Origin of the sequence: Achromobacter animicus (genome assembly GCF_902859585.1) — a bacterium.
GTDB lineage: Bacteria > Pseudomonadota > Gammaproteobacteria > Burkholderiales > Burkholderiaceae_B > Achromobacter > Achromobacter animicus.
Genome location: NZ_CADIJM010000001.1, coordinates 455,225 through 568,460 on the forward strand (window position 1 = coordinate 455,225; position 113,236 = coordinate 568,460).

109 protein-coding genes, 2 pseudogenes and 1 other annotated feature (2 of these 112 cut by a window edge) are annotated in these 113,236 nt (G+C 65.3%); of the genes and pseudogenes, 63 read left to right on the plus strand and 48 right to left on the minus strand.

Annotation, left to right across the window (positions count from 1 at the left end):
* The 4 genes from HV681_RS02065 to HV681_RS02080 all read left to right on the plus strand — a co-directional run.
* Positions 1-134 carry the 3' portion of a PepSY-associated TM helix domain-containing protein gene (locus HV681_RS02065; protein WP_175121481.1) on the plus strand. The gene continues 1,282 nt to the left of window position 1, outside the view, so 134 of the gene's 1,416 nt are visible here — the last part of the coding sequence; the start codon falls outside the window, past its left edge; it ends in the stop codon at positions 132-134.
* An 88-nt stretch (positions 135-222) separates the two neighbouring features.
* Positions 223-636, plus strand: a complete 414-nt coding sequence (locus tag HV681_RS02070; protein WP_175121482.1) for a DUF2946 family protein — start codon at positions 223-225, stop codon at positions 634-636.
* 209 nt (positions 637-845) lie between these two features.
* Positions 846-2,906 (plus strand): TonB-dependent copper receptor, encoded by a 2,061-nt coding sequence (locus HV681_RS02075; RefSeq protein ID WP_175121483.1) that lies wholly within the window; start codon positions 846-848, stop codon positions 2,904-2,906.
* A gap of 72 nt (positions 2,907-2,978) precedes the next feature.
* On the plus strand, positions 2,979-3,176 hold the full coding sequence (locus tag HV681_RS02080) for a hypothetical protein (protein WP_175121484.1): 198 nt from the start codon (positions 2,979-2,981) through the stop codon (positions 3,174-3,176).
* Between the two features lie 37 nt (positions 3,177-3,213).
* On the opposite strand, the gene HV681_RS02085 is transcribed toward HV681_RS02080, so the two are convergent.
* Both HV681_RS02085 and ppk2 read right to left on the minus strand, forming a co-directional pair.
* Positions 3,214-3,468, minus strand: a complete 255-nt coding sequence (locus HV681_RS02085; protein WP_175121485.1) for an RNA-binding protein — start codon at positions 3,466-3,468, stop codon at positions 3,214-3,216.
* 17 nt (positions 3,469-3,485) lie between these two features.
* On the minus strand, positions 3,486-4,307 hold the full coding sequence (ppk2, locus tag HV681_RS02090) for a polyphosphate kinase 2 (RefSeq protein WP_175121486.1): 822 nt from the start codon (positions 4,305-4,307) through the stop codon (positions 3,486-3,488).
* A gap of 236 nt (positions 4,308-4,543) precedes the next feature.
* Here ppk2 and HV681_RS02095 point away from each other — a divergent pair, with 236 nt between their 5' ends.
* From HV681_RS02095 to HV681_RS02130, 8 genes are all read left to right on the plus strand, one after another.
* Positions 4,544-4,789: a hypothetical protein gene (locus tag HV681_RS02095; protein WP_175121487.1), complete on the plus strand. Its 246-nt coding sequence runs from the start codon at positions 4,544-4,546 to the stop codon at positions 4,787-4,789.
* A gap of 29 nt (positions 4,790-4,818) precedes the next feature.
* Positions 4,819-5,211: a PRC-barrel domain-containing protein gene (locus HV681_RS02100; RefSeq protein WP_175121488.1), complete on the plus strand. Its 393-nt coding sequence runs from the start codon at positions 4,819-4,821 to the stop codon at positions 5,209-5,211.
* 59 nt (positions 5,212-5,270) lie between these two features.
* Positions 5,271-5,552 (plus strand): hypothetical protein, encoded by a 282-nt coding sequence (locus HV681_RS02105; protein WP_239213693.1) that lies wholly within the window; start codon positions 5,271-5,273, stop codon positions 5,550-5,552.
* 19 nt (positions 5,553-5,571) lie between these two features.
* Positions 5,572-6,573: a non-homologous end joining protein Ku gene (ku, locus tag HV681_RS02110; RefSeq protein ID WP_175121489.1), complete on the plus strand. Its 1,002-nt coding sequence runs from the start codon at positions 5,572-5,574 to the stop codon at positions 6,571-6,573.
* A gap of 2 nt (positions 6,574-6,575) precedes the next feature.
* Positions 6,576-9,311 (plus strand): DNA ligase D, encoded by a 2,736-nt coding sequence (gene ligD / locus HV681_RS02115; protein ID WP_175121490.1) that lies wholly within the window; start codon positions 6,576-6,578, stop codon positions 9,309-9,311.
* A 132-nt stretch (positions 9,312-9,443) separates the two neighbouring features.
* Positions 9,444-9,989, plus strand: coding sequence for a cytochrome b (locus HV681_RS02120; protein WP_224776810.1), 546 nt, complete (start codon positions 9,444-9,446; stop codon positions 9,987-9,989).
* Between the two features lie 33 nt (positions 9,990-10,022).
* Positions 10,023-10,262, plus strand: coding sequence for a hypothetical protein (locus HV681_RS02125; RefSeq protein ID WP_062839450.1), 240 nt, complete (start codon positions 10,023-10,025; stop codon positions 10,260-10,262).
* Positions 10,263-10,456: 194 nt separating this feature from the next.
* The gene (locus tag HV681_RS02130; protein WP_254594865.1) at positions 10,457-11,308 is read left to right on the plus strand and encodes a symmetrical bis(5'-nucleosyl)-tetraphosphatase; all 852 of its coding nucleotides are present in this window, start codon (positions 10,457-10,459) and stop codon (positions 11,306-11,308) included.
* A gap of 10 nt (positions 11,309-11,318) precedes the next feature.
* Here HV681_RS02130 and HV681_RS02135 read toward each other — a convergent pair whose 3' ends face one another.
* Positions 11,319-11,600, minus strand: a complete 282-nt coding sequence (locus HV681_RS02135) for a hypothetical protein (protein WP_175121492.1) — start codon at positions 11,598-11,600, stop codon at positions 11,319-11,321.
* A 214-nt stretch (positions 11,601-11,814) separates the two neighbouring features.
* On the opposite strand from HV681_RS02135, the gene HV681_RS02140 reads away from it, so the two are divergent.
* The gene (locus tag HV681_RS02140; protein WP_175121493.1) at positions 11,815-13,254 is read left to right on the plus strand and encodes an NAD-dependent succinate-semialdehyde dehydrogenase; all 1,440 of its coding nucleotides are present in this window, start codon (positions 11,815-11,817) and stop codon (positions 13,252-13,254) included.
* Positions 13,255-13,640: 386 nt separating this feature from the next.
* The gene (locus HV681_RS02145) at positions 13,641-14,213 is read left to right on the plus strand and encodes a class I SAM-dependent methyltransferase (RefSeq protein ID WP_239213682.1); all 573 of its coding nucleotides are present in this window, start codon (positions 13,641-13,643) and stop codon (positions 14,211-14,213) included.
* Positions 14,214-14,283: 70 nt separating this feature from the next.
* Here HV681_RS02145 and HV681_RS02150 read toward each other — a convergent pair whose 3' ends face one another.
* Entirely contained in the window at positions 14,284-15,006 is a 723-nt protein-coding gene (locus HV681_RS02150) for a carbonic anhydrase family protein (RefSeq protein WP_175121495.1), read from the minus strand.
* 268 nt (positions 15,007-15,274) lie between these two features.
* Between HV681_RS02150 and HV681_RS02155 the strand changes: the two genes are divergently transcribed.
* From HV681_RS02155 to HV681_RS02190, 9 genes and pseudogenes are all read left to right on the plus strand, one after another.
* The gene (locus HV681_RS02155; protein WP_175121496.1) at positions 15,275-15,511 is read left to right on the plus strand and encodes a LapA family protein; all 237 of its coding nucleotides are present in this window, start codon (positions 15,275-15,277) and stop codon (positions 15,509-15,511) included.
* A 77-nt stretch (positions 15,512-15,588) separates the two neighbouring features.
* Positions 15,589-16,023, plus strand: a complete 435-nt coding sequence (locus HV681_RS02160) for a hypothetical protein (RefSeq protein ID WP_175121497.1) — start codon at positions 15,589-15,591, stop codon at positions 16,021-16,023.
* A 40-nt stretch (positions 16,024-16,063) separates the two neighbouring features.
* Positions 16,064-16,561, plus strand: coding sequence for an outer membrane lipoprotein (locus HV681_RS02165; protein WP_175121498.1), 498 nt, complete (start codon positions 16,064-16,066; stop codon positions 16,559-16,561).
* A 93-nt stretch (positions 16,562-16,654) separates the two neighbouring features.
* A pseudogene (locus tag HV681_RS27780) lies at positions 16,655-16,798 on the plus strand (DUF4172 domain-containing protein); the annotation flags it as partial.
* Positions 16,799-16,851: 53 nt separating this feature from the next.
* Positions 16,852-17,508: a response regulator transcription factor gene (locus HV681_RS02170; RefSeq protein WP_175121499.1), complete on the plus strand. Its 657-nt coding sequence runs from the start codon at positions 16,852-16,854 to the stop codon at positions 17,506-17,508.
* Position 17,509: 1 nt separating this feature from the next.
* Positions 17,510-18,925: an ATP-binding protein gene (locus HV681_RS02175; RefSeq protein ID WP_175121500.1), complete on the plus strand. Its 1,416-nt coding sequence runs from the start codon at positions 17,510-17,512 to the stop codon at positions 18,923-18,925.
* A 108-nt stretch (positions 18,926-19,033) separates the two neighbouring features.
* Complete coding sequence (locus HV681_RS02180; RefSeq protein WP_175121501.1) at positions 19,034-19,453, plus strand: YgiW/YdeI family stress tolerance OB fold protein; 420 nt, start codon at positions 19,034-19,036, stop codon at positions 19,451-19,453.
* Positions 19,454-19,583: 130 nt separating this feature from the next.
* Entirely contained in the window at positions 19,584-20,165 is a 582-nt protein-coding gene (gene ribA / locus HV681_RS02185; protein WP_255595902.1) for a GTP cyclohydrolase II RibA, read from the plus strand.
* Between the two features lie 135 nt (positions 20,166-20,300).
* Positions 20,301-22,733 carry a membrane-bound PQQ-dependent dehydrogenase, glucose/quinate/shikimate family gene (locus tag HV681_RS02190; RefSeq protein ID WP_175121502.1) on the plus strand — a complete coding sequence of 811 codons (2,433 nt, stop codon included), beginning with the start codon at positions 20,301-20,303 and terminating at the stop codon, positions 22,731-22,733.
* A gap of 177 nt (positions 22,734-22,910) precedes the next feature.
* Here HV681_RS02190 and HV681_RS02195 read toward each other — a convergent pair whose 3' ends face one another.
* The 8 genes from HV681_RS02195 to HV681_RS02230 all read right to left on the minus strand — a co-directional run bounded on the left by HV681_RS02195 (position 22,911) and on the right by HV681_RS02230 (position 30,501).
* On the minus strand, positions 22,911-23,126 hold the full coding sequence (locus HV681_RS02195) for a hypothetical protein (RefSeq protein WP_175121503.1): 216 nt from the start codon (positions 23,124-23,126) through the stop codon (positions 22,911-22,913).
* Between the two features lie 100 nt (positions 23,127-23,226).
* Positions 23,227-24,189 carry a 2-hydroxyacid dehydrogenase gene (locus HV681_RS02200; RefSeq protein ID WP_254594866.1) on the minus strand — a complete coding sequence of 321 codons (963 nt, stop codon included), beginning with the start codon at positions 24,187-24,189 and terminating at the stop codon, positions 23,227-23,229.
* A 1-nt stretch (position 24,190) separates the two neighbouring features.
* Positions 24,191-24,892: a GntR family transcriptional regulator gene (locus HV681_RS02205; protein ID WP_175121504.1), complete on the minus strand. Its 702-nt coding sequence runs from the start codon at positions 24,890-24,892 to the stop codon at positions 24,191-24,193.
* 5 nt (positions 24,893-24,897) lie between these two features.
* On the minus strand, positions 24,898-25,899 hold the full coding sequence (locus HV681_RS02210) for a 5-oxoprolinase subunit C family protein (protein WP_175121505.1): 1,002 nt from the start codon (positions 25,897-25,899) through the stop codon (positions 24,898-24,900).
* On the minus strand, positions 25,896-26,660 hold the full coding sequence (pxpB, locus tag HV681_RS02215) for a 5-oxoprolinase subunit PxpB (protein ID WP_175121506.1): 765 nt from the start codon (positions 26,658-26,660) through the stop codon (positions 25,896-25,898). Before pxpB ends, HV681_RS02210 begins: the two co-directional genes overlap by 4 nt.
* Positions 26,660-27,691, minus strand: a complete 1,032-nt coding sequence (locus HV681_RS02220; protein ID WP_175121507.1) for an ABC transporter ATP-binding protein — start codon at positions 27,689-27,691, stop codon at positions 26,660-26,662. Before HV681_RS02220 ends, pxpB begins: the two co-directional genes overlap by 1 nt.
* Position 27,692: 1 nt before the next feature.
* Entirely contained in the window at positions 27,693-29,399 is a 1,707-nt protein-coding gene (locus HV681_RS02225) for an ABC transporter permease subunit (RefSeq protein ID WP_175121508.1), read from the minus strand.
* Between the two features lie 52 nt (positions 29,400-29,451).
* Entirely contained in the window at positions 29,452-30,501 is a 1,050-nt protein-coding gene (locus tag HV681_RS02230) for an ABC transporter substrate-binding protein (protein ID WP_239213667.1), read from the minus strand.
* A 145-nt stretch (positions 30,502-30,646) separates the two neighbouring features.
* On the opposite strand from HV681_RS02230, the gene HV681_RS02235 reads away from it, so the two are divergent.
* Complete coding sequence (locus tag HV681_RS02235; protein WP_175121510.1) at positions 30,647-31,423, plus strand: LamB/YcsF family protein; 777 nt, start codon at positions 30,647-30,649, stop codon at positions 31,421-31,423.
* On the opposite strand, the gene HV681_RS02240 is transcribed toward HV681_RS02235, so the two are convergent.
* A complete protein-coding gene (locus HV681_RS02240) occupies positions 31,417-32,355 on the minus strand; it encodes a LysR family transcriptional regulator (RefSeq protein ID WP_175121511.1) in 939 nt (312 codons plus the stop codon). The two genes, HV681_RS02235 and HV681_RS02240, sit on opposite strands and share 7 nt — an antisense overlap.
* Positions 32,356-32,648: 293 nt before the next feature.
* Here HV681_RS02240 and HV681_RS02245 point away from each other — a divergent pair, with 293 nt between their 5' ends.
* The 5 genes from HV681_RS02245 (at position 32,649) to HV681_RS02265 (ending at position 38,209) form a co-directional block, all read left to right on the plus strand.
* Entirely contained in the window at positions 32,649-33,638 is a 990-nt protein-coding gene (locus tag HV681_RS02245) for an N-carbamoyl-D-amino-acid hydrolase (RefSeq protein ID WP_175121512.1), read from the plus strand.
* 35 nt (positions 33,639-33,673) lie between these two features.
* On the plus strand, positions 33,674-34,702 hold the full coding sequence (locus tag HV681_RS02250; RefSeq protein ID WP_175121513.1) for a threonine ammonia-lyase: 1,029 nt from the start codon (positions 33,674-33,676) through the stop codon (positions 34,700-34,702).
* A gap of 139 nt (positions 34,703-34,841) precedes the next feature.
* A complete protein-coding gene (locus tag HV681_RS02255) occupies positions 34,842-35,828 on the plus strand; it encodes a Bug family tripartite tricarboxylate transporter substrate binding protein (RefSeq protein WP_175121514.1) in 987 nt (328 codons plus the stop codon).
* Positions 35,829-35,833: 5 nt separating this feature from the next.
* The gene (locus HV681_RS02260) at positions 35,834-37,288 is read left to right on the plus strand and encodes an N-acyl-D-amino-acid deacylase family protein (RefSeq protein WP_175121515.1); all 1,455 of its coding nucleotides are present in this window, start codon (positions 35,834-35,836) and stop codon (positions 37,286-37,288) included.
* 195 nt (positions 37,289-37,483) lie between these two features.
* Positions 37,484-38,209 (plus strand): type 1 glutamine amidotransferase, encoded by a 726-nt coding sequence (locus HV681_RS02265; RefSeq protein WP_217467816.1) that lies wholly within the window; start codon positions 37,484-37,486, stop codon positions 38,207-38,209.
* Positions 38,210-38,278: 69 nt separating this feature from the next.
* Here the strand turns inward: HV681_RS02265 and HV681_RS02270 are convergent, their stop codons facing one another.
* The 3 genes from HV681_RS02270 to HV681_RS02280 form a co-directional block, all read right to left on the minus strand.
* Positions 38,279-38,983, minus strand: coding sequence for a ribonuclease activity regulator RraA (locus HV681_RS02270; RefSeq protein WP_175121516.1), 705 nt, complete (start codon positions 38,981-38,983; stop codon positions 38,279-38,281).
* 65 nt (positions 38,984-39,048) lie between these two features.
* Positions 39,049-39,984 (minus strand): dihydrodipicolinate synthase family protein, encoded by a 936-nt coding sequence (locus tag HV681_RS02275; RefSeq protein WP_175121517.1) that lies wholly within the window; start codon positions 39,982-39,984, stop codon positions 39,049-39,051.
* Between the two features lie 42 nt (positions 39,985-40,026).
* On the minus strand, positions 40,027-40,812 hold the full coding sequence (locus tag HV681_RS02280; RefSeq protein ID WP_175121518.1) for an SDR family oxidoreductase: 786 nt from the start codon (positions 40,810-40,812) through the stop codon (positions 40,027-40,029).
* Between the two features lie 278 nt (positions 40,813-41,090).
* On the opposite strand from HV681_RS02280, the gene HV681_RS02285 reads away from it, so the two are divergent.
* From HV681_RS02285 to HV681_RS02300, 4 genes and pseudogenes are all read left to right on the plus strand, one after another.
* The gene (locus HV681_RS02285; protein ID WP_175121519.1) at positions 41,091-41,999 is read left to right on the plus strand and encodes a LysR substrate-binding domain-containing protein; all 909 of its coding nucleotides are present in this window, start codon (positions 41,091-41,093) and stop codon (positions 41,997-41,999) included.
* Between the two features lie 67 nt (positions 42,000-42,066).
* The gene (locus HV681_RS02290) at positions 42,067-42,393 is read left to right on the plus strand and encodes an ArsR/SmtB family transcription factor (protein WP_175121987.1); all 327 of its coding nucleotides are present in this window, start codon (positions 42,067-42,069) and stop codon (positions 42,391-42,393) included.
* Positions 42,394-42,432: 39 nt separating this feature from the next.
* On the plus strand, positions 42,433-43,512 hold the full coding sequence (gene arsB / locus HV681_RS02295) for an ACR3 family arsenite efflux transporter (RefSeq protein WP_175121520.1): 1,080 nt from the start codon (positions 42,433-42,435) through the stop codon (positions 43,510-43,512).
* 25 nt (positions 43,513-43,537) lie between these two features.
* Positions 43,538-43,633: pseudogene (locus HV681_RS02300) on the plus strand (arsenate reductase); the annotation flags it as partial.
* Between the two features lie 38 nt (positions 43,634-43,671).
* Here HV681_RS02300 and HV681_RS02305 read toward each other — a convergent pair.
* From HV681_RS02305 to HV681_RS02320, 4 genes are all read right to left on the minus strand, one after another.
* Positions 43,672-44,697 carry an HAD family hydrolase gene (locus HV681_RS02305; protein ID WP_437340372.1) on the minus strand — a complete coding sequence of 342 codons (1,026 nt, stop codon included), beginning with the start codon at positions 44,695-44,697 and terminating at the stop codon, positions 43,672-43,674.
* A gap of 85 nt (positions 44,698-44,782) precedes the next feature.
* Positions 44,783-45,925, minus strand: a complete 1,143-nt coding sequence (locus tag HV681_RS02310) for a formylglycine-generating enzyme family protein (RefSeq protein ID WP_175121521.1) — start codon at positions 45,923-45,925, stop codon at positions 44,783-44,785.
* Between the two features lie 55 nt (positions 45,926-45,980).
* The gene (locus HV681_RS02315) at positions 45,981-47,303 is read right to left on the minus strand and encodes a tetratricopeptide repeat protein (protein WP_175121522.1); all 1,323 of its coding nucleotides are present in this window, start codon (positions 47,301-47,303) and stop codon (positions 45,981-45,983) included.
* A gap of 144 nt (positions 47,304-47,447) precedes the next feature.
* Complete coding sequence (locus HV681_RS02320) at positions 47,448-48,233, minus strand: bestrophin-like domain (RefSeq protein WP_175121523.1); 786 nt, start codon at positions 48,231-48,233, stop codon at positions 47,448-47,450.
* 383 nt (positions 48,234-48,616) lie between these two features.
* Here HV681_RS02320 and HV681_RS02325 point away from each other — a divergent pair, with 383 nt between their 5' ends.
* Positions 48,617-50,278: an arylsulfatase gene (locus tag HV681_RS02325; protein ID WP_175121524.1), complete on the plus strand. Its 1,662-nt coding sequence runs from the start codon at positions 48,617-48,619 to the stop codon at positions 50,276-50,278.
* Between the two features lie 154 nt (positions 50,279-50,432).
* Positions 50,433-51,368: an SMP-30/gluconolactonase/LRE family protein gene (locus HV681_RS02330; RefSeq protein WP_175121525.1), complete on the plus strand. Its 936-nt coding sequence runs from the start codon at positions 50,433-50,435 to the stop codon at positions 51,366-51,368.
* Positions 51,369-51,376: 8 nt separating this feature from the next.
* Here HV681_RS02330 and HV681_RS02335 read toward each other — a convergent pair whose 3' ends face one another.
* Both HV681_RS02335 and HV681_RS02340 read right to left on the minus strand, forming a co-directional pair.
* Positions 51,377-51,862: a DUF6644 family protein gene (locus tag HV681_RS02335; protein WP_175121526.1), complete on the minus strand. Its 486-nt coding sequence runs from the start codon at positions 51,860-51,862 to the stop codon at positions 51,377-51,379.
* Between the two features lie 13 nt (positions 51,863-51,875).
* On the minus strand, positions 51,876-52,262 hold the full coding sequence (locus HV681_RS02340; RefSeq protein ID WP_175121527.1) for a DUF6152 family protein: 387 nt from the start codon (positions 52,260-52,262) through the stop codon (positions 51,876-51,878).
* Positions 52,263-52,799: 537 nt separating this feature from the next.
* On the opposite strand from HV681_RS02340, the gene HV681_RS02345 reads away from it, so the two are divergent.
* The 3 genes from HV681_RS02345 (at position 52,800) to HV681_RS02355 (ending at position 55,628) form a co-directional block, all read left to right on the plus strand.
* Entirely contained in the window at positions 52,800-54,149 is a 1,350-nt protein-coding gene (locus HV681_RS02345) for an APC family permease (protein ID WP_175121528.1), read from the plus strand.
* Between the two features lie 40 nt (positions 54,150-54,189).
* Positions 54,190-55,074 (plus strand): SAM-dependent methyltransferase, encoded by an 885-nt coding sequence (locus HV681_RS02350; RefSeq protein ID WP_175121529.1) that lies wholly within the window; start codon positions 54,190-54,192, stop codon positions 55,072-55,074.
* A gap of 89 nt (positions 55,075-55,163) precedes the next feature.
* Entirely contained in the window at positions 55,164-55,628 is a 465-nt protein-coding gene (locus HV681_RS02355) for an Rrf2 family transcriptional regulator (protein WP_175121530.1), read from the plus strand.
* Between the two features lie 7 nt (positions 55,629-55,635).
* Here HV681_RS02355 and HV681_RS02360 read toward each other — a convergent pair whose 3' ends face one another.
* The 7 genes from HV681_RS02360 to HV681_RS02390 form a co-directional block, all read right to left on the minus strand.
* Positions 55,636-56,943 (minus strand): type II toxin-antitoxin system HipA family toxin, encoded by a 1,308-nt coding sequence (locus HV681_RS02360; protein ID WP_254594867.1) that lies wholly within the window; start codon positions 56,941-56,943, stop codon positions 55,636-55,638.
* Positions 56,944-56,959: 16 nt separating this feature from the next.
* Positions 56,960-57,304: a helix-turn-helix transcriptional regulator gene (locus HV681_RS02365; RefSeq protein ID WP_175121531.1), complete on the minus strand. Its 345-nt coding sequence runs from the start codon at positions 57,302-57,304 to the stop codon at positions 56,960-56,962.
* A gap of 138 nt (positions 57,305-57,442) precedes the next feature.
* Positions 57,443-58,384: a S66 peptidase family protein gene (locus tag HV681_RS02370; RefSeq protein ID WP_175121532.1), complete on the minus strand. Its 942-nt coding sequence runs from the start codon at positions 58,382-58,384 to the stop codon at positions 57,443-57,445.
* Between the two features lie 269 nt (positions 58,385-58,653).
* Positions 58,654-59,361: an RNA pseudouridine synthase gene (locus HV681_RS02375; protein ID WP_254594886.1), complete on the minus strand. Its 708-nt coding sequence runs from the start codon at positions 59,359-59,361 to the stop codon at positions 58,654-58,656.
* A 700-nt stretch (positions 59,362-60,061) separates the two neighbouring features.
* A complete protein-coding gene (gene ydiK, locus HV681_RS02380; protein WP_175121533.1) occupies positions 60,062-61,138 on the minus strand; it encodes an AI-2E family transporter YdiK in 1,077 nt (358 codons plus the stop codon).
* A gap of 479 nt (positions 61,139-61,617) precedes the next feature.
* Positions 61,618-61,974: a hypothetical protein gene (locus HV681_RS02385; protein ID WP_175121534.1), complete on the minus strand. Its 357-nt coding sequence runs from the start codon at positions 61,972-61,974 to the stop codon at positions 61,618-61,620.
* Positions 61,975-62,011: 37 nt separating this feature from the next.
* Complete coding sequence (locus HV681_RS02390; protein WP_175121535.1) at positions 62,012-62,779, minus strand: hypothetical protein; 768 nt, start codon at positions 62,777-62,779, stop codon at positions 62,012-62,014.
* 137 nt (positions 62,780-62,916) lie between these two features.
* Here HV681_RS02390 and HV681_RS02395 point away from each other — a divergent pair, with 137 nt between their 5' ends.
* From HV681_RS02395 to HV681_RS02410, 4 genes are all read left to right on the plus strand, one after another.
* Complete coding sequence (locus tag HV681_RS02395; RefSeq protein ID WP_217467817.1) at positions 62,917-65,733, plus strand: ATP-binding protein; 2,817 nt, start codon at positions 62,917-62,919, stop codon at positions 65,731-65,733.
* Positions 65,730-66,965, plus strand: coding sequence for an EAL domain-containing response regulator (locus HV681_RS02400; protein ID WP_175121536.1), 1,236 nt, complete (start codon positions 65,730-65,732; stop codon positions 66,963-66,965). Before HV681_RS02395 ends, HV681_RS02400 begins: the two co-directional genes overlap by 4 nt.
* Before the next feature lie 9 nt (positions 66,966-66,974).
* Entirely contained in the window at positions 66,975-70,244 is a 3,270-nt protein-coding gene (locus HV681_RS02405; RefSeq protein ID WP_175121537.1) for a hybrid sensor histidine kinase/response regulator, read from the plus strand.
* Between the two features lie 335 nt (positions 70,245-70,579).
* Entirely contained in the window at positions 70,580-71,248 is a 669-nt protein-coding gene (locus tag HV681_RS02410) for a response regulator (protein ID WP_175121538.1), read from the plus strand.
* 118 nt (positions 71,249-71,366) lie between these two features.
* On the opposite strand, the gene HV681_RS02415 is transcribed toward HV681_RS02410, so the two are convergent.
* Positions 71,367-72,425, minus strand: coding sequence for a DNA-binding protein (locus HV681_RS02415; RefSeq protein WP_175121539.1), 1,059 nt, complete (start codon positions 72,423-72,425; stop codon positions 71,367-71,369).
* 341 nt (positions 72,426-72,766) lie between these two features.
* Positions 72,767-74,494: a ubiquinone-dependent pyruvate dehydrogenase gene (gene poxB, locus HV681_RS02420; RefSeq protein ID WP_175121540.1), complete on the minus strand. Its 1,728-nt coding sequence runs from the start codon at positions 74,492-74,494 to the stop codon at positions 72,767-72,769.
* 219 nt (positions 74,495-74,713) lie between these two features.
* Here poxB and HV681_RS02425 point away from each other — a divergent pair, with 219 nt between their 5' ends.
* The 3 genes from HV681_RS02425 (at position 74,714) to HV681_RS02435 (ending at position 79,521) form a co-directional block, all read left to right on the plus strand.
* Complete coding sequence (locus HV681_RS02425) at positions 74,714-75,832, plus strand: site-specific integrase (RefSeq protein ID WP_437340373.1); 1,119 nt, start codon at positions 74,714-74,716, stop codon at positions 75,830-75,832.
* Between the two features lie 112 nt (positions 75,833-75,944).
* A complete protein-coding gene (locus tag HV681_RS02430; RefSeq protein WP_175121541.1) occupies positions 75,945-77,495 on the plus strand; it encodes a sensor domain-containing diguanylate cyclase in 1,551 nt (516 codons plus the stop codon).
* 271 nt (positions 77,496-77,766) lie between these two features.
* Positions 77,767-79,521, plus strand: a complete 1,755-nt coding sequence (locus HV681_RS02435) for a GGDEF domain-containing protein (RefSeq protein WP_175121542.1) — start codon at positions 77,767-77,769, stop codon at positions 79,519-79,521.
* A 157-nt stretch (positions 79,522-79,678) separates the two neighbouring features.
* Here HV681_RS02435 and HV681_RS02440 read toward each other — a convergent pair whose 3' ends face one another.
* The gene (locus HV681_RS02440; RefSeq protein ID WP_175121543.1) at positions 79,679-79,834 is read right to left on the minus strand and encodes a hypothetical protein; all 156 of its coding nucleotides are present in this window, start codon (positions 79,832-79,834) and stop codon (positions 79,679-79,681) included.
* Positions 79,835-80,165: 331 nt separating this feature from the next.
* Between HV681_RS02440 and HV681_RS02445 the strand changes: the two genes are divergently transcribed.
* The 4 genes from HV681_RS02445 to HV681_RS02460 all read left to right on the plus strand — a co-directional run bounded on the left by HV681_RS02445 (position 80,166) and on the right by HV681_RS02460 (position 83,515).
* Positions 80,166-80,744, plus strand: coding sequence for a TetR/AcrR family transcriptional regulator (locus tag HV681_RS02445; protein ID WP_175121544.1), 579 nt, complete (start codon positions 80,166-80,168; stop codon positions 80,742-80,744).
* A gap of 54 nt (positions 80,745-80,798) precedes the next feature.
* Positions 80,799-81,278 (plus strand): nuclear transport factor 2 family protein, encoded by a 480-nt coding sequence (locus tag HV681_RS02450; protein ID WP_175121545.1) that lies wholly within the window; start codon positions 80,799-80,801, stop codon positions 81,276-81,278.
* A gap of 236 nt (positions 81,279-81,514) precedes the next feature.
* Positions 81,515-81,985 (plus strand): tripartite tricarboxylate transporter TctB family protein, encoded by a 471-nt coding sequence (locus tag HV681_RS02455; RefSeq protein ID WP_175121546.1) that lies wholly within the window; start codon positions 81,515-81,517, stop codon positions 81,983-81,985.
* A 3-nt stretch (positions 81,986-81,988) separates the two neighbouring features.
* Entirely contained in the window at positions 81,989-83,515 is a 1,527-nt protein-coding gene (locus HV681_RS02460) for a tripartite tricarboxylate transporter permease (RefSeq protein ID WP_175121547.1), read from the plus strand.
* Between the two features lie 119 nt (positions 83,516-83,634).
* Here the strand turns inward: HV681_RS02460 and HV681_RS02465 are convergent, their stop codons facing one another.
* Both HV681_RS02465 and HV681_RS02470 read right to left on the minus strand, forming a co-directional pair.
* Positions 83,635-84,081, minus strand: a complete 447-nt coding sequence (locus HV681_RS02465) for a carboxymuconolactone decarboxylase family protein (RefSeq protein WP_175121548.1) — start codon at positions 84,079-84,081, stop codon at positions 83,635-83,637.
* 150 nt (positions 84,082-84,231) lie between these two features.
* Entirely contained in the window at positions 84,232-84,552 is a 321-nt protein-coding gene (locus HV681_RS02470; RefSeq protein WP_175121549.1) for an Rdx family protein, read from the minus strand.
* Positions 84,553-84,639: 87 nt separating this feature from the next.
* Between HV681_RS02470 and HV681_RS02475 the strand changes: the two genes are divergently transcribed.
* Positions 84,640-85,845: a multidrug effflux MFS transporter gene (locus HV681_RS02475; RefSeq protein WP_175121550.1), complete on the plus strand. Its 1,206-nt coding sequence runs from the start codon at positions 84,640-84,642 to the stop codon at positions 85,843-85,845.
* Here the strand turns inward: HV681_RS02475 and chrA are convergent.
* On the minus strand, positions 85,842-87,098 hold the full coding sequence (gene chrA / locus HV681_RS02480; protein WP_175121551.1) for a chromate efflux transporter: 1,257 nt from the start codon (positions 87,096-87,098) through the stop codon (positions 85,842-85,844). The two genes, HV681_RS02475 and chrA, sit on opposite strands and share 4 nt — an antisense overlap.
* A gap of 239 nt (positions 87,099-87,337) precedes the next feature.
* On the opposite strand from chrA, the gene HV681_RS02485 reads away from it, so the two are divergent.
* A complete protein-coding gene (locus HV681_RS02485; protein WP_175121552.1) occupies positions 87,338-87,817 on the plus strand; it encodes a carboxymuconolactone decarboxylase family protein in 480 nt (159 codons plus the stop codon).
* Between the two features lie 21 nt (positions 87,818-87,838).
* On the opposite strand, the gene pdxR is transcribed toward HV681_RS02485, so the two are convergent.
* Positions 87,839-89,281, minus strand: coding sequence for a MocR-like pyridoxine biosynthesis transcription factor PdxR (gene pdxR, locus HV681_RS02490; protein ID WP_175121553.1), 1,443 nt, complete (start codon positions 89,279-89,281; stop codon positions 87,839-87,841).
* Between the two features lie 111 nt (positions 89,282-89,392).
* On the opposite strand from pdxR, the gene HV681_RS02495 reads away from it, so the two are divergent.
* The 3 genes from HV681_RS02495 (at position 89,393) to HV681_RS02505 (ending at position 91,340) form a co-directional block, all read left to right on the plus strand.
* The gene (locus HV681_RS02495; RefSeq protein WP_175121554.1) at positions 89,393-89,851 is read left to right on the plus strand and encodes a GNAT family N-acetyltransferase; all 459 of its coding nucleotides are present in this window, start codon (positions 89,393-89,395) and stop codon (positions 89,849-89,851) included.
* Positions 89,848-90,486 carry an FMN-dependent NADH-azoreductase gene (locus HV681_RS02500; protein ID WP_175121555.1) on the plus strand — a complete coding sequence of 213 codons (639 nt, stop codon included), beginning with the start codon at positions 89,848-89,850 and terminating at the stop codon, positions 90,484-90,486. Before HV681_RS02495 ends, HV681_RS02500 begins: the two co-directional genes overlap by 4 nt.
* A 290-nt stretch (positions 90,487-90,776) precedes the next feature.
* On the plus strand, positions 90,777-91,340 hold the full coding sequence (locus HV681_RS02505; RefSeq protein WP_175121556.1) for a hypothetical protein: 564 nt from the start codon (positions 90,777-90,779) through the stop codon (positions 91,338-91,340).
* Between the two features lie 25 nt (positions 91,341-91,365).
* Here the strand turns inward: HV681_RS02505 and HV681_RS02510 are convergent, their stop codons facing one another.
* On the minus strand, positions 91,366-92,943 hold the full coding sequence (locus tag HV681_RS02510; RefSeq protein ID WP_175121557.1) for a TerC family protein: 1,578 nt from the start codon (positions 92,941-92,943) through the stop codon (positions 91,366-91,368).
* A gap of 395 nt (positions 92,944-93,338) precedes the next feature.
* Complete coding sequence (locus HV681_RS02515; protein ID WP_175121558.1) at positions 93,339-93,746, minus strand: hypothetical protein; 408 nt, start codon at positions 93,744-93,746, stop codon at positions 93,339-93,341.
* A gap of 113 nt (positions 93,747-93,859) precedes the next feature.
* Here HV681_RS02515 and HV681_RS02520 point away from each other — a divergent pair, with 113 nt between their 5' ends.
* The 4 genes from HV681_RS02520 to HV681_RS02535 all read left to right on the plus strand — a co-directional run bounded on the left by HV681_RS02520 (position 93,860) and on the right by HV681_RS02535 (position 99,043).
* The gene (locus tag HV681_RS02520) at positions 93,860-94,618 is read left to right on the plus strand and encodes a gluconate 2-dehydrogenase subunit 3 family protein (RefSeq protein ID WP_175121559.1); all 759 of its coding nucleotides are present in this window, start codon (positions 93,860-93,862) and stop codon (positions 94,616-94,618) included.
* Positions 94,611-96,383: a GMC family oxidoreductase gene (locus HV681_RS02525; protein ID WP_175121560.1), complete on the plus strand. Its 1,773-nt coding sequence runs from the start codon at positions 94,611-94,613 to the stop codon at positions 96,381-96,383. The genes HV681_RS02520 and HV681_RS02525 overlap by 8 nt, the downstream gene beginning before the upstream one ends.
* Entirely contained in the window at positions 96,380-97,309 is a 930-nt protein-coding gene (locus tag HV681_RS02530; protein WP_175121561.1) for a c-type cytochrome, read from the plus strand. The genes HV681_RS02525 and HV681_RS02530 overlap by 4 nt, the downstream gene beginning before the upstream one ends.
* Before the next feature lie 97 nt (positions 97,310-97,406).
* Positions 97,407-97,459, plus strand: a sequence feature (sul1 is cis-regulatory element that is thought to sense ions involved in sulfur or methionine metabolism; They are found in Alphaproteobacteria).
* A gap of 117 nt (positions 97,460-97,576) precedes the next feature.
* A complete protein-coding gene (locus tag HV681_RS02535) occupies positions 97,577-99,043 on the plus strand; it encodes a SulP family inorganic anion transporter (protein ID WP_175121562.1) in 1,467 nt (488 codons plus the stop codon).
* Between the two features lie 47 nt (positions 99,044-99,090).
* On the opposite strand, the gene HV681_RS02540 is transcribed toward HV681_RS02535, so the two are convergent.
* From HV681_RS02540 to HV681_RS02555, 4 genes are read right to left on the minus strand one after another with little or no spacing between them, the layout of a single operon-like run.
* The gene (locus HV681_RS02540) at positions 99,091-100,728 is read right to left on the minus strand and encodes an ABC transporter ATP-binding protein (RefSeq protein WP_175121563.1); all 1,638 of its coding nucleotides are present in this window, start codon (positions 100,726-100,728) and stop codon (positions 99,091-99,093) included.
* Positions 100,725-101,555, minus strand: a complete 831-nt coding sequence (locus HV681_RS02545) for an ABC transporter permease (protein ID WP_175121564.1) — start codon at positions 101,553-101,555, stop codon at positions 100,725-100,727. Before HV681_RS02545 ends, HV681_RS02540 begins: the two co-directional genes overlap by 4 nt.
* A 3-nt stretch (positions 101,556-101,558) precedes the next feature.
* Entirely contained in the window at positions 101,559-102,533 is a 975-nt protein-coding gene (locus HV681_RS02550) for an ABC transporter permease (protein ID WP_175121565.1), read from the minus strand.
* 9 nt (positions 102,534-102,542) lie between these two features.
* Positions 102,543-104,147: an ABC transporter substrate-binding protein gene (locus HV681_RS02555; protein WP_175121566.1), complete on the minus strand. Its 1,605-nt coding sequence runs from the start codon at positions 104,145-104,147 to the stop codon at positions 102,543-102,545.
* Between the two features lie 197 nt (positions 104,148-104,344).
* On the opposite strand from HV681_RS02555, the gene HV681_RS02560 reads away from it, so the two are divergent.
* The 5 genes from HV681_RS02560 to HV681_RS02580 are packed head-to-tail and all read left to right on the plus strand — an operon-like array spanning position 104,345 to position 109,181.
* Complete coding sequence (locus tag HV681_RS02560; protein ID WP_175121567.1) at positions 104,345-105,112, plus strand: endonuclease/exonuclease/phosphatase family protein; 768 nt, start codon at positions 104,345-104,347, stop codon at positions 105,110-105,112.
* Complete coding sequence (gene clsB, locus HV681_RS02565; RefSeq protein ID WP_175121568.1) at positions 105,109-106,299, plus strand: cardiolipin synthase ClsB; 1,191 nt, start codon at positions 105,109-105,111, stop codon at positions 106,297-106,299. Before HV681_RS02560 ends, clsB begins: the two co-directional genes overlap by 4 nt.
* Positions 106,296-107,297, plus strand: coding sequence for a lysylphosphatidylglycerol synthase domain-containing protein (locus tag HV681_RS02570; RefSeq protein WP_175121569.1), 1,002 nt, complete (start codon positions 106,296-106,298; stop codon positions 107,295-107,297). Before clsB ends, HV681_RS02570 begins: the two co-directional genes overlap by 4 nt.
* A gap of 8 nt (positions 107,298-107,305) precedes the next feature.
* Positions 107,306-108,436, plus strand: a complete 1,131-nt coding sequence (locus HV681_RS02575) for a DUF3182 family protein (RefSeq protein ID WP_175121570.1) — start codon at positions 107,306-107,308, stop codon at positions 108,434-108,436.
* Positions 108,423-109,181 carry an alpha/beta hydrolase family protein gene (locus HV681_RS02580; protein ID WP_175121571.1) on the plus strand — a complete coding sequence of 253 codons (759 nt, stop codon included), beginning with the start codon at positions 108,423-108,425 and terminating at the stop codon, positions 109,179-109,181. Before HV681_RS02575 ends, HV681_RS02580 begins: the two co-directional genes overlap by 14 nt.
* 38 nt (positions 109,182-109,219) lie before the next feature.
* Here HV681_RS02580 and HV681_RS02585 read toward each other — a convergent pair whose 3' ends face one another.
* The 6 genes from HV681_RS02585 to HV681_RS02610 all read right to left on the minus strand — a co-directional run.
* A complete protein-coding gene (locus tag HV681_RS02585; protein WP_175121572.1) occupies positions 109,220-110,326 on the minus strand; it encodes a DUF748 domain-containing protein in 1,107 nt (368 codons plus the stop codon).
* A 176-nt stretch (positions 110,327-110,502) separates the two neighbouring features.
* Positions 110,503-111,189 (minus strand): PIG-L family deacetylase, encoded by a 687-nt coding sequence (locus HV681_RS02590; RefSeq protein ID WP_175121573.1) that lies wholly within the window; start codon positions 111,187-111,189, stop codon positions 110,503-110,505.
* Positions 111,190-111,226: 37 nt separating this feature from the next.
* Complete coding sequence (locus HV681_RS02595; protein WP_175121574.1) at positions 111,227-111,655, minus strand: PRC-barrel domain-containing protein; 429 nt, start codon at positions 111,653-111,655, stop codon at positions 111,227-111,229.
* A gap of 213 nt (positions 111,656-111,868) precedes the next feature.
* On the minus strand, positions 111,869-112,210 hold the full coding sequence (locus tag HV681_RS02600; RefSeq protein ID WP_175121575.1) for an ElaB/YgaM/YqjD family protein: 342 nt from the start codon (positions 112,208-112,210) through the stop codon (positions 111,869-111,871).
* An 88-nt stretch (positions 112,211-112,298) separates the two neighbouring features.
* On the minus strand, positions 112,299-112,499 hold the full coding sequence (locus HV681_RS02605; RefSeq protein ID WP_175121576.1) for a hypothetical protein: 201 nt from the start codon (positions 112,497-112,499) through the stop codon (positions 112,299-112,301).
* A gap of 40 nt (positions 112,500-112,539) precedes the next feature.
* Positions 112,540-113,236, minus strand: the end of a protein-coding gene (locus tag HV681_RS02610; protein WP_175121577.1) for a thiamine pyrophosphate-requiring protein. It continues 1,076 nt past the right edge of the window; the window shows 697 of its 1,773 coding nt (coding positions 1,077-1,773); its start codon lies beyond the right edge, outside the window — the gene reads right to left on this strand; it ends in the stop codon at positions 112,540-112,542.

Below are 113,236 nucleotides of genomic sequence, written 5' to 3' on the forward strand. Positions count from 1 at the left end.
TGTCCTGGCCCGGACGGATCGGCGTGGCGGCCATCGCGCTGGCGCTGGGATGGAGCCTGCCGGTGATGGGCGTGAGCCTGGCCGTATTCCTGGTCATTGATGTGTTGCGCTGGGTAGCCGCCAGACGCGCTTGATATGCGTCAACGGGCAGTGCAGATGGGCGCGGGCAGACCGGATTCGGGGCCGGAACCGCGCTACCATCTGCGGCGTCAAGGGGATTTGATGTACACAAGCGCCACTGCTGCCAGACGATGGGTTTCGCTGTTCGCGGCGGCCCTGTTCGTCTTTCAGGCGCTGATTGCCTCTGCGGCACTCGCCGCACCAAGTCCCGCCGGTATGTCGGGCGCCGCCGGCGCCACCACCATCATCTGCACGGCCAGCGGGCCGCGCGTTGTCACCATCGGCATCGAAGGCGCCACGCAAGGCGCCGAGCAGCACAGCGGCGCCATGCCGCATTGCTGCGTCGCCGGCTGCGCCATGTTGGGCGGCGCCACGCTGCCCGGACTGTGGCTGCTTGCCTGGCTGCTGCCTACGCTGGCGCAGCCTGCTACGGCGCCAGCCGCCGACGTTTCTTACTTCTCCAGTGCGCACGCCCGGCTGCAGCAGCAGCCGCGCGCGCCGCCACCCGTCGCCTGACGGCACCTCTCTCAGCATCACCGGTTTGCATCGCGGCGCCCACGGTTGACGGCCGCGCCGCCGGTTAGCGCCTGCTCATATCGCCGCTTTTGGCACGGATCCGTTTGAGGGCCCGGGCGCCGAGGCGCGCCCATGCATGGCCCGTCCGCGCGGGGGCGACGCCCCGATTGCAGATTCCGACTCAGATTCCAAGTTGATCCAGATTCCCTATGCGTAAGCAACCGCAATTCGTCCGCATGACCTGCCTGGCCGCCGCCGTGGCCGCCACATTTTCCGCCGCCGCGCAGCCCATCCAGGACGGCGTAACCACGCTCGATCCCGTTGTCATCATGGGCGTGGCGCCCAGCGCGCCGCTGACCTTCACGACCGATCCGAAGCTCCCGCGCCAGCCGCTGCCAGCCAGTGACGGCACCGACTACCTGAAGACCATTCCCGGCTTTTCGGCCATCCGGAACGGCGGCACCAACGGCGACCCGGTGCTGCGCGGCATGTTCGGTTCCCGCCTGAACATTTTGACCAACGGCACCTCCATGCCCGGCGCCTGCCCGTCGCGGATGGACGCGCCCAGTTCCTATATTTCGCCCGAGAACTTCGACCAGCTCATCGTCATCAAGGGACCGCAGACAGTGCTGTGGGGGCCGGGCGCGTCCGCCGGCACCGTCCGCTTCGACCGCGACACACCCCAGTTCACCGAGCCGGGCGTGCGTTTTGACGGCAGCCTGACCGGCGGCTCGTTCGGGCGCAACGACCAGACGGCGGACCTGACCATCGGCAACGAAAAGGTCTACACCCGGATCACCGCCAACCACTCGCATTCGCAGGACTACAAGGACGGCGACGGCAACACCGTGCCGTCGCGCTGGGACAAATGGAACGCGGATGTCACGCTAGGCTTCACGCCCGATGCGGACACGCTATATGAACTGACCGCCGGCACGGGCGACGGCGAGGCGCGATATGCCGGGCGCGGCATGGACGGCTCGCAATTCAAGCGGGAAAGTTTTGGACTGCGCTTTGAAAAACGTAACCTCGGGCCCGTCCTGAGTCAGGTCGAGGCACAGCTCTATTACAACTACGCGGACCACGTCATGGACAACTACACGCTGCGCGCGCCGGACCCGTCCAGCGCCATGGCGATGGCGATGGCCTCGGACGTGGACCGCGCAACCTGGGGCGGACGTGTCGCCAGCACCTGGAATCTGTCGCAAGACACCAGCCTGGAGGCAGGGATGGACTTCCAGCAAAGCCGCCACCGCGCCCGCAGCGGCTCGGACACCATGTCCTATCGCAGCCAGCCGTGGGTCAAGGACGCCGATTTTTCCAATACGGGTGTCTTTGGCGAATTGACCTGGCGCGCCGCACCGGACAGCCGCGTGATTGGCGGCGCCCGCGTCGACTGGGCGTCCGTCAAGGATTTCCGGCAGACCACCGGCGGCATGATGATGGTCATGCCCAACCCCACGGCGGGCGAACGGCGCAACGACACGCTCCCCAGCGGCTTCCTGCGCTATGAAAAGGATCTGGAATCGCTGCCCGCCACGCTCTATATCGGGCTGGGTCATGTGGAGCGGTTCCCAGACTACTGGGAACTGTTCTCGCCCAAGCGCGGTCCGGCCGGCTCGGTCAACGCCTTCCAGGGCGTCAAGCCGGAAAAGACGACCCAGCTTGATTTTGGCGCCCAGTACAAGACGGAAACGCTGGATGCGTGGTTCTCGGGGTATGCGGGGTACGTGGACGATTTCATTCTGTTCAATTACACGTCCGGCGGGATGATGGGGGCCACCTCGCAGGCGACGAACGTGGATGCCCGGATTTTTGGCGGGGAGTTTGGCGCGTCCTATGCCGTGACGCCGAGCTGGAAGGTGGGCGCCACATTGGCCTACGCCTGGGGCCAGAACCGCAGCGACGGCCGCGCGCTGCCGCAGATTCCGCCGCTGGAGGCCAAGCTCACCGCCGCCTATGACGACGGCACCTGGTCGGCGGGCGCCTTGTGGCGCATCGTCGCCCCGCAAAAACGCTACGCGCTGAACGAAGGCAACGTCGTGGGCAAGGATTTCGGTCCCAGCGCCGGATTTGGCGTGTTTTCCCTTAATGCGGGTTACGTCGTGAACAAGCAGGTTCGGTTGTCGCTGGGCGTGGACAACGTGTTCGACAAGACCTACAGCGAACACCTGAACCTGGCGGGGAATGCCGGATTTGGCTATCCGGCGGGCACGGCGGTGAACGAACCCGGCCGCAGCGTCTGGGCTCGGGTCAGCGTCCGATACTGACCGAAACGGGGTTGGGCACGCTACTTGCTGAAAGGGGGGTGAGGGTCATTCCTTGTCTTATGGAGAAGCATCATGGAAGAGTTCAAGTACACGCCCACCTTGTCCACCCCCCAGCCGATGACAAATGGCGAACGTTGCGCGTTGCGAACGCTTGCTGCGGCGCAGCAACTTTTGCACCCGGATCGTCCGCCGGCCGTCCTGATGTCGACGGTCGAAGCCGAATTGGCCAAATATGTAAAAGATACCTACCGGCCGCGCACGGCTTGGTAAGGCGCCAGGGCGGGGCGCCGCGCACTGACGGCGCCCGTCACGCGATCGGCGCCCGCATCACCAGCGCCGAGATGGTGTGATTTTTCCAGAACATCTGGTGGATACGGGGCAGCAGGGCTTGCAGCTCCGGCTCCGTCACGCCGTCGAACGTGACCAGTACGGCGGGACGATTTCCTTCGCTGGGGACGCGCTTCATGCCGTCCGGCGAAGGAAAGCCGTACTTGACCAGGAACGCCCGGACATCTTCGTCGCTGGTGGTGTCTTCCACCTGATTGATGAGCAGCGCTGCCATGGCGCAACCTCCAGAGGTCAGAATTTTTCGGGCACATACCGGAACGGATGTTCCGGCTGCGTGTAGCCCTTGGGCTTCTGTCGTTTGGGCAGGGTGATTTTTTCCCTGGCGCTGACGGTGTAGGGAATGTGTTCCAGCAGGTGGGTAATGATGTTCAGCCGGATTCGCTTCTTGTCGTCGGATCGTCCGACGTACCAGGGCGAGATCGACGTATCCGACGCCCGGAACATCTCGTCCCGGGCACGCGAGTAGTCGTACCAGCGGCTGTACGAATCCAGGTCCATCTTCGTCAGCTTCCAGGTCTTGCGCGCATCGTTGATGCGCGACTGAAGGCGGCGTGTCTGTTCCGCCTCGGTGACTTCCAGCCAGTATTTGAAGAGCAGGATGCCGGAGTCGATCATCACGCGTTCCACCAGCGGCACGGCTTTCAGAAAGGCGTCGACCTGCGCCTGGCTGCAAAACCCCATCACGCGCTCAACGCCAGCCCGGTTGTACCAGCTGCGGTCGAAGATCACGACTTCGCCCGCCGCGGGCAGGTGTGGCAGGTAGCGCTGCATGTACATCTGGGATTTTTCGCGCTCGGTGGGGGCGGGCAAGGCCACGACGCGAAAGACGCGGGGGCTGACACGCTCGGTCAGCGCCTTGATCGTGCCGCCTTTGCCGGCGCCGTCGCGCCCTTCGAACACGATGCAGACCTTGGCGCCCGTATCGACGACCCATTGCTGCAGCTTGACCAGCTCGACGTGAAGTTGGGCCAGTTCCCTTTCGTACTGCTTATTGGAAAGCTTGCCCGCCTCGGCGGTCTCGGGATTGTCCTTCTGCTTTTTCTTGTCGCCCATCGTCGCGCTCCGGAAGTCTTCCTGCCACGAATGAACGGCGCACGCGGGCGCCACATTTGATCTGAATATATTGCCGATTCAAGGCGGTTTGGGAGCGCGTTACCAATGGAATTATGGTGCCGCAGTCCGCCGCGCCATTGGGTGGTGGTCACCCGACGAATGTTTCGGGAACGTTATTTGCTGTCGGGGTCCACGGCCACGTTTCCGCTGGCCGCAGCGAACCTGAGGTGACGAAAATGGAACCAGATCATTCCGTTGGGCAGACATCTTCCCAGGACAACGCCGTAGAGGCGACCTCGACGCCCGACGATCTGCCGGTGCGGCCTGGGGCAGGCTCGCCGAGTACGGGCGGCGCGCCGTCGGTCAAGCCGTCGGATGCCAGCGAGAACACGCAGGGCAACGAAGTCAGCAACGAGGACATGGAGCCATCGGACGCCTCCGAATCCAATCCCGATCCCGCCGACTCGCAACGCACGTCCTGAACACCAAGAGACCCCGAGGAGATCCGATCATGATCGTAAAGACTGCAATGCTGGGCGTGGTTGCGATGCTGGGCGCCGCTGGCGCCGTGTCCACCGGCTGGGCGCAGGGTGCGCCGCAGTCCGTGACCGAAGTGCGAGTCGATGTCGCCAAGGTCGAGGCCGGCTACCGCGCCTCGAAGATCATCGGAGCGACCGTCTACAACGGCAAGAAGGAAAAGATCGGCACCGTGGATGATCTGATCCTCGGCCCGCCCGATTGGGCGCCGTATGCGGTGTTGTCGGTGGGCGGGCTGCTTGGCGTCGGCAATCATCTTGTGACGGTTCCGCTGTCGAAGATGCAGGTCGCCGGCGACCAGTTCCAGCTGCCGGACGCTACGAAGGACACGCTCAAGGCGCTGCCCGAATTCAAGTACGCCAAGTAAACCGGCGCGGGGCAGCACGCTCCGCACCCCATGCCTGATCCACGCCCGCAGGAGGCCACATGCAGATCGAACCCGTCGACGAACCCCGCCGTTACGAATCGCCCTCGCGTTCTTCATTGGTTGCGCAGATCAAGGACATCGACGCCCGCAGGCCGGATTTTCCAGGCGAACACATCATCGTGTTTGGCGTGGGCGTGCTGCTGATGTTGTCCGGCATGCGCAGCCGCACGCTGTTGCGGCGCACCCTGGTCACCGCCGCCGGGACCGCCTTGATCGGCCGGGCGGCAAGCGGGACGGGCGGTATTGCCCGCGTCGCCCGCATCGTCAAGCGCCTGGGCTGATCACGCGCAGGAGACCGTCATGGCAGCAAGAACGATATGGAAAGGAGCGATTTCCTTCGGGCTGGTCCACATTCCCGTGGGCCTGCACACGGCCACGACGGAGTCCGGCGTGGACTTCGACTGGCTGGACAAGCGCTCGATGGACCCGGTTGGTTACAAGCGCATCAACAAGCGCACCGGCAAGGAAATCGACAAGGACAACATCGTGAAGGGCGTGGCGTACGAGGACGGCAAATACGTCATCGTGTCGCCCGAGGAGATAGCCGAGGCCTATCCTCGCACCACGCAGACCATCGAGATCCAGCAGTTCGTGGACGCCGGGGGCGTGTCGTTTGTTTATCTGGAGCGACCCTACTACGTCGCGCCCATCAACAAGGGCCACAAGGTGTACGCCTTGCTCCGGGACACGCTGGTCAAGACAGGAAAGATCGGCATCGCCAAGGTCGTGATCCAGACCAAGCAGCACCTGGCGGCGCTGATTCCGTCAGGCGACGCGCTGGTGCTGAACTTGATGCGCTGGGGCGACGAGGTGAAGTCGGTGGAAGGGCTGGATCTGCCCAAGGCCGGCGCCAAGAACATGACGCCCAGCGCCAGCGAGATGAAGATGGCGAAGATGCTGGTCGACGACATGTCCGGCGAATGGGATCCCGAACAGTACAAGGACGAGTTCAAGGCCGCCGTGATGGAGCTGGTGGAGCAGAAGGCGCGCGCCGGCGAGACCGAAACCGTCATCGAGCCGCAGGAAGCGTCGCCCGCGTATGCGGACAACGTCATTGACCTGACCGAGCTGCTGCAGCGCAGCCTGAAGGGGGGCAAGGGCGGGTCCAAGGCGGCCAAGTCCGACGAAGGCGATGACAAAAAGGCAGCCAAGGTGCCGGCCAAGAAGACGGCGGCCAAGTCGGCCAAGAGCGCAAGCAAGACGGCCAGCAAGTCGGCGAGCAAGGCGACGGGTAAAACCGCCAGCAAGTCGAGTGACAAGAACACCGGCAAGACAACGAGCAAAACGCGCAAGGCGGCCTGACCATGGCTGACACGCTGAAGAAGTACCGCGAAAAGCGCAACTTCGAGATCACGTCGGAACCCGCCGAGGGTGGCGAGGCCAACGAGGATGCCCGCGCCTTCGTCATCCAGAAGCACTGGGCCAGCCGGCTGCACTACGACTTCCGTCTGGAACTGGACGGGGCCATGAAGAGCTGGGCGGTGCCCAAGGGGCCTTGCTACGACCCGGCGGTCAAGCGCATGGCGGTCCAGGTCGAGGATCACCCCATTGCCTACAACCAGTTCGAGGGGCAGATTCCCGAAGGGCAGTACGGCGCCGGCAAGGTCATCATCTGGGACGAAGGCAAGTGGATGCCGGTGGGCGATCCGCGCAAGGGCTATCGCGACGGCCACCTGAAGTTCGACTTGCAGGGCGTGAAGATGCAGGGCCGCTGGGCGCTGATCCGGCTGAAGGGCAAAGAGTCGGAGAAGCAGCCGCCCTGGCTGCTTATCAAGGACCGAGACGATTTCGCGCGGCCCGAGCGGGAATTCAGTGTGGTGGACGAAATGCCGGATAGCGTGGTGCCACTGCGCAAATCTGCGAAGGCCAAGCCGGCAGGCAAGGGCGGCGAGGCGACAGCCAAGCCGAATTCCGCAGCCAAGACGTCGCCTCCCGCAGCGAAATCCCGCGCCAAATCCAAAGCTCCCGCGGAGGCGGCGGCTGACGACCAATCCCAGGATCAGGACGACAACACCGCCGACGATCAGTCCGCGTTGCCCGGTGTAGCCGCCGACTTGCCCGCGCAACTGAAACCCCAGCTCGCCACGCTGGTGGACGGCGTGCCTCAGCATGCGCCGGACTGGCTGTACGAGATGAAATTCGACGGCTACCGGCTCGTCGTCCGGATCGAAGGCGACGATGTGCGGCTGTTTACGCGCAACGGCCACGACTGGAGCGCCAAGATGCCGCATCTGGTCGAGGCCATGCGCGCATTGCCCGCCAAATGGGCGTGGATCGACGGCGAAATCGTGATGCTGGATCGCGAAGGCATTCCGAACTTCCAGTCGCTGCAAAACGCCTTCGACAACGATCGGACACAGGACATCGTGTTCTACGCCTTCGATCTGCCGTTCATCGGGATGCGGGACCTGCGCCAGGAGCCGCTGGGCGTGCGGCGGGCGCTGTTGCAGCAACTGATGGACGCCGCCGAAGACGACCAGCTGCGATTCAGCGAGGCCCTTGAGGCCGCGCCGTCAGATCTGGTGGCAACCGCGTGCAGGATGGGGCTCGAGGGCATCATGGCCAAGCGCCTGTCGTCCCCGTACGTGTCCCGGCGCAGCGACACCTGGGTCAAGGTCAAGTGCGCCCGGCGTCAGGAGTTTGCGATCGTCGGCTACACGGCGCCCAAGGGCAGCCGGGCCGGGCTGGGCGCGCTGCTGCTCGCGGTCACCGAGCAGGACGGCAGCCTGCGTTATGCCGGCAAGGTTGGCACGGGGTTCGACGACGCAAGTCTGGTGTCCCTGCAAAAGCGCTTGGCGGCCATCGAGACGGACAAGAAGCCGGTCACGAATGCGCCCGCAGCGGGTGGCGTTCGCTGGGTCAAACCCGAACTGATCGCCGAAGTGTCGTTCGGCGAATGGACGAGCGGCGGCCACATCCGTCATTCCGTATTCCGGGGCCTGCGGCAGGACAAGCCGGTGAAGGCGATTTCCCGGGAGAAGGCGGTGCCGGTCGAGGACGTAGACGGCGACAAGGGCAACAGGAAATCCGCTTCGAAGGCGGCGCCTGCGGCCAGATCCGCAGCCAGATCGGCCACGGCATTTGCCGGCACGTCTTCCAAGGCATCTTCAAAGGCGCCCACACCCGACTCCGATGCCAAAGCCGCGCCCGGCGGCAAAACCAGCCGCGCCAAGGGCGGCAAGCTCACCAATCCGGACCGGGTCATCGACCCGTCCACCAAGCTCACCAAGCTGGATCTCGCGCGCTATTACGGCCTGATCGCGCCGCTGATGCTGGAGCATCTGAAGGGCCGGCCCGTGTCATTTCTGCGCGCGCCCGCCGGCATCCAGGGCGAATTCTTCTTCCAGAAGCATCTGGAAGCCGCGATGCCCGGCGTCAAACCGTTGCCCGCCAAGCTCGATCCGGATCATCCGCCGCTGCTCGAAGTCCCGACCGCAGAGGCCATCATGTCCGCCGTGCAGATGAACGTCGTCGAATTCCACACCTGGAACGCCGTCAAGACGTCCATCGACAAACCGGACCGCATGATGTTCGACCTGGACCCGGGCGAGGGCGTGCCATGGCCGACCATGCAACAGGCCGCCAATCTGGTGCGCGTGCTGCTGCAGGAGATCGGCCTTCAGGCCTGGCTGAAGACCAGCGGCGGCAAAGGGCTGCACGTGGTTGTGCCGCTACGCAAGCAATACGACTGGGACACGGTAAAGCGGTTTTCCCAGGCGATCGTGCAGCACCTGGCCCGGACGCTGCCGCAACTCTTCGTCGCCAAGAGCGGCCCGAAGAACCGCGTCGGCAAGATCTTTGCGGATTACCTGCGCAACGGGTTTGGGGCGACGACGGTATGCGCGTGGTCCGCGCGGGCGCGGCCCGGTCTGGGCATTTCGGTGCCGGTGACGTGGGACGAGCTGGACAAGCTCACCAGCGGCGCGCACTGGACCATTCAGGACGTGCATTCCCGGCTGGATGCGGGCAACACGCCTTGGGACGACTACGCGCCGCAGTCGCTGACGGCCGCCATGTCGGCGATGGAGTTCGAACCATGATCAGAACGCGTCCACAGCCGTCCTGCCGGCCAGCCGCCATTGCAATTGGTTGCATTCCGCGCCGGGCGCGTTGGCACAATGCCCGGAGCAGGTTTTCCCTTGCGCAGCATGGATCTCCGAAGGAGCCTCCCTATGCCACCCCGCGTCGCCGCCTCAAGCGTGATGGACCACCCGGACGGGTATGGAATCGTCAGCCGCGTCCTGCATTGGCTCATGGCCGTGCTGCTGGCGTGGCAGTTCACCAGCGCGGCGTCGCGGCAGTTTCTGCCGGACACCCCGATCGAGGATTTCTTCTGGGCCTCGCATACCTCGCTTGGCCTGTTGCTGCTGATCCTGGTGCTTGTACGCGGCGCCTGGGCCATCGCCAACTGGGGCAAACGGCCGGACAGCGGCCTGCTGGCGGGCTTCGGGCATCTTGTCCTGTACCTGATGATGATCGCCATCCCCACGCTGGCGCTGTTGCGCGCCTACGGGCGGGGCAGGGGATATTCTGCCTTCGGCATCCAGATCTTCAGCCCCCGCGACCAGGAGATCGAAGCCCTGGTCGAACTTGGCAACGCCTGGCATGGGCTGTTGGGCTGGACGTTGCTGGCGCTGGCCGTGGGCCACATCACGATGGCCTTCGTGCACCGCAGGGCGGATGGACGGCGGGTCTTGACTCACATGACCAAGGGATGACGGCCGGCGCGGCGGCGGTCACAGGAGGGAATCATGCAGCGCGATGAGCTCTTGGCACTGATGATCTCAGTTTCCGCACCCGCACCCCGTCTGGACGAGTGGGACCGGGTGCTATCCATCTACGCGGGATACCTGGAAGGCGTCGCGCCCAAGCTGTCTGAAAAGGAATTGGGCAACTTTATCGGCGCCGGCGCCATGTTCTACCGCACGCTGTGCCAGGCGGATTCCTATCGGCAGGAGTCCGTTTGGGGGCGCCGTAAGAAGGAGGGTTAGTCCCGAAGGAGGGTTAGTTCCCGGATGCAAATATTTACATGGGCATGGAGCTTGCTGTCCTGCCGGCACGAAACCATTGATTCGTGCCAGGAAATGGCCAGCGAGAAGGACAGAACATGCTACGCAGACGGGTAAGACAGCCAATCCGCCGACATTCCATCACCCCAGCAGCGGCCTTTGCCGACGATTCGCCTTTGGCGGACGACGCAACCGAAGCACCACGGCCCGCCATCTGGGCGATCGGCGACGTGCATGGCTGTTGTCAGTCGCTGGACGCACTGCTGGCCAGTCCGGAGATCGCGGGCGACCCCAACTGCAGATTCTGGTTCGTCGGCGACCTCGTCAATCGGGGGCCCGAAAACGCGGAGACGCTGCGCCGGGTCATGTCCCTGGGCGACCGCGCCACGGTGGTGCTTGGCAATCACGATCTGCGCGCCCTGGGGGTCGCAGCGGGATGTGTGCGGCCGGACGCCCGCGACACCCTCAACGACCTGTTCGACGCGCCGGATGCAGATGTCCTGCTCGACTGGCTGCGCGCGCAGCCCCTGATCCATGTGCAGGACCGTCACGTCCTGGTGCACGCGGGGCTGTATCCCGGTTGGGACGTGCTGCAAGCCATGGCGCACGCCGGGGAGGTCGAGGCCATGCTTCGGGACAATGACTGGCGCCGTCACATGCGAACCCTCTTGGGAGCAGCGCCGCTCGCCTGGAACGCCAAGCTGGAAACGCAACTGCGTCTGCGCTTCATCGTCAGCGCGTTCACCCGCATGCGCCTATGCACTCGCAACGGGGCGTTGGCGCCCGGCGCCAAGTCCGCGCCGGGGCGCTGGCCCCGCGAGACCCTGCCTTGGTACAACCTGCCGCGACGCGCGGGCGCCGACAAGACCATCGTGTTCGGCCACTGGGCGACGCTGGGCCTGCTGGTGCGGTCGGACGCCGTGTGCCTGGACACGGGCTGTGTGACGGGCGGGCCGCTGACGGCCTATCGTCTTTCCGACCGAAAACTGGTACAGGTGGCGCGCGAGGCGCTCGCCCAGGTTGCCTGACCGCAGCCGGTCACGCGAACAGACGGTAAGCCACGCCCAAGCTTAAGAGCAGCGCCGTGCCGATGGCGTAGAACGCCAGCGACAGCCAGGCGCTCAGCGGCACGCGCGCCGGCGCGTCAGCGTCTGCGGGCAGGGCCGATTGCGGCGACGGCAGGACTTCTTCATTGGCGGCTTTGGGGCTGAAGCCCGGGCGGGCCACGGCGTCCGCGGTGCGGGCAACGGGCGCAATGCCCAGGGAGACAAGGCGGGTGCCGGCGGGAGTCGGCGTCAGAACGGGTTCCGGTGAGCTCATGGGAAGCCTCCGCAATGGGGTTGGGTAACGAAAGGCGAAACCCCTACAGCAAGCAGCGTGCCCAACCCTTGCCCGTCAGCCGGACGGTCCGATCACAGCCCACTTCCCGTCTCCTGCCCAAAACACTTACGATACGGCAGGCGCCGGGCGTTTTTCGCCGCGCTTGCCCGAATCGACTGACACGTGACGGCCGCATTTCAACCACGGAGCATTCATGAACGGTTACCCAGATACTCTTCTCCTGATCGACAACGAATGGCGCGAGGCCCGCGGCGGCGCGCGCATCGACGTCGTCAATCCCGCCACCGGCCAGAAGATTGGCCAGGTGGCCAGCGCCTCCCGCGAGGACCTGGACGCTGCGCTGGCGGCAGCGCAACGCGGCTTCGAGACGTGGCGCGATACCTCCGCCCACGAGCGTTGCGCGGTCATGCGCAAGGCCGCCGTCCTGCTGCGCGAGCGCGCGGACGACGTGGCACGCCTGCTGACGCAGGAACAGGGCAAGCCGCTCGCCGAAGCGCGTGGCGAAGTGCTGGCCGGCGCGGACATCATCGACTGGTTCGCCAACGAAGCGCTGCGCGTCTACGGCCGCATCGTGCCGTCGCGCAATCCCGCCGCCCAGCAATTGGTCATCAAGGAACCGGTCGGCCCTGTCGCCGCGTTCACGCCGTGGAACTTCCCGGTCAACCAGATCGTTCGCAAGCTGGGCGCCGCGCTTGCCACGGGCTGCTCCTTCCTGGTGAAGGCGCCTGAGGAAACCCCGGCCTCGCCGGCCGCGCTGCTCAACTGCTTTGTCGACGCCGGCATCCCGAAGGGCGTTCTGGGTCTGGTGTTTGGCTCGCCGGCCGAGATTTCCAGCTACCTGATCCCGCACCCGATCATCCGCAAGGTCACCTTCACGGGTTCCACGCCGGTCGGCAAGGAACTGGCCGCATTGGCCGGCCGCCACATGAAGCGCGTCACGATGGAGCTGGGCGGTCACGCCCCGGTGATCGTGGCGGAAGACGCCGATGTCGAACTGGCGGTCAAGGCGTCGGGCGGCGCCAAGTTCCGCAATGCCGGTCAGGTCTGCATCTCGCCGACCCGCTTCCTGGTGCACAAGAACGTCAAGGCCGCCTTTGAACAGGCTTTCGTGGCCCATGCCGAAAAGCTCAAGTTGGGCGACGGCCTGACCGAAGGCACGACGCTCGGCCCGCTGGCCAACGACCGCCGTCTGGCCGCCATGGACAAGATCGTCAAGAACGCGGCCGAAAAGGGCGCGCGCGTGGCCACCGGCGGTCAGCGCGTGGGCAGCGCGGGCAATTTCTTTGCGCCGACCATCCTGACCGACGTGCCGCTCGAGGCCGATATTTTCAACGAAGAGCCGTTTGGTCCCATCGCGGCCATCCGCAGCTTCGAAAATCTGGACGAAGCCATCCGCGAAGCCAACCGCCTGCCGTTCGGCCTGGCCGCCTATGGTTTCACCCGCTCGATCAAGACGGTGCACGAGCTGTCGCGCCGCCTTGAAGTGGGCATGCTCTGGGTCAACCAGCCCGCGACGCCTTCGGCTGAGCTGCCGTTCGGCGGCGTGAAGGATTCCGGCTACGGTTCCGAGGGTGGTCCCGAGGCGCTCGAGGCGTACCTGGTCACCAAGGCCGTCTCGGTCGTGGGCGTCTAAGCCCGCGTCAGACCCCGCCTGACTAGAAACAGGCCGTATCCGGAACACAACCGGTTACGGCCTTTTCATTTGTGCCGTTGATTCAGGTTTTGAGCCGGATTTCTTGTCGGCGGCCATCCTTTGGATGTCTTTCGTCTGGGCGATTGGCGCGGTCGCCCGCATGCCGCAGAATCGGCGGTGCACCATCCGGCGCCTCGGGCGTTGCGATCTTTCGAACCTTTCGCCGTTCTTCATTTGACAGGGTCGCTTACGCACCGTTGCCGGTCGCGCCCGCCGCCCGCAGGTAAGGTCTCCCTGACCATGACGCCCCGGAGATAGACGTTTCGATGTTTTCCATGCCGCCCCTCAAGACCCTTGCCCGGCACAAGTCCCACGCTGGCCCGGCCATGAACTGGCTGAAGGAACGCAAGCAGTTCGTCAAGGCGCTGCTGTCCAACCCGGCGGCGGTCGGGGCAGTGGCCCCTTCGAGCGCGGCACTGGCCGCCGCCATCACGGAATCGATCCAGCCCCGAGCCGGTAAGGTCCTCGAACTGGGCTGCGGAACCGGCGTCTTCACCCGGGAGATGCTGCGCAAGGGGATTGCGCCGTCCAGCCTGGTCCTGGTGGAGCAGGACTCCGAAATGAGTTCCAGCCTGCGCAGCCAGTTCCCGGAGGCAGCCGTCCTGCAGGTGCCGGCGCAGGAGCTGTCCCGGGACAGTCATCCGGAGCTTCACGGCATCAGCGCGGCCATCTGCGGTCTGCCACTACGGAACATGAGCGGCGCGCATCACCATAAGCTGCTGACCGCCGTGTTCGAGGCGATGCCGCCGGGCGGGTCCATGCACTTTTTCACCTATGGCGTGAAGTGCCCGATCTCGGCACGGGTGCTTGAGGATTGCGGCCTGTACGCGCGGCGGGTGCGCTTTGTTCCGATGAACCTGCCGCCGGCCTCGGTATACAGCCTGAGCCGGTTGCCCTGAGGGCAGAGCGGGCGCGCCGCGATCGAGGATCGGTTTGCGCGCCCGACGTGCCGTTTTCGGGCGGGGTCCGCTATGCCAGGAAGGTCAGCATGCCGTTGCTCAGGTCGTACATCGACCCGACGATCTTGATCTTCCCTTCCTTTTCCAGCCCGGCCAGAATCGGGCTGTTCTTGCGGATGGCCTCGACGGTGTGCAGCACATTCGTCCGCGCCACGGCGTCCACGAACTGGCCATTTTTACCGTTTCGGTCTCCCGTGTACTTCGTCGCCTCGACTGCCGGCTTGATGACGTCCAGCAGGGCGGTCAGATGGCCAAGCTGAACGTTATCGATCGCCCCGGCCACGGCGCCGCAGGCGGTATGCCCCATCACCAGGATCACCTTGGCGCCCGCCGCCGCGCAGGCGAACTCCATGCTGCCCAGCAGATCGTTGTTGGAGATGTTGCCGGCGATGCGCCCGTTGAAGGTTTCGCCGATGCCCGTGTCCAGGATGATCTCGGCGGGGGCGCGCGAGTCGATGCAGCTCAGGATCACCGCCGCGGGAAACTGGCCAAGGGCGCTGGAACGCTTCTGCGCAAGATAGTCGTGCTTCTGAGGCTTGCCCGCCCGAAAGCGCGCATTGCCCCGTTTCATCATGTCAATCACCTGGTCCGGCGTCATCGCGTCGCGCTGCGCCTGCGTGAGTGATGCGGCTGGCGCGTCGCCGGGCGCAAACGCCAGGCCAGCCATCGCCGCCGCACCAACGCTGGCCTTCAACCAGCCGCGCCGTCCCAGGTCCAGAGGGTGCCCAGCCATGCAACAATCCTTGATCGCTTCCATGAGGTGACCCCAATAAGCAGCCCATAACGATAGACCGCGGGACGCGGCTATTCGATGATGGGCCGGCCACACATGCCGTTTTTGCGGCGAGAGACATTCTGTTCCTGTTTGCGGCGGTGAACAATGGCGCCTTCACGCGGCCCTGTTTTTCTTGTTTTCGCGCCGGATGAGTGGCATAGTTTTTCGCACGACGGGCCCCAGGGTGGCTTCGGGGCGGTTCGACAACGAATACGAAAGGTGCCTCATGCGTTACCTGTACATCGTATTGATCGTGTTGCTCACGGCAATGGTTTTGTCGTTCAAGATCCAGAACTTCGAATCCGTCACGCTGACGCTCTGGACCTCCACCTTCACTTTGCCGGCGTCGGTTCTCGTCATCGGCGTCTATATCCTAGGCATGCTCACAGGCGGCTTTCTGCTCAGCCTGCTGCGTTCCGCCTTCCGAGGGGCAACCGGCCGTCCCGCCGGGCCTACCCCCTGACGATTCCCCGAGCGCCACCCGGCTTGCCGCCGTGCGCCCGCAGTCAGGGCGCGAACGCGTACTTAGGAGCAATCCCGATGAAAAGGCTATTCCTTGTCCTGACCACGTGCGTGCTGGCCGGCTGCGCCGGCACGGTCGCAACGAAGAACGACCTGGCAAAGTACGGCACGCCGCCCAGCGATGACGACCTGTACCAGTACATGTCGTCGCTGCGCGACACCATGCCGCCGACCCGGTATGTCAGTTATCGCGACAAGGGGTACGCGGAATCCGTGAAAAAGACCACGGTCATAGCGGAGGACGGCAAACCGGTGTCCGCCTGGCAGTACGACTTCGAAGTCGCCGGCTACGATCAGCCAGGCCCCGAGCAGCCGCAGTGGACCGCGCGGCGCGTCGTGTTCTTCAATGGCCGCGCGATAGGCGGTTTCGATGCGAATGGGAAGTTCATGCGCACGAGCGCCCAGCCGCCAGCAGCGGCCGCGCCCGCACCCACGCCGGCGCAGCCGCGCTAGGCCTCGGCATTCCCCATTGCGCCGTTCCGGAGAACCCACCATGCAAAAGCCTCAGCAGGCCGCCCCGCGTCGCCCCCTGACCCTTATCGCCGCAAGCGGCATTCTTGGCCTGGCAACCGTCCTTGCCGGTTGCGCCAACCCGTCCGCGTCGTCCCGCGTCTACACCTTCGACCAGGCGCAACGCGCCCAGACCGTCACCCTGGGCTACGTCATCGGCGTGCGGCCCGTCACCATCCAGGCCGCCCAGACCTCGGGCCTGGGCGTCATCGCCGGCGGCGCGCTGGGCGCCGTGACGGGCAGCGCCGTGGGCGGCGGTTCGGGGCGCCGTATCACCACCGTCGGCGGCGCGGTTGGCGGCGCCATGGCAGGCAACGCCATCGAAAACGCCAGCGCCCGCCGGGCAGGGCTGGAAATCACCGTGCGCCTGGATTCGGGCGACGTGCGCGTCATCACGCAGGAAGCAGACGTGCCGATTTCGACCGGCCAACGCGTTCAGATCGTGACGCAGGGCGGCGTGAGCCGCGTGGGCGGGATTTGACGACGATGTAGTGCGTTTCATACCGTGATTGCCGCTGGATGCGGAGATTAGGTGGCTTATTCTCCGCAAATTTTGCGGAGAATAAGCCGCTCGAAGCTGACCGCCACCAAATGGGCCGCCATCGCCAAATGTTCGCCCGATACGGCACTGCGGGACATCACCGATCTCCTGAATCGGAACATGCTCCGCAAAGCGGCCGCGGGCGGACGCAGCACGAGCTACGAACTACCGGATTGACGTCCCGCCGCCAGGCTTAAGATTCGCTTCATCCTGTCGCGTATAGTCAGCGCATGCGTATCCTACTGGCCGAAGACGATGTATCCCTGGGCGAGTCGATCGAATCGTGGCTGGAGCTGGACGGCTACGTCGTCGACCGCGTCACGCGCGGCGATCTTGCCGAGACCGCGCTTGCCACGCACGACTATCACTGCGTGCTGATCGACCGCGGGCTGCCCGGCATGACGGGTGACGACCTGCTTCGGCGGTTGCGCGCGCGGCGCGACAACGTGCCGGCCATCATGATCACCGCGCGCGACGCGGTCCCCGACCGCATCGAAGGCCTTGATCTGGGTGCGGACGACTATCTGGTCAAACCGTTCGATCTGGAGGAGCTGTCCGCCCGCATCCGCGCCGCCTTGCGCCGCCGCGACGGCAACGCCGCGCCGGCGCTGGAACACGGCGGTGTCTCGCTCGACGTGGCCGCCAAGCAGGTCCGTTACCACGGCGCGCAAGTGGAGCTGACGGCGCGGGAGTTCGCCATCCTGCACGCGCTCATCCGCCATCCCGGCCACATCGTGTCCCGCGCGCAACTCGAAGAAGCCCTGTACGGCTGGGGCGACGAAGTCGAAAGCAATACGATCGAAGTGCACATCTACAACCTGCGGCGCAAGCTGGCGGCCGACCTTATCAAGACGGTGCGGCGCCAGGGTTATCGCCTGGCCGACTGACATGCGCTGGCGCAAGAAGACATCCAGGACTCCATCCAACGCCGCGTCGAAGTCCCCGCGCGGCTATTCGCTGCGGCGGCGCCTGATCGGCACGACACTCGGTTCCAGCATCCTGGTCGGACTGGTCAGCACCCTCATCGTGCTGACCATCGCTCGCAAGGAGGTCAACGACGCCTACGACGACTGGCTGGAAGAGGGCGCGCGGCTGGTGCTGGCGCTGGGCGAAGGCAGCATCGGCCGCGTGGCTGGCGAGCGCTCCCCGGCGGACACGCAACCCGCGTTGCGGCTGGACTACCAATTGGTGTCGCGCACGGGAGAAGTGCTGCTGCGCGGCGAAGACGCGCCCAAGCGGCCGTTCGTGGACCCCGAGCGGCGCGGCGACCGCTATTACGACGTGCGCGCCGACGGCGAGGACTGGCGCGTGTATGTCCGCCATCACGACACGCTGGGGTTTTCGGCACAGGTCGGTCAAGAGATGGACGAACGCACCGATCTGATCTGGGACATGCTCGAATCGCTGGCCTGGCCCCTGGTCGGCCTGTGGGTCCTGTTGGGGCTGATCAACTGGTTTCTGATCTGGCGGCTGCTCAAGCCGCTTGCGCGCATGACGCGCGGCATCGAGGGCAAATCGCCAAAGGACCTGTCGCCCGTGGCCGAGGAGAGCAGGGCGTATGAAGTCCAGTCGATCACGGCGGCGCTGAACCGTCTGCTGGGCCGGCTGGATCATGCGCTGGAAGCCGAGCGGCGCTTCACCGCGGATGCCGCCCACGAACTGCGCACGCCGCTCGCGGCGCTGGCGTCGCGGATCCAGGTGCTGCAACGCAGCCATCCCGCTGAACAGGCGCCGGCGCTTGCCGCCCAGTTGCAGCGCCTGCGCGCCGACATGATGCGCACGACCAGCCTCGTCGAAAACCTGCTGCAGCTGGCGCGTCTGGACCCGCAATCGGCCGATGCGATGTCCCGCGAGCGCGTTGATGTGCCCAGCCTGCTGCAGGACGCCGCCGACGCCTGCGCGCCCACGGCGGCGGCGCAGAGCACTACGATAACGATCGATGCGCGCGAAACGGCACTGGCCGGCAACCGCGATGCGCTCTTTACCGCCTTGCGCAACCTGATCCACAACGCGGTGTCGTACGGCCGCCAAGGCGGCCAGGTGCGGGTCGCCGCCGAACGCGCGGGTCAATACGTCGCGCTCAGTGTGAAGGACGACGGCCCGGGCGTAGCCCCGGCCGATCTCGAGCGCTTGACGCAGCGCTTCTATCGCGTGCTGGGCACCAATGTGCCGGGAAATGGCCTGGGCCTGTCCATCGTCGCGCGCGTGGCAGACATGCACCGCGGACAATTGCAGTTCGGGCCGGGGCTGGACGGTCGGGGGCTGGGTGTGACGCTACTTGTGCCCATCGATACGAAGGCGTGACAACATCACGGTCGCATTCGTGCCCAAAGCTAAGGTCTGCTTCATCTTCGGGGCGTCAAATGGCGCCATGTTCAACAACGAAGCGCAATCCGCGCAAGGAGCTGCACTATGACCCAGACTACCCGTCGTTCCACGTTCATCCGCACCTTCCTGGCCAGCACTGTGCTGGCCGGCGCCGCCGTGGCAGGCGTGGCGCACGCGCAGGGCTACACGGGCCCCAGCACCGGCAAGCCGGCGGCGCAGGGCTATAGCGGCCCCAGCACGGTGGCCGTCACCACGGTCAAGGAATTGCTGGCCAACGGCCGCGATGACCAGAACGCCATCCTGCGTGGCCGGATCGTCTCGCACGACGGCGACGATCACTACACCTTTGACGACGGCACGGGTCAGATCCGCGTCGAAATCGACAACGACGACTTCCCCGCCGGCCAGAAGATCGACGACAAGACCCGGGTCGAACTGCGCGGCGAACTGGACCGCGATCGCAACAACGTCGAATTCGATGTGGACAGCGTCCGCGTGATGTAAAGAGCGTGCGGCGGGCGCATACGGTATTCTGTCGGCCTCAAGTCGATACCCGTACCTGTTTGTCGTGAACCCCGTAACGCCCCCCGCCGCGGTCCAGCTGCCCGAAGCCACCATCCGCGCCACCGTCCGGTTGCCCATCCGTCTTGCCGACGGCTCCGAGGCACAGGCGTTGGCGTACAGCTTTCACGGCCTGGCCGACGCTCGCGACCATCTCGCCCTCAAATTCGGGCAACCCGGCCCGCAGCCGCTTGTCCGCCTGCATTCCGAGTGCATGACCGGCGACGTCTTCGGATCGTTGCGCTGCGACTGCGGCCCGCAACTGCAGGAAGCGTTGCGCCTCATGAGCCAGGAGGGCGGCTACCTGCTGTACCTGCGCCAGGAAGGGCGGGGCATCGGCCTGTATTCCAAGATCGACGCGTACCGGCTGCAGGAATTGGGCTACGACACCTACACCGCCAATCTGGAACTGGGCCACGGCCTGGACGACCGCGACTACACGCCGGCGGCGCAGATGCTGCGGGCGATGGGCGTCGATGATCTGGAACTGCTGACCAACAATCCTGACAAGCGCACGCAGTTGGAACGCATGGGCATCCGGGTCAGCGGTTGCCGCCTGACGGGGGTCTATCCGAACGAGCACAACAAGGGCTATCTGCTGGCCAAGGCGCTGCGCACGCAGCATCGGATCGAGCTCGGCCAGACCGAGGAATGATGGCCCGCAAGTCCGCTAGCCGCCCGCCCGGGGCGGCTTTGCTTTTCCCGAATGTAAGGACAAACCCTTATACTCTGGGCCGGTCGATGGGCCGCATTGCCGGCTGCATGGCCGTATCGTGTTTTGGAATTCCCTATGAATCAACAACATAAAGACCTGTCCGCGCTCGCAAAAGCGTGGCTGTTTGTGCTGGGCGCGTGCATTCTGGCCGCCGGGCTCTTTTTTGGTTACCACGGCGCTCGCCTGGTGGCCCTGAATGGAAGCTGGTATTTCGTGGTGTGCGGCGTCGTGCTTGCCCTGTCCGGCATCCAGATCGCCCGCCGCCGCCCCAATGGCGGCCTGCTTTTCGCGCTGGCGCTGGTCGGCACCGCGATTTGGGCGGTCATCGACGTGGGCCTGCAATTCTGGCCGCTCGTCTCCCGCGTGATGGTGTTCGTGGGCTTCGGCATCCTGGTCGCGCTGTCGCAGCCGTTGCTGCGCCGCGCACAGAAGCTGCCCGCCAACCCGGCGCCATCCCGCATTGCGGCCGCCGTGCTGGCGCTGGCCTTTATCGCGACCGTGGCCGGCATGTTCGTGCCGCACGCGCCCGTGTCGCAGGGCGAGACCCTGGCGCTCAAGCCCGTCGCACCCGGCCAGGAACAGAAGGACTGGGCGCACTACGGCAACACCGCCGGCGGCACCCGCTTTGCGGCGCTGGACCAGATCACGCGCGACAACGTGAAGGACCTTGAGGTTGCCTGGACCTACCGCACGGGCGACACCCCCGTCAGCCCCGGTGGCGGCGGCGCCGAAGACCAGCAGACCCCGCTGCAGATCGGCAACCGCGTGTTCCTGTGCACCCCGCACAACAACGTGATTGCGCTGGACGCCACCACGGGTAAGGAACTCTGGAAGGTCGAGATCAACGCCAAGCAGAAGAAGTGGATGCGTTGCCGCGGCCTGGCCTATTTCGATATCGATGCGCCGCTTGAGCAGCCGACCGTCGAAGGCGCGACGCCGGTCAAGGCCGTGAGCCTCGCCGCCGGCGCCGCCTGCCGCCGCCGCATCCTGATGAACAGCGTGACGCCCGAGCTGATCGCCCTGGACGCCGACACCGGCGCCTTCTGCGCCGACTTCGGCAACCAAGGCCGCGTGGACCTGCGCGCCGGCATGGGCAAGGGCGCCGACAAGGGCGAGTATTACCCGACCTCGGCCCCGACGCTGGCCGGCACGACCATCGTCATCGGCGGCCGCGTGGCGGACAACGTCAGCACCGACATGCCTGGCGGCGTGGTACGCGGGTTCGACGTGGTGACCGGCGAGCTGCGTTGGGCCTTCGATCCGGGCAACCCGGAAGACCAGGCCGCGCCCGCCGACGGCCAGACCTACGTACGCTCGACCCCGAACGTGTGGGCGCCGATGTCGTATGACGCCCAATCGAACACCGTCTTCATGCCGGTTGGCAGCGCCGCGGTGGACCTGTGGGGCGTGAAGCACACCGCGCTTGACCGCAAGTACGGCGCTTCCGTGCTGGCCGTCGATGCCAGCACCGGCCGCGAGAAGTGGGTCTACCAGACCGTGCATGACGACCTGTGGGACTTCGACGTCCCGATGCAGCCGTCCTTTGCCGACTTCCCCGTCGACGGCAAGACCGTGCCCGCGCTGGTGTTCGGCACCAAGGCCGGCCAGATCTTCGTGCTGGATCGTCAGACCGGCAAGCCGCTCACCCGCGTCGAAGAACGCAAGGTGCCGGCCGGCAACATCCCCGGCGAAACCTACTCGCCGACCCAGCCGTTCTCCGTCGGCATGCCTTCGATCGGCGCGAACGACATGAAGGAATCGGACATGTGGGGTGCCACGCCGTTCGATCAGCTGCTGTGCCGCATCCACTTCAAGTCCAAGCGCTACACGGGCCTGTTCACGCCGCCTGGCACGGATCCGTCGTTGAACCTGCCCGGCTCGCTCGGCGGCATGAACTGGGGCGGCATCTCGATCGACCCGGTGAACGGCTACCTGTTCATCAATGACATGCGCGTCGGCCTGGAAGTGCAATTGGTCGAAGCCGGCGCCAACGCCAAGAAGAGCGACGGCAATGAAGCCGCCGCCATCCAGGGCCCCGTGGCGCTGTCGGGCACGCCCTACGCGATCAACGCCAAGGTGCGCTTCATGTCGCCGCTGGAGATCCCGTGCCAGGCGCCGCCGTTCGGTACGCTGACCGCCGTGGACCTGAAGACGCAGAAGATGGTCTGGCAGGTGCCGGTCGGCACCGTGCAGGACACCGGTCCCTTCGGCGTCAAGCTGGGTCTGCCGATTCCGATCGGCATGCCCACCATCGGCGGCACGCTCGCCACGCAGGGCGGCTTGGTATTCATCGCCGCCACGCAGGACTACTACCTGCGCGCGTATGACGCCGGCACGGGCAAGGAAGTGTGGAAGGTCCGCCTGCCGGTCGGCAGCCAGGGCACTCCCATCAGCTACAAGTCGACCGCCGATGGCAAGCAGTACATCGTCATCTCGGCCGGCGGCGCCCGCAACTCGCCTGATCGTGGTGATTACGTGATCGCCTACGCGTTGCCGGGCAAGGTCTGAGCCGTGCGGTAGCGTAAAGGGCAGGGCAGCGTGAGCCACGCCCCAGCCCACCACACCTGAAAGCATGAAGCCGCCCTCCGGGGCGGCTTCGTTGCGTTTGGGTCCGGTTGTTAACGAGGCGCGTGCTGATTATGGCCAAGGCAGGCCGGGCAGATGACGGCGACGCCGTAATACTGCTTAGCCGCTGTGCCGATGCTTGCCGGTCTTGATGAACAGGTCCGAGAAACTCTCCCAGTCCTGCAGGTACACGAACATCTCGCCGTCATCGCCTTCACACAGCGCGGATCCCCGGCTGCTTTCCTCCCAGAACGAGAAGAATGGAAGGCGGCGAATATCGTCCAGGCGCACCAGACGGTCTTTCACGATGGGCAGCCCAAAGTAGGTTGTGGTCATATGCCGAGCCTCGATGTTGCGACAGGGAGGAAAAATCTTACCGGCGAAAGTGAACAGCCAAGAAGAGCTAAAGAAGGTAGTGCGCCAGGACTGCTGCGGGTCAACACAATGGCGTGAGCAGCGGCTCGTCGGCGTATAGACGTTCCGTGTTATCCAGGAACATCTGCACCATTGCCTGCATGGCCTCGGGCGACCACCCGGCAACGTGCGGCGTCAACACCACGTTGTGCAGATCAGCAAGGCCCACAGGCAATTGCGGTTCGCCTTCATAAACATCCAGCGCAGCACCCGCAATCGTCTGCTCGCGCAGCGCGCATTCCAGAGCGGCGGTGTCCACCACGCTGCCGCGCGCGATGTTGATCAGATATCCATTCGCTCCCAGATGCGAAAGGACGCCAGCATCGATCAGGTGGAAGGTCGCGTCGCCCCCGGGGATGGCGACCAGCAGCACGTCAGACCATTGCGCCAATTCTTCCAGCGTTGAAAAGTAGCGATGCGCCGAACCCGTGCGTGGACGGCGGTTGTGGTATCCGATCTGCATTTCGAATGCCTGCGCCCGCAATGCCACTTTTTCGCCGATTCCCCCAAGGCCGACAATGCCCAGCTTCTTGCCAGACACGTTGGGAGGCAGCGGCAGCTGGGTGCGCCACACGCCTTGCCGCGTAAGCTGGTCCAGACGCGGAATGCCACGGATAACCGCGATCATCAGGCCCATGGCGTGGTCGGCGACACAACTGTCGTTGGTGCCGGCCCCGTTGGCGACCTTGATGCCGCGCTGCCTGGCGTGATTCAGGTCGATTTTTTCGTAACCGGCGCCCATCGAATACACCAACTTCAAATTGGGCAAGGCGTCCATCTGCTCCGCCGTCAAGCCAATGGCGCCGATGGTCATCACCACCTCAACGCGCGAGGCGTGGTCGGCAATGGCCTGCGCGTACTGCTCTGGCGTCGGCGTGAAGATGACTTCGAAATGGCGGGCGATCTGGTCGCGGTCGGACTGCGTGACCGGATTCATGATGATGAGTAGAGGCTTTGGGGAAGACATGCGGGAAGTGGAATCCATATCAAATTTCGGTGTGCCGTGCGACCAGGCCGACGCGCACATTGCTCAAGTGGGCTTGCATCGCAGCCCGCGCGGCTTCCGGATTGCGGTTCACAATAGCCTGCAGGACGGCAATGTGCTCGTCGCAGCCAGGGATCAGCCGCTCCGGCGCGCCATTCTGGTCAAAACATCGCGCCTTGATGCGCAGGTCGTGGATGGCCTGCGCCATCAGCCGGTTGCCGCTAGCCCGGGCGATGCTGTCGTGCAGCAGGTTGTCGACACGATGATTCTCTTCGTGAGTGGCGTGTTGCCGGCGCCGGATCTCTTCGACCTGCTGGAGCAGGGCAGCAGCCTCAGCCGGGGGCATGCGGGTCGCGGCCGCGGCGGCCGCATCGCCTTCCAGTAACACGCGCATCTGGAAGATTTCCAGGTACTGGCGTAGCGACGGTTCCGGTACGATCAGTTGGCCGCGGGCGGTGCGAACCGCAAAGCCCGCGCCGATCAGCCGGCTCATCGCTTCGCGCAGCGGCGTGCGCGATACGCCTAGCGCGCTGGCGAGCGTGCGCTCCTGCAGCGGCCGGTTGATGGGCAATTTGCCGAGCTGGATCATGTCCAGCATGGTCGAATAGGCCTCTTCGACCAGGTCTCGCGCGTCGGCGGGGGAGGCCGCGGCCGCCTGCCGAAGCTGGAGCGAGGAGGGTTCCATGGCGTGCGTGATCGACATGTGGTTCAGGGAAAGAGTAGGGGGAAGATGGGAAAGTTCGGATCGGCCCGTAGCGCAGCTTCGCGGTCGCGGATCCAATCCGAATAATCCCGCCAACGTTGCACGGCCTGCGCCGGTTCCAGCGGCTCGAAACGCACCCGCTGGCCCGGCCTCATCTGGGCGAGCCGGGGAAGGTCGGCGGAGATCACGGTTGCGATCTTCGGGTACCCGCCGGTGGTCTGGCGGTCGTTCATGGCAATGAGGGGCTGCCCGGCGCCCGGAATCTGGATGCTGCCCGCCGCTATAGGGTCAGTGATGATGTCGGCGCCCTTGGCATGCGCGATGGCCGGGCCTTCTAGGCGCAAGCCCATGCGGTCAGACTGAGGCGCCAGGCAATACGTGGCCCCAAGAAAGCGTTCGATTTCACCCGGTGCAAAGTGGTCCTGCTGCGGGCCGAGCACGATGCCGACGGGCGCGTCCCGGTAAAACCAGCCGGCGTCGCCGGTTGCCAGCCAGCGGCGGGGGGAACGGCGGCGGCTTTCGCCCGTGTCGAGCACGTCGCCGCGAGCCAGCGCACGCCCATTGAGGCCGCCAAGCCGGGCGCGCGTGAGCGTGGACGCGCTGCCCAGGACGGGCGTGACGGCAATGCCGCCACTGACAGCAAGATACCCGCGAACGCCGCGTTCCAAGCGCCCGATCGTCAACGTGGCCCCCGCTGGCAGACGATGAGACTGCCAAGGAGCCAGGGCGCGCGCAGGCAATGCGCCGGTTGCGGCGAGATGCAGCGCGGCAGTACCGGCGAAAGCGATTGCGCAGTCCGCGTCCAGGACCTTCAGCCGGCCGCCCAGCACGGTGAATTCGAGCGCTGCCGAGTTGGGCGCGTTGCCGACAAGCGCGTTGGCCATGCGCAGCGCACCCGGATCCATGGCGCCCGAGGGCGGCACGCCCATGTGTTCATAACCCACGCGGCCCAGGTCCTGCACCGTGGTCAGCATCCCGGGCGCTTCGACGCGTAGCCGGGCGTTCATAGCCGGACTTCCCTTTGTGGCTGCGGACGGCTGGCGGGATCGTCCTGCTGGGCGGCCAAGTGTTCGAACGCGTCGGCGTCGATTGGCGTGAACACGACCTCGTCGCCAGCTTCGAACAAGAAGGGCTGGGCATGGCGCAGATCAAAACTGCGCCAGGGCGTGCGGCCGATCAGGTGCCATCCGCTGGGCCCGGGCACCGAGGCGATGGCGGTCTGCTGCCCGCCGATGTTGACGCTGCCCGCGGGCGTGTGCGCGCGGGGCATGGCGCGGCGGGGCGTGTGCAGCAGGGGATCGAGGCCCCCTAAATACGCGAATCCGGGCAGGAAACCTACCATGTAGACCCGGTAGACGGGCGCCGTGTGGCGCGCGATGAGCTGCGCGGGGGCCAACTGGTGTAGGTCCGCGAGCGCCTGCAGGTCCATCCCGTGGTCGCCGCCATAGCAGACGGGAACCTCCCAGCGGCGTGGAACGGGCATGGGCGCGCCAGCACAGGCGTCAAGGCTGCGTGCGATCAGGTCGCGCACTGCGCCGTGCCCAATCAGGAGCGGATCGAATCCCACCGCCAGCGAGCGGTACGCGGGGACCACGCTCGACAAGCCTCGAGTCTTGCGCAAGGCGCTTCGCAGCTTGTCCGCCAGCGCCAGCACCTGTGCGTTCGTGTCGGCGTCGATACGGTCGGCGAACTCGATCAGCAGCGTGCGGTCACCTGCAGGAACGATGCGGGGCACCGGGGATGGCGTGGAGATTGGCGCGGCGGTCATCATGCTGCGTTGGCGAATTCCATGGCGTCAGCCGGATGAAAACCCCATGTCACGGCCTGGCCCGGCGTGCGCTGAGCCGCGTCCTCGTTCAACGGCGCATAGGCCAGGATGATCTTGTCATAGGCTGCGATGAATACCTTCCAGTGCACGCCGCAGAAGGTCGACGCCACCACTTTTCCCGGATGCCGCTGATCGCCGCCGGCCAGTCGGCTGCCCAGGCGCAGATGTTCAGGTCGCACGCCCAGCACGCTGTCGTTGGCAGGCAGGAAATTGCACTCGCCCAGGAAGCCCGCGACGAAGGCGCTGGCCGGCGTGCGGTACAGGCTCTCCGGTGATCCGGCCTCGACAATGCGGCCTTGTTCCAGGATGACGATGCGATCCGACAGGTTCATGGCCTCTTCCTGGTCATGCGTGACAAAGACGACGGTCAGCCCCAATTCCTGGTGCAGCCGGCGCAATTGAAGCTGGATGGACTGGCGCAGGTTCTTGTCCAGCGCGCCCAGCGGCTCATCCATCAACAGGATGTCCGGGTTGAACACCAGTGCGCGGGCCAGCGCGACGCGCTGCTGCTGACCGCCGGACAGAGCACCCGGCTTGCGGTCCTGAAGCGGAGCGAGGCTCACCAGATCCAGGGCTTCCAGCACGCGGCGGCGGATGTCTCCATCGTTCAAGCGCCGCATGCGCAGCGCAAACGCCACGTTTTCAAACACGCTCATGTGAGGGAAGAGGGCGTAGTTCTGGAACACCATGCCGATGTTGCGATCCGCGATTGGGGTGTGCGTGACGTCGCGTCCCCCGATCGTCACCACGCCCGCATCCGGATGTTCGAATCCGGCAATGATCTTGAGCAGCGTGGTCTTGCCAGAGCCGGACGCGCCCAGCAGCGTGCAGAACTCGCCTCGGGCCACGGCCAGGTCGACCTCGGGCAGGGCGACTGAATCGCCATAGCGCTTGTGGATGCCCGCGAGAGTCAGCGGCTTTCCTTGGCTTTCCGGCGGGCGTTGCGGGAGGATGTCGTTAGCGTTATGCATGTCAGTGTTCCTTCTTTTTGCTGATCAGCAGGTTGGCGAGCAGAATGAGTGCCGTTGCGCCGACCAGTAGGCAGGAGGCGGAGATAACGGTGGGATCGAAGTCGTTGGCCATGCCTTCAAACATCAGTTTTGGGAGGGTGCGGTTGCGTATCGTCGTCAGGAATAGCGCCATGACCACGTCGTCGAAAGAACTGACGAAGGCGAAGACGGCGCCGCCGATCAGGCTGGGGATCAGCGCCGGCAGCATGACCAACCTGAACATCGCGGGCCAGGTGGCGCCCATGCCCAGCGCAGCAAGCTCGAGGCTCGGATCCAGGCTGCGCAGCGCCGCGCGCATGGTGATGTAGACGTACGGCGCGGCCAGCACCGTATGACCAAGGATCACGGCCATGGAGTTCGCGACCCAGCCGACGGGCGCGAACAGGTAGTACAGCGCGACCGCCGTGACGATGGCCGGGACAGACATGGGGACGATGAAGAATGCGTCCAGCCAGCCTTGATGGCGCTTAGCCAATCTGCTGACCCCCAAGGCTGCTGCAGTGCCCAGCGCCGTCGCAAGCAGGGTAACGACGATGGCTATCCGAGTGCTGGACGCCAAGGCGGCCAGCCACTTGCCATCGGTAAAGAAGTTCTCGTACCACCGCAGCCCATAGCTGGGTGGCGGAAAGATGGGGAAGTCCGTCGTGCCGAAACTCATCGGGATGACGACGACGATGGGCAGCAGCAGGAATACGGCGCATATCACGCCCAGCACTGCGGATACCCGGCCGCCCGGCGTGCGTCGATAGCCCGTGTGGTTGCTGCCCTTGCCGGAGCTGGCGCTGATCAGATTGTTCAGGCCGAACAGCCGGTTGAACAGCCACAGCGATAGCAGCACGGTGGCTAGCAGCACGCCAGCCAGGGCCGACGCCAGCCCCCAGTTCAGCTCTTCCGTGATGTTGTGCGAAATCAATTCGGCAGCCATGCGCTGGGCAGGCCCGCCCATCAGCGACGGCGTGATGTAGTAGCCGACCGCGTTCATGAAGACGATGATGCCGCCCGCAACGGCGCCGGGACTGGTCAGAGGCAGGATGACCCTGCTGAAGATGCCTGCGGATCCTGCACCCAGGCCTTGCGCGGCCTGCACCAGACTGCCGTCCAGGGACCGGAACGAGGCATAGAGCGGTAGCACGACAAAGGGCATGAGCACGTGCGTCATGCCCACCATCACCCCGGTGAAGTTATAGAGGAACGCCATCGGCTGGTCCAGAATGCCCACTGTCGTCAGCAGCGTGTTCAACGGCCCGTTCTTGCCCAGCAAGGCGATCCACGCCGATGTGCGCACCAGCGCGCTGGACCAGAAGGGAAGCAGCACCGCGAAGAACAGCACGCGCGCCACCGTGGGCGACACGGTCGCCATCAGGTAGGCCAGCGGATAGCTCAACAGCACGCAGGCCAGCGTGACCGCCGCGGCGATCGTGAACGTGTTGACGAGCACGATGCGGTAGATCGGCGTGTCCAGCAGATGGCGATAGTGGCCCAGCGTCAGTCCGCCGTCCTCTCCCTTGAAACCGTTGCCGAGCAGACCTGCAATCGGGCCGGCAAAGAACAACAGCAGGAAAAGCAGCAGCGGCAGCGCGGCAAGGGCCGCAACGCGGCCGCGCCGGGAGGCGGCGGCCCGGCGCGGTGTGGCGACGGGCAGGGAAAGGGCGTCGGTGCTCGTAGTCATGGCATCTTGGCGCCGGCGCGCACACCGGCGTCTGAGTGAAGAGGCAGAAAGATCAGCGGGCGCGGACCTGGTTGTAGCGTTCGGTGATGGCCGGGCCGTTCGTATCCCAGAACTCCGAATTCAGGAAGATGCTGTTCTTCAGGCGCTCGGTGGTCGACGGCAGACGCTCCAGGCGTTTGGCGTCGATCAGCGGCAGCGCTTGCTCGGTGGTCGGGCCGTACGCGATGTACTTGCTGAATTCGGCCTGGTGCTTGGGCTGGATCATGTAGTTCAGCAGCTTGATGGCCGCGTCTCGATTTGGCGCGCCCTTGACGATGGCGAAGTAGCCGACCTGGGCGATGCTGTCGCCCCAACCCATGGCGATGGGCAGACCTGAATCGATGCCTGCCTGGAAGCGGCCGTTCCAGCCCAGCGCCATCACCACTTCGCCGCTGCCCAGCGCGTTGACCGGTTCCGCGCCGCTCTTCCACCAGCGGGCGACGTGCGGCTTGATCTCGTCGATCTTCTTGAAAGCACGATCCAGGCCTTCAGGGGTGGCCAGCACCTTGTACACGTCCGCAGGCGCGACGCCGTCGGCGATCAGCGCCGCTTCGATCACCGTCGCGGGATCGTCCTGGAGGGTGCGCTTGCCAGGAAACTTCTTCACGTCCCAGAAATCGGCGAACGTGCTGGGCTGAGGCTTGCCGGCAGGGAACGCCTGCGTCGAAAAGCCGATGTTGGTGGAGAAGATTTCGGACGGCACGCCGTAATCGTTGCGGGCATTTGCGATGACGTGGTCCTGGTTGACCATGTCTGGCGTGATCTTCTCGAAGACGCCAAGCTTGATGCCGCGTGTGAGGCGGGCGCTGTTCTCAGTCACCACATCCCACGTGATCGACTTGGTGTCGATCATGGCGCGAATCTTCGCGACCTGCGGATCGGTGTCCTCGTGAACCGTAACGCCGGCTTCCTTGGAAAACGGCTTGAGCCACGCGTCCCGGATGGCGCCCTGGTAGTTGCCTCCCCAGCTTGCGAAATTGAGCTCGGCCGCTTGTGCAGCGCCCGTGGCCATCGCCAGCGCGGCGGCGATGGTGCACGTGACGTTCTTCCATGTGAAATTCATTGCTTGGACTCCGTTCCATAAGAAAAGCGCGGTGGGCAGACTCGCCCCGATCCAGGGCATTTCGCCTCGGCAAGTCCTTGGCATGCAATTTGCATGCCAACGGTATGCCAAACCTTCAATTTCGCCTTTTCTTGGAGTCCTTCTGATGCGCGATGTAGACCTCAATTCCGACCTGGGAGAGAGCTTCGGCCACTACAAGATCGGTGCCGACGAAGCCATGCTGGACCTCATCACCTCGGCCAACGTGGCCTGCGGTTTTCACGGTGGTGATGCATCCGTGATGCACCAAACCGCGGCATCCGCCCTAAAGCGGGGCATCGACGTGGGCGCCCATCCGGGCTTCAACGACCTGTGGGGCTTCGGTCGGCGCAAGATCGTGGGCGACAGCCCGCAGGCCATCGGCGACATGATTGCGTACCAGATCGCCGCGATGCAGGGCATGGCCCGCGCGGCCGGGCATCGCGTGACGCACGTGAAGGTGCACGGCGCATTGGCCACGCTGGCGTTCGAGGACCGCGCGCTTTCCGAGGCGCTGACCTGGGCGATGCGCACGCTCGATCCGGAACTGGTGCTCGTCTGCACGCCGCACAACGAAACCGAGCGCGCAGCGCGCCGGGCGGGCATCCGCGTGGCCTGCGAGGTCTTCGCCGATCGTCTCTATGGCGACAACGGGCTTACACTGCCGCGCAGCGAGCCGGGCGCCGTCATCCACGATCCGGCCGCGGCGGCTGCGCAGGCGCTGCGCATGGTGCGAGAACAGGCAATCCGCACAGTGGGGGGCAGGGTGGTCGAGATGCCGGTGCACACGATCTGCGTGCACGGTGACAACCCGCAAGGCGTGGAGATTGCGCGCGCGGTGCGCGATGCGTTGCTGGAAGAGGGCGTGCGCCTGCGGCCGATTTCGCAGCTGGACTTTCAGTAGGGCGCGTCTTTCTGCGCTTGCCGGATCAGCGCCCGCAGCACGGTCGCGAAGCGCTTTGCCGTGCTGGAGAGCGGGCTGCTGGCCGAATGCAGCAGATGGATGGCATGGCTGAGCGCGGGTTCGGTGGGTAGCAGGATGAAGTCTTTGCGGAAGCTGGGGTGATAGCCGAACGACTCGATCAGCGCCACGCCCACCCCCTGGCGCACCAGCGACAGCGCTTCGGGCGTGGAACGTATTTCGATCTGCGGGTGCACTGACGCCGCTCCTGAATGGAGGAACCGGCTGGCCAGACGTCCGAACGGCGTGTCTGCGCCATAGCCAATAAGCAGATGGCCTTGCAGGTCTTCGGCCCGCAGCCGGCTGCGCACCGCCAGCGGATGACCGCGCGGCACTGCGCACCCCAGCCACCCTTGGCCGATCTCCTCGCTGACGATATTGGCGTTCACCGGCGGGGGCATCGAGGCGATACCGAAATCGGCCTGTCCCAGCAACAGGTGCGGCAGCAGCGCGTCGAAGGCCAGCGGGCGGTAGCGGATGGGCGTATCGGGATGCCGTTCGCGAAACTTCTGGATCGCGTGAGGGATGAGCCATTCGCTGAAGCTGGGGCTGGAAACGAGGCTTACGGCGCCAGCCGAACCCGCGCCCAGCGCGCCCGCCAGATCGTTGAAGCGATTGACGCGGCCGAAGATCTCTTCGGCCTCGACAAAGAGGCGGCGCGCCTCGGGAGTGGGATGCAGACGCCCCTTGACGCGCTCGAACAGCCGGTAGCGCAAACGGTTTTCGGCCGAGGCGAGCAGACGGCTCACGGCGGGTTGCGTCACGGACAGCATGCGACCCGCTTCGCTGAGCGAACCGGTCAGCATCACGGCGTGAAAGACCTCGATCTGGCGAAGCGTCAGCGCTCCGGGCGCAGAGGGAAGGGGGCCGGACATAAGGAAGCACTCGTGGACGGGAACGCGTTGCCGGCCATTTTATGTCGGGGAAGCGCCGCTGCGCGCACACAACGGCTCCGCCATGACCTTTTGCGCGCACCCCATAACTAAATGCACAGTCCCCGCGCCGGTCCGCAAGGCCGGGGTTGCGCGCAAAACCGTTTGTTTTCAAGGCTCGGCGGGTCTTGGGAGAGAACGCTGGACGGGTCATTTCGCTGGGCGGGCCGTCTTTGCGCGCCGCTGCCGCCGCGTCATGCTGCAAGCCATATCGCAACCCACCTCAGGATTTTTCCATGTCCCGCATCGTCACCGTCGCTGCCGCCCAATTGGGTCCGATCCAACGTTCCGAAGGTCGCGATGTTGCGATTGGCCGCATGATCCGGCTGATGGAGCGCGCGCATCAGCGCGGCGCCCAGGTCGTGGTGTTCCCGGAGCTGGCGCTGACGACTTTCTTTCCCCGCTGGTATTGCGAGGACCTGGACGAGGCCGACGCATGGTTCGAACCCAGCCTGCCGTCACCCGCCACACAGCCGCTGTTCAATGCCATCAAACGCTTCGGCTTGATGGTTTACCTCGGCTACGCGGAACTGGCGTGGGAACCGGACGAGCAGGGCGTGGTGCGCAAGCGCCGGTTCAACACGTCTGTCGTGATCGCGCCAAACGGCGAAATCGTGTTCAAGTACCGCAAGGTCCATTTGCCCGGCCACGCCGAGTTTGCCGAGCATCGCCAGGTCCAGCATCTGGAAAAGCGCTACTTCGAAGTAGGCAACCTGGGCTTTCCCGTCGTACGCGCGCCGGTCGCATCCGGTATCGACGCCAATCTGGGCATGTTGATCTGCAATGACCGGCGCTGGCCGGAAGCCTGGCGCGTGCTCGGGCTGCAACAGGTCGAACTGGTGATGCTGGGCTACAACACGCCCAGCCGGAACCAAGACAACCGCGGATTTGAGGCGCACCACCTGAGGGTGCTGCATTCGCATCTGTCCATCCAGGCCGGCTGCTACCAGAACGCCACCTTTGCCGCGGCCGTCGCAAAGGCCGGCACCGAGGACGGCCACGAACTGCTGGGCCATTCCATCATCGTCAATCCGCAGGGCGAGATCATCGCGATGGCTGCGACGTGGGACGACGAGCTGATCGTCGCCGACTGCGACCTGGACTTGTGTGAATTGGGCCGCAGCACGGTCTTCAACTTCGCCAAGCATCGCCGTCCCGAAGCCTATAGCCGGCTGATCGAGCAGACCGGCAGCGTCGCGCCCGCCGTCTGGACGCCGTCCGCCTGATGCGTCCCAATTCTTCTCCCTTGCTGGATAGCTCCATGACCGCGATGCCCCTGCCTCTGACCATCGAACACGAAATGCTCGGCACCCTGCGCGTGCCGGTATATGCCGACGTGTCCGCCGCCGCCCAGCGGCTGGCACCCCATGTGCGCCGTACCATGCTGTTGCGCTCGCCCGTCCTTGATGAACTGGCGCAGGCGCCAGTCTGGCTGAAGCTGGAGAACCTCCAGGTGACGGGTTCGTTCAAGGCCCGTGGCGCGTTCAATGCCTTGCTGAACATGGAGCCAGCCCAACGCGAGCGTGGCGTGGTGGCGTATTCGACCGGCAATCACGGCCAGGCTGTCGCGTGGGCCAGCCGCTGCCTGCGCGTTCCCGCCACCATCGTGATGCCGGTCGACGCGCCGGAAAACAAGGTGGACAAGGCGCTGCGCCATGGCGCCAGGGTCGTGCGCTATGACCGCACTCGCGAAAGCCGCGAAGAGATTGGCATGCGTCTCCTGGCCGAAACCGGCGCCACGCTGCTGCCGCCCGGCGACCATCCCGACGTGCTGGCAGCCCAGGGCACGCTGGCGCTGGAAGCCCTGCAGGACCTGCCTGCCGCAGCGCTTGCAAACCTGGGTCTGTTCGCGACGCCGTGCGGCGGCGGAGGCATGGCGGCGGGCTGTTCACTGGTGTTGCGCGAGCTTGCGCCACAAGCCCGGATGGTGGCCGTGGAGCCCCTCGAATTCGACGACACGGTACGGTCGCTGGCCTCCGGCAAGCGTGAAACCAATCCGGCGGGCGCCAAGACCTTGTGCGACGCGCTGCAGGCTGCGACGCCGGCCGAACTGCCCTATGCGATCAACAGCCGGTCCCTGAGCGCTGCCGTGTCCGTGAGCGACGACGAAGTCGCCGCCGCCATCCGTTTCGCGCTCGAAGAACTGCGCCTGGTGATCGAGCCGGGTGGGGCGGTTGCGCTTGCCGCGTTGCTGGCGGGAAAGCTGTCGGCCGACGGCCGCGATGCGGTCATCGTGCTCTCAGGCGGAAACATCGATCTACCGCTTTTGCGTCAGATCGCCCTGGACTGAGCGCTCGCGCCGCAGTCCGGAACGGCGGGACCCTTTCAGGCCTGCCGAGCAGTAAGGGCGCCCATCAGGCGCCTTGCACAACCCACGCGGGACGCAGAGCCCGCGCGGATACACCTATAACAGTCCAAGGAAGAAAACCATGTCCACGTATCAAAGCAGCGCCAAGCGCTGGCTCGCGGCCGCGAGCGCAGCATTTACCTTGATGGCGGCGTCCGCCGCGCAGGCCGCTTATCCCGAACATCCGGTCACGATCGTCGTGCCGTTCAATACCGGCACCACGCCCGACCTCGTGTCGCGCCTGCTGGCCGCGGAAATGGCCAAGCAGACGGGCGGCAACTTCGTGGTGCAGAACCGCACCGGCGCGTCGGGCATCATCGGCACCCAAGCGGTGGCGAACGCCGCGCCAGATGGCTACACGATTGGGTTTGCCAACGTCGCTACGCTTGCCATCAATCAAAGCCTCTACGCCAAGCTGCAGTACGACGCCGACAAGCAGTTGGCGCCTGTCGCGCTGACGGGCTCCGTGCAGAATCTGCTGGCCGTGCGCCCCGGCTTGAACGTCAAGAGCGTCGCCGAGCTGATCGCCATGGCCAAGAAAGACCCGGGCAAGCTGGTCGTCGCCTCGGGCGGCAATGGCACCACCGGGCACCTGAGCGCCGCGATGTTCGGCACGATGGCAGGGGTGGAATTTATGCACGTGCCGTACAAGGGCGGCGTCGAGGCGGACCTGGCCGTGCTGCGCGGCGAAGCCGACCTGGTGTTCGACAACATTTCGTCCATCGCGGGGTTCGTGGAGCAGGGCAAGGTCGTGCCGCTGGCCGTCACCGATCTGCAGCGCGATCCGTCCATGCCCGATCTGGCGACGCTGGATGAGCAGGGGCTGAAGGGCTACCGCGCCGTGGCCTGGACCGGCTATGTGGCGCCGGCGGACACCGATCCGAAGGTTCTGGACTATCTGAACGCCGCCTTCAACAAGGCGTTGCAATCCCCAAACGTGCAAGAGAAGCTCAAGAGCATGGCCTATGTGCCGAACATCGGCCCGCGCCAGCAGCTCTTTGAGCGCGCGCACGTGGAGCGCCCGGTCTGGGCTCAGGTGATCCAGCAAGCCAACGTCAAGATTGACTGAATCTTATGAACCACGAACGCTACGACCTGCTGATCCGTGGAGGCACGGTAATTGATGGAACCGGCGCTGACCGCGTCCGGGCCGACGTGGGCGTGAGCGGCGGCCGCATTGCGGCCGTCGGCGACCTGGACGGCGCCACCGCCGATCAGGTGCTGGAGGCGGGCGGCCGGATCGTGTCGCCCGGCTTCATCGATACGCACACCCACGACGACCGCTACCTGTCGATGGATCCCGGCATGCCCGCCAAGCTGAGCCAGGGCGTCACCACGGTCGTGACCGGCAACTGCGGCATCAGCCAGGCGCCGTGGCGTTCGGGTTGGCGAGGCGAGGTGCCCGCGCCGATCAACCTGCTGGGCAACGAGCTGGGCGATTTTCCGTATGAGACCTTCGGCGCCTACCTGGAGAACCTGGACCGGCATCCGCCCGCCGTGAATGCGGCTTGTCTGGTGGGGCACACATCGCTGCGCGCGGCCGCGATGGCCGACCTGGACCGCCCCGCGACGGCGGCCGAGATCGAACACATGCAGGCCCTGCTGCGCGAAGCCATGGAGAGCGGCGCGATCGGCCTGTCGACCGGCACTGCATATCCGGCGGCCATGCCGGCCACGTTGGATGAATTGATGGCAGTGGCCAGCGTGCTGCGCGAGCATCGCGGGCTGTACGCCAGCCATATCCGCGACGAGGGCGACCGCATCTTCGCCGCGCTGGATGAGGCCTTCGCCGTGGGCGCCGCCGGCGATGCGCCCGTCCTGATCTCGCATCACAAGCTGATCGGTCCACGCAATCATGGCCGCTCGGTTCAAACGCTTGCGCACATCGACAAAGCGGGGCAGGGGCAGAAGGTGGCGCTGGATTGCTATCCCTACGTTGCAGGATCCACCATCCTGCGCAAAGACCGCCTGGCGGTGTCCAGCCGCGTCATCGTGACCAAGTCGGTGCCATATCCCCAGTACGCAGGACGCGATCTGGACGACATCGCGCTTGATATGGGTCTGAGCCCGGAGGACGCGGTCGATGCGCTGCAGCCGGCTGGCGCGATCTACTTCATCATGGACGAGACGGACGTCCAGCGCATCCTGGCGTACCCGGGCACCATGATCGGCTCGGACGGCATGCCGCACGATCCCGCGCCGCACCCGCGCCTGTGGGGCACGTTCCCGCGGGTCCTGGGCCATTACTGCCGCGACATCGGATTGTTCACGCTGGAGCAGGCCGTGCACAAGATGACGGACAAGCCCGCCGCTTACTTCCGTCTGCCGCAACGCGGCCGCATCGCGGTGGACTACGCGGCCGATCTCGTCGTTTTCAATGCAGACACCATCGCCGACACCGCAACCTGGTCGTCGCCGACGAGCCAGGCAGTGGGCATCGACTACGTGCTGGTCAACGGCAGCGTTGCGTGGCAGGCGGGAGGCGCCACTGGATCGCGCCGTGGCAAGGTGATTCGGCCGGGCCGCTGAGCACGCATGACCGGCGACTTGACCGGCTGATTGCACCGGGACAAAGGGGGCCACGGGAAGATCTCTCCTGGCCCTAATCAATTACGCATAATGTTTATTATGTAAAGTACAAAATGGCCGTTTTTGTCCCGTCACCACGCAGCCATCAGATAAGATGCGCGCCAAGCCTCCCCAACCCATCCCCGTCCAGACCCCATGACCCTGCGCGTCGCCATCATCGAAACCATGGAGAACACGCAGCTCGGCCTTCTGCTGAGCGCGCTGAATGAAGCCCAGGCCGACATCACCTGGTTCCGCGTTTATCGCGACGGTCTTGGCGACATTGCCCTTGACGACTTCGACGCCCTGATCGTTCCCGGCGGCTGGCCGAGCGCGCAGGACGATGATCTTTATCCTTACCTGCCCAAACTCGTCGCGCTGATGCGCACATTTGGCGACGCCGGCAAGTCCGTGCTGGGCATCTGCTTAGGTGCGCAGGTGCTGGCCCGCGCCTACGGCGCCGACAACCTGTTGGGAGTGGCGCGGGAGTTCTCCTGGACGCCGCTGACCGTGACGGACGATGGGCGCGCCGATCCGCTGTTTGCCGAATTGCATGGCGGCTTCACCAGTTTCCAGTGGCACGTCGACACCTACACCCTGCCCCCGTCCGCCCTCCTTCTGGCCCGATCCGAAATGGTCCAGAATCAGTGTTTCCGCGTGGGGCGGGCAACTTACGGCATGCAGTTCCACTTTGAAGCCAGTGGCGACGTGGTTCACGACTGGACGCGCGGCAATCCCGAGCGGGTCAATCGCATTGCGCCGGGCTGGCTGGAGACCCAGGCGGCCGAGGACCGGGCCCGCTTTGCCGCCGACGCCGACGAAGCCGGCGCGCGGATCGCCCGCGCATTTGTGGCCACCATCGGCCAGCGCGCGCGGACCTGATCGACACCGGCCCGAACAAAAAAGGCGATGCCAGGTTTCCCGGCATCGCCTTTTTGCTTTCACCGAGGGTCAGCGCTTCTTGGACGCCTCGTATTTCGCCTTGTTGGCTTCGTTCGGCGGGTACAGGCCCGGCAGCACGGCGCCATTGTTGACCTCGTCCATGATCCAGCCTTCAAACCGTTCCTGCTCGACGGCGGCGTCAACCACGTCGGCCAGCAGCGCGGCCGGGATGACGACGGCGCCGTCCTGGTCGGCAACGATCACGTCATCGGGAAAAACGGCCACGCCGCCGCAGGCGACGGGCTGCTGCCAATCCACGAACGTCAGGCCGGCCACCGACGGAGGCGCCGCCGCCCCGCTCGCCCAGACGGGCAGCTTGGTTCCCAGTACACCGGCCAGATCGCGCACGACGCCGTCGGTCACCAGTCCCGCGACGCCACGCTTGGCCATGCGGGCGCACAGGATGTCGCCCCAGATGCCGGCGTCTTTCACGCCCATGGCGTCGACCACCGCGATGCAGCCAGAGGGCATCTGTTCGATGGCGCCGCGGCTGGATTTGGGCGAGGACCATGATTCCGGCGTGGCCAGGTCTTCGCGGGCCGGCACGAAGCGCACCGTGAACGCGCGGCCGACGATGCGTTCGAGGCCTTGCGCCAACGGGAAGGCGCCGCGGATCCAGACGTTGCGCAGCCCTTTCTTCAACAAAATGGTGGTCAGTGTTGCCGTCGTGACGCCGGACAGCGCCTTGAAATGAACCTCGTCCGAAACGGTCATGGGTTTTTCTCCCTGTGAAATCAGAATGGGCGCTCAGCGCGCCCGAGCTCGATGCGGCAGATGCCTTAAACCAGATCCCGCGCGCGCGCGTCGCGCTTGCCCAGGCGCGCCAACAGATGATCGACCTCGGTCCGCGCCTGCTTGGTCAGCGCAGCACCCGGCCGGCGTTGCGCCGCACTGGTCAGGATGCCCCGGCGCATCATCACGTATTTGCGCACGGCCAGGCCGACACCCGGCTGCTGTTCGTAGCGCAGCAGCGGCAGGTGCGCATCGAACAGATCATGCGCCTCTTCGGTCCTGCCCTCGCCTACCCATTTGACGAAGTCGCACAGCATGTCGGGAAAGCAGTATCCGGTGTTGGCGCCGTCGGCGCCGCGCGCCATTTCGTAGTCCAGGAACAGGCCGTTGTTCCCGCACAGGATCGAGATATGCCGCATGGCGCCTTCGGCTTCAAAGCGGCGCAGCGCCGAGATCTTCTCCAGGCCCGGCCAGTCTTCGTGCTTGAGCATGACGCACGAAGCCAGATCGGTCACGATCCGCCGGATGACCGTGGGCGCCATCTGCACCGAGAACGTCAGCGGATAGTCCTGCAACACAAACGGAACGTCGTCGCCAATGGCCTCCACCGCCTGGTGGTAGTAGTTGACGATCTGATCGTCGGTGCGCAAGGTGTTGGGCGGCGCGATCATGACGCCGGCCGCGCCACGGTCCATCACCTCGCGCGTGAGCGAACGCATGGAGGCGAAGCCGGGCGCGGACACGCCCACCACGATGGGAATGCCCTGCGATTTGCCGATCACCTGCGAGGCGATTTCCAGGGATTCCGCGAAGTCCAGTTTGGGCGCTTCGCCCAGTTGGCCCAATACGGTCAGGCCGGTCGAGCCGCAAGCCAGATAGAACTCTATCATGCGGTCGATCGAGGCGTGGTCGACGGAACCATCGTCAAAGAACGGCGTCGGGGCGATGGGATATACGCCTTTCGCGTCAGCAGTCAGTTTCATGGTCTGTTTCTTCAAGAAGTGGGTTGAGTCAGGCGTCAGGCCTTAGATGCTTGCGATGAGGCCGCCGTCCACCCGGATCGTCGATCCGGTGATGTAGCTGGCCCGCGCGCTGGCCAGAAACGCAACCGCATCGCCGTATTCCTGCGGGTCACCGTAACGGCCCACCGGAATGGCGCTGGTGCTTTCGCGGCTGACGTCCTCTACGCTGCGCCCTTCGCGCTTGGCCCGGGATTCGTCCAGAAAAGAGATGCGCGCCGTCGCAATGCGGCCCGGCAGCACGATGTTCGACGTTACGCCGTCCTTGCCCACTTCGCGCGCCAGCGTTTTGGACCACCCCACCAGCGACATGCGCAGCGCGTTGGAGATGCCCAGATTGGGAATCGGCGCAATTACGCCCGACGAGGTGCTGGTGATGATGCGGCCCCACTGCCGTTCCCGCATGCCCGGCAGGATGCGATCAGTCAGCTTGATGACGGACAGCACCATGCCTTCAAAATGCTCGCGCCAAAGATCGGCCTGCTGTCCGAAAGACGGCGTGGGCGGCGGGCCACCGGTGTTGTTGACCAGGATATCGACAGGACCCACATTGGCCTCGATCCACGTCACCTGGCTGTCAAAGGCGTCCAATGCACGCAGATCCCATTGCAGGGCAAAGGCAGACAGGCCCTGGGCCTTGATGCCGTCGGCGGTGGCCGTTGCGGCGTCAAGGTTCAGATCGGCGACGACCACCTTGGCGCCTTCGCGCGCCAGCGACTGTGCAATGGCGCTGCCCAGGCCACCGCCGCCGCCCAACACCAGCGCCGTCTTGTCTTTGATACCCAAATCCATCTTTACCTCCGTACGTAAAAAGCCTGATCAGTCAGCGCTGAGCGCTGGCAGGCCTATCTTGACCGCGTCGCGCCACCCTGCTCCTGATGGATCGCAAGGTGCGCCCTGTAGACCTCATTCTCTTGCCAAAGCGCGTCGCGGAAAAACGGAAAATTGTTGGATATATCATTCGGTTTATGAATGATTTGCCAGTTGCAAGGTATGTGTCTCCCAGCGTGAAAGCTGTGGGCGCGGGCAATTCCGCTATATTGGGGCCACCATTTTCATGCACGAACTGAATGAACCTGCGCCGCCTCACCCCCTCCATGTCCCTGCTGTTGGCCTTTGAAGCCAGCGCCCGCCATCTGAGCTTTACGCGAGCGGCGACCGAGCTTGCGCTGACGCAAAGCGCCGTCAGCCGGCAGGTGCAGGCGCTGGAGGATCTGCTGGAAGTCGCGCTTTTTCGCCGGGAAAAGCGGCGGATTGTGCTGACCGAGGCGGGCACGGGATACCAGAAAGAACTGGCCGCCGCCCTGCAGCGCATCCGCAGCGCATCGCTTCAGGCGATCTCGCATCGCACTGGCCGAGGCGCCTTCCACCTGGCCGCGTTGCCCACGTTTACGGCCAAGTGGCTGATGCCCAGGCTGCACCGCTTCTATGCGCGCCATCCCGGCATTCTGGTTCACCTGCATTCACGCGTGACGCGCTTCGACCTGGATCTGGCCGGCATCGACGCCGTCATTGCCGTGGGCGATGGCGACTGGCCGGGACTGGTCCCGCATCGGCTGATGAATGAACACGTCATCCCGGTCATCAGCCCCGACATCGCCGCGCGCCAGACCATCCGCAGGCCCGCAGACCTCATCCAGCACGTGCTGCTGCAAGTCGCGGCCCGGCCGGCCGTGTGGCAACGCTGGTTCGAAGCCCACGGCCTGCCCGTGCGCTCGATGCGCTGGGGCGCGCAGTTTGAACTGACAACGCACCTGATCCAGGCGGTGGCGTCGGGCTTGGGCGTGGGGCTGTTGCCGACCTTCCTGGTGGAGGATGAGTTACGGCAAGGCGTGCTGGCGCCCGCATTGGATGAGGAATTCAGCACGGGCGCGGGATACTTTTTCCTTGCGTCGCCAGACAAGTTGGCCATCCCGGCGGTGGCGGCGTTTCGGGATTGGTTGCTGGATGAGAGCGCGGGGGGTGAATTCCCGCGTTGATCTCAAGCGGGCCGCATCCGCGTTCACCACTATTCAACAGTTCAACAATCGTTGTATTATCCGGCGCATGAATGAAGAACATGCCGTGCTCGCCCTCGCCGCCTTGGCCCATTCCCAACGCCTGCGCGTATTCCGCGCCCTGGTCGTCGCCGGACAAGAAGGCCTGACCCCCAGCGTGCTTGCCGACCAGCTTGCCGTGGCGCGCAACACGTTGTCATTCCATCTGAAAGAGCTGGCGCATGCGGGACTGGTCTCCATCGAACAGCAAGGCCGCAACCTGATCTACCGCGCCGACTTTTCCCGCATGAACGGCCTGCTGGGCTATTTGACCGAGCACTGCTGCGCGGGTGCGCCTTGCGCAGTCACCGATCGCGGCGCGTGTGAATCCTGCTGACCCAGCCCCCCTACCTACCGCCCTTCTCTCCTACAGCCCATGCCCTCCATCGCACCCGCCGCACGTCTGGCGCCCCAGCGCCCTTCCATGAGCGTCTTCGAGCGCTATCTCACCTTGTGGGTTGTTCTCTGTATCGTCCTGGGCGTGACATTGGGCCAGGCGGCCCCCGGCGTGTTCCAGGCCATCGGTCGCATGGAAGTCGCCCAGGTAAATTTGCCGGTCGGCATTCTGATCTGGGTGATGATCATCCCGATGCTGCTGAAGGTGGACTTTGGCGCGCTGGATCAGGTCAAGCAACACTGGCGTGGTATCGGCGTGACGCTGTTCATCAATTGGGCAGTCAAGCCGTTCTCCATGGCCTTTCTGGGCTGGCTGTTCATCCGCCACGTTTTCGCCGCCTGGCTGCCGGCCGACGAGCTCGACAGCTACATCGCGGGTCTGATCCTGCTTGCCGCCGCCCCGTGCACGGCAATGGTGTTCGTCTGGAGCCGGCTGACGGGCGGGGATCCGGTTTTCACGCTATCTCAGGTGGCGTTGAACGACACGATCATGGTGTTTGCCTTCGCCCCGGTGGTTGGACTGCTGCTCGGCCTGTCCGCCATCAGCGTGCCGTGGGACACGTTGCTGGTTTCCGTTGGGCTGTACATCGTGGTGCCGGTCATCCTGGCACAGGTGTGGCGCCGCGCGTTGCTGCGGCGCAGTCAGGCGGCGTTCGATGCCGCGTTAGCGCGGATCGGTCCGTTCTCGATGGCCGCCCTGCTGCTGACGCTGGTCCTGCTGTTCGCGTTTCAGGGCGAAGCCATCATCGGGCAGCCCTTGGTGATAGCGATGCTGGCGGTGCCCATTCTGATCCAGGTGTTCTTCAATTCCGGCCTGGCGTACTGGCTCAACCGGCGCGTCGGTGAAAAGCACAGCATCGCGTGCCCGTCCGCGCTGATCGGCGCGTCCAACTTCTTCGAACTCGCGGTCGCAGCTGCGATCAGCCTGTTTGGCTTTCAGTCCGGGGCGGCGCTGGCAACGGTGGTCGGCGTGCTGATCGAGGTCCCCGTCATGCTGCTCGTCGTGCGGATCGTGAATCGGAGCAAGGGCTGGTACGAAGCCGGCGCCGCGCGCAACTGACGCTGCGATGGCCATCGGACATGCCATGAGTTCGATCACGATCAATCACAACCCTGCTTGCGGAACCTCCCGCAAAGTCCTTGCGCTCATTCGCAACAGCGGCGAAGCCCCCACCATCGTCTGGCCCGGACGATAGGCGCCGCCGCCCTCCGCTGCGGATCACTGCCAATCCTGCGCGTAGATCCGCTTCCACTCCTTCTCCATATCGACGACCGTCCATCCACTGGCCCGCACCGCGTCCAGGGCCTTGTCCAGACGACCGACGCTCGAATCCCGGTCGTAGGCCCATTCGCGCTTGGCGTCGGTGTGGTGAACGATGCCGCCGAACCGCTTGCCCGGCCCGGCGGTGGTCCATTGCAGCATCTGCAGGTCGCCGTCCGAGTTGCCGAAGGCCAGTATGGGACGCTTGCCGATGTGACGCTGGATGGCCACGGGTTTGCCGGGGCCGTCGTCGTTGAAGTCCAGCTTCGGCAACCGCATCAGCGCGTACCCGTTGCCGCTTGCCACGAATTCGCTGCCGAACGCCGTGCCGATGACCTGTTCCGGCGGGATGCCGTAGGCCTTCTGCGTCCAGGCCCGCATGAACTCGGTTTCGCCGCCCGACACGATGTAGGTCTTGAAGCCGCGCGCGCGCAGGTAATCCAGCAGCTCCCGCATCGGCACGTACGTCATGCTGTCGTACGGCAGTTTGGTGCGCGGATGGCGCGCGGTTTGCAGCCACTGATCGACGCGCTGCGTGTATTGCGCGACGGGCATGCCGGTGTTGGTCGCCAACACGATTTCCATCATGCCGCGCTCGCCGGACTTGGCCACCGCGGCATGATCGTTCTGCAGCACCGCCATGAACGGCTGACGCGTGGCCCAGTCCGGATGCGATGGCGCCAGCGCGTGGACCTCGTCCATCGAGAACATCACCTGGAAGTAGATCGGCTTTTCGCTCCACAGCGTGCCGTCGTTGTCGAACACGGCGATACGATCTTCCTCGGGCACGAAGTCCGGGCTGCCCGGTTCGGTGACTGCCTTCACGAACGCGACGATGGCCACACGGGATGGCCCGTCGGTCCAGGACGCCAACTCCGCCTGCTTCTGGCGGTCGGACGCGGCGCAGCCGGCCAGCAGGCACACGATGCAGAGCCACATCCTGGCTAGCCGCCGCATGGAGCGATATTGAATCGAAGCTTGCATGACGATCTCCCGAGCGCGCGCATGGCGCGGTGGTGACATCCTTTGAACGATTTCCCCTGTCCGCGCCCCGCACGGCGAACAGGCGTCAACGGCTGGCGATGCTGCCTTGAGACGCCTGCGCCGCCTTCCACTGCTGCGGTGTCATGACGGTGCGAAAGCCGATATGCGACATGGGGTTGAGCGGGTCCGTGCCGCGCCGCGCGCTGGCGCGGTAGCTGATGCAATACGTGTCGCTGCAAAGAAAGGATCCGCCGCGGGTCACGCGCTTGGGCGCCGACACGGGCGTGCCGCCGTCGTCGGGATCAAAGCTGTCGGCGGGTCCGGCCGGGTCCTGCGGCGGCTGGCGGTACTGCGCCTGAAACTTGAAGGCATCCGCGCGATACCAGTCCGACGTCCATTGCCAGACGTTCCCCGCCATGTCGTACAGGCCATAGCCGTTGGGGGCGAAGCTGCCTACCGGCGTGGTGCCGACCTGCACCTTTTCATCCTTGACGACGGGAAACGGCTGCGGCTGCCGGGTGTCCCAGATGTTGGCCATCGCCTTGCCCTGCGGAAGCAGCTCGTTGCCCCACGTATACGTAGCCTGCTCCAGGCCGCCCCGCGCGGCGAACTCCCACTCGGCCTCCGTCGGCAGCCGCTTGCCCGCCCACGTGGCGTAGGCTTGCGCATCCGCGTAAGACACCTGCACGACCGGGTGATCGTCCTTGCCGTCGATGTTGCTGCCCGGCCCCTCGGGGTGCCGCCAGTTTGCGCCCGGAACAAAGCGCCACCAGCGCGAATAGTCGCGCAGCGACACCTCGGTCTCCGTGCCGGTGAACACCATGGCGCCCGCCTGCAAGGCGCTGTCGTCCGGACGCGGCGTGCCAGCCGGAAGCTGGACACGCAGGTCTTCCCAGCGTGGTTTCTGCTCGGCGGTCGTCACATAGCCTGTCGCCTCGACGAAGCGGCGGAACTGCGCGTTGGTGACGTCGTGCACGTCCATCCAGAACCCGCTGACGCGCACTTTGTGCGCCGGGCGCTCGTTCGGCTGGGACATCTGGTGGTCGTTGCCCATCAGGAATTCGTTGCCGGGTATCCAGGCCATCGCCGCCGGTCCCTGCTTGCCGTCTCCCAACGTGATGACGTGCGGCCCCGCCGGTGGCGCGGAGACCACGACATACGCGCCGATCGCGCCTGTCGCGCCCAGTATTGCCACCAACGCCAACCCGATCTTCGCGTGCTTTTTCATGCGCGTTCTCCTTGAAGAGAATCCTTTCGCAATGCAGGCGTATCTTTTGATGCCGTTACAGCGCCGCAGCCCGCGAGGCCAGCTTGCGGTTGCCCTCGCTGTTGGGCTTGAGACTCATGCGTTCGGCGGTCAGCACCTTCGCAAGCGACCGCGCGCCACCACGCAGCGCCGCCTCGACCAGCGTCAGCGCCAACACGTCGCGCTGGGCGTGGCTGCCGCCGAACCGGTGCGCAATCAGGCGCACGTCGCGCAACAGATCCGCGGCCAATGCGTAGTCTTTGCGCGTGAAGGCCACCAGCGCGTGCGCCACCGGCAGCCCCACGTCGCGCGTCATCATCGCGTTGGTGCCGGCGCCCTGAGCGGCGGCTTCCATGGATTCGATCAACGACTGTGCCGCTGCCCCGTCGCCGGCGCCCAGGTAGGCCATCAACGCATGCACATCGTTAAAGGCGTAGTAGCCCGTGCCGCCGCGCGCCTGCCAGACTTCGGCAAGCTGCCGCCACCGCCAATCGACATCGATCCCACGCAGCAACAGGCGCCACAGCATGGCCGACGCGTCGATCAGGTCAAGCACCTGCCCGGTGGATGTTTCGCGCAGCCGGTCGTCGTACATGGCAAGCACTTCGGCGATGTCCTCGCGGTCGAGGTGGAACAGGGCCAGGTGCCACCAGTTGTGGATGGACAGCATGTTGTCGCTGGACCAGTCGTCGCGCCGGCCGTTCAGCCAGGCAATGCCCTCGTCCACCCTGCCCTGCATTTCCAGCACATGAGCCACCGCGTGCACGGCCCACGGATCGCGGGGGTTCAGGTCCAGCGCGCGGCGGCCCTGGGCCTCCGCTGCGGCATAGAGATTGGTCTCTTCCAGCCCGAAGGCGTGCATGCCCAGCACGTAGCCGTAGTCGGGCATCTTGCAGGTCCACGCGGGCAGAATGCCGGCCACGCGGTCGCGCAACATGGCCGAGCGGCCAAGCAGGAAGTCGCCGATGTGGCCCACCTGCAGCGCCAGGGTGTCGTGCGGGTAATCCGCAAGGATGTCAGCGTAGCGCCGCAACGCGGTAGAGAAATTGCCGTCGAGCCAGGCGCGCGCCGCCGCCGTATGACGGCGCTCGCGATCATTGGCGATATCGACGAGTGCTTCGGCAGCCTCAACGCTTTCGCGTAGCAGCGGTTCGACGCACTTGTCGCTGGCGGTGATCATCATGCCTGCGCGCAGCAGGTGGCCCATGACGAAGACGGGGTCTTCGGAAAGCGCCCCGTCGATGATGCCCAAGGGATCGCCGTAATAGCCGTGGAACAAGCTTTGCGCCTGTTCGTATGCGGCCATCGACGCCGGTTCATCGCTGGAAACGGGATTGCCCCGCACATCGCTCAGCGCCATGGTGATCTCCCAAAGGGCCGGCCCGCGACGGGCTTCGGAAATATAAGCACGGATGCCGTGTGCCGGCAAAACGCAACTGCGCTAGTGCGACTGCACCGAGTTCGCGGGTATGGGCATACGCCCGCGCTTACCGCAGCCTCGGCGTCACGGGCGGGAAGACGGCGGGTCAACCATCGCCTGGCGTTGCGACACCAGCAACGCGTCGCTCTGGTCGATGCGTATCGTGCCGATTCGTGGAAATTCAAAGTCGATGATGATGTACAGCGCCGCGGTCATGACCAGCGCGTAGATCAGCTCGTGCAGTAGCGTCCCCCGTTGCGTTGCGGCCAGCTTCACGCCCACCAGCCCGGCGCAGATCAGCGCAAGAAACCCCAGGAAAACGTAGGCCGCCATGGGCGGATGCACCTTCTGGGCGGCGACAAGCGCGGTCGCCGCATCGAACATGTCATTCACTGCCTGCACGTACGAGGCCGCCAGCGGCGGCGCAACATCGTCCCGCGCCGCCCCGACGGAGGCCCGCCAGATGTCCATTTGCAGCGCGCTGGCCTTGGCCGCAATTCCGGTCCGCGCATCCAGATCGGCGACATGGCGTTCATAAAGGATCCGTTGATCGACGTAGTGGCGAAATTGCGCCCGCAGCGCCGGCTGCGCAGCGGGAGGCAGCAGATCAACCCGCAGCCATGCCGTGCCGATGGCGTTGACTTCCTGGATCAAGAGATCGCGCCGGTCCGACATACGCTGCGCCGCGCCCGAGAACGTAAACGCGACCAGCAGCCCCAGCAGCGCAAACACCGATGCCTCGATCGCCGCCACCCCTGCCCCGCCGTTCTCCTCAAGTTTTCTGCCCAATCGCTTGCCCAATGCGATAGCGCCAAACAGCGCCACAAAGAACGCCGCCGCCAAGCCTGCCAGGAGAAACGAGTAGTCCATGGGAACCTCGCGTGTGCAATTACCGGAGGAACGTGCGAGCGGTACGCTGGCGCGTCCGGAACGCATCAACGATAAGAGCAACGCGCGCGGGCTGGCAATCGCGCAAGCGCAGCCAACGCGTGATACAGCCGTGCCGGTCCGTGTTGACCAATGCGGCGCACGCATGCAAGCGCATTGCAGAATCTCGTTGACAGGCGGGTAAGGAAGATGAAAATTATTGCAGTTCAAATCCCGCGGACTCCGCGTCCCGGACTACGCGTCCCGGACTGCGCGTCCCGGACTGCGCGTCCCGGATTGAACACCCCCAAGTACGTAGGCCAATGTGAACCGCACGGTTTGCAGCTTCGTGCGGTTGATTTCACTCTCACACGACGGAGTTGAAAATGGCGACCAAACGAACGCTCACTTGCGGTGCCGCAGCACTTCTCATGGCGGGAGCGGCAATCTGTGCCCCCGCCTCCGCGCAGGATCAGCGCAAACCCAACATCATCCTGCTTGTCTCCGACGACACCGGTCTCGGCGATCTCGGTCCGTATGGCGGCGGCATCGGCCGCGGCATGCCGACGCCCAACATCGACCGGCTCTCTTCCGAAGGCATGACCTTCTTCTCGTTCTACGCGCAACCCAGCTGCACCCCCGGCCGCGCAGCGATGCAGACCGGCCGCATCCCCAATCGCAGCGGCATGACCACCGTGGCCTTTCAAGGCCAGGGCGGCGGCCTCCCGGCGGCCGAATGGACGCTCGGTTCTGTGCTGAAAACCGCCGGCTACAAGACGTTCTTCACGGGCAAATGGCATTTGGGCGAAGCGGACTACGCCTTGCCCAACGCCCAGGGCTACGACGAGATGAAGTATGCGGGCCTCTATCACCTGAACGCCTACACCTACGCGGATCCCACGTGGTTCCCGGACATGCCCGCGGACGTGCGCGAGATGTTCCAACGCGTCACCAAGGGCGCATTGTCCGGCAACGCCGGCGAAAAGCCGCGCGAGGAGTTCAAGATCAACGGTCAATACGTCGACACGCCCATGGTCAACGGCCGTGAAGGCGTCGTCGGCATTCCGTTCTTTGACCGGTATGTCGAAAAGGCCTCGCTGGACTATCTGGACCGCAACGCCAAGTCCGAGCAGCCGTTCTTCATGAGCATCAACTTCATGAAGGTGCACCAGCCCAACATGCCGGACCCCGACTACATCCATAAGTCCATGTCCAAGAGCAAGTACGCGGATTCGGTCGTGGAACTGGACGCACGGATCGGGCGCATCATGGACAAGATCCGCGAGCTGGGCCTGGACAAGAACACGCTGGTGTTCTACACGACGGACAATGGCGCCTGGCAGGACGTCTACCCCGATGCGGGCTACACCCCGTTGCGCGGCACAAAGGGAACGGTGCGCGAAGGCGGCAACCGGGTTCCCGCGATCGCGTGGATGCCCGGCAAGATCGCCGCGGGCGCCAAAGATCACAGCCTGGTGGGGGGCCTGGATCTGATGGCGACGTTTGCCGCGGTTGCCGGCGTGAAGCTGCCCACGAACGACCGCGAAGACAAGCCGATCATCTTCGACAGCTATGACATGTCGCCCGTCCTCTTTGGCACCGGCAAGTGCGACCGCAAGTCGTGGTTCTACTTCACCGAGAACGAGCTGTCGCCGGGCGCCGTGCGCGTCGCCAACTACAAGGCAGTGTTCAACCTGCGCGGCGACGACGGCGCGGTGACGGGCGGGCTTGCGGTGGACACGAACCTGGGCTGGAAAGGCGCCGAGTCCTATGTGGCGACGGTGCCCCAGGTGTTCGACCTGTGGGCCGACCCGCAGGAGCGTTACGACATCTTCATGAGCAACGTCACGGAGCGAACCTGGACGATGGTCATGATCAACGACGCCGTCGCGCCGCTGATGAAGACGTACATCGACTACCCGCCCCGCAAGATGCAAAGCGAAGGCTATGACGGACCGCTGACCTTGTCCGGCTACGAGCGGTTCCAGTACATCCGCGACAGTCTGGCGAAGGACGGCTTCAAGCTTTCCCTGCCCACTGGAAACTGACGCCGGCACGCCGCGGTTCACCTGATTCGGGTGAGCCGCACGGACGCGGGACCCGTCCGGGCAGGCGGCTTGCTGCTACAGGCGGATGGACGCGGCAATTCCATCCCGGCAAGCTAGCCGCCTGCCAGCTTGCGACCTGGCTACAGGAGGTCCCATGTGGGAACCCAGTGAACGCTATCCCGATCCGGCCATTGAGGTGCTGGATCCCCGATTCCGCAATATCCGGCTCAATAACGCGGGCATCGAACGCCTGGCGACCGGTGTCCGCTATGGCGAGGGCCCGGTCTGGTTCGGAGACGGCAGGTGCCTGATCTGGAGCGACATCCCCAACAACCGCCTCTTGAGATGGGACGAGGAAACGGGTGCGGTATCGGTGCACCGTCAGCCTTCCGGGTACACGAACGGCAACACGCGCGACCGCCAGGGCCGGCTCGTCAGTTGCGAACATGGCGAGCGGCGCGTGGTGCGGACCGAGTACGACGGCTCAGTGACGGTGCTGGCCGACCGGTTCGAGGGCAAACACCTGAATGCGCCGAACGACGTGGTTGTGCGGCGAGATGGATCGATCTGGTTCTCCGATCCGGTATTCGGCATTCTGAGCAACTACGAAGGCTTCAAGGCCGACCCGGAACTCCCGACGCATGTCTATCGGCTGGACCCCGGCACCGGACAGCTACAGGTCGTTGTCCGGGGCGTCCACAATCCCAACGGTCTGTGTTTTTCGCCGGACGAACGGCTGCTGTATGTCGTGGACAACGGCTCTTCTCCTAACCGCATCCTGGTCTACGGGGTTGGAGAGGACGGCACGCTGGATGAAGGGCGCACGTTTGTGGAGGCAAGCCTTGAGGCGATCCCGGACGGCATCCGCTGCGATACCGAGGGCAATCTTTGGGCCGGCTGGGGACCGGGTCCGGGCCTGAGCGGCGTGATGGTCTTTGCACCCGACGCCACGGCCATCGGCCGCATCGCCCTGCCCGACCGCTGCGCCAACCTGTGCTTTGGCGGCACGCGGCGCAACCGGCTGTTCATGGTGACCGGACAATGCCTGTTTGCGCTGTATGTGAACGCGCAGGGCGTCCCTTACTGCTGAGCCGGCCGCTACAGAAACCCGATCCAGCGCCCCGCGATCAGGCATCCCAGCCAAAGCGCCAGCGACGCACCTGCCTGCGCGCGAAGCATCCCGGTTGGCCGGCCGCCGTTTTCGACGCCGGCCCACGCGCGGCCCCGGTGCACGAGCCAGGCGTTGACCGCACCGGCGGCCAGCAGCGCCATCTTCACCAGGAATGCGGGATTTTCCAGATACTCGAGCGGACGCACCGAAAACAGCATCGCGCCCGTCAGCACCGCCAATGCAAGGCCCGTGGCGGCAGTGCGCGCCAGCACCGGCGCCAGGACGGCCAGCGCGTTCGGCTTGAGGATGCCGAGCAGGCGCAGATCCAGCGGCACGATAGACCCGATCAACAGGCCGATGGCGCCAATATGCGCGGCGTTCACCAGCAGATAGAGAACGCCGGACCGGCGCAGCCACAGCGCCGGCGGAACGGATTCAAGGTGTTGGAGCGCAAGCCGCAGCAGTTCAGGCATCCGGCGCGGGTGCTCAGGGTTTCTTGATGCGGCTTGGGTAAATGTCGTAGGTCTTTCCGCCCACGGTCACCTGGACGGCCTTCATGCGTTTGGCGGCCGCGTCCTGGTCACGGTTGCCGACGGCGGTGATCGCATCGCCGGGCTTGGCGGAACCTTCCACGAATCCGGCTTCCTTTGTCTGGCTGGGGTTGCCGAGTTCCACCGTCCACACGCCGTCCTTGGCCCGGACCTTGAGCGTGGGGTGCGGCGGGGCGATCTGCACCTGTTCGACCGTACCCTGCAATGTCATTTGTTCGGATTCTGCCCACGACCAGCCGTGGTGCGCCATGGCCGAGGGGACGACGCCGCCGATGGCAGACAGCGCCAGTGTGGCGATCAACGCGCGATGGGAAAGCTTCATGTCGATGCTCCTGAAGTGCGGTGGCTGCCGTTCGTCCGCGCGAAGGCGCAGGCGTGAGCGCGAAAAAACAGGATAGCAGCCGACTCTTGAGACGGGTGTGAATTTATTTGGCGGTCGGGAGGCGATAAATCATTGCGCGAATCCTGAGAATTTACTTCTAAGAATCCACTTTAGGTTGCGGCTGTTTCTTTTTAATTATCTGGTGATTAATCAATAGCTTAATGCCGATTAATGAGATGACACATGAAGTTGAGACGGCGCCCCGCGCCGCTTGCGGCTGCCGCGCTCACCCAGGAAAACCCTGCGGAACTTTCCCTGTTCGGTAACGGTCGCTTTATGTTCAGGCAATTGTCAGCATATGCCGACATTCGCCTTTAAGCCGTTTCCGCGCCTCCACCCCCGGGAGAATTGCATGTCATTGCTCCGCTCGCGTTTCCTCGCGAATCTGCCCTCCACTTCCACCGCGCGCCCCCCTGATCTCCTTTCTCTCCACGCCCTTTCGCTGCATGCCGATCCATGTCCACGCGGCGTGCAACCATGAGCGCCGTTCCTGACGCCGTGAACAATCGCGCGCCCACCGGCCTGTCGGTCATGGACGCAACCATGGTGCTGGTCGGCGTCGTCATCGGCATCGGCATCTTCGGTTTCCCGCCTCTTGTCGCGCAGCATGCCCATTCAGACGCCATGTATATCGGCCTGTGGTGCGCGGGGGGGCTCGTCATGCTGGTGGGCGCCCTTTGCTATGCCGAACTTGGCTCGGCGTATCCCGGCGCCGGGGGCGAATACCTGTACCTGACCCGGGCTTGGGGTGCGCGCGTTGGGCTGATGTTTGCCTGGGCGCGCTGCTCCGTCATCCAGACGGGCGCGATTGCGGTCGTGGCGTTCATCTACGGCGACTATGCCAACCGGCTGTTGCCATTGGGATCACAAGGGCCGGCTGTGCACGCGGCCATCTCGGTGGTCGTGCTGACGGGCCTGAACATGATCGGCACGCGTTATTCCAAGCGGCTTCAATGGGTCTTTACCCTGCTGACGGTGATCGCCCTCGCCGCGGTGCTGATCGCCTGCCTGACGGCTTCGGGTGGCGAGGCGCTCAAGACCCCGGACCCCGCGCCGCTGTCGGGCAACACCGCGGGCCTGCTGGGCATGGGCATGGTGTTCGTGCTGCTGACCTATGGCGGCTGGAACGAAGCCGCGTACCTCAGTGGCGAACTGCGCGACCCCGGGCGGAATATGAGCCGGGTGCTGCTGATCGGCACGGCGGTCGTCACCGGCGCCTATGTGCTGACCAACATCGCCTTGCTGGAAATCTTTGGCTTGCAGGGGCTCCGCGACACGCCCGCGCTGGGCGCCGAGGTCATGCAGCTTGCGGCCGGCCCCTATGCCGCGGCACTGCTCAGCCTGACCATTTGCGCCACGGCGCTCAGCACCATCAACGGCACCATCATCACCGGCGCGCGGGTGTATTACGCGCTGGGCCGGGACGTGCCGCGGCTGCAGGCGCTTGCCGGCTGGAGCGACCGCAACGAAACGCCGGTCAGCGCGTTGGTGGCCCAGGGACTGATCACGCTGGCGCTGGTGGCGCTGGGCGCCTTCAGCCAGAACAGCGTGCAAACGATGGTGGCGTACACCGCGCCCGTGTTCTGGCTGTTCATGATGCTGGTGGCCGCGTCCGTCTGGCGCCTGCGCCGCCTGGATCCCGATCGCCCCCGGCCCTTCCGCGTGCCGCTCTTTCCGCTGCCTCCCTTGCTGCTGGCGCTGACCTGCGCCGGGCTGGTGGTTTCCAGCGCCATGTACGCCGGCGCCGGCGCCCTGATCGGGTTGGCCGTGCTGGCAGCCGGCGTGCCGCTCATGCGACTGCTCAAGCCCGCCCAGGCCATCGGCTAACTGGTTCTTCCCTGTCCTCTTCGTCCAAGGAACCCTCACCATGCAACGCTCCAACGTACGCTTCAACGCATCTTCCAAGTCCGCGGTTCAGGCGTTCACCCCGCGCCTGCGTCTCGCAATGCTGGCCTCGGCAATGGCATTCGCGCTGTTGGGCGCGAGCGCCGCCATGGCGCAGACCGCCGCGGCGCCCGCCAAGGCCGGGGAACAAAAGGCCTATGTGCCCGACGTCGGCCAGGAAGGCAAGGACGTCATCTGGGTCCCGACCCCGCAAAGTCTCGTGGACAAGATGCTGGACATGGCCAAGGTCACGCCCAAGGACCGGCTGATGGACCTGGGATCGGGCGATGGCCGCACGGTCATCACGGCCGCGCAGCGTGGCCTGACCGCGCAAGGCATCGAGTACAACCCCGACCTGGTCGAGCTGTCGCGCCAGAACGCCAAGCGCGCCGGCGTGGCCGACCGGGCCACCTTTGTGGCGCAGGATCTCTTCACCACAGACCTGTCGCAGGCGGACGTGATCACGATGTTCCTGCTGTCGACCATCAACGAGAAGCTGCGGCCAAAGCTGCTGGAACTGCCGGCCGGCACCCGCGTTGTGTCCAATACGTTCCGCATGGGCGACTGGGAGCCGGACGCCTCCGAGACCGTCACCGAGAACTGCCAGACCTATTGCACGGCGCTGTTGTGGATCGTGCCGGCCAAGGTTCAGGGCAAATGGGATCTGGGCGGCCAGACGCTGCAGCTGGATCAGCACTATCAGGTGCTGTCCGGCAAGCTGGGATCCGTGCCGATCTCGGACGCCCGCCTGGACGGCACGTCGATCACCTTCACCGCCGACGGCGTGCGTTATGCGGGCGTCGTGAACGGCCGCACCATGAGCGGCACCGCCGCCGGCAAGGGCAACTGGCAGGCCAAGCGGAGCTGATCTTCGTGCGTTGGACGTCGCGCGCGGCGCGGCCTTGTGTGGCCGCGTCGCGTTGACCGTCCCCGGCGTCATGCAATAGCATCTGTTGCATGAGAAGAGACAGCAAGCTTTCCGGCGTCCTGCACGTTCTGCTGCATATGGCCGAGCACCCCGGTCCCATGACCTCCGACGACCTGGGCCGCGTCATGCAGACCAACCCCGTGGTGATCCGCCGCATCATGGCCGGCCTGCGAGAGCAGGGTCTGGTCCGCTCCGAAAAAGGCCACGGCGGCGGATGGACGATTTCCTGTGACTTCAACGCAGTGACGTTGCGCGATATCTACGACGCCCTGGGCGCACCGGAGATCTTTGCGATGGGCAATCGCAGCGAGTCGCCGGGATGCCTGGTGGAAGAGGCGGTGAATGCGTCGCTGGACGACGCGTTCGAAGAGGCGCAGCGTCGGCTTCTGGATCGGCTCGGCAAAGTCACGCTGGCCGCCCTGAGCCGCGATTTTCACGCGCGCATGGTGGAACGCGGGCAAGCGTTTGATCCGCAGGCCATCCACGAGGGGTGATCGCCCCCTACTTCCACGGCTGACGCCACGCCATCAACGACGCTTCGACGTGAGCAATTTCGGCCTGCGACATCCCGGCTTCTTCGTAAAATCGCTGGCGCTCGCGCACCACATCCAGGACGCGGTCGATGATCGATCGGGCGGCCGCTTCCGACCGGAGTCCGAAACGCCGGTACTCGGTCAGGCAATTGGCAAAGGTGCTGTCACGGCCCTCAGCACCGATATGCAGGTAATGCCGCGCCGACCCTTCCTGGGTTACCACATCAAACAGCGGCGACATCCGGTAGGTGTGCGCGCCTTCGTCCTTCAGGAAGCCGACGTTCTTCAGGTGATCGTCCGTGTTGTGAACGGCCACGTTCAGGACCATCCGCGCATACAGCTCCAGCAGATCCTGCACGGGGTTCGACGAGATGCGGCGCGCCACGTCGGCCAGCCGCGCGTAGGAATACGTGGCTTTACCGCGCGGCCCGTCCAGTTCGCGCTTCCCGATTTGCACGGACGGGCTGATCAGGGAAGCGCCACTCAGGAAATGCCGCCGCGCAATGACTGGATCCGCCCCTTGCTGGACCGGCAATAGCTCGCGGTCGAACCGGTGCGTCAGCAGCACCGCGCCAAGGTGGGTCTGCGCCAGGCGGATCTCGGGCACGTTCAGCCCGATGGCGCGGGCCATCTGCAGGTTGGCGTACTCCACGCGCTGGCGGTCGTAGGACTCGCCCTTACGGGGAAACTTCGCGATCCACATCTCGCCTTCCGCATCCCGGACGATCGTTTTGGGACGCGCGCCGCCGATATCCCACGAACTGCCCAGGATGTCGCGGTACAGCCCCTTGGGCTTGATGCCCTGGTCGATGTCGGTCAGCAGGTCCGCCAGGGATTCGAGCTGGCTGACTTCGGGCAGCCGATAGGTCTTGCGCATGTTGGGCGTCAACTGGCGGGCGCTGAAAAACAGCGCTCCTACGCCCATGCCGCGGCCCTTGAGCAGGACTTCGTTTTCGGTCACCCGGGCGCCCGCATTGTCCACGCGCATCACATTGCGGCCCCAGGCATCCGGCGCGGCATCGAAAATGGCGCCCAGTGTTTGATAGCGGCTTTCGGTGCGGAATGTGGTCGTCGAATCGGTAAGGGGCAGATTCAGCGGGTCCAACGAAAACGCGCGCGGATCGTTCACGTAGGACTGCACATACGTGAACTCGGCAAAAAAATGATTCTCGTCGGTGTCGTCCAGGGTCAGGATTCCGGCCAACACGGCCTCGCCCCGGATATCCACGTAGACGAAAAGCTCGCTTTCGACGGTTTTATGCTTTTTGGCTGGCACGATGGCGACCGCCGCGTTACAGGCTGGAAGGATCGGCGCGATGCGAATGCTGCGCCTTGCCGCTGCCCCGGGCGGGCCGGCGCATGGCATCCAGCCGTTTGCCGACGCCATCGAGGTCAGGATCACCCAGCGCGAACAACTGGTCGCCAAAGCCGTACTGCAGCAACGTTTCAAATGCCAGCGCCAGGGATACGCCGCCATCGCCGCGCTCAAGCCGGTTGATGGTCGCTCGCGAAACCCCCATGCGGCTGGCCAGCATCGCTTCTGTTTCGTTGCGGCGCAAGCGCGCGGTGCGGATGCGCGCACCTAGACGAGCCAAAGCTTCGGCCGCCTCGAAACTGGGTTCGATCTTCTTTTTCATGACGCAATAATAGTGCTTTAAACGCGTTAATGCACTATTAATAAGTCAAACCCATCACAGAAGGAAGCCGCATTTATAACGCACAAATGCAACTAATGCGCCATTAATGAGGCAAATCCCTGCCCCGCAGCGCATTCCTCACCGCGTCACGGCCTGATCCAGCCGCAACGCCGCCCGCCCGGTGTCCAACGTGACGCGCGCGCCCAGCGGCAGGGTCAGATTGGGTTCGCCGTGTCCGCTGGGCCAACCGGCCAGGACCGGGATGCCGCGCGCGGCAAACTGTTCGATCACCAGCGGATACAGCAGGCTTTGCGCCTGCGCATCCTCCAGATTCGTGCCGATGATGCGAGTGAAATTACCCACGATCACGCCCTTCAGACCGTCAAACTTGCCTGCGGCGGCCAATTGACTCAATAGCCGGTCCACGCGAGGCAGCGCCTCGTTGACGTCTTCAAAAAACAGAATGGCGTCGCGGGTATCGATCTCGTGCCGGGAGCCGATCAATGCGGCGATAAGCGCCAGATTGCCACCGACCAGTCGTCCGCTGGCCGTGCCTGCAACCAGTTCCACCGCGCGTGTATCCGGCGGAGGTTGAATCCAGGCGCCCTGCCCGATCTGCCCGCCCAGCATGGCCAGCAGATGGGATTCAGTGGGCTCGCGCTTGCCCGCGACCAGATCCTGCGCCAGCATCGGCCCGTGAAACGTCACAAAACCGGCGTGGCGCTGCATGGCCAGATGCAGGGCCGTGATGTCGCTGTAGCCGATGAAGGGCTTGGGATGTTGGCGAAGCAACGCGAAATCCAGCTTGTCCAACAGCCGCCATGAGCCGAAACCGCCCTGCAGACACCACACCGCGCCGATATCCGGCGCGGCAAACGCGGCATGCAAGTCGTCCAGGCGCTGGGCGTCGGTACCGGCCAGGTATTCATAGGGGGCGTCGAGCCGCGTGCGCGATGCCGGCATGACCACCGGCACGAAGCCCCGGTCTTCCAGCCATTCCGCGGCAAGATCGCTGGCGTTTGGCGCCGCGGACGCAGGCGCCACAATCGCGACCTTCGCGCCGGGCCGCAGGGCAGGCACGGGTGCGGCCGCCGGTTTCGCGTGAGAAGGCGGCGGCGCGGTGTCGCGCCGTGCGGCGGCATTCTGGGCAGACTGGGATGCGGCATTCGGCGCACCTTCCCGCCCGCCAGCGCAACCTGCCAGGCCAAAGCCGGCCAGGCAAAGCGCGCCGGCATTGAACAACATCCGTCGACGTCCGGCGTCCGGGAAGCCGCCATCAACGCGCGGTGTGGTCTTCGGTTGCGCCGCGAATACAGAATCGCCAATCTGGGAGCTGGTTGGTCCGCGCATCAGAATCGCTCGTAGTCCAGCCGGTAGCGCCATTGTCCCGCGGCAAGGCCTGCCATCGGCAAACGCCCGATCCGCAGACGCCGCAATGCCAGCAAGCGCAAGCCAGCCGCATCGCACAAGGCTTCAATGAACCCGGGCGGGGGCGACTTCAGCGCAAAGCGAAGGTGGTTCTCGTTCTGCCAGCTGACCTTCATCGGCGTGGCGGCGCGGCCTTCATAGGCCATGCCGCGCTGCATGCGGGCCAGGTCCGCTTCGCTGAGCTTGCCTTCGACATGCGCGATATATTCCTGCTCCACGTGCCGGCCCTCCTCCACCAGCTTGCGGGCCACGGCGTACTCCTGGGAATAGACGACCAGGCCGCTCGCAGCGCGCTCCAGCGGTGTCACCAGCTTGAGTCCATTGAACATACGTTTCAGGTAACGCTGGCCCGATCGGTCCCCGGGCATCAGGTTCTCGGGCAGGATGAGGTCTCGCGCCGAGCCGGGCTGGTCGTCGGCATACATGCCGGCCGGCTTGTGGACCAGCACGGTGACCGGACGGCCTTCTTCGAGCCGTGCGCCGGGCATCAGGCTCACAACCTGAGAGGGCGCGACTCGCAAACCCGGCTCTTCCTGCACTTTGCCGTCGACGGTTACCCAACCGCCTTCGATGTAACGCTCGGCATCGCCGCGCGAACACGGCAGCTCGGCCGCCAGGCGCTTGGCCAGGCGATCGGTGTTGCTTGCGGCAGCTTGTGCGGAGGGGTTGGAACGATCGCGGCGTTCGGGGGTATTGCGCACGGGCCGGGCGACGGCGCCCTTCGCGCTGGCTTTGGGGCCGCCCGCTTGCGATTTAGCGCCATAGCGGTCACCACGCTTGCGGTCTTCGGGCTTGCGGTCATCGGGCTTGCGGTCATCGGGCTTGCGTTCACCGGGCTTGCGTTCACCGGGCTTGCGTTCACCGGGCTTGCGGTCGCTGGGCTTGCGGTCGCTTGCAGCGCGTCCGCTACTTTGGCGTTCGGTGGCTTTCGGCCCGCCGCTTTTCGCCTCAGTGGCTCGACGTGCTGCTCCCTTCGATTCGATGGCCCTGCGCTCAAACGCCTCGGTCTTTCCGGCGTTGGAGACGCCCCGGCTTTGACCAGCCGGGGCACGCTGGAACGGTTTGCTCGTCGCAGCGGACTCGTCCGATCTCGCCGGACGTGCACTGCGGTTTGCCGCGCTGCGCTTGGCGGGACGGGAGGTCAGCGTGAGCGTTCCGGGCTTGGTGGGCCGCATCGTGTTGCTCATCGTCCCCCCTCCTGATGCAGCGGATTGAAACGGTGAAGGAAAAGGTCGGGCACGCCTGCAGGCGCCAGGAGAAAAAGCATTGTCATCGGTGTTGCCGGTATTGCGAAAAGCGGGCCACGTGGCCCGCACCTTGAGACGGATGTTACGCCCTTTTCTGCCGCGGTCCGTCGGGCGGGTCCACGTTCAAGGCGGCTTCGTCCGGGTAGACGTCTGCGGGCGGCGGCACTTCATCGATCCAGGCCTTGAGCAGCGTCGACGTCACCGCCAGAATCACCGGACCAATGAACAATCCGACGATGCCGAAGGCGAACATGCCGCCCAACACGCCGGAAAGTATCAGCAGCATCGACAGGTTCACCCCGCGCTTGATAAGCAGTGGCCGCAGCAGGTTGTCCAGCGTTCCCACCACAATGGCCCAGACCAGCAGCACGGCGGCTGCCAGCTTCATATCGTTCTGGAACAGCCAGGCGACCCCGCCCAGCATTGGCAGAAACGGGCCGAGCTGCGCCAGGCACAGCATCACCATGAGCGCGGTCAGAATCCCCGCCGCCGGCACGCCCGCAATCCAAAGCCCGATACCGCCCAGCGCCGATTGCACGACGGCGGTCACAACGATGCCTAGCGCCACCGCGCGGATCGCAGACGCGGCCAGCCTGATCGCGGCGACGCCGCGCTGGCCCGCGAGCCGGTTGGCAAAGCGCCGCGCAAAATCGGCCGCAATGTCGCCTTTGCTGTAGAGGATGCCAGCGATGATCACGGTGATCAGCATGTGCATCACGAACACGCCGACGATGGCGGCGTGACCGAGCAGCCAGTGCGCGGCGGTGGTCAGGTACGGTTCAATCCGCGCCAGCAGCCCGCCAGCGCCCGCGTCCGACAACGTCTGCCATTCCTGGGCGATGCGGGGGCCGGCCAGCGGAATGCTGCCGATCCACGCCGGCGGCGCCAGCAGTGCATAGTCGGGCAGGCTCTTGACCGCCGCCATAATGGCGCCGCCGTGCAGCGCCAGCGTGGAGATCGCCTGATACAACGGCAGCACGATTACGAACAGCAGGATGAGCAGCATTGCCACAGTGGCCAGCCAGCGCCGCCCGCCGCAGTGCCGCTGAATCGAGAGCAACACCGGCCAGGTGGCGACCACGATGGTCGTGGCCCAGATCAGCCCGGGCAGAAAGGGACGCAGGACATACAGGCTGCCGATCATCAAGGCCAACAGCATGACGATCACAAGCAGAACCCGGGCTATGTCGACGGACTGGCGTGGTATCACCCGCGGCTCCTGGCGGGGCTTTCGCCCCAGGTTGCGGTGGATGCGGACTGGCGGCGCCCGCCCTGCCAGCCATCGCGATCAATCGAATGTATCCGAAATCCGCGCGAAGCTGAATGGGAACATTACTTGCTCGGCTTGCCGCTGCGGCCGGCCGGGTTCGCCGGTCCGGGGCGCAGGCAAACAGTGTGGAGGTGTGCCATGAAAAACATGGCTTTCGCCAGCGTATTGCTGGCAATCGTGTTGAGCGGCTGCAGTTACATGGATTCCCACCGCTCCGACGGGTCGCACGCCGCGCGCGCAACCCATTCCGACCCCGCCAATTACCATCGGTCTGATTTTGGCGAGCCAAACAACGAACCATTCCAGGGAACTTACCCGGGACGCTGACCCGCCGATGGGCCGAACGTTGCTACCGTCGGGCGCAAGGGCTACGAGACGCCCAGCATCGTGCGAATCCGGCTGCGGATCGCGCCGGAATACGCCCAGCACCAGACCGCGAGGGCCAGCATCGCCACTGTGAAGTAGGCGCGTGCGCCCTCCGGCACGGGATTCATTTGCGACAGGGTTGGGAAGGGTTCAAAGCCGATGAAGTCGGTGGCCGCCAGCGTGCTGAAAATCAGGGCCAGCACCGGACCAGTGAACCGAGGGCGCTCGCCCCGAGTCTGGGGGGAAGCAAGAAAGCACCAATGTAACCAGCGTATGAGCTGGATGCCCACCGCGACCAGGGGAATAAGCAGCGCAAGCTGTAGCACCAGCAGCGCCAAAATGACTTGAGTAGGAAGCATGCGCGGATTTTAATCGGATCCGCGGTGTGGCCCTGGCCTATGCCCCCATTTGAAAAGCGCGCCAACTGGGGCCTGCGCTGGCCAGCCACTCCTGGACATACTGAAGGCTCAAGGCGATTGACAGGGCCTCGCCCTGAAACAGGACGTCAGGCTGCGCGCGAAGCCAGTTGAAGTCGTCGATTCTGCGGATGTCTTGCGCCAAGACCTTCAGGCCTTGGCGTGACGCTTGCCCCAGCAGGCTGAAGAAGCGCTCTTGCAACGGGCGACGGGTACAGATACCTTCCGGAATGCCCACCCGCAGGCCCGTGGCGCGAAGTGTGCCGAATGGAACTTGCGCCGAGGGCAGCAGCCGCACGCGTAACGCGGGCTGCAGTTCCTGGTAGCTGTGAAAAAGCGTCGCGCCCTGCGCCAGGCGGTCGCTGAGGGGGACGTTGTACGTGACTTTGGCGCAGGGATAGATCGGCTGGCTGAGCTGCGCTTCTTGCAGCGTGTCACGCAGTTGGTCGCCGGCCACGGCGCCAATGCGCAGATCCTGGCATAGCTGCTGTGGAAGCAGGATATCGGAGTGGACGTTGAGCGGATGGTCCATCGACAGCGTTGCCATGCAGCCCGCCGCGCGGAAGATTCGCCCGGCGCGGCGCAAGGCATCTGCTGAAGCGGCATTGGCGAGCAACGCGGAAGTAAGGCGGCTGTGACCGCCGACCAGCGCCATTTCGCGGACGACCCCTTTCGCGTCCAGCACGGGTTGGATTCGTAACGGCTCGCTGACGAGTGAGGCGGATTCGGCCTGGTTGATAGCGTTCATAAGGCGACGAGTTTATGGAGCGCAATTTCACAAACCAATCGTAAAAGTACGATTTGCGTTGCCATTTGCCCGCGTCATCGGCGCATTTTCAAAATTTTCTTATATCCGCCGTTTGGGGCCATACCTACGATGGGCGCATGCCTGTCAAGGAAACCAATACCCTCTCGCCAGACGTCCAGCCAGTCCCCCGAGCCCCCACGCTGCTCTTGCATCTCTTCGCCGCCGCATTGCTCGCCTGCATCGCGGCGGCCGCTGCATTTCTGCTCTACTGGTCCTTCACCGGCACGGTTTCCACCTACCGGCGCCAGATGAACGCGGCCGCGTACAACGCACAGATCTTCTTCGATCAGCGGGAGTCGCTGCTTCGCTCGCTGGCGTCCAGCCTGGTCCGCAACACCGATTCCGCGCCGGCCTCCGAAACGCCGCGTCACTTTGGCAACACCGGGCAGATCAACGTCTTCCCCCTGCACGAAGGTCCCAACGCCTACGACTGGGCGTTGATTCTCACCCCGCGCGATCTCAACGACATTGCGTTCGCGCAGACGCAACTGCTCTTCAGTTCCGTCCGAAATGGGCAGACCACCTATCTCACGCCCCGCCCCGGCCAACCCGCCGGTCCGGATCACGCCGCGCAATCCTGGCTCGCGCGCAAGCTCGCCGTCGCCAATCCAAACGCTGCGCACGGCGGGCAAAACGCCATCAGCTGGCTCAAGCCTCAGCTGAATAACGCCAAACCCCTGTATCTGTACACGCCTGTCGATGCTTCCGCGCCGAGCGCCGGATGGATCGGCCTGGAACTCGGCGACATCAACGCGGCCATCGACCCGTCTTCGCTGCAGGGCGGCAGCTACCTCCTGCATGACCAGGATGGCGCGCCCGTCCTGCATAGTCCGGACGACGCGCAAACCCTGGCGGGGCTAAGCCGCTACGCCGGGCGCGAGGACTCATTCGGCTTGTGGGGATCCGGCCTGCTACCCCGCTACGTCGTGCTCAGCAAGTCCGTCGGCGAAGACGGCTGGCGGTTGGTCTACTACATGCCGATCAGCCGGATCCTGGATGACGCCGCCTACGCCATCCAGGCCACGCTGGGCGGCGCGCTTCTGCTGTGCGCTGCGGTCATCGTCGGCATTCGGCACATCCGCCGGAAACTCGTCGCCCCCGCCCTGCGCCAGTACGAGGCCCTGGCAGAAAGCGTGTCCCTGAATCGAAGACTGGTCGAAGTCGCGCCCGTGGGCCTGTGCCTCTTGCGCCGGGCAGATGGCATGCCGCTGCTGTCGAACGAGCTCGCCAGGGATTGGTTGCTGGAAGACCCGGCACTATTGGCCCGGCTGCTGGCCGACGACGGTCATGGCGCCCAACACGAATACCCGCTGGAAGACGGCCGGTGCCTGCACCTTACCTTCGCGCCCATCACCTATCGCGCCGAGGAAGTCATCCTCTGCGGCATCAACGACATCACTGCATTCAAACGGGTCGAGCACTCCATCACCCAGGCCAAGTTGCACGCCGACGCCGCGAACCACGCCAAGACGGTGTTCCTGACCACCATGAGCCACGAGATCCGGACACCGCTATTCGGCATCCTTGGCACGCTCGAACTGCTAGGCCTGACTGCCATGGACGGCCAGCAGCAGCAATACCTTCATACGATGCAGCAGTCCTCGGCAACCCTGCTCAGCTCCATCAACGACACGCTGGACCTGTCGCGCATCGAGGCCGGCTACCTGAAGCTCGAAACCTCGGAGTTCTCGCCGGTCCAGTTGCTGGACAGCGTCATTGGCACCTATGCGGCGCGCGCCGACGCCAAGGGACTGCACCTGTACGCACTGGCCGACGTGGCCGCGCCGGCGCAAGTTCTGGGCGACTCGACCCGCGTCCGCCAAATCCTCAACAACCTCGTCAACAACGCCATCAAATACACCAGTTCCGGGCAGGTGGTGCTGCGCCTGCAGGTACTCAGCCAGGACGCGCATTTCGCCACCCTGAAATTCCAGGTGGCGGACACCGGCATGGGCATCTCGGCAAAGCACCACGCGCGGCTTTTCGAACCCTACTTCCGTGCTGAATCCGGTGATAACCAGAATGTCCCTGGCACCGGCCTCGGGCTTGCCATATGCCGGCGCCTGTCCGAGATGATGAACGGAACGCTCAGCGCCGTCAGCGAACCCGGCCTGGGCACCAGCATGTCGCTCATCGTGACCCTGCCGCGCGTCGGCGGTGTGCGCACGGACCTGGGTGTGCGGCTGGATTCCAGGCCGGTCTTCGTGCGGGGCGCCAACAACGAGGTGGTCGCGAATCTGTGCCAGTGGTTGCGTCACTGCGGCGCCGTGGCAATGCCCTATAAGGCCACCCTCCATGGCCGGCGCGAGGGCAGCGTCCTTGTGGAAACGTGGTCACGCGATTTGACGCCGGCCGTCTGGAGCGGTGCTCGGGTTTTTGCACAACCCCCGGGCGTTCAGCCGCGGCCGACTCGCAACACCTGGACGGCCGACAGCCATAGCCTCGCCAGTATCGTCGCGGCGGTCCGGCTGGCGCAGGACAGCGTCGCCACCAAGACGCTTCCCGCGCTGGAGCCGTCGCGAGACGCGCTCGACATGCACCTGCTGGTCGTCGAGGATAACCCGGTCAGCCGGCAAATCCTGCGCGAACAGCTTGAACACCTGGGATGCACGGTGGTCGTGGCGGCAGACGGCAACGACGCGTTGGCACTGCCCGACCTCCCCGAGTTCCACGCCATCCTGACCGACCTGCACATGCCAGAGCTGGACGGCTACGCCCTCACCCGCGCGCTCAGAAGCCAGGGCTACACCCGCCCGATCGTGGGAATCACCGCCAGCGCGTTCACCGAAGACCTGCGGCGCAGCTCGGAAGCCGGCATGAACACCGTGCTGCTCAAACCGCTGCCGATTGCCGCGTTATGCCAGGCGTTGATGCCGTTCAAGGAAGCCGCATGACGAGAAAGCTGTCGGAGTACAGGGTGCTGATCGTGGACGATCATCCATTTCAATGCGTTCACCTGGCCGACCAGCTCGCCTCGGCCGGATTTGGCCGGGCGGATGTGGCGTCTTGCGCCGAGACCGCCCTGGCCAAGACCGCGCGGCAGCCGTATCACCTGGTGCTGATCGACCTGAACATGGCCGGCATGGATGGCGTGCAATTCATCGACCGGCTGTCCCGGCAGGAACAACCTCCCATGCTGGCTATTGTGTCGGCCTGCCTCAAAGGCATCATCAACAGCGTTGCCATGATGGCCAAGGAAAAGGGACTTGCCGTGCTGGGCTCGTTCTCCAAGCCGTTTACCCCGCACCACGCCGCCCAATTGGCCGACCTGCTCAGCCGCAATCCGCCTGAATCAACGGAACCCACGGAACCGCAACTCGTGCGCCGCACGACGGGCCCCGTATTGGACCGTGCCGCGATCGATAACGCGCTGCATCGGGGGCACCTGCAAGCATGGTTCCAGCCCAAGCAGTCGCTTGCCACCGGGCGGATCGTCGGCGCTGAGGCGCTGGCGCGGTGGCTGCACCCGGCATTCGGCTGCCTGCCGCCAGACGCATTTCTCACCGCGGTGCGGGCGCACGGGCTGGACAAGGCTCTGCTGCGACATATCCTGGAAGCCGCGCTGAACGCGCACACGCACTGGCGCCAGATGGGCTTTCGGGTGCCCGTCTCCGTCAATTTGCCCACCCAGTGCCTGGACGACCCGGATCTGCCCGACGACCTCGAGGAAATCGTGGCGGCCAAGCGCGTGGCGGCGTCCGAAGTCACCTTCGAACTACTCGAGGACGAGACACCGACCATACAAGGCCAATACTATATGGGGGCCAGCCGATTGCGGTTGAAGGGTTTCGGGTTGGCACAGGACGACTTTGGCCGAGGATACAGCTCCATGTACAGCCTGATTTCGACGCCGTTCACCGAACTGAAAATCGACCGCGCCTTTGTCAGCGGCGCGGCACACGACGAAAGCCGGTCGGCGGCGCTGGTGTCTTCGGTACAGCTTGGGCGGCAATTGGGCTTGCAGGTCACCGCCGAAGGCGTGGAAACCGCCCACGATCTCGCGTTCCTCCGTCGCATCGGTTGCGACTGCGTCCAGGGGTATTTCATATCACCCGCCGTCACTTCCGACCGCTTCAGCCAGATGCTCGCCAGCGAGCGGCAGGCGGCAAATCCTAAGCATCGGTGAGAACCGGCCATGCGAAAGCCCGATACCCCGTTTGCCCGGATCACCCGTACCTCTCGCTGGCTGAATTTCGCCCTCTTCGGCATCCTGCCCTTTGCCCTGGTCCTGGTCGGCGCGCTTTATTGGGGACTGAACCGCATCGTCGAGCAAGAGAGCGATCGTCTGAAGCTCGACTTCTCCATCCTGGTCGGCTACATCCAGGCCCAGGAGCAATTCCTGGGAAAGCTCCGCGCCCACAGCCCCTCGCTGCCCGCCGAAAACCTCTCGACAGAGCTCACCCTGCAGGCGACCGACGTGCCAGAGCGTTTCGGCATGCAGCTCTTTGAAGGTCAACATTCCTACGCGGAAATGGCTTTCTCGCTGGCGTGCGAGCAGGCCTCTGACTGCCCCACCGCAGGTCGCCGCCTTGCGAATCTGGGCGAGTTCGTGGCGGACTTCTATTCAAGCTACTGGGCGGCGTCCTACTATCCCGCCTCCACGATCTTCCTGGTCAACCAATCGGACAGCATCAGCATGAGCGTGCCCGCCGTCGGCGCCGTGTCGGGGTACGAGCGCCTGAGTCCCGCCGCTTTCCTGACAGTCACCGACGCCATCAGAACGGAGTTGCGCCGCCTGCAGACGGTCCGCCAACGCCTTATCGATCAAGACCTGCCCGGGCATCGCGACCCTCCCAGATCCGGACGCGTCCATTGGTTCAGGTTGGAAGCGCTTTCCGGCAGCATGCTGGGCCTGCTGTACGCCGACATGCCGCAATCTGTCTGGTCCACGGCACGGGATGGAACGTCTGCCGTCTACGCGGCCACGCAATTCAATCATCAGCGGATCAACATCTTCGAAAAGACCCTGCGCAAGCCGTTGCATGGCGGGTTCTGGCTGACGCACCGCAGCGAGGGGCTGCTTCTCGGAGAACCGCCCGGACCGACCGGGACCAAGGACGGCCTGGAATACACGGCGGAAGGGATCGTGCTGCGTATCACGGACCCGTCGGGAGTTTGGACTGGCACTTATCGCGTCAGTTATGGCGCCTTCTTCCAGGACAACCTTTGGCTGCCCGCCATCGCGGGTCTGCTGATTCTGCTCAGCCTTGGGACCGGCATCATGTCTTCGCGATGGTACAGCCGCCACGTCATCGCCCCGGCCTCGAATGCGCAACGCGACATCGTCGAAAAGGAAGAATTCAGCCGGACATTGATCGAGACGGCACCCGTGGCGCTGTGTGTATTGGCGCGGCCCGGCGGTGAAGTCGTATTCGGCAACAGCCTGGCGCTTCAATGGCTGGGCGCGGAGGCCGGCCGGGAGCTGGACAACTCGCCGCAGACCAACCTGTTCCTGAGGCAGGTGCTCGGCGCAGCCGGTCCGGGCACGATCGCCAGTTTTCAGGCCACGGATGGACGTCCGTTGTACGTGGCCTATGCACCTACCCGCTACAACCACCAGGACGTGGTGTTGTGCGCCTTCTCGGACATCAGCGCCCGCGCGGTCGTTGAGCAGGCCCTGACGGAGGCCAAGCGCGAGGCAGACAGGGCCAACGAAGCAAAATCGACCTTCCTGGCCACGATGAGCCACGAGATCCGAACTCCTCTCTACGGGGTGCTGGGCACGCTGCAACTCATGAGCCTCACCACCTTGGACGCCGAACAGCGTCAGCACCTGGAGCGCATGCAAAGCTCGTCGGCGATCCTGCTGCAGCTCATCAGCGACGTTCTGGACATCACCAAGATCGAAGCCGGGCAACTCGCGCTGGAGTTTTCGGAGTTCAACCCTCGCGAACTGGTCGAAGAATGCACCAACGCCTACGCGGCGATGGCCGAACAGAAGGGGCTGCTGCTCTTTTGCTGCGTGGACGTCGCCGTGCCCGAATGGATGACGGGCGACCCCGTGCGTATCCACCAGATCCTCAGCAACCTGCTCAGCAACGCCATCAAGTTCAGCGACTCCGGGCATGTGATCGTCCGGCTGACAGTGGCGCAAGTGCTGGCTGACCGCACGCATCTAAGGCTGCAGGTGGTCGACACGGGGATCGGCATCCCCAAGGAAGGACAGGCGCAGCTTTTTGTGCCGTTCTATCAGATCGACAGCGGCTCGCATACCGTGCGCGGGGCCGGCATCGGATTATCCATCTGCGCGCGCCTGGCCGGACTGATGGGCACCAGCATCAATGTCACCAGCGAACTCGGGCTGGGCAGCAGCTTTTCATTGGATTTGCCGCTACAAGTGGCAGCCGGCCAGCCATTCAGCCCGCCCGACTTGAGCGGCCTGACCGTATACGTTCGAAGCCCGCATCACGAACTGTCCGAAAACATCAGCCAGTGGCTTAAACGCTGGGGCGCCAAGGCAGTTCCCGCGCCCGCTCCCCTGCCCGCCGGCACGCCAGACGACATCCTTGTCGATGTCCTGAATCCGGGCAGCGGCAACCTGCACGACTGGGCCGGCCACCACGTGCTGGCCAGCGCAAGCGCCAAGCCACCCACCGCGCGCACCGTCCGGGTCATTGCCAGCATCGAACACATTGCCGCCGGCATCCTGGCCGCGGTTCGCGGAGAACATACCGTGGACCCCGAATCCGACATCAGCGCTTTAGCCCCGCTTGGCCTGTCGATCCTCGTCGCCGAGGACAATCCGATCAATCAGGCGACGCTGCAGCATCAACTCGAACAACTCGGCTGCGAGGTCACCCTGGCGTCCGACGGCGCGGAAGCGCTGATGTTGTGGGGGCTTACGCGTTACGACGTGGTCCTGACCGACGTGAACATGCCGCGCATGAATGGCTATGAACTCGTGAAGGCATTGCGGGCCCAGGGCGCCACCGTTCCCGTCATTGGCGTCACCGCCAACGCTATGCGCGAAGAAGAAGAGCGCTGTCTGGCGGCGGGCATGACCTCCTGGCTGGTCAAGCCCATCAACCTTTCCACATTGCGACGGCATCTTCAGGGAAGCCGCGCGCCATCAGCTGACACTGCGGACGCCGCGGCCCCGCCGCGCGCAACGCGCCAAGCCGAGCCCGCGCCGGCCGTGCCGGAAAAGTACCGCGCATTGTTCGTCGATACGATGGAAGCCGATATCGCACAGATGGTCCGGGCCCTCGAAACGAACGACCAACGCTTGTTGAGCCGCACGCTGCACCGGATGCGCGGCGCATTGAGCGTCATGCAAATGACCGCAATCACCGAACGCCTGGAAGCATTGGAGGAGCAGTTGCGCAGCGCCGGGCTGAATGCGGCTGCCCTGGCTGAAAGCCATGCGGTGGTCGAGCTGCTGCGCGATACGCTGGCCCAGGTCTAGCCTTCAAACTCGGGCGCCGAACAATCCGATATTGCGCCGAAGCCGACTCGCTTTCGAAGCTTGTCTATGTATTGAGTGGGTATCGGGCGGTAGATTCAGCGGCTTTCTCAATAGCCCTGGCCGCCTGCTTCGCGCGTTTTCTGCCTGCAGCCCAACCGTTTCTCCTCGCCTTTTCAGTGGAGTTTGAACATAAAATGGTCACCGACGGACGTACCGAAATTCCTGGCGCTCTCAGCCTGGCGGGGCCAGCCACGGACCGGCTTCCCCGTGCCGTGTCGCAGTCCGGACACCCGGGATTACCAGGCGCAGTCGAACATCAACGCGATGGCGGGATCATGATGAAGCTTTCGTCCGATCAGGATGTTCGGATCATCGTCGCCGACGACCATCCCATCATTTCCCTCGCGCTCGCGGATTCCCTGAACGATGTGCCCGGGTTTACGGTGGTGGCCACGGCTCGATCAGGCCTCGAACTCGTCACTGCCGTGCAGGACCATCCCTGCCATCTCATCGTCACCGACTTTTCAATGGCCGCCCGGTCCGCGGACGAAGACGGCTTGCGGCTGATTGAGCGGTTGCAGCGCCTGTTCCCGGAAATTCCCATCGTGGTCTTCACGATGTTGTCCAACAGCGGCATCCTGAACCAGCTTCGCCAGGTGGGCGTGGCGGGAATCGTCAGCAAGGAAGAGCCGATCGATGAGCTGGTGTCCATCTGTGTGCGCGCGCTGAGCGAAAGCGGGCCGATCCTGTCGCACAGCATCAGCCAGCGGCTCAGCCAGAACGACGTGACCATGGGACGTGCCGGCAAGGGAAAGGGGTTGTCGCCGAAAGAGCTGGAGGTGGTACGGATGTTTGCGCAGGGCCTATCCGTTACCGAGATCGCGCGGCGCCTTCATCGTTCAGTGGCAACCATCGGCACGCAAAAACAGTCGGCGATGCGCAAGCTGAACATCGAGACCAACGCCGAACTGCTCCGGTACGCGGATGAGCAAGGTTTTTCCTGAAGATTGAGAAGGCAGCGCCCCGGAAGATTCGGCTTTCGGGGCATCTTTTTCGGATCTTTCCCGGCACGCTGCTCGCATCGAAAAATACGAAATCGGGCGCGCATTCACCACCCGTAAGTCACGGTCCTTCAGCACGCGCCGCCACCACCGGATCCGCTTGCTGCGAAGGCTGCGCCGGCCTCGGCGATTCCTGGATTGCCAGCAAGCGGCTCGCCAAATCACCGAACTGGGCGTCTCGCGACTTCAATTGCGCCAACAGATCATTCACTTGCGCGGATGCCGTAGCCAGGCGCTGCGCCAGTTCGGATTCTCGCGCCTGACTGGCCTGTAGCGCATTGGCCGCGGCGACGGCTTCGGTTTGTTGCAGGCGCTGGTCGGCCAACCCCTGCGCCTGCAAGGCGGCCGCCTGTTGTTCCGACGCGCCAAGTTGCGCTTGGGACGCAGCGAGCGCTTCCCGAAGTTGATCTGCCTGCTGCTGGGCGGCGGAAAGCGATGCATCCAGGCGGGTTTGCAGGCGCTTTACGCTTCCTCGCTCCGCATCCAGTTCGTTGAGCCATCGCCGCTCGTGGGCAGCGTGACGCGCTTGCAACGCTGCAATGGCCTGTGCGTGGCGGTCGCGATCCTGTTCGGCGTCAGCCAATAGCGCCTTGTTGGCGCTGCGGGCGTCCTCCAGGCTGTCCTGCGAGGCGGCTAGCGCCTTGTCTCGCTGGCGCAATTGCGCTTCGGCCGCTTGCAGGCGGGCTTCGGTGGTTGCCAGTTGGGCCGTGGCGACTTTCAACGCTTCCTGCAGGTCGTGCTCGCGCTCAAGCAGTTGCGCTTCGCGCTGTTCCAGCTGCTCGGCTTGCGCCGCAAACCGTTCCCCTTCCCGTGCCAGCTCTTCCCAGCGCTCCTGATAAGCCTGGGCCTGTTCTGCCCTGGCCGCAGCCAGCGCCGCTTCCCAAAAATGCGTCGCCGCTTGTGCGATCGGATCCGGCACGGCAGGCGGTGCAGCGAAAGCGCCCGGATCCTGGATGCGCGCGCCGAGGGCACGAAACCAGGTTTCCAGATGCGGGCTAACTGTGTTGGGGGACCCCCGGCCGATCTTCTGCCGTACCCGCTCGATCGTGGGCCGGGCGCCTTCGAGCAACAGCGCGTCTGCCGCGGTCCAGACATCCGATTCGGTGATTCCAGTGGCCATGATGATGTTTTGTCGAGTTGGGCGGGGGAATTAGTCACGATAATGGAACCTTATCGCGAGTTATCTGCCGTTGATGTTGTATATCTTACATCGGACATATGATTTCGTACATTCTAGGCGAAAGATTTGCGTACATGCCGCTAGCGCGCAGGTCAGCAGGACGTCCGTGCTCTTCGAGACGATTGCGCCGCAAATATTCGGTGGAATTCGGTTAATCGCTGAGCAAATCACAAGACAGGCGCGGGCAGGAGGCTGCTGCCCCCTTCCCTCGCGACTTCGCAAAAGACCCAGTCGGCTGGCGCGCCGCGCCCGTCGCCAGAGTGTCGCCCGTTCGGTTCACCTCACCGCCCCAGATTTGTCCTCGCCAATTCGATTACCTCGTCACCCCTGCCGTTCATGATGGCCTTCAGCATGTACAGCCCCAACCCTTTGGCCTGTTCGAGCTTTATCTTGGGCGGGACGATCAGCTCTTGCGACGAGGTCAACACGTCGACCAGCACCGGGCCGGGATGGGCAAGCGCTTCCTGCAGCGCGGCATCCAGGAATTCGGACGATTCAACCCGGATGCCGCGTACGCCGACGGCTTCGGCCATGGCGGCGAAATTGGGGTTTTGCAGGTCGGTGCCGGTATCCAGGAACCCGGCCGCTTTCATTTCCATGGAGACGAAGCCCAACGAGCCGTTGTTGAAGACGACGATCTTCACGGGAAGCTGCAACTGCGACAGCGACAGAAAATCTCCCATCATCATCGTGAACCCACCATCGCCGGACATGGAAATCACCTGCCGGCCCGGCGCCGCTGCCTGCGCGCCGATCGCCTGGAGCATGGCATTGGCCATGGAGCCGTGGTTGAAGGAACCCAGCAAGCGTCGCTTGCCGTTCATGGTGAGATATCTTGCCGCCCATACGGTGGGCGAACCGACTTCCGCCGCAAAGATGGCGTCGTCATCGGCCAATTCGTTGATGCGCCGGGCCAGATACTGGGGATGCAGCGGCCGGCCGGCGGGCGCGGGAGCGGCCAGGTTGTCGAGCTCTTTGCGGGAGTCCCGGTAATGCCGGAGCGCGGCGTCGAGGAAGGCGCTGTCCTGGCGGTCGTCCAGTTGCTCGAGCAACGCGGCGATGGTCTCGCCCACGTCGCCAGCAATACCCAACGTCAGCGGCGCGCGCCGGCCCAGGGCGCTGGGATCGCGATCGACCTGCACGATCTTTGCGTGTTTGGGATAGAACGGGCGATACGGAAAGTCCGTGCCCAGCATCAGCAGCAGGTCGGCGTTCTCCATTGCGTGATAACCGGAAGAAAAGCCGATGAAGCCGGTCATACCGACGTCGCAAGGGTTGTCCCATTCGACGTGCTCTTTGCCGCGCAACGCATGGATGACAGGAGCCTTGAGCCGCTGGGCCAGCGCGACCACCGCATCGTGGCTGCCGGCGCAGCCGCTACCGGCCAGGATCGACACCTTCCCTGCCCCGTTCAGCAGCTGGGCCAGCTCCTTCACTGCCGCCGCGTCCGGGCGGATGTGAGGAGGCGCCGGAGGCTGCGGCCACGAGTCCGGCACGTCCGAAGGCGCTGCAGCGAGCGCCACGTCGCCAGGTATCACCAGGACGGACACGCCTTGCCTGCCGACCGCCGTATTGATGGCGCGGGCCAGTATTCCCGGAAGTTGCGCCGGGTTGGAGACAAGCTCGACGAAGTCGGAGCATTCCTTGAACAGGTCCTGCGGATGGGTTTCCTGGAAATATCCCAACCCGATCTCGGACGACGGAATGTGGGCGGCGATGGCCAGCACGGGGACGCGGCTGCGCTGGCAGTCGAACAGGCCGTTGATCAGGTGCAGATTCCCGGGTCCGCAACTGCCGGCGCATACCGCCAGCGTGCCGGTGATGGCAGCTTCTGCGCCGGCGGCGAAAGCCGCGGTCTCTTCGTGGCGGGTGTGCATCCACTCGATCCGGCCCATCCTGCGAAGGCTGTCGTTCAGTCCATTGAGACTGTCGCCTGTCACGCCCCAGATGCGGCGGACGCCAACTTCAGCAAGCACTTTGACAAGATAGTCTGCGACGGTTGCGGCCATGGATTGCTCCTTGAAGGAACGCCGCCGGGACACTTACCGCTACGGTTTGCCCTAGCGTCGGAAGTTGACTTGCGTGCGGGAAATCGTAGCACCGCGCCCGGCGCCATGCGCAACGGCCGGACGCCGGTAGCCGCACGCTCACCGGCTAACATGACGGGATTATTCGACTGTTTTATTACCAAAACCTAAGGGACGGCCAACTGCCGTGGGCGCGGAAACATGAATGATTTGCCTGGCATGGCCCCGGCGCTGACAGCCGCCTTGGCGCCGCTGGATCCGGACACGCTCGACAGCCACGCCGACGCCGCCGTGCGCGACCTGCTGCGCGAAGGCAGTTCGGCCAACACGGCATCAAGCTACCGCGCGGCGATCCGATACTGGTCGGCATGGTTCGGGTTGCGGTATGGCAAGGCCTTCGCCTTGCCGGTGTCCGAGGCCGCGGTCATTCAGTTCGTGGTGGACCACGCGCAACGGTCTTCCGATACCGGCCTGGAGTGGGAGCTGCCGCTGGCTCTGGACCGGGAACTGGTGCGGCTGAAGGCGAAAGGCAAGCTTGGCGCGCCGAGCCTGAACACGCTGCTGCAGCGCTTGTCCGTGCTGTCCAAGGCGCATGAGTTGCTGGGGCACCCGAACCCCTGTCGCGGCGCCGCTGTGCGAGAGCTGGTGTCCAAGACCCGCCGGGCCTATGCCCGCCGAGGCGTGGCGCCCGCCCGCAAAGAGGCGCTGACGCGCGAACCGCTTGAAGCCATGCTGGACACCTGCGACGACTCGTTGCGCGGTAAGCGGGACCGTGCGCTGCTGCTGTTCGCCTGGGCGAGCGGCGGCCGCCGCCGCTCGGAGGTGGTGCGCGCCACGATGGAAAACACCCGCCGCACGGGCGATGGCTATCTTTATACGATGGCGCATTCCAAAACCAACCAGACGGGCGCCGTCCGGGCGCAGGACCAGAAGCCGATCCTGGGCAAGGCTGCTGAGGCGCTGGCCGACTGGCTGGCAGCCAGCGGCGTTCAGCAAGGGCCGATCTTCAGGCGGGTCCGGCGCGGCGATGTCGTGGGCGAGCCGCTGGCGGCCGCGGCCGTGCGCGATATCGTGCTGGAACGCAGCCGGCTGGCAGGGCTGGACGGCGCGTTTTCTGCGCACAGCCTGCGCTCGGGGTTTGTGACAGAAGCCGGCCGGCGCAACGTGCCGCTGGGCGACACCATGGCGATGACCGGCCACGCCAGCGTGGCGACGGTGATGGGGTACTTCCGGGCCGGGGCGGCGGCGCAATCGCCCGCGGCGCGCCTGCTGGACGACCCGCCTGCCCCAGACCTACAGGATCCGCGCAACCTGCCGTAATGGAGGCAGTGACTCTACAATCACTGCGCTCCGGCCCTCGTCCCGACCGATATCCTTCGAATCAACGGTAAGCGCCCGGACCCCTGGCTCGTCCCCTGCCCGTTCCGATCCCATGCAAATCAATCTCCGCGGGCTTGTGCTTGCGCTCACCGTCTTCAGCGCCATCGCCGCCACGGCCAATGCCCTGTATGCAAGCTATCGCGTGCAGCGGGAGCAATTGATCGAGAACACGCTCGAATCGAACCGCGTCTATGCGACGAAGCTGGCCGAAGGCGCGGCCAGTTTTCTGCGATCGGCGCAGCAGCAGTTGGGATACAGCGCCCGGCACATGCCCGATTTGATGGCGTCCCCGGATCGCCTGGCTGCCGAAGTGATGCGCGTGCAGCAACAGACGGACAGCTTCAACTCGGTGGGCGTGGTGGGCGCGGACGGCACCATCCTGGCCACCACGGCGTCTTTCCGCAACTTTCTGGGCGTGCAGGTCGACAGCCCCGGCAGCCGCGCCGCCTTGAGCAAACGCCAGCCCATGATCAGCAAGCCGTACGTGTCCATCGCGGGCAATCTGCTGATCAATGTCACGCACCCGATCTTTTCGAACGACGGCGTCTACATGGGGTACGTCGGGGGCACAATCTACCTGCGTAATGAAAGCGCGTTGAACGAGCTGCTGGGCAAGCATCACTACCACGACGGATCGTATCTGTATGTGGTGGATGGCGATGGACAGCTTCTCTATCACACCGATCCCGCGCGCGTCGGCGAAATAGTCCTGACGAATCCGGTGGTCGCCTCGGTGATCAAGGGCAATACCGGCGCAATGCGCGTCATCAATACCAAGGGCGTCGACATGCTGGCCGGGTACGCGCCGGTACCCATCAGCGGCTGGGGCGTGGTGGCGCAGCGCCCCGCCCAGGTCACGCTGGAACCGATCCACGACCTGATCTGGGCGTTGCTGGGCTATGCCGCGCCGCTGGCGGTGGCCTTCCTGCTGGCCATCTGGTGGTGCGCCCGCATGATTTCGCTGCCGCTGTCGCAACTGGCCACGAACGTGGAGCATCAGGACGTATCCGTGGCGATGCAGCGCGTGCAGTCGGTGAAGGCCTGGTACTTCGAGGCCGAACGGCTCAAGCGCGCCGTGATGGCCAGCTTCACCAGCCTGCAGGACAAGATCGGCAAACTGAACCTGGCGAGCATCACGGACCCGCTGACCGGGCTGCGCAACCGACGCGGCACGCAGGACGCGGTGGACCAGATGCAGGCCGGCAGCACGCCGTTTTCGGTGGTGGCGCTGGATATCGATCACTTCAAGCGCATCAACGACACCTACGGCCACAACGTCGGCGACGAGGTGATTCGCGATATGGCGCAGATCATGCGTGAATGTTCGCGGCCGTCGGACGTGCTGTGCCGCAATGGCGGTGAGGAGTTCCTGATCCTGTTGCCCGGCGTGGCGGCGCGGGAGGCGGTGAATGTGGCCGAGCGGCTGCGGGCGCATATTGCAGAACGGCCATTGCACGGCGCCAACCGCGTGACGGTATCGGCGGGCGTGGCCCAGTGGCCGTCGACGGGGCCGGACGTGGATGAGACGTTCCGGGCGGCCGACGCGGCGTTGTATGTGGCCAAGCAGCAGGGGCGCAATCGCGTCGTCATGCACGAGGCGTGAAGCCCGGCAGGTGAATTCGCCGTGGCGGCGCCAAGCCGCAGCGGCTCGGAATCAGGATCCAGGTGCGGGTTCCAGCAAGAGGCCTGGGCAGATATGACACCGTGACTGGCCGGCGCAAGGTTTCGCAGAAAACCGCAATTAACCGCATTGCAGCGAAATATTCTTGCCCGCATAAATTGAAATCAGGCGGAATCTGCCAAAACCCCAATATCAGCAAGGGCAATTACAGTATTCTGCGCAGCTTCGACTTTGCCTGGACCTGCACGCCGAGATGTTGCGCCCCGCCGTCGCGCCAAAATCCCTGGAACGTCATTTCATCGCGCTGGCTGTAGGCGTTCTGTTGCTGGTGTCGGTGCTTGCCGGCATCCTGCTGTACCAGAACTGGCAGTCGTACGGCGCGGCGTCGCAGGCGCGGCAGACATTTGCCTCGGTGCGCGCGACGATCCGCGTCATGGAGCGAGCCTCCGCCGAACGAGGCCCCATGAACGCCGCGCTGGGATCTGCCCTGCCCGTGCCGCCGGAGGTCATGGCATCGCTGGCCGCGGCTCGGACACGCACGGACAGCTTGATCGAGGCGCTGCTGGCGCTGCATGCCGGCCCCGACGGCAAAGCCAAGCGCGGCGAGATCCAACGCATACGCCTGGCGCTAGCCGAAGCGCGCCAGGACGTCGACCGACTGATCGCCGCCCCGCGCGATCAGCGATCCGGCCAGATGCTGTGGGACGCGGTCAGCGCCATGGTGCGCATCATTCCGCAATGGCAGGCGAGCCTGGCCGCCAACGCGGGGCTGGTCATGCGCAGCGAAGCCAATGCGCCCAGCCTATTAACGCTGGCACTGCTGGCCAGCGAGCTGCGCGAACAGGCCGGCCTGCTCGGTTCCACCTACACGCCCGCTTTAAGCCAGCGCCGGCAGTTGACCGACGAGGAACAGTTCCGTATCGAACGCGTGCTCGGCAGGATCGACGAGTTGCACGCGCTGATCAGGGCTCGGATGGCGACACATCCGGATGTGCGGGCGAGCGAGGTGTATGCGCGGATGGAAGCGCGCTACTTTGGCGAAGGCCTGGCCTACCTTGACGATGTGCGCGAGCAGGCATCGCGGCAGTGGGACGAAGCCTCTGTCTCGACTGGCGATCTGGCCGCGGCGTATGTGCCGATGATGGGCGCCATCACCGAGTTCCGCGACGTGCTGCTGGACGAGATGGAACGTCACATCGACGCGCACCGCATGTCAGCGGCCCGATTGCTTGCCGTGACCCTGGCGGCGACCGCCCTGCTCGTGGCGGCGCTGGCCGTGGCGCTGGTGCAATTCCGCAAGCGCGTGATCCAGCCTTTTGCGCTGGCCACGCGCATCATCGGATCAATCGCCAGCGGGTCGACGCCGGCCAAGATTCCACCGGGCAAATACCATGGCGAAGTCGAGGAGGTCTTTAATGCGCTGCGCGTGTTGAAGGAAAACGCCGCGGCGCGCAAGCGCCTTGAGACGGAGCGCGACCGGCTGATTGCGGACTTGGCGCATACCGCCGAAACGGACTACCTGACTGGACTGTTGAACCGGCGCGCCTTCGAGAAGCGGTTTGAGGCGGCGTGCGCCCATTGGGACGAAAGCCAGCCGATGCTGGCCTTCATCCTGTTCGATATCGACCACTTCAAGACCATCAATGACACGTACGGCCATGCGAGCGGCGACCTGGCGCTCAAGGCCGTGGCCGATCTATGCCGCACAGTCTGGCGTCAGTCAGATGTGGTCGCGCGCGTGGGCGGAGAGGAATTTGCCGTGCTGTGCCGCACGCGCGGCGCGCAGCAGGCGCTGGAGATGGCGGAACGGATGCGTGCAAGCATCGGCGCAAGCACCGTCACGTCGGAAAGCGGCGCCACGTTTGGCCTGACGGCCAGCTTCGGCGTGGCATGCATTTCCTGGAGCCATGCGGAATCCGTCAGCGGCCTTTTCCGTGCCGCTGACGAACTCTTGTATCTGGCGAAATTGAACGGGCGCAATCAGGTCCAGCAACGCACCCTGGGATGACACCGTTTCTGGCGGCCCGGAAGTTTAGCGGCCCGGAAGCTAGACGGCCCAGAAGCTTGACGGCGGCTGGGCCGTCTAGCTTCTGGGCCGATGGGCGATGCGCTCAGCGGATTACCTGACTACTGCTACCTGCAGCGCGGATTGCCCGATTGCCGGATTACGACTTGACGCGTGAAACGTCGGCCTGCTTGGAGGTCTCGGCGCTACGGGAAGGCGCGTCGTGACGGTCGGACTGCTTGTTGGATTCGGGCGCTTTCCAATTCAGCGGGGGGATCTCGAAGCTTCCCTTCTTGGCAGTCAATTGATGAGTCATAAGCATGCTCCTGGACAGGCACATGGCTTCCCCCGCCGAGCACCATGCACAGATTCTGGCGGGCCATGAATGCCGCGGGTGCGGGGGAGCATTCAGAAAGCAGGCGGCGCCGGGAAGAGGTATTGGCAGTTTTATTGTTTTTTTGCCGATAGATAAAAGATTTTAGCCCAAAGTTGACAGAAATAGCAAGCAGGAGTACCAGATGCCGTTTGCTCGCGGCATCCATCCGATGCCGCGCGGTGCTGGCAACGACCCAAAACTGCAAGTGATTGACTTTGGAGAATGATCGTTCTACCATCTGCCCATCGCAGATAGAACGATCATTCCCCTTATGTCCGATACCGCCCTTACCCCCGCCTCCGACGTGCATGAAAAGCTGCTGCGCGCCACCGAACATCTGATCTATGGCGGCGGTATCAATGCCACCGGCATGGACCTCATCGTCAAGACCTCTGGCGTATCCCGCAAGACCATCTACAACCACTACGGCACGAAGGAAGTCCTGGTTGCCGCTGCACTGACGGCCCGCGACGAGCGTTGGATGCAGTGGTTCATCGACGCCACGACCCGCGCGCCCTCGCCGCGTGCGCGCCTTCTGTCCATCTTCGATGCGCTGCGCGAATGGTTCGCGTCGGACGGCTTTCGCGGCTGCGCGTTCATCAACGCCGCCGGCGAAATCGGCGACGCGGACAGCCCGATCCGCGCGGTAGCCCGGCGCCACAAGGAACGTCTGCTTGCCCACGTGCTGTCGCTGGTGCAGGCCGCGGGCCTGCCGCACGCCGATGAGCGCGCGCGCCAATTGCTCGTGCTGATCGACGGTGCGATTGCCGTGGCCATGGTCACGGGCGATGCGTCCATCACCGACAGCGCCGAACGCGCCGCGCAGGCGCTGCTAGACGCGGATTGCTGAGTCCACGCCCTCCTCTTGCTTTTTTCCACCCCCCCTGTCCATGAGGCCCTTGCCATGACGACCCCCTCCGAAGTCCGCCCGCCCCTTCCCCCCTTCACGCACGAAAGCGCCATCCAGAAAGTGCGCCTGGCCGAAGACGGCTGGAACAGCCGCGATCCCGACAAGGTTTCGCTGGCCTACAGCCTGGACACGCACTGGCGCAACCGCGCCGAGTTCGCAACGAACCGCGAGGAAGCGCGTGCGTTTCTGGCGCGCAAATGGGCGCGCGAGCTGGACTACCGCCTGATCAAGGAGCTGTGGGCCTACAACGGCAACCGCATCGCGGTGCGCTATGCCTACGAATGGCATGACGATTCGGGCAACTGGTTCCGTTCGTATGGCAACGAGAACTGGGAGTTCAACGAAGACGGCCTGATGTTCAACCGCTATGCGTGCATCAACGACATGCCGATCAAGGAAGCGGACCGCAAGTTCCATTGGCCGCTGGGACGCCGTCCCGACGATCATCCGGGGCTGTCGGAACTGGGCCTGTAGTACCCATCAATACGCATGCGCGCATGTGATCCGCATGCGCGCAACGCCCGCTTTTCGGTTGAAAAAGGCCTAGGGATTTCCCCCGGTTTCGTGGCGATACGCACACCCGCGCGCAACTTTCGCGAACCTTGAAAGGTGAACGGAAGTTTGGATTTTTAGACTCCCGCATTCATTGCAGTGTCAGCTTTTGTTCAGACCGCAGTCAGACATAAGCACAACAACGGGAGGAAAAGACCATGCAATCAAAAAGCAGCGCCGTACGGCGCGAGGCGTGGGCCGCGGGCACGATGATCGTGCTGGGCCTGGGCGCCATCGCGCAGGCGTCAACCTACACACTGGGAAGCCTTGATCGCATGGGTCCTGGCATGTTCCCCGCGATTCTGGGCGTACTGCTCGTCCTTCTGGGGCTGGCCATTGCCAAGACGGCGACGTCGCCCGTCGTTGCCGAGGAAGATGCCGAAGAAGTGGCCCCGCCCGAGTGGCGCGGCTGGGGCTGCATCATCGGCGGGTTGCTGTCCTTCATTCTGATCGGCAAGTTCGGCGGCCTGGTGCCGGCGACCTTCGTGCTGGTCTTCATCTCTGCCATGGGCGATCGCCAGCACACCTGGCGCAGCGCAGCCATTCTTGCCGCCGGTGTGACGGTGCTTGGCGTGGCGGTTTTCTCCTGGGCCCTGCAGCTCCAGTTTCCGTTGTTCCGCTGGGGTTGATCCATGGAAATCTTCAATAACCTGATGCACGGGTTCTCTGTCGCGTTCGCGCTGGACAACCTGATGTGGGCCATCTTCGGCGTGTTCATGGGCAACCTGATCGGCGTGCTGCCGGGCATGGGTGTGCTGGCCGCCATTTCGATCCTGCTGCCGCTGACCTACACGATGACGCCCACCGCGGCGTTGGTGATGCTGTCCGGCATCTACTACGGCTCGCAATACGGCGGCGGGATCACGTCGATCATGCTGAACCTGCCGGGCACCGCGTCGCATGCGGTGGCGTGTCTGGACGGCAATCCGCTGGCGCGCAACGGCAAGGCCGGCTCGGCGCTTTTCATGCTGATGTTCTCGTCGTTCTGCGGCGCGTCCGTCGGCATCCTGGCGATGATCCTGTTCTCGCCGCTGCTGGTTGACGTTGCGTTCAAGTTCGGTCCCGCCGAGTACTTCTCGATGATGATGCTGGGCCTGCTGGCCGGCGCCACGCTGGCCAAGGGATCGGCGATCAAGGGCGTGGCGATGGTCGTGGTCGGCCTGCTGCTGGGCGTGGTGGGCACGGACGTCAACACGGGCACGATGCGCTTTCACTTCGGCATCCTGGAACTGTCCGATGGCCTGCAGATCGTGGCGCTGGCCATGGGCCTCTTCGGCGTGGCGGACTTCCTGAAGAACATCAATCGCATCGGCGGCGACAGCAAGGTCACGTCCGCGAAGGTGAGTCTGAAGTCTATGCGTCCGGAAGCCGGCGACATCAAGCAATCGCGCGGCGCGCTGGTGCGCGGCACGGCCATCGGCGCGGCGTTCGGCATCCTGCCGGGCACGGGTCCGACCATTGCGTCGTTCATCTCGTACGCAACGGAAAAGAAGGTTGCAAAGGAACCGCGCCGTTTCGGCCGCGGCGCCATCGAAGGCATCGCCGGTCCGGAAGCGGCCACCAGCGCCTCGACGCAGACCAGCTTCATTCCGACGATGAGCCTGGGCATCCCCGGCGATCCCGTCATGGCGCTGATGCTGGGCGCGCTCATCATCCACGGCATCCAACCGGGTCCGCAGATGATGATCGAGCACGCCGACATGTTCTGGGGGCTGATCGCCAGCTTCTGGGTCGGCAACGTGCTGCTGCTGCTCTTGAACCTGCCGCTGATCGGCATGTGGGTGCGCCTGTTGACCGTTCCCTTCCGCTATCTGTTCCCTGCCGCGCTGTTCTTTGTCTGCGTGGGGGTCTACAGCACGAACAACAACCTGTTCGACGTGGGGATGGTGACCTTGTTTGGCGCGGCGGGTTACGCGCTGATCCGGCTGCGGTTTGAACCGGCGCCGCTGCTGCTGGGCTTTGTGCTCGGGCCGATGGTGGAAGAAAACTTCCGCCGCGCCCTGCTGCTGTCGCGTGGTGAGCTGTCGATCTTCGTGACGCGGCCCATCAGCCTGGGCTTCATCCTGGCGTGCGTGGGACTGATCGCGTTGCTCGCAGTGTCGGCCCTGCGCGCACGCAAGGCGCGCGAAGCGCTCAAGCACGCGGAGTCTGCTGCGTAACCGCAAGGCAAGTTTCGGGGTAGTGCTGCTTTGGCCGGTCTCGCAAGGACCGGCCTTTTTTTTGCGTATCGCTGGCTGAGCACAAACGCCGCGCACGTCTGGCTGGCGTTGTGGGGCCTTTATGCCTTGGCGGCGACGGGAACCCGGAAGGGAACGCCCAATCGATTGAACGCGTTCATGGCAGCGATCGCGATCGTGAGATCGACCAGGTCCTTGGGCGCGAACGCGGCCGAGGCGGCGGCGTAGGCTTCGTCCGAGGCGTGCGTTTCGCTGACGCGGGTCACTTCCTCCGCCCACGCCAACGCGGCGCGTTCCTGGTCGGAGAACAGGTGGTGAACTTCGTCCCACACGGGCACCAGCGTGATCTTGTCGACCGACATGGTCTTGCGCAGGTCACGGGTGTGCAGGTCGATGCAGTGTGCGCAGCCATTGATCTGCGAGACGCGCAGGAACACGAGATGCACGAGTTCCGCCGGAAGCGCGGTGCGCTGTGTCACGTAGTGGTGAATGCCAAAGAGCGCTTTCGCGCCATCGGGTGCGGTTTCTTGCCAGTTCAGGCGGGTCATTCCAGTTCCTTGCTGCGGTTGTTGATGACCGCAACATTACCCTGCCGGATGCCGGTGCAACAGGGCCAAGAATTGGCGTATTGACTGATCCAAGATGACCGCGCCCCGTCCTGGCCAGCGGCATCCCCACCTTTTCCCGAAGCGGGCTTTTCAGTGTTCGGGTGCGGACGCGTCGCTGCCGCCATGACCGTCGATGTGCCCAAGCGGGCGGCCGGGATCCAGGCGGTCGCGCACGCGCTGCTTCAGCACCTTGGCGTCGGGAAAACCGCCGTCGCGCTTGCGGTCCCAGATCAGGTCGCCGTTGTAGGTGATCTGGAAGATGCCACCTGTACCCGGCTGCAGCGCCACTTCGCCCAGATCGGTCGAAAACGTGGATAGCAGTTCCTGCGCCATCCAGCCGGCGCGCAGCAGCCATTGGCACTGCGTGCAGTAGAGGATGACGATGCGAGGGCGCAAGGCGGGCGGGTTCATGGGAAAGGCATTCTACGCCAGGCCAGCGACGCGCGATCATGGATAATGTCGGGTTTTCCCGGGTCTGCAATGGGCCCAGAGCCTGCAATGAAGTCTGCCTTGACGCCCCGAGGCCAGCGCTGGCTGATCGGTCTTTTGATGGGACTGGTCACGCTTACGCCGATGGCCATCGACATCTACCTGCCCTCCCTGCCCGCCATGGCGCACGCGTTTGACGAGCCCATCGGCGCGCTGCAGGCCAGCATCACGCTTTTCATCTTCGCGGTCGGTCTGGGTCAGGTCTTGATCGGACCGCTTGCCGACCGCTATGGCCGGCGGCCCGTGGCGCTGTGCGGGGCGCTGGCGTATCTGGCGGGCTCCGCGCTGGGCGCGGCGGCAACTTCGCTCGACGTGTTCTATGCCGCGCGCATTGTGCAGGGACTTGGCGCGTGTTCCGCGTCGCTGGTGGCGTTTGCCGCCGTCCGCGATTGCTTCAGCCCGGCCGTCGGCGCGCGCGTCTATAGCTATCTGAACGGCGCGCTGTGTACGGTGCCCGCGCTGGCGCCGATGGTGGGCGGCATGCTGGCGCTCCATGCGGGCTGGCGCAGCACGTTCGTGTTCATGGCGGTGTTCGCGCTGGCGTTGGCGGCGCTGCTTGCGCTGCGCTTCGAGGAGACGCGGGCCAAGCCGGGCCACCGCCCCGGCGCGCTGTACAGCCTGCCCCGCTATGCGCCCATCGTTGCCAGCGGCAGGTTCCTGTACTTCGCGTGTTTCGGCATGGCGGGCATGGCCATGATCCTGGTGTTCGTGTCGGCCGCGCCGGTCGTGCTGGTGCAGCAACTCGGCTATTCAGAGCTGGGATTTTCGGCGTGGTTCGGTGGCAATGCGGCCATCAACATCGCCGCCTTCTTCCTGGCGCCTGCATTCATCGCTCGGTATGGCCGCTACACCATGGTGCGCGTCGGCATGGCGGCGCTGCTGCTGGCGTCGGCGTCGCATCTGGGGGCATGGCTGTGGGCGCCGCTTTCCGCCTGGATCTTCATGCTGCCGGTGGCGGTGCTGACCGTGGGGTTCTCGCTGGCGTTGGGATCGGGGTTGAGTCTGGCGCTGGAACCGTTCGCGGACCGCGCGGGCACCGCCGCAGCGGTCTACGGGTTGTTCCAGATGAGCGGGTCGGCCGTAATCGCGACCGTCTTGCTCGATAGCGGGATGGCGCCGCAGGCGGCCATGGCGTTGATCGGGGCGGTGATTGTGGCGCCGTTGCTGCTGCTGTCGCCGGCACTGGGCCGGCGGATTGATGCACGCAATGGCTAGACCAGCCAGCCCAGCGACCAGCCGCTGACGGCGGCCAGCAGCACCACCCACACCGGCGACCACCGGCCATAGACCAGCAGCGCGAACAGCAGCAACGCCAGGCCAAAGTCGGCCTTGCCGAGAATCGCGCTTGTCCAGACGGGGTCGTACAGCGCGCCGAGCAGGATGCCGACGACGCTGGCATTCACGCCGGCCACCATGTTGCGCACGCCGGGCCGGCGGCGCAACGTATCCCAGAATGGCAGCGCCGCGGCGAGCAGCAAGGCGCCCGGCACGAAGATGACGCACAGCAGCGTCAGGCCGCCCGCCCAGCCGGACAAGGGGCCGGACGACATGGCGCCCAGGAACGCCGCGAAGGTGAACAACGGGCCGGGCATGGCCTGCGCCGCGCCGTATCCGGCCAGAAATTCCGCGTTGGACACCATCCCGGAAGAGACGGACGCGGTTTCGAGCAGCGGCAGCACCACGTGCCCGCCGCCGAAGACCAGGGCGCCGGCGCGGTAGAAGCCGGCGATCTGGCTGGCCAGCGCCCCGTCCGACAGCAGCGCCCACAATGGCAACCCTGCCATCAACGCGGCAAACAGGCCCAGCGACACCAGACCTGCCACGCGGGGCACGCCCGACGAGGCATTGGACAGGACGGGCCGGGGCGGCAATTGCAGGAAGGCCGCGCCGATCACCGCACCCAGCACGACGGCCCCGATCTGCGCCAGCGCCGTGGGCAGCACCACGGTGAGCAATGCAGCGGCGATAGCCAGCGCGGCGCGCGGCCTGTCCGGACAGAGCGATCTGCCCATGCCCCAGACCGCCTGCGCCACGATGGCGACCGCCGCGACCTTCAGGCCATGGATGGCGGCCGATTCGGACAGCCAGCCATAGTGAGCAAGTCCCATGGCAAAGCCGATCAGTGCGAGCGCCGATGGCAGCGTGAATGCGATCCACGCGGCCAGCATGCCGGCCCAGCCGGCCCGGCGCAGGCCGATCGCCATGCCGACCTGGCTGCTGGCGGGACCTGGCAGAAACTGGCACAGCGCGACCAGATCGGAAAACGCGTAGTCATCGAGCCAGCGTCGCCGGTCGACGAATTCAGTGCGGAAATAACCCAGGTGCGCCACCGGTCCGCCAAAGGACGTCAAGCCCAGGCGCAGGAACACCAGAAAAACTTCAAGGCAGGATCCGCGGCCTGTCTGGGCGCGTGCGCCGGTGGCCGGCTTGCTGTCGACATGTTCGTCATGGGGGGATGGGTGCGGCATCGGCTCGGGCTTCTTGGGAGTCGGGGCGGCGATGTCTTTCGGGCCCCAGTTCCAAGCTTATAGCCGGGCCACGGCCGGGATTCAATCGGATAAATGTCAGGAATTGGCGCTTGCCGCGCCTTGCTCGCGGCGGATCATGGCCCATACCAAAAGCGGATTTATGGCACTTCAGCGTTAGGCCAATCGGCCGCATCATGGTCCGGTCAGTTCAACTTCCATCGCATCAGAAAGGTATGCACATGAGCCAGCGTTTGAATTACTTCCAGGTGTCCGAAGTCCTGTCGAAGAAGTATGTCGATTTGAGCATGGCGCTCAAGAAAACCGCCGTGGTCCAGGAATTGGGAGACCTGGTCGATATCCGCGCCTCGCAGATCAACGGCTGCGGATTCTGCCTGGATATGCACGTAAAGGAAGCGACGATCAAAGGCGAGCGCGCGTTGCGCCTGCATCACGTCGCCATCTGGCGCGAATCGCCGCTTTTCTCGCCCCGTGAACGCGCTGCATTGGAATGGACCGAGGCGCTGACCACCCTGCCCCCCCATGGCGTGCCGGACGCAATCTACGACGCCGTGCGCGCCCAGTTCACGGAAAGCGAGCTCTCGGACCTGACGTTCCGGGTGGTCGCCATCAATGGCTGGAATCGCCTGAACGTCGCCTTCCGCACTGTTCCGGGTTCGGCCGACCAGGCCTTTGGCCTGGACAAGGCGGGCCTGAACTGACCAGCGCTTGCCTTCCGCGTTTCACATCAGTTGCAGGATCCGGCGGGCCAGTTGCTCCGCCTGCTCGGCCGACACGATGTTGGTGAAGCTCATGAGCAGGCCGGAGCGCGCATCGGGCGCCGCCGACCAGTGCGACAAGGCTTGCGCATACAGGCCGTGCTGCAGCATGCGCGACGCCAGTTCGCGATCGGTCTGATGGCCTTCCAGGCGCGCCACCAGGTGCATGCCGCCCGGCTGCAAATCGATGCGCAAGCGGGACCCCATGACATCGGTCAATGCTGCCGCCGTGGCGTGGCGCCGTTCGCTGTACAGGCGGCGCATGCGCTGGATGTGACGCGCGAAATGGCCTTCGTTGATGAACGACGTCAGCACGGCCTGCGTCAACGCCGGTGCGCCGCCCGCCAGCAGCATACACAGGCGCTCGAAACGCGGCACCTGCTCTTCGGGCACGACCAGATAGGCAAGCCGCATACCCGGGAACAGCACCTTGCTGAAGGTGCCCGAATACAGCACCCGGCCCTGCCGGTCCAGACTTTTCAGCGCGGGCAGCGGACGGCCGACGTAGCGGTACTCGCCGTCGTAGTCGTCTTCCACGATCCACGCGCTGTTGCGTTCAGCCCAGTCCAGCAAGGCCTGGCGCCGGGGCAGCGACAGCGACAGGCTCAGCGGACTTTGATGCGCGGGCGTCACGACGGCCCCCCGGGCCCGCGGCTCCTGCGCGATGCCCGCCTCCACCACCAAACCTTCCGCGTCCACACGCACGGGCACGGCCTGCATCCCGGCCTGCGCCAGCAGCACCCGCGTGGGCGGATAGCCGGGGTCTTCCACCCAGACCGAATCGCCGGGCTTGAAGAGCGCCTGCATGATGAGCTGCATGGTGTTGTTGTAGCCCGGCGTGATGAACACCTGGCGCGGCGTGCACTGGATGCCGCGCGCGACCTGCAGGTAAGCCGCCGTGGCGGTCCGCAGCCCAAGCAATCCGGCAGGATCCGGGTAGCCGAGGTCGGGCGGCTGCATGCCGCGCAGATGCCGCGCGCCCAGCCGCGCCCAGATCTTGCGCGGAAAGGCGTCTAGCGCGGGCAGCCCCATCTGGAATGGCAGCGGCGCGGCCGGCCGCGGCCAGCGATCTTCGACCGCCTCGGCGGGCCGGGCCCGGGCCGCCGGGGCCGCCGGGGCCGCCGAGGCCATACGCGCGGCGGGTTGCAGGTTGGGTGCGACCACGGTGCCCGCTTGGCCGCGCGCCTGGATGTACCCTTCCGACGCCAGCAGCGAGTAAGCGACTTCAATGGTGCCGCGCGCCACGCCGATTTCCTTGGCGAGCGCGCGTGCCGACGGGATGCGGTCGCCGGGTTTGAGGGCGCCTTCGGCGATGGCGCTACGGAAACGCTCGTAGACCTGCCGGTACAGCGGGAGGCCGGCGGCGTCGGCGACGGTTTGCAGAGCGTCGGGTGTTGCAGGAATCATGGCATAGTCCGTAAGCGCATTTATGGCCCTTCAAATTATGGCATGCGCTTTTTAAGATTCGTACTCACGGTGGGCGTACGTTCAGCGCCCCAACCCCTGAGGGACTGATCCATGCATACATCCTCCACTGAGCCGGCACTGCGCCATCTGGAGACGCCGGAAGAATGGCGGGCTTGCCTGCCGCTGATGCGCGAACTGCGTCCGCATCTGGCCCAGGCGGACGACTTCGTCCAACGCCTGGCCCGGATGCACCAGGAAAACTACCGGCTGCTGGCCGTCATGCGTGACGGCCAGGCGGTGGCGCTGGCGGGATACCGCTATCAGGAAAACCTGATCTATGGGCGCTTCATGTACGTGGACGACCTGGTCGTGGATCCCTCGGCGCGCGGCAGCCGCTGGGGCGCCCGGCTGATCGCCGAACTGGACCAACTCGCTCGCGATGCGGACTGCGACAAGTTTGTGCTCGATACCGGGCTGGGCAACGCGCTGGCGCAACGCTTCTATTTCCGGCAGGGCCTGTTGACCAGCGCCATCCGGTTCAGCAAACCCTTGAAAGGAAGTTCCGAATGAGCATTCTTCGAATTCGCTGCAGCCCGCGGGGGCTCGAGTCCGAAAGCTATCGCCTGTCGCAGCAGATCATCGACCGGCTGACGCGGACGGGTCCGGCCGGCGGCCTGGACGTCGTGGAGTTCGACGCCACCACCCTCACCCATGCGGATGGCGACTATGCGGCTGTGCTGGCGGCGCGAGACGAACCCGAAGCCGACGGACTGGAAAATGGCTCGCTGCTCGCGTCCGGCGATCTGATCCGGATGCTGGACGAGGCCAGCCACGTCGTGCTGGCGACGCCGATGCACAACTTCACCGTGCCCTCCTCGCTGAAAGCGTGGCTGGACCACGTGGTCCGGGTCCGCCACACGTTTCACATCACGCCCCAAGGCAAGGTTGGCGTGCTCGCTGACAGGCCGGTGTATGTCGCGATTGCGTCGGGTGGCGCGTTCAGCGGTGAAGAGGCCCGTCAGCCGGACTTCCTGACGCCGTACCTGCGTCACGTACTGGCGACGATCGGATTGACGCAGGTGACCTTTGTCGCGGTCGAGGGAACAGCCCGGGGCCCGGAATGGCTGGAGGTTGCCCGGGCACGTGCGGAATCCGCTGTCAGTGACGTCTGGTATGCAGCAACGGTGGACGAAGAGGCCATCTGAGGCTGTTTACGCTTACTCCATTATCTGATGCGGGCTTCCTGAACGTGCGCTGGAACTTCTGACGCGCGCGGCGCCATCCGGCTGGTATCCGGATGGCGCCTGTCCGACCCGCTGGCGGCCGAGGGCGCAGTGCCTTCGGGCGATCCGTTCGGGCCGCATTGACACCCTTGATTTAGGCGCTTTACGCTACCCCGCACTCGTGGTCCAACCGGGCGTGGTTCTGCCCTGGCGCACCAAGGTGCGGGAGACGCGTCATGACGCTGAGCAGACCTGGCGCACTCGCGTGCGCGTTGCTGATGCTGGCTTTACTGGCGCCGGCCGGCGCGCTGGCCGCATGCAGCGACAAGACCTTGCGCGGGATGTCCGACGCGGGCCGCAGCGTGGCCACGATTGCCAAACGCTGTGGCATGAGCGCGGCGGCGGTGAAGGAAAGGCTGGGAGCGGTCGACGCGAAAGCCAACCGCGCGCCCGCCGAAACAGTGACGCCGCGCGCGACGCCTGGTGCGGAAACGCGCGCCGCGGCGGCAGGATCCGGCGCGACTTCTGCAGCGCAGTCTGCCGAAAACGCCGCCGAAAAGCCCGCAGCAAAATCCGCGGCAACTGCCGCGACGAGATCGGCGGCAACCGCGGCCACGGCGCCGTCGGCCAGCGCCGCCAAACCGTCGGGCAAGGCGCCGACCGAGCCGCAGAAGCACCCGCCGGGCACCGTGCTGGAGCTTTGCGGATGCTACGGCAGCATGGAATACGGCTTTACCGAGCCGAACGAGCAGTGCGTCAGCGGCTTGGCGGTAGCGACGCGGTGCCCGGGCTATTGCCCGGTGAACCGGTCGCCGTGGCGCCGCATCTGCAGCTGAGGCGGTCGCCCGCCCCGCCCTTGGATCAATCGGCCGCGCTGGCCTGCGGCTGGTGCGGCCGCGCATGCACCTGGTCGATGCGCAGCCCGTCACGACGCGTCACCTCAAAGCCCCAGTCACGCAGCATCACGGTATCGCCCGTTTCCGGGATCCGGCCGCCCGCGCGCAGCAGGCACCCGGCCAGCGTCGCATCGGGATAATCGTCGGCAAGCGCCGGCGCTTCCAACAGGCGCGCCGCTTCGTCCACGGACAGCCGTCCGCCCAGCAACCACGAACCGTCGGAAAGCTGCAAGGCTTCGGGCTGGTCTTCCTGGTGTTCCGGCATGTCGCCCGCCACCGCTTCCAGCACGTCCATCGGCGTGACCAGGCCTTCGCACACGCCGTGTTCGTCCACGACGATCAGCATGTGATCGCGCGAGGCGCGCAGTTCGTCCAGCACCTTCAGCACCGGCGTGGTTTCCATTACGTAGCGCGGTTCGCGCGCCAGTTCCACCAGGTCGATCGGGCCGGGGTTCTGCAGCAGCGGCAGCACTTCCTTGAAGTGCAGCACGCCGAGCACGTTGGCCGGGTCGCCCGCGCACAGCGGCAGGCGCGAGTGGCCGGAAGCGAACTTGCGCACGATGACGTCCGGCGTGTCGGCAACGTCCAGCCAGATCATGTCGCCGCGCGGGACCATGATGGACCGGATGTCGCGCGCGCCGATAGACAGCACGCGTTCGATCATCGAGCTTTCCTCGGGCGCAAAAGCCGGCTCGTCGCCCGCGCCGTCGACCAGCGCCACCACTTCGTCCGCTTGCGACACGGGTTGGCCGGCACGGCCGCCGCGCAAGAGGCGCAGCACGGCCTGCGCCGTGCGTTGACGGCGGCCCAGCGCATGCGTGCCCCGCGCGCGGTTGCGGCGCGCCAACTGGTTGCACAGCTCGATCAGGATCGAGAAGCCGATGGCCGCGTACAGGTAGCCCTTGGGAACATGGAAGCCCAGGCCTTCGGCGACCAGGCTGAAGCCGATCATCAGCAACAGGCCCAGACACAGGATCACGACCGTCGGGTGGCGGCCCACGAAGGCCATCAACGGGCGGCTGGCCAGCATCATGACGGCCATCGCGACCACCACGGCGATCATCATGATGCTCAGGTCCTGCACCATGCCCACGGCGGTAATGACCGAGTCCAGCGAGAACACGGCATCCAGCACCACGATCTGCAAAATGACCTGCCAGAACACCGCATGCTGCGGCTTCTGCGCCTGGTCATGGCTGGCGCTGCCTTCGACGCGTTCGTGCAGCTCCATCGTCCCCTTGAAGAGCAGGAACAGGCCGCCCAGGATCAATATCAGGTCGCGTCCGGAAATCTCGGCGCCCATCACAGTGAACAACGGCGCGGTCAACGTGACCACCCACGCAATACTGGCGAGCAGGCCCAGGCGCATCACCAGCGCGAGCGTCAGGCCGATCAGGCGTGCGCGGTTGCGTTGCTCGGGCGGCAGCTTGTCCGCCAGGATCGCAATGAACACCAGGTTGTCGATACCCAGCACAATTTCAAGCACGACCAGCGTCGCCAGGCCAAGCCAGGCGGTAGGGTCGGACATCCAGTCGAAAATCATCAGGTTTCCACGGAAAACGTAAGCGGACGCGCAAGCGATGCGCGTCGGCGGGAAGGCGTAGTGTCAGGAGCGCGCCGCAAAGGCTGCACAGGCGCGCCGACGGGCACGGCCTGGCGAGGCGGCGCGCGGCCGCCGAGTCGCGGCGTGGCCGCGGAGGCGCTGGGGAATGCGGCGCGCAGGGAAACAGCCCTTGCCGCGGCAGTGTGGGGAGAAGATAACGGGCGCCGGCAGATCCGCGGCGCCCTGCTAGGAGGAGGGTCTTCGTTCATAGATGGCGGATGGCTCCAGGCTGCCGGGGCAGCAAAAAGTCGGAATATCCGCCGCGCTCTCTTTCTTACAGGACCCTGAATATTACCTGAATCGGTAATCCGCGCGACTAGGGGATGTCACCACCTTCATTGGCCGCGCGGATCCGCCGTGCCGCCAGAACCCGATGACGCGCCCGACCCCGGCATGCCGCCGTGTCCCGTGGACCCCGTATTGCTGCCCGGCGTCCCCTTCGCCCCGCGCGTGTCGGTGCCGGCGTCGTCCTGCCGAGGACTCGATCCGGCACGCGACGCATCGCGCTTTCCCTGATCGCCCTTGTCTCCTTGTTTGGATTGGTGGGGCATGGACTTCTCTTGTGCCGGCGTCTTCGGCGTGCCCGCCTTGCGATCCGGCTGGGACTGGCTGCCGGTGCGGGTGTCAGGCGTGGTCGTCTGCGCCTGGGCAACTAGCGTTTTTTCAATGCGCTGCGCGGAAACGCTGGTGGCAAGCAAGCCGCTCATCGCCGTAGCGCACAGATACAGAATCGGTTGTTTCATGGTTGCTCCTTCGTCGACAACGGTGACACACTGGGCCCCAGGCCAACGAGCTGACGCGGGATCTCTTTTCATCCAGGGGCAAGTCGCGTGCCTGCCTCGCCATGGAGCAAACCATGAGTGATAAACCTGTACCCGGCCGGCGGGGGCTGCTCAAAGCCCTGGCCGTCGGTGTCCCCGGCGCAGCGTGGGCGCCCCGCGCGATCAGCGCCCCGGACCCTGCCTCCCCCACTCCCCATCAAGAAGGTGCCGCCACGGGCGGCGCCGCCAACCGAACGCTCAAATTTTTCAACGCGCAGGAAGCCTTGACGATGGATGCCATCGCCGCGCGCCTGATTCCGGCCGACGACCTGGGGCCGGGCGCCAAGGAAGCTGGCGTGACGTTCTTTCTGGACGGCCAGTTGGCCGGCGCCTGGGGTGCGGGCAGCCAGCTCTACCGGCAAGGCCCGTTTGAACAAGGCACGCCGGAACAGGGCTACCAGTTGTCGTTCACGCCGGCCGAGATGTTCCGCCGCGGCCTTGCCGCGCTGGACGCCGCCGCGCGTAAGCAGGACGGCAAGCCTTTCGCCGAGCTGGACGCCGCGCGGCAGGACGCCTGGCTGCGCGACATGCAGGAAGGCAAGCCGGATTTTTCGCCGCTGCCGTCAGGCGTGTTCTTTCAGGCGCTGCTCGAAGGCACGATCGAAGGCTTCTTTTCCGACCCGCTGTACGGCGGCAACGCCGACATGGTGGGCTGGAAACTGGTGGGATTTCCCGGCGCGTTTGCCTCGTTTTCCAACGATATCGAACGCCACGGCGTGATCTGGGCCGGCCAGCCGGTCTCCATTGCCAACGCCGTGGGCCACAAGATGACGCCGGGAGGCAAGCATGGCTAAGACGCTGCCTGCGGTAGACGTGGCAATTATCGGCGGCGGGTGGACCGGCGCCATCATCGGCAAGGAACTCGCGGCCGCCAAGCAGCGGGTCGTGGTGCTGGAACGGGGCGAGGCGCGTTGGCCCTCGCCCGATTTCCAGGGCCCCAATGTCCACGACGAACTCAAGTACACGCGGCGCCATGAACTGCACCAGGACGCCGCGACGGAAACCTACACGTTCCGCAACAACACGGACCAGAAGGCGCTGCCGATGCGGCGCTGGCAGTTCGCCTACCCCGGCACGCATCTGGGCGGCGCGGGCAATCACTGGTCGGGCGCCTACTACCGCTTCGATCCGACCGACTTCGTCATGCGCAGCCATTACAACGAACGCTATGGCAAGGACATCTTCGACAAGGAGCTGACCTGTCAGGACTGGGGCGTGACGTACGACGAACTCGAGCCCTACTTCGATCGCTTCGACTACCTGATCGGCGCGTCGGGCCAGGCCGGCAACATCAAGGGCGAAAAGCAGGAAGGCGGCAATCCGTTCGAGCCTTGGCGCTCGCGCCCCTACCCCAACCCGCCCATGAAGGTGCCCTACGCGCCCGCGCTGTTCGGCGAGGCCGCGCGCAAGCTGGGCTATCACCCCTACGTGCAGCCGTCCGCGCTCTGTACGCGGCCGTACGTGAACTCCGAAGGCCTGCACATGAGTGCGTGCGTGTACTGCGGGTTCTGTTCGAACTTTGGCTGCGAGCACTTTGCCAAGGCCTCGCCGCAGGTCTGCATCCTGCCCGTGGCGATGAAGATGGAAAACTTCGAAATCCGCACCGGCGCGCACGTGCTGCGCGTGGAGCTGACACCGGACAAGAAGCGCGCCCGCGGCGTGACGTACGTGGACGCGGCCGGCGAAGAAGTCTTTCAGCCCGCGGACATCGTTTTCCTCTGTGCATTCGGCATCAACAACGTGCGCCTGCTGCTGCTGTCCGGCATCGGCAAGCCGTTCGATCCGGTCACGAACACCGGCGTCGTGGGCCGCAACTACACGCACCAGACCACCTCAGGCGTGAATCTGTTTTTTGATGAGTCGGTCAATATCAACCCGTTCATGGGGGCCGGCGCGGTGGCGGTGACGATGGACGACTTCAGCGCCGACAACTTCGACCACGGGCCGGTTGGCTTTGTGGGCGGCGGCTATCTGCAGATCCAGGTGGTCAGCGGCGCGCCCATCGGTTTTCATCCGACGCCCAAGGGCACGCCGTCGTGGGGATCGGAATGGAAGAAGGCCGTCGCGCGCCACTACAACCATGCGGCGAACATCACCATCACGGGCTCGGCGCAGCCGTGGCGCGGCGGGTATCTGAGCCTGGATCCCACGTACAAGGACGCTTGGGGCCTGCCGCTGTTGCGCGTGACCTACGACTTTCCCGACAACGACATCCGCATGTCGGTGTTCCTGACCGAGAAAGGCGATGAGATCGCACGCGCCATGAAGGGCATCGCCCGCACCGAGCCCGGCCCGCGCAAGCGGCCGTTTTCGGCCACGGCCTACCAGTCCACCCACCTGACGGGCGGCGCGGCCATGGGCGATGATCCCAACACCAGCGTCGTCAACCGCTACGGACAGTCGTGGGACGTGCCCAACGTGTTCGTCACGGGCGCGGCTTTGTTTCCGCAAAACTCGGGCTACAACCCGACCGGCACCGTGGGCGCCACCGCCTACTGGATCGTAGAGAAAATCAAGGCGGACTATCTGCGTTCGCCGGGCCCGCTGGTGTCATCATGAGCGAACATCGCAAAGGCATCTTTTTCACCGTCGGACTGATGATCGCGGTGCCGGTCATCACGCTGGTCGCCACCGGCGTCCAGATGATGGGCGCCGGTGGCGACGAGGCGATCCGGGCTTCCGCCGTGCCGCAGCCGCCGCCACCCGCAGCCAGCCCGGCGCCACAGGTGGCGGCTGGCCAAGCCGCCGCGCCTGCCGCACCGGCAGCAGCACCTTCGGCACCAGGCACAACGCCTGCCGCCCCTGCCGCTCCGGGCGCCGCTCCCGCCCCGATGAAACCCGTGCCCGGACGCAGCGCCACCGATTTCACCGCGTCGCGCCCCGACTGGGAAAAATGGCTGAACGAGGCCGATCCCGAAGCGGGCAAGCAGCTTGCCGCAAACGGCAAACCCGGCGCCGCGGTGCAGGCCTGTGTGGCCTGCCACGGACCCGCCGGCATCACGCCAACCGGCGGCATCTTCCCCAACCTGGCAGGCCTGCGCAGCGAATACCTGGCCAAGCAACTTGCCGACTTCCGCTCGGGCACCCGCGTGCAGCCGCTGATGAATACGATTGCCCGCGCCCTGACCGAACAGGAAATCGGCCAGGTGGCAGCCTACTACGGCACGCTTGCCGGACCGCCGCTGCACGTGGGCGAGTTTGGCGGCGAGGCCGCCCGCCGGCTGGACGTTGACGGCGACGGCGCTCGCGCGCTGCCCGCCTGCGCCAACTGCCACGGACTGCGCGGCATGGGCGAAGGACCGCTGCTGCCGCGTCTGGCCGGTCAATCGCGCGAGTATTTCACCGACCAGATGAACGCGTTTCGCAGTGGCTCGCGCCAGAACGACGACGTGGGCGTGATGCGGGCGTTTTCGCAACGCCTGACCGATGCCGAGATCCAGGCGCTGGCGGCGTACTACGCGGGGCCTGCGCCTGCGCCGCGCTAGTGTCGATGGCGTCATGACGGCGTAACGCCCCAAGGGAGTACAATCGCGTCCGCCGCACCCGCAATGGGTGCGCGGCTGCGACGCTGTCGCGATCCCAGATGGACCCGGCTTGCCGGGTGGCTCGGCCGGGCGCCTATCCCTCGGACAACTCTCAAGCACCACGGGCGTTCGCCCTCATTTGCCATAGTCGGCTGCCGCACTCCGCTGCCGCGCACACCGGCAACGCGACCCACGCCTGGCGCTTGTTCAATTCAGCTTAGCCAATCAATGTCAGTTCTTTCCAAGCTTCGTCGCGACTGGATGGCCAATCCGCGCGCGGACATTCTCTCGGGCGTGCTCGTCGCCCTTGCCCTGATCCCCGAAGCCATCGGCTTTTCCATCATCGCCGGAGTCGACCCTCGCGTCGGCCTGTACGCCTCGTTTTCCATCGCGTTCATCATTTCTTTCATGGGCGGGCGACCCGGCATGATCTCGGCCGCCACGGCCGCCGTCGCGGTGCTGGTTGCGCCACTGGTGCGCGATCACGGCGTCGGCTACCTGTTTGCCGCGACGGTATTGATGGGTGTCGTGCAGATCGCAGCCGGCTTTTTGCGGCTGGACCTCCTGATGCAATACGTGTCCCGGTCGGTTGTGACTGGCTTCGTCAACGCCCTCGCCATCCTGATCTTCATGGCGCAGTTGCCGCAGCTGATCGGCGTCACGTGGGTGACCTATGCCATGGTGGCCGCCGCGCTGGCCGTCATCTACCTGCTGCCGCGGCTGACCACCGCCGTGCCGTCGCCGCTGATCGCCATCATCGTGATGACGGCCGTGTCCATCTTTGCCGGCCTGGACGTCAACACGGTGGGCGACATGGGCACGCTGCCGTCGTCCCTGCCGTCGTTCGCGATTCCCGACGTGCCCTTCACGCTGGAGACGCTGCGCATCATCCTGCCGTACTCGCTGACGATGGCCGCGGTGGGTTTGCTGGAATCGATGATGACAGCGCAGATCGTGGACGACATGACCGACACGCCCAGCGACAAGCGGCGCGAATGCAAGGGCCAGGGCATCGCCAACCTCGTCACCGGCTTTCTGGGTGGCATGGGCGGCTGCGCCATGATCGGCCAATCGGTCATCAACGTGCGCGCCGGCGGCCGCACGCGGCTGTCGACCTGCGTGGCGGGCGTCTTCCTGCTGTTCCTGATCGTGGCGCTGGGCCCGCTGGTGGCGCAGATTCCGATGCCGGCGCTGGTGGCCGTGATGATCATGGTGTCCATCGGCACCTTCAACTGGCGCTCGCTGCGCAACCTGGGCTCGCATCCGTGGCAGTCGTCGGTGGTCATGCTGGCCACCGTGGCCGTGGTGGTCTGGACGCATGACCTGGCGCGCGGCGTGCTGGTGGGCGTGGTGCTGAGCGGCCTGTTCTTTGCCGGCAAGGTGAAGGGGCTGCTCGACGTGGACGCGTCGCTGTCCGAGGACGGCAGCACGCGCACCTACCGCTATGCCGGCCAGATCTTCTTCGCCTCGGCGTCGCGGTTCTCGGCGGCGATCGACTTCCATGAGGACGTTGACCGCGTGGTGATCGACTTGTCGGCCGCGCACTTCTGGGACATCTCGGCCGTGGGCGAGCTGGACAAGGTGACGCTCAAGCTGCGCCGGGCCGGCCGCCAGGTCGACGTCGTGGGGCTGAACGAGGCCAGCGCGACGCTGGTCGGCCGCTACGCGCAGCCGGGCGCGTCCGCGGGACACTGACCCGGGCCGCGCCTGTCATCTGGCCTAGGTTTCGACGAAGGCCAGGTTCAGGCGGCGAGCCGCGTGACGACCGCGGCCGGATCCCAGCGGCGGCCCGGCACCGCTGCCAGCAGCGCCTGCGTGTAGGGATGGGAGGGATTGGTGAACACGTCGGCGCACACGCCCTCTTCCACGACGCGGCCCGACTTCATGACGGCGATGTGGTCGCAGACCTGTGCGGCCACGCGCAGGTCGTGCGTGATGAAGACGATGGACAGGCCCAGTTGCTCGCGCAGCCGGGCCAGCAGCGCCAGCACCTGCGCCTGCACGGATACGTCCAATGCCGACACCGGTTCATCGGCGATCAGCACTTGCGGCCGCATCGCCAGCGCGCGCGCCAGGCCGACGCGCTGGCGCTGGCCGCCCGAAAACTCGTGCGGAAAGCGCCGCACGGCATCAGGCGACAAGCCCACCAGTTCAAAGAGTTCCTGCGCGCGGGCCAGCGCCTCGCGGCGCGGCGTGCCATGCACGATGGGACCCTGCGCCACGATCTCGCCGACGCGCTGGCGCGGGTTCAGCGATCCGTACGGATCCTGGAACACCATCTGCACGCGCTGCGCATGGGCGCGGCGGGCGCGCGCGCCCTTGAACGAGAGCGGCTCGCCGGCCAGCGTAATGTCGCCGCCATCGGGCGGCAGCAGTCCCAGCAGCGTGCGCGCCAGCGTGGACTTGCCCGACCCGCTTTCGCCCACGATGCCCAGTGTGCCGCCGCGCCGCAGCGTCAGCGTCACGTCGTCCACCGCGTGCGTCACACGGCCGGGCCGGCCGAACCAGCCGCGCTTGCGGTAGGTCTTGGACAACCCCTGCGTGGTCAGGATTGCAGGCGCGTTCCCGCCAAGGTCGACGCGGGCCGGCGCGGGCGCCAGCGGCGGCACCGCAGCGATGAGCGCGCGGGTGTACGGATGGCGCGGATGTTCCAGCACCTGATCGGCCGTGCCGCTTTCCACCAGTTCGCCGCGCTGCATGACGGCGACGCGGTCGGCAATCTCGGCCACCACGCCAAAATCGTGCGTAATGAAAAGGACCGCCGTACCCTTGCGGCGCTGCAGGTCGTGGATCAGATGCAGGATCTGCGCCTGCGTCGTGACGTCCAGCGCGGTTGTCGGTTCGTCGGCAATCAGCAGCGCCGGTTCCAGCGCCAGCGCCATGGCGATCATTGCGCGCTGCCGCTGTCCGCCCGACAGCTCGTGCGGATAGGCGCCCAGCGCCTGCGCGGGGTCGGGCAGCCGGACGGATTCCAGCAGGTCCAGCGTGCGCTGACGGATCACGGCGCGCGACAGCCGCGTGTGCGTGCGGAACACCTCGGCGATCTGGTCGCCGATGGTGCGCAGCGGATTGAGGGCGGTCATCGGTTCCTGGAAGATCATGCCGATGCGCTGGCCGCGCAGCCGGCGCAGCGCATCGGGCGCGAGCTTCAGCAAGTCCTGCCCTTCCCAGAGCACGCGGCCGGCGCTGGCGTGCACCCCTTGCGGCAGCAGGCCGAGAATCGTGCCGGCCGTCAGCGATTTGCCCGATCCGCTTTCCCCGACGACGCAGACGATCTCGCCCGGGTTGACCGCCAGCGTCAGGCCCTTGAGCGCATGCGGCCGGTCGGCGCCGGGCGGCAGGTCCACGGTAAGGTTTTCGATGCGAAGCAGTTCGGTCATGATCGTTTCAGCCTGGGATTGAGAGCGTCGTTCACCCCCTGCCCGACCAGCGATATCGCCAGGACGGTCAGCAGGATGGCAATGCCGGGAATGGCGGACACATACCACTGGACCCGGATCACCCCGCGGCCGCCGCCGATGAGGTTGCCCCAGGACGGCACGTTGGGGTCCGACAGGTTCAGAAAGGCCAGCGCGCTTTCCAGGAGGATCGCCGTGGCCATGATGACGCTGGCGTAGACGATCACAGGCGGCAAGGCGTTGGGCAGGATCTCGCGGAAAATGAGGCGCAGGTCGCCCATGCCCAGCGCCCGGCCCGCCTGCACGAACTCGCGGGTCTTGAGCGTCAGGAACTCAGAGCGGGTCAGCCGCGCCACCGGCGGCCACGACACCAGCCCGATCGCCAGCACCACCGTGCGCAGGTCCGAGCCGAACACGGCCACCAGCACCAGCAGCAACAGGAAGTTGGGCAGGATCTGGAAGGCCTCGGTCACGCGCATCAGCAGGTCGTCGGCCAGGCCGCCGTAATAGCCCGCCACGGCGCCCAGCACCACCCCGATCAGCACCGACACGACCGTCGCGGCAAGGCCGATGGCCAGCGTGACGCGCGCACCGTGCAAAATCTGCGCGGCGATGTCGCGCCCCACTTGATCGGTGCCCAGCAGAAAGCGCGCGTTGTCGCCGGGCCACTGAAGCGGACGGCCGGCCAGACTGAGCGGATTGCGCGGATACCAGAAGTCGGCGCCCAGCGCGGCCGCGCAGACGGCCGTCAGCAGCACCAGGCCCAGCACGGCGACGGGGCTGTGGAAGTAACGGCGTAGCGTTTCCATGGTTCAGCTCCGGACAATGCGCGGGTCAAGCCGCGCATACAGCAGGTCGACGATGAAGTTGATGGCGATCACCAGCAGCGCGGACACGAACACGATGCCCAGCAAGGTGTTCAGGTCGCGCTGCACGACAGATTCGTACGCCAGGCGGCCCAGGCCGGGCAAGGCGAAGACGCTTTCGACCACGACCGACCCGCCCAGCATGGTCCCGGCCTGCAGGCCCAGCAGCGTCACCATCGGCAGCAGCGCATTGCGCAGCATGTGCCGCGCCACGACTGCCGTTTCGCGCAGCCCCTTGGCACGCGCGGTGCGGATGAAATCGTGCGAGGCCACTTCCAGCATCGATGCGCGCATGATGCGCAGGTAGATGGCCAGAAAGATCAGCGCCAGCGTCGCGGTGGGCAGAATCAGATGCCACGCGATGTCCAGGATGCGGGTCAGGCCCGTGTAGCCGGACGCAATGGTCTCGAACCCGCCGGCCGGCACCCAGTCCAGCCACACCGCGAACACAAAGATGCCCATCAGGCCGAACCAGAACGATGGCGTGGCGCAGAACACCAGCCCCAGCGTCGAGATCAACCCGTCGGCCAAGCCGTTGACGCGCCGCGCCGCGATGACGCCCAGCGCCATGCCGCCCGCAAAGGCGAATGACAGCGCCGATCCCATCAGCAGCAGGGTCGCCGGCAGGCGCTCGGCGATCACGGCGGCCACCGGCTTGCCATAGATGGCGGAATAGCCCAGGTCCAGATGCGCCAGCCGCCACAGATAGTTGCCCAGGCGCGCGCTGGCCGACTCGTCCAGTTGGTAATGCGAGCGCATGGCCGCAATGGTGGCGGGGTCGGCGCCACCAATCTGCGCCACCAGCGCGTCGACGGTATCGCCGGGCGCCAGCTGCAGCAGCAGGAACAGGCCCGCCAGGATGATCAGAAGCGCGGGCGCCGCCGCCAGAAGCCGCCGCGCCGCGAGAGTCAGGAACCCCATGCCGCGGTCCTAGGCCGACAGCCAGGCGTCATGCCAATCGCTGGACGGCCAGCGCGCATTGTTGTGGCCGTTCTGCAGCTTCCGGCTTGCCACTGAATAAAACTGGCGTTCGGTCGCCATCCAGATGGGCAGCTCGTCGTTGACGGCCTGCACCCATTCCGCGTACAGCGCGCGGCGGCGGGCCGCGTCGATTTCGGACGCGGCGTCGTCGATCAGCTTGTCGACCTTGTCCGACTGCCAGCCGTACTGGTTTGTCCAAGGCGCGCCCGCCGGGCTGCCCGATCGGTACCAGACCGTCGTGGACACCGCCGGGTCGCCGCGGTACTGGTGCCAGCCCGTGGCGATGTCGAAGTTGTGTTCCTTATAGACAGAAGACAGCGCGCCCGCGATGTCGTACTGCACGATCTCGACCTTGATGCCCACGGCTTCCAGCGACTGCTGGATGAAGGTCGCCAGCAGCGGCACGTCTTCGCCGTTCTGGATGGGCACCAGCTTCAGCGTGAAGCGCACGCCGCCGGCGCCGCGCTTGTAACCGGCCTCGTCCAGCAGCGCCTCGGCGCGCTTGACGTCAAACGGATACGGCGGCTTGCTGCCCGCCGGGAAGAACGCCTCGGAAGACGACGGAATGGGACCGGTCGCCGGCTTGCCCAGCCCATACAGGAAGTTCTCGATAAAGAATTCGATGTCGATGGCATGGACAATGGCGCGGCGCACGCGCACGTCGGCCAGTTCCTTGCGGCGGAAGTTGAATTCCAGCGTGTTGTTGAACACGTTGGCCTCCAGCCCCTTGCTGCGCACCTCGAACTGCGGGTTCTGCTTCAGGCGGTCCAGGTCGGCGAGCGTCAACTGCGAATAGGCGCTGAGCTGAAGCTGGCCGGTTTCCAGCGCGGCCGTGGCGGCCGACTTGTCCGTGATGATGCGCCAGACCACGCGGTCCAGATACGGCTCGCCCTTGCGCCAGTAGTTGGGGTTGCGCTCGGCAATGATGAACTGGCCGCGCTGGTACTGCACGAACTTGAACGGGCCCGTGCCGACCGGCGCGGTGTTCGCCGGGTTCTCCAGCACGTTGGTGCCTTCGTACAGATGGCGCGGGACGACATAGCCCAGATCCGCCAGCGCGCGCAGCAACAGGTCCAGCGGCATCGGCCGGCTGTAGCGGAACACCGCCGTATGCGCGTCGGGCGTATCGACTGCCTCCAGATAGAGCTGCAGCGCGGTGCCGAAATTCAGGTGCTTCTTCCACAGTTCCAGCGCGTTGTACTGGACATCAGCCGACGTGAACGGCTTGCCGTCGTGCCAGGTCACGCCTTCACGCAGCTTGAAGGTGATGGTCTTGCCGTCCGGGTCGGCGGTCCACGCGGTGGCAAGCTGCCCGACGGGTTTGCCGGCCGCATCCAGGTCCACGAGCGATTCGATGATCTTGCTGGTAACGATGTACACGCCGGTCGAGGCGCGCAGCGCCGGATTCAGGATCCGCTGCTCGGACCCAAGGTGCACGTTCAGCACACCACCATGACGCGGCGCGGCGGATTGCGCGAAGATCGACGAGGGAAATGCCATCGTGGCGGCAAGCGCCCCGGAAGACAACAGGAACTCGCGGCGGGTGGTGCGCATGTCGGACTCTGGTTCTGCCTGGTTGGAAGCTGCGGATCTTAGGCCTGCGCGACATGGCTTGAGAAATGCTGATTTCTCATTTGCTCATGCGTCCCCCCGTATCGCTGCCGACAGAACAAGTCGTGTCGTTTCACGTTTCGTTACCTGACAGGCACGCCACTTGCTCAAACCGACGGATCGCATCTGCCGGAGTTTTCATGCCCGCTTCGCATTCCCTCGACACCACGACGCTGACGGTGCTGACGGTCAATACCCACAAGGGCTTTACCAGTTTCAACCGCCGCTTCATGCTGCACGACCTGCGGGAGGCATTGCGCACCGCAAAGCCGGACGTGGTGTTCCTGCAGGAAGTCCTGGGTGAACATCAGACGCATGCCGGCCGCCACGAGTCATGGCCGGCGCAGTCCCAGTACGAGTTCCTGGCCGACACGTTGTGGACGGACTTTGCCTACGGCCAGAACGCCGTTTATCCGGAAGGTCACCATGGCAATGCCATCCTGTCGCGCTACCCGATCGAAAGTCACCACAACCACGACGTGAGCGTGGACGGCCACGAGGGGCGCGGTCTGCTGCACTGCGTGCTGCGGCCCCCTGCCCTCGCCTCGCCCGTGCATGCGATATGCGTGCATCTGGGCCTGCTCGAGCGTCATCGCGGCGAGCAACTGCGCCGCTTGTGCAAGCTGGTGTCGAACGACGTGCCGGCCGACGACCCGCTGCTGATTGCCGGCGACTTCAACGACTGGCGGCTGCGCGCTGATGCCTTGATGCGCGAGTGCGGGACCTCGGAGGTATTCACCTCGCGGTTGGGCCGGCCCGCGCGGACGTTTCCCGCGCGCTGGCCGCTGCTGCGGCTGGACCGCATCTATGTGCGCAGCGTGCGTGACTGGCAGCCGGTGCCGCTGGCGTCCCGCGTGTGGTCTCGCCTTTCCGATCATGTGCCAATTTGCGCGGAGATTGCGCTATGAACCTGGGCTGGCGCGAAAACAACCGATACACCCTGCTGGAAAACGGCACGGAGTACTTTCCCGCGGTCGTCGAGGCCATTGACTCGGCGGCCAGCGAAGTGCTGGTGGAAACCTTCATCCTGTTCGACGACGTCGTCGGCAAAGAGATCCAGCAGGCCCTCATCCGCGCGGCGCGCCGGGGCGTCAGCGTCGACCTGCTGGTCGACGGTTACGGCTCCGACGAACTGAGTGAGGCCTTCATCGGCGCCATGACGGAGGCCGGCGTGCGCTTTCACGTCTTTGATCCGCGTCCGCGCTTTCTGGGCGTGCGCACGAACGTGTTCCGGCGCATGCACCGCAAGATCGTGGCCGTCGACCGCCAACGCTCCTTCATCGGCGGCATCAACTTTTCCGCGGACCACCTGCCCGATTACGGACCGGAAGCGAAACAGGACTACGCCGTTCTGGTGGAAGGCCCGCTGGCGGCCGACATTGCCGACTACGCGCGCGCGGCGCTCGGCAAGGGCAAGCGCGGACTGCGGCGCCGTCCCGCGCGCATGGATCCGCTGCCCGCCGGCGACGGCGGGGGCCGGCTCGTGGTGCGCGACAACGTCAGTCATCGCAGCGACATTGAACGCTACTACCGCGCGGGCGTGCGCTCGGCACGCTCGGACGTGCTGATTGCCAATGCGTACTTCTTTCCCGGCTACCACCTGCTGCGGGATCTGGTGAAGGCCGCCCGCCGCGGGGTGCGCGTGCGCCTGCTGCTGCAGGGCGAACCCGACGTGCTGGTCGCCCGGCTGGCCGCCTCGATGCTCTACGACTACCTGATGGACAACGGCGTGGAGATCCACGAGTACTGCAAGCAGCCGCTGCACGGCAAGGTGGCGTGCGTGGACGAGGACTGGTCGACGATCGGCTCCAGCAATCTGGACCCCCTGAGTCTTGCGCTCAATCTGGAAGCAAACGTCGTGGTGCGCGACGCGTCGCTGAATGCGGCCCTGCGCAAGAGCCTGGACCGGCTGATTGCAGAGGACTGCCGCCCCGTCGAAATGCCCAAGAACTCGCGGCGACGGTTGCGCCGCCTGTGGCTCGGGGTGGTGGTGTTCCACTTTCTGCGGCGCTTTCCCGCATGGGCCGGCAGCCTCCCGGCGCACAAGCCGCGCCTGCAGACCGTCACGGCGGACACCGGCAGGGAGACGGCATGAAGATCCTGCACTCGTCGCCCATGCGGGCCCTGCGGCGCCGCTGGCCGCGGATCAAGCGCATCCTGCCCGTGCTGGTCCTGATCGTGGTGGCCGGCCTGCTTTATTACTTTGGGCGGTCCGTGGACTGGCCGCAGGTGTGGGTGGCGATGCGCAAGATTCCCGGCCAGACCATTGCCATTGCGGCCGGCCTGGTGGTGGCGGGTTACCTTGCCTATGGCAGCCTGGATCTGCTTGGCAAAAAGTACACGCGCCATCACCTGCCCGCGCCGAAAGCGCTGGGCGTGGCGATGCTGAGCTACGCGCTGAACCTGAACCTGGGCGTGCTGGTGGGCGGCCTGGGTGCCCGTCTGCGGCTGTACACCCGGCTGGGCTGCCGCAAGTCTGTGGCGACGCGCGTCGCCCTGTTTGCGGCGGCATCGAACTGGATCGGCTATGCGTGGCTGGCGGGCATCGTGTTCGCCTTGGGCGTGGTGCCGGTGCCGGCAGGCTGGGAAATCGGCTCCGGGATGTTGCGTCTGCTGGGTCTAGCCCTGCTGGCGTTCGGGATCGCCTACGTGGTGACATGCGCGAGGGCCAAGCGCCGCAGCGTCACCTGGATGGGCCACCACATCACCTTGCCGCGCGCCCGCATGGCGGTGGCGCAATGCGCCGTGGCCGCGCTGTCCTGGTCCCTGATGGGCGCCATCTGCTTTGTGCTGTTGCAGGGCAAGGCGAGCTACCCCGCGGTGCTCGGCATCCTGTTGTGCACCAGCTTCGCGTCAGTCATCACCCGCGTGCCCGGCGGCCTGGGCACCACCGAGGCCATCTTCGTGGCCGCGCTGGGTTCGCAGATTCCGCCCACCGAAGTGCTCGGCGCGGCGCTGGCGTACCGCGCGGTGTATGCGCTGGCGCCGTTGTGCCTGGCGCTGGTGGCCTATCCCTTGATCGAGCTGAAACTGGGCATGCGCAAACGCAAGGGAGAAGCCGCTCCCCCCGGTCAGGCTCGCCATCTGCCATGAGGCCCGCCATGAATCGACCCCAACCCGACTCAGCAGGCACCGTCGCCGCCTACCCCCGGCGCACCGGCGCGTCCGAACATGAAATTGCGTCGCAGGAGGCGCTGGCGTTGCGGATCGCGGCATTGCTGGGCCGGCGCTTCGTGCCGGACTTCCGGCCGACCCGCAATCGTGGCGAGCCGCCGCCCTACTACGTGCCCGATCGCAGCATCACCAGCCTGGCCCGCGCGAACAAACTGGGCATCAAGCGCGCGGCCGACTTGTTTGGCGGGGTGACGCCGCACGCCTTCGTGGCGACCAAATCCATCACCCATGGCGTCGTCGACGCGCAGGCGAAATCGCCGCAGGGCTGGGTGCGCCCGCTGGCCGGCGAGCTGGATGAGGTCGTGTTGCGCGGGTACACCGCGTTCACGCTGGACGATGCGCAGCGCGCGGGCGAACGTCTGCTGCAGGCGGGCGCGCTGCGGCTCAAGCCGGCCGACGCCAACGCCGGGCGCGGCCAGGTCGTCGTGCGCAATGCGCAGGAACTGCGCGCTGCGCTGAACGGCCAGGACGCCGCCACCATGCGCCGGCTGGGGCTGGTGCTGGAAGAAGACCTGGCGCAGATCGCGACCTACAGTGTGGGCTGGATCCGCGTGGGCAAGCTGGAAGCGTCGTACGTGGGCACGCAAAGCCTCACCCGGGACAACAACGGCGAGCCGGTGTACGGCGGCTCGGCGCTGACATTCGCGCGCGGTGGGTTCGACGAACTGCGGGCGTTGAACCTGTCTGACGAAGAACGGCAGGCAGTGGACCTGAGCTGCCGCTACGACACGGCGGTATCCACCGCGTATCCCGACTTCTTCGCGTCGCGCCGCAACTACGACGTGGCGATCGGCCAGAATGCCCGCGGCGAGCCCCGCGCGGGCGTGCTCGAGCAATCGTGGCGAGCCGGCGGCGCCAGCATCGCGGAGCTTTCCGCATTGCAGGCCTTCATGCTGTCCCCGTCGCTCAAGTCGGTGTCCGCCTTTACGCGCGAACGCTACGGCGCGGACGAACCGGCGCCCACCTCGGAGCAATACGTGTATCGCGGCGAGGATTCCGCCGTGGGTATGATCACCAAATCGGGGGGCATCCTGGAGGACGACAATGGCCGCCTTTAGCGACCCAATCGACATCGAGGTGGCGGACCAGCGGCTGGCCGGCACCTTTCTCACGCCCGAAAGCAAGGTGCCGGGCGTGCTGTTCATTCACGGCTGGGGCGGCGACCAGAAATTCGACCTGGCCCGCGCCAAGGGCATCGCCGCGCTGGGCTGCGTCTGCCTCACGTTCGACCTGCGCGGCCATGCCGCCACTCAGGCGCAGCAGATGCAGGTCTCGCGCGACGACAACCTGCGCGACGTGATGGCCGCCTACGACCGGCTGGCAGCGCATCCGTCGCTGGACAGCGGCTCGGTGGCGGTGGTGGGCAGCAGCTACGGCGGCTACCTGGCCGCCATCCTGACCGGCCTGCGCCGCGTGCGCTGGCTGGGCCTGCACGTGCCCGCGCTGTACCGCGACGACGAATGGATGCTGCCCAAGAACCAGCTCAACCGCGAGACCCTTCGCGCCTACCGCAACTCCCACATTGAACCCGAAAGCAACCGCGCGCTGTCGTGTTGCGCCAACTTCACGGGCGATGTGCTGATCGTGGAGGCTGAGCACGATGTCTATATCCCGCACTCCACGATCATGAATTACCGGTCGGCGTTTCGCAGGTCGCATTCGCTGACGCACCGCATCCTGGACGGCGCGGACCATGCGCTGACCGATAAGGCCTCGCAGCAGGCCTACACCTCGATCCTGGTGAACTGGGTGACGGAGATGGTGATGGGCGCGCGGGTCGGCCGGGCGCGGCCTGTGCCGTAGCCGCGGCCGGCGGCAACGGCAAGCCGGGCGACGGCAGATCAGGGCTTCGGGCTCAGCATGTCCGACAGCGCGTCGCCAAGTTCCTTGACGGCGCCCGCCACGCCTTCCGCCGCGCCTTCTGCCCCTACCCCGATGGCGTGCCCGAACCCGCGCGCCACCTGCGCGGAAAATCCGCGCGTGACCGAGAACTTGGGGTTGTCCAGGCTGCCGGCCAGTGCGAATTCAAACCGGATGACTCCGCTCTTGTCCTTCATGGCCGCCAGCACCGCCTTGCGCGGCAATGAAAAGAGGCTGCCGTCGCCGCTGAACTTCAGGTTGTGCAACGCCACAGTGCCCGACGCCTTGAGTTCGCGGCGCGCGATGGCTGTCTTCATGTCCAGGTCCATGGAGCCGCCGGACAGCGAGCCCGCGCCGTTATCGGCCAGATAGGGCGCCGCATGGCGGATATCCATGTTGCGCACCGCCACCGTGATGTCGGCGTCCGCACCGCCCACCACCAGCTTGCCCTTTGCCCGCACGGTGGCCTCGCCGTTGCGGTTGTCTTCGACCTTGCCGGTGAATTCCAGGTCGCTGGCCGTGCCGTCGCCAGGTATCACGACGGGCTGCAGGTGAGCCTGCACGTCCTTGAACGGAATGCGATGCGGCGGCTTGGACACTGCGCCGTCCAGATAATCCAGGCGCCCATCGCGCAGGATGAGCTCGGCCACGCGGATGGGACCGTTGCGCCGGGTCTTGCCATCGCCGTCGCCGGCGCGCAGCGCCGCCTGCAACGCGGGAGAAATCTGCATGTCGCCGTCGGGATTGCGCACCACGGCGAAGTCGAAACCTTCGACGATGATCCGCTTGAACACGGCCTCGCGGCGCAGGAAAGCGGTCCATTCCGGTTCAAGTTCAACGCGCCGGGCACGCGCGCCGGGTTGCCCGGACGCGCCCGGCACGGCGACGTCTGTCAGCACCACCTGATGCAGGCCAACCTGCACGTTGCCGACCTGGCTGCGCGGACCCAGCATGCTGGCGATGCGCTGCTCGACCACGCGGGTGGCGGCCAGCGCCAGTACCGCGATCACCGCGCCAATCAACAGCAAAATCGCCAGGGCGGTACCCCAGCGTGACCGGCCTCGCGCGTCGGCTGCGTTCGAACTCATTATGGTTTCCGAAGTTGTAGGGGACGTCGGCGCGAAAGCCGCCGCATGCCTTGCACCATAGCGAGGCGCGGCGGCCGGCGCAACCTGACCATCGTCCGGGATGCGCAATCGTTCATCAATGCTCGATAAGGATGAGACGGTTTGCGGCGCAAGGATGCCTCAATCCGTTCTACGCCTCAAACCTTGTCTCGCCGCCACGACAGGCGCCAGTAGCGTTCGGGACGGAAGGCCGACGCGCCTGCCAGCGACATGTCACTCTGCTGCGCATCGAGCGGATCAAGCGCCAGGCTGCTGCGTGCGGCCAATGCGCGTTGCCGGGCGCGGCCGACGTCAACCTCCGGCCCGACATCCAGCGGCGAGGCCAGGATCCTGCGGCCCAGCAAATCGGCCAGGCGTTGCTGGACGGCCCCCGGCTCGGCCTCCGCGACCTCTTCGTAGGTCACCCACTCCACGCGGTGGAACAGCGCGCGCAGGGTCAGGCAAGCCTCGGACACGCGCACGTGCGCGGCAGTGCACAGTCCAAGCGGCATCAGAACGACACGCGGCCGCAGGGCGGACACTGCCGCGGCCAATGCGCCCGTCAGGCGTCCCTCCTCGCCGCTTTCCAGATACTCGTCGTGCAGTAAATCCATCTGCACGCCCCGCACGCCAAGCAGCGACAAGGCGCGATCGTTGCGGGCCCGGCGGTCAAGAACGGCCTGCCGGCCGTTCTTGACACCGCAGTCGCGGTCCGCCGCGGTGTTCGCTTCGGCCACCAACGGCAAGCCGGAGTACACCGTCAGAACGGTGCTGTCCGGACGCGCGGCGAGCAGCCCCGCACAACTGACGACAGCGTCGTTGAAGCAGGAAGAAACCGCGACCACTCTGCCTTCTCGAAGCATCCCGTCCTCGCTGTCCGGCTTACCAGTACGGGGGTTGGTTGTAGTACTGATGGATGCCGCGCGCCCAGGTCTCGTCCGCCATGCTGGGCCAATTGTCCTTGTCGAACCCCTCCGCGTTCTTGAGCACGTCCTTGTCCACATTCAGCACGAAGCACTTGCGGTCGGTATCCAACGTGAGCGCGCTCCACGGAATGGCGTACAGCTTGTCGCCGATGCCAAGGATGCCGCCGCGCGACAGCACGGCATACGCAATACGGCCGCGTGGCACGTCCACCATGATTTCCTGGATGCTGCCCAGCGTTTCGCCGGCGGGGTTGTACACGTCGTTGCCTTCCAGGGTGCTGGCCGCCATGACTTCCGGTCCGGGTCCGCTTGGATCGCTCTTCGGGCCGCCCACGATCTTGGTTTCACCTTGCGCCTGGCCGGCGCCCGTCAATGGTTGGTTCATGGTGAGTCTCCTTCGATGAATGGTCCGCGTGGCGAACGGCTCGCCACGCGGACCACCATCAAGCAAGCCGTGTGCCAAAGCCGCAGACTCCCGCCTGCCTGGGACCGGCGCCCGAAGCAGCGGCATTTTTTACATTCGTCCCCACAAAAATGCCGGGGCCGGCCCTGCACTGCGCAGACCCGGCCCCGGCGGTGGCGTTGCGCCCGGCGGGCGTTACCGGCGCTTGCCGTGATCCGACATCATGCAGATGCCGGCCAGCACGCCCAGCAGCACCGCGCCTGCGATGCTCTTCCAGGCGTTTTCATGCACGTAGTCGTCCGTCGCGTGCGATACCTCGCGTGCCCGCGACCACGCAGCGCGTTCCCAGCCTCGTGCCTGATCGCGCGCGGCGTCCAGCCGCTGCTTGAGCTTGTCGCGCGCGGATTCGATTTCGGATCCGCTGTAGCTGGCAGTGCTGCGCAGCAGATCCTCGGTGCCCGAAATCAGGTCACGCATCGTTTGCGAAGACGTGTCCGACGAGTGAAACATATCGCGCAGCCTATCTCGCTTGTTCATGAGTTCTCCTTGAAAAACTGCGGGTCGCTCCCCCCGCGGCACGGCGCACGCGGAGCGCGGCCCGCAGGCCGCATGCCTTGCAGGACCGTCACAGATGGTCGATGCCCGGCGTCTGCTGCGGGTCCAGACCCGGCATGGGATTCGGAATGCTGTCGGGAGGCCAGTTGCCTTTCTCGTCCTTGCCCGTTTCCGGGACATCCGGCTTGGGTTGTTCGGCGGGCGAATGGTCGGGCGTTTGCTGACCGCCCTGCCCGGGCTGTTGGGAACTCGTCCCTCCGGTATTTGCCATGATGTGCCTCCTGAAATGAAAAGATCGTCGGGCCGGCGTGTCAGCCCGCCCACCATTGCTTGATCGTGGCGCGAAGCGCGGCGCCGCCCGAGGCGGCATCTTCCTTGCGCAATGCCTTGAAGTACGCGCCGATCTGTTTGGCCGGAATGTGCGGGGGCAACGGCGGCATCTCGGGATCGGTCACCATCTCCAGCACCACCGGACGTCCTGCTGTCAGGGCGCGGTCCCACGCGGGGCCCACGTCGTCGGGGCTGTCGACCCGGATGCCTTCAAGGCCCAGCATCCGGCCATACTCCGCATACGAAAACTTGGGCAGCCACTGCGAATCCGGAAAACGCGGATCACCGCCCATCACCCGCTGCTCCCACGTCACCAGGTTCAGGTCACCGTTGTTCAGCACCATGACGACCAGCGTGGGGTTGCTCCAGTCCTTCCAGCGATGGGCGATAGTGATCAGTTCGTTGATGCCCAGCATCTGCATGGCGCCGTCGCCCACCAGCGCGATGACCGGCCTGTCGGGATAGGCCTCCTTCGCCGCGATGGCGTACGGCACGCCGCAACCCATCGTGGCCAGCCCGCCCGACACCGATCCCATCATGCCCGCCTGAATGTCGACGTTGCGCGCGTACCAGTTTGCGGCCGAGCCCGAATCGCACGTCAGGATGGTCTGCGGCGGCAGCCGCTTGGACAGCTCCAGGAACGGCCGCTGGGGATTGATCGGCTTGGCGTCGACCATG

Coding starts and splice junctions, on each gene's coding strand:
- HV681_RS02070 (WP_175121482.1), top strand. CDS start 223: ATGTACACAAGCGCCACTGCTGCCAGACGATGGGTTTCGCTGTTCGCG.
- HV681_RS02075 (WP_175121483.1), top strand. CDS start 846: ATGCGTAAGCAACCGCAATTCGTCCGCATGACCTGCCTGGCCGCCGCC.
- HV681_RS02080 (WP_175121484.1), top strand. CDS start 2,979: ATGGAAGAGTTCAAGTACACGCCCACCTTGTCCACCCCCCAGCCGATG.
- HV681_RS02085 (WP_175121485.1), bottom strand. CDS start 3,468: ATGGCAGCGCTGCTCATCAATCAGGTGGAAGACACCACCAGCGACGAA.
- ppk2 (WP_175121486.1), bottom strand. CDS start 4,307: ATGGGCGACAAGAAAAAGCAGAAGGACAATCCCGAGACCGCCGAGGCG.
- HV681_RS02095 (WP_175121487.1), top strand. CDS start 4,544: ATGGAACCAGATCATTCCGTTGGGCAGACATCTTCCCAGGACAACGCC.
- HV681_RS02100 (WP_175121488.1), top strand. CDS start 4,819: ATGATCGTAAAGACTGCAATGCTGGGCGTGGTTGCGATGCTGGGCGCC.
- HV681_RS02105 (WP_239213693.1), top strand. CDS start 5,271: ATGCAGATCGAACCCGTCGACGAACCCCGCCGTTACGAATCGCCCTCG.
- ku (WP_175121489.1), top strand. CDS start 5,572: ATGGCAGCAAGAACGATATGGAAAGGAGCGATTTCCTTCGGGCTGGTC.
- ligD (WP_175121490.1), top strand. CDS start 6,576: ATGGCTGACACGCTGAAGAAGTACCGCGAAAAGCGCAACTTCGAGATC.
- HV681_RS02120 (WP_224776810.1), top strand. CDS start 9,444: ATGCCACCCCGCGTCGCCGCCTCAAGCGTGATGGACCACCCGGACGGG.
- HV681_RS02125 (WP_062839450.1), top strand. CDS start 10,023: ATGCAGCGCGATGAGCTCTTGGCACTGATGATCTCAGTTTCCGCACCC.
- HV681_RS02135 (WP_175121492.1), bottom strand. CDS start 11,600: ATGAGCTCACCGGAACCCGTTCTGACGCCGACTCCCGCCGGCACCCGC.
- HV681_RS02140 (WP_175121493.1), top strand. CDS start 11,815: ATGAACGGTTACCCAGATACTCTTCTCCTGATCGACAACGAATGGCGC.
- HV681_RS02145 (WP_239213682.1), top strand. CDS start 13,641: ATGAACTGGCTGAAGGAACGCAAGCAGTTCGTCAAGGCGCTGCTGTCC.
- HV681_RS02150 (WP_175121495.1), bottom strand. CDS start 15,006: ATGGCTGGGCACCCTCTGGACCTGGGACGGCGCGGCTGGTTGAAGGCC.
- HV681_RS02155 (WP_175121496.1), top strand. CDS start 15,275: ATGCGTTACCTGTACATCGTATTGATCGTGTTGCTCACGGCAATGGTT.
- HV681_RS02160 (WP_175121497.1), top strand. CDS start 15,589: ATGAAAAGGCTATTCCTTGTCCTGACCACGTGCGTGCTGGCCGGCTGC.
- HV681_RS02165 (WP_175121498.1), top strand. CDS start 16,064: ATGCAAAAGCCTCAGCAGGCCGCCCCGCGTCGCCCCCTGACCCTTATC.
- HV681_RS02170 (WP_175121499.1), top strand. CDS start 16,852: ATGCGTATCCTACTGGCCGAAGACGATGTATCCCTGGGCGAGTCGATC.
- HV681_RS02175 (WP_175121500.1), top strand. CDS start 17,510: ATGCGCTGGCGCAAGAAGACATCCAGGACTCCATCCAACGCCGCGTCG.
- HV681_RS02180 (WP_175121501.1), top strand. CDS start 19,034: ATGACCCAGACTACCCGTCGTTCCACGTTCATCCGCACCTTCCTGGCC.
- HV681_RS02190 (WP_175121502.1), top strand. CDS start 20,301: ATGAATCAACAACATAAAGACCTGTCCGCGCTCGCAAAAGCGTGGCTG.
- HV681_RS02195 (WP_175121503.1), bottom strand. CDS start 23,126: ATGACCACAACCTACTTTGGGCTGCCCATCGTGAAAGACCGTCTGGTG.
- HV681_RS02200 (WP_254594866.1), bottom strand. CDS start 24,189: ATGGATTCCACTTCCCGCATGTCTTCCCCAAAGCCTCTACTCATCATC.
- HV681_RS02205 (WP_175121504.1), bottom strand. CDS start 24,892: ATGTCGATCACGCACGCCATGGAACCCTCCTCGCTCCAGCTTCGGCAG.
- HV681_RS02210 (WP_175121505.1), bottom strand. CDS start 25,899: ATGAACGCCCGGCTACGCGTCGAAGCGCCCGGGATGCTGACCACGGTG.
- pxpB (WP_175121506.1), bottom strand. CDS start 26,660: ATGACCGCCGCGCCAATCTCCACGCCATCCCCGGTGCCCCGCATCGTT.
- HV681_RS02220 (WP_175121507.1), bottom strand. CDS start 27,691: ATGCATAACGCTAACGACATCCTCCCGCAACGCCCGCCGGAAAGCCAA.
- HV681_RS02225 (WP_175121508.1), bottom strand. CDS start 29,399: ATGACTACGAGCACCGACGCCCTTTCCCTGCCCGTCGCCACACCGCGC.
- HV681_RS02230 (WP_239213667.1), bottom strand. CDS start 30,501: ATGAATTTCACATGGAAGAACGTCACGTGCACCATCGCCGCCGCGCTG.
- HV681_RS02235 (WP_175121510.1), top strand. CDS start 30,647: ATGCGCGATGTAGACCTCAATTCCGACCTGGGAGAGAGCTTCGGCCAC.
- HV681_RS02240 (WP_175121511.1), bottom strand. CDS start 32,355: ATGTCCGGCCCCCTTCCCTCTGCGCCCGGAGCGCTGACGCTTCGCCAG.
- HV681_RS02245 (WP_175121512.1), top strand. CDS start 32,649: ATGTCCCGCATCGTCACCGTCGCTGCCGCCCAATTGGGTCCGATCCAA.
- HV681_RS02250 (WP_175121513.1), top strand. CDS start 33,674: ATGACCGCGATGCCCCTGCCTCTGACCATCGAACACGAAATGCTCGGC.
- HV681_RS02255 (WP_175121514.1), top strand. CDS start 34,842: ATGTCCACGTATCAAAGCAGCGCCAAGCGCTGGCTCGCGGCCGCGAGC.
- HV681_RS02260 (WP_175121515.1), top strand. CDS start 35,834: ATGAACCACGAACGCTACGACCTGCTGATCCGTGGAGGCACGGTAATT.
- HV681_RS02265 (WP_217467816.1), top strand. CDS start 37,484: ATGACCCTGCGCGTCGCCATCATCGAAACCATGGAGAACACGCAGCTC.
- HV681_RS02270 (WP_175121516.1), bottom strand. CDS start 38,983: ATGACCGTTTCGGACGAGGTTCATTTCAAGGCGCTGTCCGGCGTCACG.
- HV681_RS02275 (WP_175121517.1), bottom strand. CDS start 39,984: ATGAAACTGACTGCTGACGCGAAAGGCGTATATCCCATCGCCCCGACG.
- HV681_RS02280 (WP_175121518.1), bottom strand. CDS start 40,812: ATGGATTTGGGTATCAAAGACAAGACGGCGCTGGTGTTGGGCGGCGGC.
- HV681_RS02285 (WP_175121519.1), top strand. CDS start 41,091: ATGAACCTGCGCCGCCTCACCCCCTCCATGTCCCTGCTGTTGGCCTTT.
- HV681_RS02290 (WP_175121987.1), top strand. CDS start 42,067: ATGAATGAAGAACATGCCGTGCTCGCCCTCGCCGCCTTGGCCCATTCC.
- arsB (WP_175121520.1), top strand. CDS start 42,433: ATGCCCTCCATCGCACCCGCCGCACGTCTGGCGCCCCAGCGCCCTTCC.
- HV681_RS02305 (WP_437340372.1), bottom strand. CDS start 44,697: ATGCAAGCTTCGATTCAATATCGCTCCATGCGGCGGCTAGCCAGGATG.
- HV681_RS02310 (WP_175121521.1), bottom strand. CDS start 45,925: ATGAAAAAGCACGCGAAGATCGGGTTGGCGTTGGTGGCAATACTGGGC.
- HV681_RS02315 (WP_175121522.1), bottom strand. CDS start 47,303: ATGGCGCTGAGCGATGTGCGGGGCAATCCCGTTTCCAGCGATGAACCG.
- HV681_RS02320 (WP_175121523.1), bottom strand. CDS start 48,233: ATGGACTACTCGTTTCTCCTGGCAGGCTTGGCGGCGGCGTTCTTTGTG.
- HV681_RS02325 (WP_175121524.1), top strand. CDS start 48,617: ATGGCGACCAAACGAACGCTCACTTGCGGTGCCGCAGCACTTCTCATG.
- HV681_RS02330 (WP_175121525.1), top strand. CDS start 50,433: ATGTGGGAACCCAGTGAACGCTATCCCGATCCGGCCATTGAGGTGCTG.
- HV681_RS02335 (WP_175121526.1), bottom strand. CDS start 51,862: ATGCCTGAACTGCTGCGGCTTGCGCTCCAACACCTTGAATCCGTTCCG.
- HV681_RS02340 (WP_175121527.1), bottom strand. CDS start 52,262: ATGAAGCTTTCCCATCGCGCGTTGATCGCCACACTGGCGCTGTCTGCC.
- HV681_RS02345 (WP_175121528.1), top strand. CDS start 52,800: ATGAGCGCCGTTCCTGACGCCGTGAACAATCGCGCGCCCACCGGCCTG.
- HV681_RS02350 (WP_175121529.1), top strand. CDS start 54,190: ATGCAACGCTCCAACGTACGCTTCAACGCATCTTCCAAGTCCGCGGTT.
- HV681_RS02355 (WP_175121530.1), top strand. CDS start 55,164: ATGAGAAGAGACAGCAAGCTTTCCGGCGTCCTGCACGTTCTGCTGCAT.
- HV681_RS02365 (WP_175121531.1), bottom strand. CDS start 57,304: ATGAAAAAGAAGATCGAACCCAGTTTCGAGGCGGCCGAAGCTTTGGCT.
- ydiK (WP_175121533.1), bottom strand. CDS start 61,138: ATGCTGTTGGCCTTGATGATCGGCAGCCTGTATGTCCTGCGTCCCTTT.
- HV681_RS02385 (WP_175121534.1), bottom strand. CDS start 61,974: ATGCTTCCTACTCAAGTCATTTTGGCGCTGCTGGTGCTACAGCTTGCG.
- HV681_RS02390 (WP_175121535.1), bottom strand. CDS start 62,779: ATGAACGCTATCAACCAGGCCGAATCCGCCTCACTCGTCAGCGAGCCG.
- HV681_RS02395 (WP_217467817.1), top strand. CDS start 62,917: ATGCCTGTCAAGGAAACCAATACCCTCTCGCCAGACGTCCAGCCAGTC.
- HV681_RS02400 (WP_175121536.1), top strand. CDS start 65,730: ATGACGAGAAAGCTGTCGGAGTACAGGGTGCTGATCGTGGACGATCAT.
- HV681_RS02405 (WP_175121537.1), top strand. CDS start 66,975: ATGCGAAAGCCCGATACCCCGTTTGCCCGGATCACCCGTACCTCTCGC.
- HV681_RS02410 (WP_175121538.1), top strand. CDS start 70,580: ATGATGAAGCTTTCGTCCGATCAGGATGTTCGGATCATCGTCGCCGAC.
- HV681_RS02415 (WP_175121539.1), bottom strand. CDS start 72,425: ATGGCCACTGGAATCACCGAATCGGATGTCTGGACCGCGGCAGACGCG.
- poxB (WP_175121540.1), bottom strand. CDS start 74,494: ATGGCCGCAACCGTCGCAGACTATCTTGTCAAAGTGCTTGCTGAAGTT.
- HV681_RS02425 (WP_437340373.1), top strand. CDS start 74,714: ATGAATGATTTGCCTGGCATGGCCCCGGCGCTGACAGCCGCCTTGGCG.
- HV681_RS02430 (WP_175121541.1), top strand. CDS start 75,945: ATGCAAATCAATCTCCGCGGGCTTGTGCTTGCGCTCACCGTCTTCAGC.
- HV681_RS02435 (WP_175121542.1), top strand. CDS start 77,767: ATGTTGCGCCCCGCCGTCGCGCCAAAATCCCTGGAACGTCATTTCATC.
- HV681_RS02440 (WP_175121543.1), bottom strand. CDS start 79,834: ATGACTCATCAATTGACTGCCAAGAAGGGAAGCTTCGAGATCCCCCCG.
- HV681_RS02445 (WP_175121544.1), top strand. CDS start 80,166: ATGTCCGATACCGCCCTTACCCCCGCCTCCGACGTGCATGAAAAGCTG.
- HV681_RS02450 (WP_175121545.1), top strand. CDS start 80,799: ATGACGACCCCCTCCGAAGTCCGCCCGCCCCTTCCCCCCTTCACGCAC.
- HV681_RS02455 (WP_175121546.1), top strand. CDS start 81,515: ATGCAATCAAAAAGCAGCGCCGTACGGCGCGAGGCGTGGGCCGCGGGC.
- HV681_RS02460 (WP_175121547.1), top strand. CDS start 81,989: ATGGAAATCTTCAATAACCTGATGCACGGGTTCTCTGTCGCGTTCGCG.
- HV681_RS02465 (WP_175121548.1), bottom strand. CDS start 84,081: ATGACCCGCCTGAACTGGCAAGAAACCGCACCCGATGGCGCGAAAGCG.
- HV681_RS02470 (WP_175121549.1), bottom strand. CDS start 84,552: ATGAACCCGCCCGCCTTGCGCCCTCGCATCGTCATCCTCTACTGCACG.
- HV681_RS02475 (WP_175121550.1), top strand. CDS start 84,640: ATGAAGTCTGCCTTGACGCCCCGAGGCCAGCGCTGGCTGATCGGTCTT.
- chrA (WP_175121551.1), bottom strand. CDS start 87,098: ATGCCGCACCCATCCCCCCATGACGAACATGTCGACAGCAAGCCGGCC.
- HV681_RS02485 (WP_175121552.1), top strand. CDS start 87,338: ATGAGCCAGCGTTTGAATTACTTCCAGGTGTCCGAAGTCCTGTCGAAG.
- pdxR (WP_175121553.1), bottom strand. CDS start 89,281: ATGATTCCTGCAACACCCGACGCTCTGCAAACCGTCGCCGACGCCGCC.
- HV681_RS02495 (WP_175121554.1), top strand. CDS start 89,393: ATGCATACATCCTCCACTGAGCCGGCACTGCGCCATCTGGAGACGCCG.
- HV681_RS02500 (WP_175121555.1), top strand. CDS start 89,848: ATGAGCATTCTTCGAATTCGCTGCAGCCCGCGGGGGCTCGAGTCCGAA.
- HV681_RS02510 (WP_175121557.1), bottom strand. CDS start 92,943: ATGATTTTCGACTGGATGTCCGACCCTACCGCCTGGCTTGGCCTGGCG.
- HV681_RS02515 (WP_175121558.1), bottom strand. CDS start 93,746: ATGAAACAACCGATTCTGTATCTGTGCGCTACGGCGATGAGCGGCTTG.
- HV681_RS02520 (WP_175121559.1), top strand. CDS start 93,860: ATGAGTGATAAACCTGTACCCGGCCGGCGGGGGCTGCTCAAAGCCCTG.
- HV681_RS02525 (WP_175121560.1), top strand. CDS start 94,611: ATGGCTAAGACGCTGCCTGCGGTAGACGTGGCAATTATCGGCGGCGGG.
- HV681_RS02530 (WP_175121561.1), top strand. CDS start 96,380: ATGAGCGAACATCGCAAAGGCATCTTTTTCACCGTCGGACTGATGATC.
- HV681_RS02535 (WP_175121562.1), top strand. CDS start 97,577: ATGTCAGTTCTTTCCAAGCTTCGTCGCGACTGGATGGCCAATCCGCGC.
- HV681_RS02540 (WP_175121563.1), bottom strand. CDS start 100,728: ATGACCGAACTGCTTCGCATCGAAAACCTTACCGTGGACCTGCCGCCC.
- HV681_RS02545 (WP_175121564.1), bottom strand. CDS start 101,555: ATGGAAACGCTACGCCGTTACTTCCACAGCCCCGTCGCCGTGCTGGGC.
- HV681_RS02550 (WP_175121565.1), bottom strand. CDS start 102,533: ATGGGGTTCCTGACTCTCGCGGCGCGGCGGCTTCTGGCGGCGGCGCCC.
- HV681_RS02555 (WP_175121566.1), bottom strand. CDS start 104,147: ATGCGCACCACCCGCCGCGAGTTCCTGTTGTCTTCCGGGGCGCTTGCC.
- HV681_RS02560 (WP_175121567.1), top strand. CDS start 104,345: ATGCCCGCTTCGCATTCCCTCGACACCACGACGCTGACGGTGCTGACG.
- clsB (WP_175121568.1), top strand. CDS start 105,109: ATGAACCTGGGCTGGCGCGAAAACAACCGATACACCCTGCTGGAAAAC.
- HV681_RS02570 (WP_175121569.1), top strand. CDS start 106,296: ATGAAGATCCTGCACTCGTCGCCCATGCGGGCCCTGCGGCGCCGCTGG.
- HV681_RS02575 (WP_175121570.1), top strand. CDS start 107,306: ATGAATCGACCCCAACCCGACTCAGCAGGCACCGTCGCCGCCTACCCC.
- HV681_RS02580 (WP_175121571.1), top strand. CDS start 108,423: ATGGCCGCCTTTAGCGACCCAATCGACATCGAGGTGGCGGACCAGCGG.
- HV681_RS02585 (WP_175121572.1), bottom strand. CDS start 110,326: ATGAGTTCGAACGCAGCCGACGCGCGAGGCCGGTCACGCTGGGGTACC.
- HV681_RS02595 (WP_175121574.1), bottom strand. CDS start 111,655: ATGAACCAACCATTGACGGGCGCCGGCCAGGCGCAAGGTGAAACCAAG.
- HV681_RS02600 (WP_175121575.1), bottom strand. CDS start 112,210: ATGAACAAGCGAGATAGGCTGCGCGATATGTTTCACTCGTCGGACACG.
- HV681_RS02605 (WP_175121576.1), bottom strand. CDS start 112,499: ATGGCAAATACCGGAGGGACGAGTTCCCAACAGCCCGGGCAGGGCGGT.